The sequence below is a fragment of the Nitrosomonas sp. Is79A3 genome, from assembly GCF_000219585.1.
Lineage (GTDB): Bacteria > Pseudomonadota > Gammaproteobacteria > Burkholderiales > Nitrosomonadaceae > Nitrosomonas.
This window is the reverse complement of the sequence record NC_015731.1, coordinates 2,417,872-2,533,214: the sequence shown is the minus strand read 5'-3', so window position 1 is coordinate 2,533,214 and position 115,343 is coordinate 2,417,872. Positions and strand designations below refer to the sequence as shown.

Annotated in this window: 101 protein-coding genes, 1 tRNA gene, 4 pseudogenes and 2 other annotated features (2 of these 108 only partly in view); of the genes and pseudogenes, 61 read left to right on the top strand and 45 right to left on the bottom strand. The window is 44.5% G+C overall.

Features of this window, described 5'->3' with window-relative positions:
- The 5 genes from NIT79A3_RS11685 to xth all read left to right on the top strand — a co-directional run.
- A protein-coding gene (locus tag NIT79A3_RS11685) for a type II toxin-antitoxin system RatA family toxin (RefSeq protein WP_013966397.1) crosses the window boundary here: on the top strand, nt 1-382 show its 3' portion. Its footprint begins 56 nt before the window's first position; the window shows 382 of its 438 coding nt (coding positions 57-438); the start codon falls outside the window, past its left edge; its stop codon occupies nt 380-382.
- Entirely contained in the window at nt 379-681 is a 303-nt protein-coding gene (locus NIT79A3_RS11680; protein WP_013966396.1) for an RnfH family protein, read from the top strand. The genes NIT79A3_RS11685 and NIT79A3_RS11680 overlap by 4 nt, the downstream gene beginning before the upstream one ends.
- Nucleotides 682-933: 252 nt before the next feature.
- On the top strand, nt 934-2,868 hold the full coding sequence (locus NIT79A3_RS11675) for an ATP-dependent DNA helicase (protein WP_013966395.1): 1,935 nt from the start codon (nt 934-936) through the stop codon (nt 2,866-2,868).
- 77 nt (nt 2,869-2,945) lie between these two features.
- Nucleotides 2,946-3,098 carry a hypothetical protein gene (locus NIT79A3_RS18805; RefSeq protein WP_156797073.1) on the top strand — a complete coding sequence of 51 codons (153 nt, stop codon included), beginning with the start codon at nt 2,946-2,948 and terminating at the stop codon, nt 3,096-3,098.
- Between the two features lie 91 nt (nt 3,099-3,189).
- Nucleotides 3,190-3,957: an exodeoxyribonuclease III gene (gene xth / locus NIT79A3_RS11670; protein WP_041360938.1), complete on the top strand. Its 768-nt coding sequence runs from the start codon at nt 3,190-3,192 to the stop codon at nt 3,955-3,957.
- Nucleotides 3,958-4,130: 173 nt separating this feature from the next.
- On the opposite strand, the gene NIT79A3_RS11665 is transcribed toward xth, so the two are convergent.
- From NIT79A3_RS11665 to glnA, 3 genes are all read right to left on the bottom strand, one after another.
- Nucleotides 4,131-4,580, bottom strand: a complete 450-nt coding sequence (locus NIT79A3_RS11665; protein ID WP_013966392.1) for a DUF4124 domain-containing protein — start codon at nt 4,578-4,580, stop codon at nt 4,131-4,133.
- Nucleotides 4,581-4,617: 37 nt separating this feature from the next.
- A complete protein-coding gene (locus NIT79A3_RS11660) occupies nt 4,618-5,046 on the bottom strand; it encodes a DUF4124 domain-containing protein (RefSeq protein WP_013966391.1) in 429 nt (142 codons plus the stop codon).
- Between the two features lie 371 nt (nt 5,047-5,417).
- Nucleotides 5,418-6,827, bottom strand: a complete 1,410-nt coding sequence (glnA, locus tag NIT79A3_RS11655) for a type I glutamate--ammonia ligase (RefSeq protein ID WP_013966390.1) — start codon at nt 6,825-6,827, stop codon at nt 5,418-5,420.
- 327 nt (nt 6,828-7,154) lie between these two features.
- Between glnA and recQ the strand changes: the two genes are divergently transcribed.
- From recQ to NIT79A3_RS19530, 3 genes are all read left to right on the top strand, one after another.
- Nucleotides 7,155-8,954 carry a DNA helicase RecQ gene (gene recQ / locus NIT79A3_RS11650; RefSeq protein ID WP_013966388.1) on the top strand — a complete coding sequence of 600 codons (1,800 nt, stop codon included), beginning with the start codon at nt 7,155-7,157 and terminating at the stop codon, nt 8,952-8,954.
- A 122-nt stretch (nt 8,955-9,076) separates the two neighbouring features.
- Nucleotides 9,077-9,259: a hypothetical protein gene (locus NIT79A3_RS11645; RefSeq protein ID WP_013966387.1), complete on the top strand. Its 183-nt coding sequence runs from the start codon at nt 9,077-9,079 to the stop codon at nt 9,257-9,259.
- A 468-nt stretch (nt 9,260-9,727) separates the two neighbouring features.
- Entirely contained in the window at nt 9,728-10,090 is a 363-nt protein-coding gene (locus NIT79A3_RS19530; protein ID WP_013966386.1) for a hypothetical protein, read from the top strand.
- Nucleotides 10,091-10,169: 79 nt separating this feature from the next.
- On the opposite strand, the gene NIT79A3_RS11635 is transcribed toward NIT79A3_RS19530, so the two are convergent.
- On the bottom strand, nt 10,170-10,790 hold the full coding sequence (locus tag NIT79A3_RS11635; protein WP_013966385.1) for a glycoside hydrolase family 25 protein: 621 nt from the start codon (nt 10,788-10,790) through the stop codon (nt 10,170-10,172).
- Between the two features lie 247 nt (nt 10,791-11,037).
- Nucleotides 11,038-11,400 (bottom strand): hypothetical protein, encoded by a 363-nt coding sequence (locus NIT79A3_RS11630; RefSeq protein ID WP_013966384.1) that lies wholly within the window; start codon nt 11,398-11,400, stop codon nt 11,038-11,040.
- Nucleotides 11,401-11,764: 364 nt separating this feature from the next.
- Here NIT79A3_RS11630 and NIT79A3_RS11625 point away from each other — a divergent pair, with 364 nt between their 5' ends.
- The 3 genes from NIT79A3_RS11625 (at nt 11,765) to bfr (ending at nt 14,630) form a co-directional block, all read left to right on the top strand.
- Nucleotides 11,765-12,721 carry an NAD-dependent epimerase/dehydratase family protein gene (locus NIT79A3_RS11625; RefSeq protein WP_013966383.1) on the top strand — a complete coding sequence of 319 codons (957 nt, stop codon included), beginning with the start codon at nt 11,765-11,767 and terminating at the stop codon, nt 12,719-12,721.
- A gap of 12 nt (nt 12,722-12,733) precedes the next feature.
- Nucleotides 12,734-13,957 carry an aminotransferase class I/II-fold pyridoxal phosphate-dependent enzyme gene (locus tag NIT79A3_RS11620; RefSeq protein WP_013966382.1) on the top strand — a complete coding sequence of 408 codons (1,224 nt, stop codon included), beginning with the start codon at nt 12,734-12,736 and terminating at the stop codon, nt 13,955-13,957.
- 205 nt (nt 13,958-14,162) lie between these two features.
- Nucleotides 14,163-14,630: a bacterioferritin gene (bfr, locus tag NIT79A3_RS11615; protein WP_013966381.1), complete on the top strand. Its 468-nt coding sequence runs from the start codon at nt 14,163-14,165 to the stop codon at nt 14,628-14,630.
- 176 nt (nt 14,631-14,806) lie between these two features.
- Here the strand turns inward: bfr and NIT79A3_RS11610 are convergent, their stop codons facing one another.
- Nucleotides 14,807-15,391: an AMP-binding protein gene (locus NIT79A3_RS11610; RefSeq protein WP_013966380.1), complete on the bottom strand. Its 585-nt coding sequence runs from the start codon at nt 15,389-15,391 to the stop codon at nt 14,807-14,809.
- Nucleotides 15,392-15,595: 204 nt separating this feature from the next.
- Here NIT79A3_RS11610 and NIT79A3_RS11605 point away from each other — a divergent pair, with 204 nt between their 5' ends.
- From NIT79A3_RS11605 to NIT79A3_RS11595, 3 genes are all read left to right on the top strand, one after another.
- A complete protein-coding gene (locus NIT79A3_RS11605) occupies nt 15,596-15,802 on the top strand; it encodes a hypothetical protein (protein WP_013966379.1) in 207 nt (68 codons plus the stop codon).
- Nucleotides 15,795-15,995: a type II toxin-antitoxin system HicA family toxin gene (locus tag NIT79A3_RS11600; protein WP_013966378.1), complete on the top strand. Its 201-nt coding sequence runs from the start codon at nt 15,795-15,797 to the stop codon at nt 15,993-15,995. The genes NIT79A3_RS11605 and NIT79A3_RS11600 overlap by 8 nt, the downstream gene beginning before the upstream one ends.
- Before the next feature lie 268 nt (nt 15,996-16,263).
- The gene (locus NIT79A3_RS11595) at nt 16,264-19,575 is read left to right on the top strand and encodes a metallophosphoesterase (protein ID WP_013966377.1); all 3,312 of its coding nucleotides are present in this window, start codon (nt 16,264-16,266) and stop codon (nt 19,573-19,575) included.
- Here the strand turns inward: NIT79A3_RS11595 and NIT79A3_RS11590 are convergent.
- The 6 genes from NIT79A3_RS11590 to NIT79A3_RS11565 are packed head-to-tail and all read right to left on the bottom strand — an operon-like array spanning nt 19,572 to nt 25,386.
- Complete coding sequence (locus NIT79A3_RS11590; RefSeq protein ID WP_041360328.1) at nt 19,572-19,784, bottom strand: hypothetical protein; 213 nt, start codon at nt 19,782-19,784, stop codon at nt 19,572-19,574. The two genes, NIT79A3_RS11595 and NIT79A3_RS11590, sit on opposite strands and share 4 nt — an antisense overlap.
- Nucleotides 19,785-19,819: 35 nt before the next feature.
- A complete protein-coding gene (locus NIT79A3_RS11585) occupies nt 19,820-21,970 on the bottom strand; it encodes a bifunctional TVP38/TMEM64 family protein/FAD-dependent oxidoreductase (RefSeq protein ID WP_013966375.1) in 2,151 nt (716 codons plus the stop codon).
- Between the two features lie 2 nt (nt 21,971-21,972).
- Nucleotides 21,973-22,926 (bottom strand): radical SAM protein, encoded by a 954-nt coding sequence (locus tag NIT79A3_RS11580; RefSeq protein ID WP_013966374.1) that lies wholly within the window; start codon nt 22,924-22,926, stop codon nt 21,973-21,975.
- A gap of 2 nt (nt 22,927-22,928) precedes the next feature.
- The gene (locus NIT79A3_RS11575) at nt 22,929-23,975 is read right to left on the bottom strand and encodes a methyltransferase domain-containing protein (protein WP_013966373.1); all 1,047 of its coding nucleotides are present in this window, start codon (nt 23,973-23,975) and stop codon (nt 22,929-22,931) included.
- 39 nt (nt 23,976-24,014) lie between these two features.
- Entirely contained in the window at nt 24,015-24,704 is a 690-nt protein-coding gene (locus NIT79A3_RS11570) for a TIGR04283 family arsenosugar biosynthesis glycosyltransferase (protein WP_013966372.1), read from the bottom strand.
- On the bottom strand, nt 24,697-25,386 hold the full coding sequence (locus tag NIT79A3_RS11565; RefSeq protein WP_013966371.1) for a DUF2064 domain-containing protein: 690 nt from the start codon (nt 25,384-25,386) through the stop codon (nt 24,697-24,699). Before NIT79A3_RS11565 ends, NIT79A3_RS11570 begins: the two co-directional genes overlap by 8 nt.
- Nucleotides 25,387-25,515: 129 nt before the next feature.
- Between NIT79A3_RS11565 and ovoA the strand changes: the two genes are divergently transcribed.
- Nucleotides 25,516-27,630: a 5-histidylcysteine sulfoxide synthase gene (gene ovoA, locus NIT79A3_RS11560; RefSeq protein ID WP_041360937.1), complete on the top strand. Its 2,115-nt coding sequence runs from the start codon at nt 25,516-25,518 to the stop codon at nt 27,628-27,630.
- Complete coding sequence (locus tag NIT79A3_RS11555) at nt 27,627-28,796, top strand: pyridoxal phosphate-dependent aminotransferase (RefSeq protein ID WP_013966369.1); 1,170 nt, start codon at nt 27,627-27,629, stop codon at nt 28,794-28,796. The genes ovoA and NIT79A3_RS11555 overlap by 4 nt, the downstream gene beginning before the upstream one ends.
- Nucleotides 28,797-29,145: 349 nt before the next feature.
- On the opposite strand, the gene NIT79A3_RS11550 is transcribed toward NIT79A3_RS11555, so the two are convergent.
- Both NIT79A3_RS11550 and NIT79A3_RS11545 read right to left on the bottom strand, forming a co-directional pair.
- The gene (locus tag NIT79A3_RS11550; RefSeq protein WP_013966368.1) at nt 29,146-30,093 is read right to left on the bottom strand and encodes a LamG domain-containing protein; all 948 of its coding nucleotides are present in this window, start codon (nt 30,091-30,093) and stop codon (nt 29,146-29,148) included.
- A gap of 296 nt (nt 30,094-30,389) precedes the next feature.
- Nucleotides 30,390-32,930 carry an EAL domain-containing protein gene (locus tag NIT79A3_RS11545; protein WP_013966366.1) on the bottom strand — a complete coding sequence of 847 codons (2,541 nt, stop codon included), beginning with the start codon at nt 32,928-32,930 and terminating at the stop codon, nt 30,390-30,392.
- Nucleotides 32,931-33,328: 398 nt separating this feature from the next.
- Here NIT79A3_RS11545 and NIT79A3_RS11540 point away from each other — a divergent pair, with 398 nt between their 5' ends.
- Nucleotides 33,329-34,612, top strand: a complete 1,284-nt coding sequence (locus NIT79A3_RS11540; protein WP_013966365.1) for an outer membrane protein transport protein — start codon at nt 33,329-33,331, stop codon at nt 34,610-34,612.
- 140 nt (nt 34,613-34,752) lie between these two features.
- Nucleotides 34,753-36,582, top strand: coding sequence for an ATP-dependent zinc metalloprotease FtsH (ftsH, locus tag NIT79A3_RS11535; protein WP_013966364.1), 1,830 nt, complete (start codon nt 34,753-34,755; stop codon nt 36,580-36,582).
- A gap of 48 nt (nt 36,583-36,630) precedes the next feature.
- Here ftsH and gshB read toward each other — a convergent pair whose 3' ends face one another.
- Both gshB and gshA read right to left on the bottom strand, forming a co-directional pair.
- Nucleotides 36,631-37,578, bottom strand: coding sequence for a glutathione synthase (gene gshB / locus NIT79A3_RS11530; protein WP_013966363.1), 948 nt, complete (start codon nt 37,576-37,578; stop codon nt 36,631-36,633).
- A gap of 7 nt (nt 37,579-37,585) precedes the next feature.
- Nucleotides 37,586-38,884 (bottom strand): glutamate--cysteine ligase, encoded by a 1,299-nt coding sequence (gene gshA, locus NIT79A3_RS11525; RefSeq protein WP_013966362.1) that lies wholly within the window; start codon nt 38,882-38,884, stop codon nt 37,586-37,588.
- Nucleotides 38,885-39,002: 118 nt separating this feature from the next.
- Between gshA and NIT79A3_RS11520 the strand changes: the two genes are divergently transcribed.
- The 3 genes from NIT79A3_RS11520 (at nt 39,003) to NIT79A3_RS11510 (ending at nt 42,984) form a co-directional block, all read left to right on the top strand.
- Nucleotides 39,003-40,985 carry a monovalent cation:proton antiporter family protein gene (locus tag NIT79A3_RS11520; RefSeq protein ID WP_013966361.1) on the top strand — a complete coding sequence of 661 codons (1,983 nt, stop codon included), beginning with the start codon at nt 39,003-39,005 and terminating at the stop codon, nt 40,983-40,985.
- Nucleotides 40,986-41,232: 247 nt separating this feature from the next.
- Nucleotides 41,233-42,330: a copper-containing nitrite reductase gene (gene nirK, locus NIT79A3_RS11515; RefSeq protein WP_013966360.1), complete on the top strand. Its 1,098-nt coding sequence runs from the start codon at nt 41,233-41,235 to the stop codon at nt 42,328-42,330.
- A 126-nt stretch (nt 42,331-42,456) separates the two neighbouring features.
- Complete coding sequence (locus tag NIT79A3_RS11510) at nt 42,457-42,984, top strand: adenine phosphoribosyltransferase (RefSeq protein ID WP_013966359.1); 528 nt, start codon at nt 42,457-42,459, stop codon at nt 42,982-42,984.
- Between the two features lie 35 nt (nt 42,985-43,019).
- On the opposite strand, the gene mpl is transcribed toward NIT79A3_RS11510, so the two are convergent.
- Nucleotides 43,020-44,408, bottom strand: a complete 1,389-nt coding sequence (gene mpl / locus NIT79A3_RS11505) for a UDP-N-acetylmuramate:L-alanyl-gamma-D-glutamyl-meso-diaminopimelate ligase (RefSeq protein ID WP_013966358.1) — start codon at nt 44,406-44,408, stop codon at nt 43,020-43,022.
- A gap of 184 nt (nt 44,409-44,592) precedes the next feature.
- On the opposite strand from mpl, the gene gluQRS reads away from it, so the two are divergent.
- The 6 genes from gluQRS (at nt 44,593) to NIT79A3_RS11470 (ending at nt 52,691) form a co-directional block, all read left to right on the top strand.
- Nucleotides 44,593-45,486, top strand: a complete 894-nt coding sequence (gene gluQRS, locus NIT79A3_RS11500) for a tRNA glutamyl-Q(34) synthetase GluQRS (RefSeq protein ID WP_013966357.1) — start codon at nt 44,593-44,595, stop codon at nt 45,484-45,486.
- Nucleotides 45,487-45,679: 193 nt separating this feature from the next.
- A complete protein-coding gene (locus NIT79A3_RS11495; protein ID WP_013966356.1) occupies nt 45,680-46,843 on the top strand; it encodes an FAD-dependent oxidoreductase in 1,164 nt (387 codons plus the stop codon).
- A gap of 28 nt (nt 46,844-46,871) precedes the next feature.
- Nucleotides 46,872-47,351, top strand: a complete 480-nt coding sequence (locus tag NIT79A3_RS11490) for a polyketide cyclase (RefSeq protein ID WP_013966355.1) — start codon at nt 46,872-46,874, stop codon at nt 47,349-47,351.
- Between the two features lie 61 nt (nt 47,352-47,412).
- A complete protein-coding gene (locus tag NIT79A3_RS11485; RefSeq protein WP_013966354.1) occupies nt 47,413-47,865 on the top strand; it encodes a PAS domain-containing protein in 453 nt (150 codons plus the stop codon).
- 205 nt (nt 47,866-48,070) lie between these two features.
- Entirely contained in the window at nt 48,071-49,327 is a 1,257-nt protein-coding gene (locus NIT79A3_RS11480; protein ID WP_013966353.1) for an integrase arm-type DNA-binding domain-containing protein, read from the top strand.
- A gap of 1,483 nt (nt 49,328-50,810) precedes the next feature.
- Nucleotides 50,811-52,691 (top strand): hypothetical protein, encoded by a 1,881-nt coding sequence (locus NIT79A3_RS11470; protein ID WP_013966351.1) that lies wholly within the window; start codon nt 50,811-50,813, stop codon nt 52,689-52,691.
- Between the two features lie 2 nt (nt 52,692-52,693).
- Here the strand turns inward: NIT79A3_RS11470 and NIT79A3_RS11465 are convergent, their stop codons facing one another.
- From NIT79A3_RS11465 to NIT79A3_RS11455, 3 genes are all read right to left on the bottom strand, one after another.
- Entirely contained in the window at nt 52,694-54,388 is a 1,695-nt protein-coding gene (locus NIT79A3_RS11465; RefSeq protein ID WP_013966350.1) for a replication endonuclease, read from the bottom strand.
- An 8-nt stretch (nt 54,389-54,396) separates the two neighbouring features.
- Nucleotides 54,397-54,591: a helix-turn-helix domain-containing protein gene (locus NIT79A3_RS11460; protein ID WP_013966349.1), complete on the bottom strand. Its 195-nt coding sequence runs from the start codon at nt 54,589-54,591 to the stop codon at nt 54,397-54,399.
- Nucleotides 54,592-54,776: 185 nt separating this feature from the next.
- The gene (locus tag NIT79A3_RS11455) at nt 54,777-55,451 is read right to left on the bottom strand and encodes a hypothetical protein (protein WP_013966348.1); all 675 of its coding nucleotides are present in this window, start codon (nt 55,449-55,451) and stop codon (nt 54,777-54,779) included.
- Between the two features lie 288 nt (nt 55,452-55,739).
- Between NIT79A3_RS11455 and NIT79A3_RS11450 the strand changes: the two genes are divergently transcribed.
- Entirely contained in the window at nt 55,740-55,979 is a 240-nt protein-coding gene (locus NIT79A3_RS11450; protein ID WP_013966347.1) for a hypothetical protein, read from the top strand.
- Between the two features lie 130 nt (nt 55,980-56,109).
- Here the strand turns inward: NIT79A3_RS11450 and NIT79A3_RS11445 are convergent, their stop codons facing one another.
- From NIT79A3_RS11445 to NIT79A3_RS11430, 4 genes are read right to left on the bottom strand one after another with little or no spacing between them, the layout of a single operon-like run.
- Complete coding sequence (locus NIT79A3_RS11445) at nt 56,110-56,832, bottom strand: UPF0149 family protein (RefSeq protein ID WP_049785370.1); 723 nt, start codon at nt 56,830-56,832, stop codon at nt 56,110-56,112.
- A gap of 1 nt (nt 56,833) precedes the next feature.
- Nucleotides 56,834-57,166 (bottom strand): helix-turn-helix transcriptional regulator, encoded by a 333-nt coding sequence (locus NIT79A3_RS11440; RefSeq protein WP_013966345.1) that lies wholly within the window; start codon nt 57,164-57,166, stop codon nt 56,834-56,836.
- Complete coding sequence (locus NIT79A3_RS11435) at nt 57,163-57,429, bottom strand: type II toxin-antitoxin system RelE/ParE family toxin (protein WP_013966344.1); 267 nt, start codon at nt 57,427-57,429, stop codon at nt 57,163-57,165. The genes NIT79A3_RS11440 and NIT79A3_RS11435 overlap by 4 nt, the downstream gene beginning before the upstream one ends.
- Before the next feature lie 24 nt (nt 57,430-57,453).
- Nucleotides 57,454-58,725, bottom strand: coding sequence for an integrase family protein (locus NIT79A3_RS11430; protein WP_013966343.1), 1,272 nt, complete (start codon nt 58,723-58,725; stop codon nt 57,454-57,456).
- A gap of 1,108 nt (nt 58,726-59,833) precedes the next feature.
- Here NIT79A3_RS11430 and NIT79A3_RS11425 point away from each other — a divergent pair.
- Nucleotides 59,834-59,980, top strand: a complete 147-nt coding sequence (locus NIT79A3_RS11425) for a hypothetical protein (protein ID WP_013966342.1) — start codon at nt 59,834-59,836, stop codon at nt 59,978-59,980.
- 244 nt (nt 59,981-60,224) lie between these two features.
- On the opposite strand, the gene NIT79A3_RS11420 is transcribed toward NIT79A3_RS11425, so the two are convergent.
- Nucleotides 60,225-60,554: a hypothetical protein gene (locus tag NIT79A3_RS11420; protein ID WP_041360325.1), complete on the bottom strand. Its 330-nt coding sequence runs from the start codon at nt 60,552-60,554 to the stop codon at nt 60,225-60,227.
- 142 nt (nt 60,555-60,696) lie between these two features.
- Nucleotides 60,697-61,827, bottom strand: coding sequence for a DUF3616 domain-containing protein (locus NIT79A3_RS11415; RefSeq protein ID WP_013966340.1), 1,131 nt, complete (start codon nt 61,825-61,827; stop codon nt 60,697-60,699).
- Nucleotides 61,828-62,375: 548 nt separating this feature from the next.
- On the opposite strand from NIT79A3_RS11415, the pseudogene NIT79A3_RS11405 reads away from it, so the two are divergent.
- The 8 genes and pseudogenes from NIT79A3_RS11405 to NIT79A3_RS11370 all read left to right on the top strand — a co-directional run bounded on the left by NIT79A3_RS11405 (nt 62,376) and on the right by NIT79A3_RS11370 (nt 69,973).
- Nucleotides 62,376-63,543, top strand: a pseudogene (locus NIT79A3_RS11405) (IS3 family transposase).
- A gap of 191 nt (nt 63,544-63,734) precedes the next feature.
- The gene (locus tag NIT79A3_RS11400) at nt 63,735-64,295 is read left to right on the top strand and encodes a hemerythrin domain-containing protein (protein ID WP_013966339.1); all 561 of its coding nucleotides are present in this window, start codon (nt 63,735-63,737) and stop codon (nt 64,293-64,295) included.
- A 584-nt stretch (nt 64,296-64,879) separates the two neighbouring features.
- On the top strand, nt 64,880-65,158 hold the full coding sequence (locus tag NIT79A3_RS18345) for a CsbD family protein (RefSeq protein ID WP_013966337.1): 279 nt from the start codon (nt 64,880-64,882) through the stop codon (nt 65,156-65,158).
- Nucleotides 65,159-65,160: 2 nt separating this feature from the next.
- Entirely contained in the window at nt 65,161-65,517 is a 357-nt protein-coding gene (smbP, locus tag NIT79A3_RS11390; RefSeq protein WP_348225610.1) for a small metal-binding protein SmbP, read from the top strand.
- 487 nt (nt 65,518-66,004) lie between these two features.
- Entirely contained in the window at nt 66,005-66,211 is a 207-nt protein-coding gene (locus NIT79A3_RS11385; protein ID WP_013966335.1) for a hypothetical protein, read from the top strand.
- 145 nt (nt 66,212-66,356) lie between these two features.
- The gene (locus tag NIT79A3_RS11380; protein WP_013966334.1) at nt 66,357-68,303 is read left to right on the top strand and encodes an AsmA family protein; all 1,947 of its coding nucleotides are present in this window, start codon (nt 66,357-66,359) and stop codon (nt 68,301-68,303) included.
- A 287-nt stretch (nt 68,304-68,590) separates the two neighbouring features.
- Complete coding sequence (locus tag NIT79A3_RS11375; protein ID WP_013966332.1) at nt 68,591-69,757, top strand: IS4 family transposase; 1,167 nt, start codon at nt 68,591-68,593, stop codon at nt 69,755-69,757.
- A 27-nt stretch (nt 69,758-69,784) separates the two neighbouring features.
- Nucleotides 69,785-69,973 (top strand): BON domain-containing protein, encoded by a 189-nt coding sequence (locus NIT79A3_RS11370; RefSeq protein WP_049785369.1) that lies wholly within the window; start codon nt 69,785-69,787, stop codon nt 69,971-69,973.
- Nucleotides 69,974-70,153: 180 nt separating this feature from the next.
- On the opposite strand, the gene NIT79A3_RS18790 is transcribed toward NIT79A3_RS11370, so the two are convergent.
- Nucleotides 70,154-70,321 (bottom strand): hypothetical protein, encoded by a 168-nt coding sequence (locus NIT79A3_RS18790; protein WP_156797071.1) that lies wholly within the window; start codon nt 70,319-70,321, stop codon nt 70,154-70,156.
- Nucleotides 70,322-70,401: 80 nt separating this feature from the next.
- On the opposite strand from NIT79A3_RS18790, the gene NIT79A3_RS11365 reads away from it, so the two are divergent.
- The 7 genes from NIT79A3_RS11365 to NIT79A3_RS11335 all read left to right on the top strand — a co-directional run bounded on the left by NIT79A3_RS11365 (nt 70,402) and on the right by NIT79A3_RS11335 (nt 76,002).
- The gene (locus NIT79A3_RS11365) at nt 70,402-70,605 is read left to right on the top strand and encodes a hypothetical protein (protein ID WP_041360324.1); all 204 of its coding nucleotides are present in this window, start codon (nt 70,402-70,404) and stop codon (nt 70,603-70,605) included.
- A gap of 89 nt (nt 70,606-70,694) precedes the next feature.
- On the top strand, nt 70,695-70,922 hold the full coding sequence (locus NIT79A3_RS11360) for a hypothetical protein (RefSeq protein WP_013966331.1): 228 nt from the start codon (nt 70,695-70,697) through the stop codon (nt 70,920-70,922).
- A gap of 51 nt (nt 70,923-70,973) precedes the next feature.
- On the top strand, nt 70,974-71,579 hold the full coding sequence (gene umuD / locus NIT79A3_RS11355; protein WP_013966330.1) for a translesion error-prone DNA polymerase V autoproteolytic subunit: 606 nt from the start codon (nt 70,974-70,976) through the stop codon (nt 71,577-71,579).
- Nucleotides 71,576-72,967 (top strand): 3'-5' exonuclease family protein, encoded by a 1,392-nt coding sequence (locus tag NIT79A3_RS11350; protein ID WP_013966329.1) that lies wholly within the window; start codon nt 71,576-71,578, stop codon nt 72,965-72,967. Before umuD ends, NIT79A3_RS11350 begins: the two co-directional genes overlap by 4 nt.
- Nucleotides 72,960-74,252 (top strand): Y-family DNA polymerase, encoded by a 1,293-nt coding sequence (locus NIT79A3_RS11345; RefSeq protein ID WP_013966328.1) that lies wholly within the window; start codon nt 72,960-72,962, stop codon nt 74,250-74,252. Before NIT79A3_RS11350 ends, NIT79A3_RS11345 begins: the two co-directional genes overlap by 8 nt.
- Before the next feature lie 221 nt (nt 74,253-74,473).
- Nucleotides 74,474-74,713 carry a hypothetical protein gene (locus tag NIT79A3_RS18785; protein WP_156797069.1) on the top strand — a complete coding sequence of 80 codons (240 nt, stop codon included), beginning with the start codon at nt 74,474-74,476 and terminating at the stop codon, nt 74,711-74,713.
- A gap of 326 nt (nt 74,714-75,039) precedes the next feature.
- Complete coding sequence (locus NIT79A3_RS11335; RefSeq protein ID WP_013966327.1) at nt 75,040-76,002, top strand: IS5 family transposase; 963 nt, start codon at nt 75,040-75,042, stop codon at nt 76,000-76,002.
- Between the two features lie 286 nt (nt 76,003-76,288).
- Here the strand turns inward: NIT79A3_RS11335 and NIT79A3_RS11330 are convergent, their stop codons facing one another.
- Nucleotides 76,289-77,350, bottom strand: coding sequence for an ISAs1 family transposase (locus NIT79A3_RS11330; protein ID WP_083817995.1), 1,062 nt, complete (start codon nt 77,348-77,350; stop codon nt 76,289-76,291).
- Between NIT79A3_RS11330 and NIT79A3_RS11320 the strand changes: the two genes are divergently transcribed.
- Nucleotides 77,338-78,566, top strand: a protein-coding gene (locus NIT79A3_RS11320; protein ID WP_156796972.1) for an IS3 family transposase whose coding sequence is annotated in 2 segments (ribosomal slippage) — nt 77,338-77,626 and nt 77,626-78,566 — 1,230 coding nt in all. Because the reading frame shifts where the segments join, the coding sequence is not laid out codon by codon here. The two genes, NIT79A3_RS11330 and NIT79A3_RS11320, sit on opposite strands and share 13 nt — an antisense overlap.
- Nucleotides 77,616-77,732: a sequence feature (AL1L pseudoknot), on the top strand. Its footprint overlaps the gene before it by 117 nt.
- Before the next feature lie 31 nt (nt 78,567-78,597).
- Here NIT79A3_RS11320 and NIT79A3_RS18340 read toward each other — a convergent pair.
- A complete protein-coding gene (locus tag NIT79A3_RS18340) occupies nt 78,598-78,720 on the bottom strand; it encodes a transposase family protein (RefSeq protein ID WP_083817962.1) in 123 nt (40 codons plus the stop codon).
- 229 nt (nt 78,721-78,949) lie between these two features.
- On the opposite strand from NIT79A3_RS18340, the gene NIT79A3_RS11315 reads away from it, so the two are divergent.
- A complete protein-coding gene (locus NIT79A3_RS11315; RefSeq protein WP_013966326.1) occupies nt 78,950-79,420 on the top strand; it encodes a PepSY domain-containing protein in 471 nt (156 codons plus the stop codon).
- A gap of 177 nt (nt 79,421-79,597) precedes the next feature.
- Here NIT79A3_RS11315 and NIT79A3_RS11310 read toward each other — a convergent pair whose 3' ends face one another.
- Nucleotides 79,598-79,981 carry a hypothetical protein gene (locus tag NIT79A3_RS11310; protein ID WP_013966325.1) on the bottom strand — a complete coding sequence of 128 codons (384 nt, stop codon included), beginning with the start codon at nt 79,979-79,981 and terminating at the stop codon, nt 79,598-79,600.
- 252 nt (nt 79,982-80,233) lie between these two features.
- Here NIT79A3_RS11310 and NIT79A3_RS11305 point away from each other — a divergent pair, with 252 nt between their 5' ends.
- Nucleotides 80,234-81,226: a YihY/virulence factor BrkB family protein gene (locus NIT79A3_RS11305; RefSeq protein ID WP_013966324.1), complete on the top strand. Its 993-nt coding sequence runs from the start codon at nt 80,234-80,236 to the stop codon at nt 81,224-81,226.
- A 128-nt stretch (nt 81,227-81,354) separates the two neighbouring features.
- Here the strand turns inward: NIT79A3_RS11305 and NIT79A3_RS11300 are convergent, their stop codons facing one another.
- Nucleotides 81,355-81,825 carry a hypothetical protein gene (locus NIT79A3_RS11300; protein WP_013966323.1) on the bottom strand — a complete coding sequence of 157 codons (471 nt, stop codon included), beginning with the start codon at nt 81,823-81,825 and terminating at the stop codon, nt 81,355-81,357.
- A 273-nt stretch (nt 81,826-82,098) separates the two neighbouring features.
- On the opposite strand from NIT79A3_RS11300, the gene NIT79A3_RS11295 reads away from it, so the two are divergent.
- The 4 genes and pseudogenes from NIT79A3_RS11295 to NIT79A3_RS19525 form a co-directional block, all read left to right on the top strand.
- Nucleotides 82,099-82,842 carry a TerC family protein gene (locus tag NIT79A3_RS11295; protein WP_013966322.1) on the top strand — a complete coding sequence of 248 codons (744 nt, stop codon included), beginning with the start codon at nt 82,099-82,101 and terminating at the stop codon, nt 82,840-82,842.
- Between the two features lie 661 nt (nt 82,843-83,503).
- The gene (locus tag NIT79A3_RS11290; protein ID WP_013966321.1) at nt 83,504-85,066 is read left to right on the top strand and encodes a di-heme oxidoredictase family protein; all 1,563 of its coding nucleotides are present in this window, start codon (nt 83,504-83,506) and stop codon (nt 85,064-85,066) included.
- 238 nt (nt 85,067-85,304) lie between these two features.
- Entirely contained in the window at nt 85,305-86,978 is a 1,674-nt protein-coding gene (locus tag NIT79A3_RS11285; protein ID WP_156797068.1) for a hypothetical protein, read from the top strand.
- A gap of 167 nt (nt 86,979-87,145) precedes the next feature.
- Nucleotides 87,146-87,264 (top strand): annotated as a pseudogene (locus NIT79A3_RS19525) (IS481 family transposase); the annotation flags it as partial.
- Nucleotides 87,265-87,459: 195 nt separating this feature from the next.
- On the opposite strand, the gene NIT79A3_RS11280 reads toward NIT79A3_RS19525, so the two are convergent.
- On the bottom strand, nt 87,460-88,422 hold the full coding sequence (locus NIT79A3_RS11280; RefSeq protein ID WP_013964369.1) for an IS5 family transposase: 963 nt from the start codon (nt 88,420-88,422) through the stop codon (nt 87,460-87,462).
- A 277-nt stretch (nt 88,423-88,699) separates the two neighbouring features.
- Between NIT79A3_RS11280 and NIT79A3_RS19520 the strand changes: the two genes are divergently transcribed.
- Both NIT79A3_RS19520 and NIT79A3_RS11275 read left to right on the top strand, forming a co-directional pair.
- Nucleotides 88,700-88,996 (top strand): transposase, encoded by a 297-nt coding sequence (locus NIT79A3_RS19520; protein WP_348225608.1) that lies wholly within the window; start codon nt 88,700-88,702, stop codon nt 88,994-88,996.
- 6 nt (nt 88,997-89,002) lie between these two features.
- Entirely contained in the window at nt 89,003-90,109 is a 1,107-nt protein-coding gene (locus tag NIT79A3_RS11275; RefSeq protein ID WP_348225772.1) for an IS5 family transposase, read from the top strand.
- Nucleotides 90,110-90,432: 323 nt separating this feature from the next.
- Here NIT79A3_RS11275 and NIT79A3_RS11270 read toward each other — a convergent pair whose 3' ends face one another.
- The 4 genes from NIT79A3_RS11270 to NIT79A3_RS11255 all read right to left on the bottom strand — a co-directional run bounded on the left by NIT79A3_RS11270 (nt 90,433) and on the right by NIT79A3_RS11255 (nt 95,440).
- Nucleotides 90,433-92,277 (bottom strand): AI-2E family transporter, encoded by a 1,845-nt coding sequence (locus NIT79A3_RS11270; protein WP_013966319.1) that lies wholly within the window; start codon nt 92,275-92,277, stop codon nt 90,433-90,435.
- Nucleotides 92,278-92,481: 204 nt separating this feature from the next.
- Complete coding sequence (locus tag NIT79A3_RS11265; protein WP_013966318.1) at nt 92,482-92,808, bottom strand: hypothetical protein; 327 nt, start codon at nt 92,806-92,808, stop codon at nt 92,482-92,484.
- A 229-nt stretch (nt 92,809-93,037) separates the two neighbouring features.
- Complete coding sequence (locus tag NIT79A3_RS11260) at nt 93,038-93,616, bottom strand: calcium-binding protein (RefSeq protein ID WP_013966317.1); 579 nt, start codon at nt 93,614-93,616, stop codon at nt 93,038-93,040.
- 595 nt (nt 93,617-94,211) lie between these two features.
- Nucleotides 94,212-95,440 (bottom strand): IS3 family transposase gene (locus NIT79A3_RS11255; RefSeq protein WP_156796972.1). Its coding sequence is split into 2 segments (ribosomal slippage): nt 94,212-95,152 and nt 95,152-95,440, totalling 1,230 coding nucleotides; the frame shifts between segments, so codons are not numbered across the junction.
- Nucleotides 95,046-95,162 (bottom strand) — a sequence feature (AL1L pseudoknot). Its footprint overlaps the gene before it by 117 nt.
- Before the next feature lie 230 nt (nt 95,441-95,670).
- On the opposite strand from NIT79A3_RS11255, the gene corA reads away from it, so the two are divergent.
- Together corA and NIT79A3_RS11240 are read left to right on the top strand one after the other, a co-directional pair.
- Complete coding sequence (gene corA, locus NIT79A3_RS11245) at nt 95,671-96,636, top strand: magnesium/cobalt transporter CorA (RefSeq protein WP_013966315.1); 966 nt, start codon at nt 95,671-95,673, stop codon at nt 96,634-96,636.
- 486 nt (nt 96,637-97,122) lie between these two features.
- Nucleotides 97,123-98,349, top strand: a pseudogene (locus NIT79A3_RS11240) (IS256 family transposase).
- A 355-nt stretch (nt 98,350-98,704) separates the two neighbouring features.
- Here NIT79A3_RS11240 and NIT79A3_RS11235 read toward each other — a convergent pair.
- On the bottom strand, nt 98,705-99,667 hold the full coding sequence (locus NIT79A3_RS11235; protein WP_013966314.1) for an IS5 family transposase: 963 nt from the start codon (nt 99,665-99,667) through the stop codon (nt 98,705-98,707).
- Nucleotides 99,668-99,899: 232 nt separating this feature from the next.
- Here NIT79A3_RS11235 and NIT79A3_RS11230 point away from each other — a divergent pair, with 232 nt between their 5' ends.
- Nucleotides 99,900-101,279 (top strand): SEC-C metal-binding domain-containing protein, encoded by a 1,380-nt coding sequence (locus NIT79A3_RS11230; RefSeq protein ID WP_013966313.1) that lies wholly within the window; start codon nt 99,900-99,902, stop codon nt 101,277-101,279.
- A 102-nt stretch (nt 101,280-101,381) separates the two neighbouring features.
- Here NIT79A3_RS11230 and NIT79A3_RS11225 read toward each other — a convergent pair whose 3' ends face one another.
- From NIT79A3_RS11225 to NIT79A3_RS11200, 5 genes are all read right to left on the bottom strand, one after another.
- Complete coding sequence (locus NIT79A3_RS11225) at nt 101,382-101,789, bottom strand: hypothetical protein (protein ID WP_013966312.1); 408 nt, start codon at nt 101,787-101,789, stop codon at nt 101,382-101,384.
- A complete protein-coding gene (locus NIT79A3_RS11220) occupies nt 101,789-102,076 on the bottom strand; it encodes a hypothetical protein (protein ID WP_013966311.1) in 288 nt (95 codons plus the stop codon). Before NIT79A3_RS11220 ends, NIT79A3_RS11225 begins: the two co-directional genes overlap by 1 nt.
- Before the next feature lie 196 nt (nt 102,077-102,272).
- Entirely contained in the window at nt 102,273-103,286 is a 1,014-nt protein-coding gene (locus NIT79A3_RS11215; RefSeq protein WP_013966310.1) for a DUF3616 domain-containing protein, read from the bottom strand.
- A 536-nt stretch (nt 103,287-103,822) separates the two neighbouring features.
- Complete coding sequence (locus NIT79A3_RS11205) at nt 103,823-104,692, bottom strand: alpha/beta fold hydrolase (protein ID WP_013966309.1); 870 nt, start codon at nt 104,690-104,692, stop codon at nt 103,823-103,825.
- Nucleotides 104,689-105,450 carry a hypothetical protein gene (locus tag NIT79A3_RS11200; RefSeq protein WP_013966308.1) on the bottom strand — a complete coding sequence of 254 codons (762 nt, stop codon included), beginning with the start codon at nt 105,448-105,450 and terminating at the stop codon, nt 104,689-104,691. Before NIT79A3_RS11200 ends, NIT79A3_RS11205 begins: the two co-directional genes overlap by 4 nt.
- 491 nt (nt 105,451-105,941) lie before the next feature.
- On the opposite strand from NIT79A3_RS11200, the gene NIT79A3_RS11195 reads away from it, so the two are divergent.
- The 3 genes from NIT79A3_RS11195 to NIT79A3_RS11185 all read left to right on the top strand — a co-directional run bounded on the left by NIT79A3_RS11195 (nt 105,942) and on the right by NIT79A3_RS11185 (nt 110,671).
- Nucleotides 105,942-107,255 (top strand): hypothetical protein, encoded by a 1,314-nt coding sequence (locus NIT79A3_RS11195; protein ID WP_013966307.1) that lies wholly within the window; start codon nt 105,942-105,944, stop codon nt 107,253-107,255.
- Nucleotides 107,256-107,720: 465 nt separating this feature from the next.
- Entirely contained in the window at nt 107,721-108,863 is a 1,143-nt protein-coding gene (locus NIT79A3_RS11190; protein WP_013966306.1) for a catalase family protein, read from the top strand.
- Nucleotides 108,860-110,671, top strand: a complete 1,812-nt coding sequence (locus NIT79A3_RS11185) for a cytochrome c (protein WP_013966305.1) — start codon at nt 108,860-108,862, stop codon at nt 110,669-110,671. The genes NIT79A3_RS11190 and NIT79A3_RS11185 overlap by 4 nt, the downstream gene beginning before the upstream one ends.
- Before the next feature lie 339 nt (nt 110,672-111,010).
- On the opposite strand, the gene NIT79A3_RS11180 is transcribed toward NIT79A3_RS11185, so the two are convergent.
- Complete coding sequence (locus NIT79A3_RS11180) at nt 111,011-111,247, bottom strand: hypothetical protein (RefSeq protein ID WP_013966304.1); 237 nt, start codon at nt 111,245-111,247, stop codon at nt 111,011-111,013.
- A gap of 89 nt (nt 111,248-111,336) precedes the next feature.
- Nucleotides 111,337-112,014, bottom strand: a pseudogene (locus NIT79A3_RS11175) (transposase); the annotation flags it as partial.
- Nucleotides 112,015-112,117: 103 nt separating this feature from the next.
- On the opposite strand from NIT79A3_RS11175, the gene NIT79A3_RS11170 reads away from it, so the two are divergent.
- On the top strand, nt 112,118-113,191 hold the full coding sequence (locus NIT79A3_RS11170) for a DUF4113 domain-containing protein (RefSeq protein ID WP_348225771.1): 1,074 nt from the start codon (nt 112,118-112,120) through the stop codon (nt 113,189-113,191).
- A 146-nt stretch (nt 113,192-113,337) separates the two neighbouring features.
- On the opposite strand, the gene NIT79A3_RS11165 is transcribed toward NIT79A3_RS11170, so the two are convergent.
- A tRNA-Ser gene (locus tag NIT79A3_RS11165) sits at nt 113,338-113,427 on the bottom strand.
- Nucleotides 113,428-113,697: 270 nt separating this feature from the next.
- On the opposite strand from NIT79A3_RS11165, the gene NIT79A3_RS11160 reads away from it, so the two are divergent.
- Nucleotides 113,698-115,343 carry the 5' portion of a response regulator gene (locus NIT79A3_RS11160; RefSeq protein WP_013966302.1) on the top strand. The gene runs 157 nt beyond the window's last position, so 1,646 of the gene's 1,803 nt are visible here — the first part of the coding sequence; the start codon lies at nt 113,698-113,700; its stop codon lies beyond the right edge, outside the window.

Genomic DNA, 115,343 nt, shown 5'->3' with positions numbered 1-115,343 from the left:
GCTGGTTGATAACGTTGAAGAATATCCTAAATTTCTTCCGTGGTGCGGCGGTACTTCCGTAGACCCGCAAGATGAAGTAACAACGCATGCAACCGTTAGAATCGATTACCATCATATTCAGCATAGCTTTACCACCATAAATAAACGTTTTCCACCTGATTTGATAGAAATGAGTCTGTTGGATGGCCCATTTGAACATCTGGATGGTTACTGGCAGTTTATTCCATTATCGGATACGGCATGCAAGATAAAATTCCGGCTGCATTACACGTTCTCACACAAGATCCTTGAGAAACTGGTAGGGCCGGTATTTCACATGATTGCGAACAGTTTTGTGGAGCATTTTATTGAGCGGGCGGAAGTGATTTATGGCAAGCCATGACAGTGTTTTTCCAAGTCGAGATTGTCTATGCGCTACCGCATATCCAAATCTTGGAGAAACTTGATGTATCAGCTGGCTGTACAGTTGAACAGGCCATAAGACGTTCCGGAATTCTGGATCGGTTTCCTGAAATAGATCTGATAAAAAATCAATTGGGTATTTTTGGAAAATTTGCACAACCGGGAACGCACCTGCAACCTAATGACAGAATCGAAATTTATCGGCCACTCATCATCGATCCAAAGGAGACGAGAAGAATACGCGCCAAAAAGTCACTGCACTTAGAAAGCCGACGCTGATCAGTTATTTTCTTTTAGACTCATATTCTGCCATTCACGGAAGCTTCTGCAAATAATCTCTTCAATTTCCAATCAATTTGGCATTCCCGAAGAAATTCTTTTCGCAGTAAATTATTCCTTTGCCACTTAAGATCGAACATATTGATGGGTAGCAGTATAATGACGAGTATTCTGTCCTGACTCATTCCCGAAGGATAGCAGTTTCAGAAAAAGCAAGATTTTCTGGTTTGGAGCTGTTGGTATCCTTATTTTATGTTTGATATTGATTCAATTTTTTCGACTGATGGCGCGCTTTCGCGCCATATCACAGGATTCCGCACACGTTCTCAGCAACTGGAGATGGCCCAGGCTATTGCCAGCACGATTGCAAAGCATCGGATTCTGGTTGCTGAAGCTGGTACAGGAACGGGTAAGACATTGGCTTATCTGGTGCCTGCTTTGTTGGCGGGTGGCAAAGTCATTATTTCCACAGGAACAAAAACGCTGCAGGACCAACTGTTTAGTCGTGATATTCCGACTGTGCGGGCGGCGCTCAAAATACCGGTCACTGTTGCATTGTTGAAAGGCCGCGCTAATTATATTTGCCACTATCATCTGGAAGGAAGCTTGCAGGATACGCATCTCAGTTTTGTTAACCGTGATGAGATCCAGTACCTGCAACAAATAGAGCGGTATGCAAACAACAGCAAAAATGGGGATAAAAGCGGACTCAGTGAAGTTCCCGAGAATGCCGCCATCTGGCAGCAGGTCACCTCAACGCGTGACAGTTGCCTGGGTTCGGAGTGTCCCAGTTATAAAAAATGTTTTGTGATGGAAGCGCGTAAACAAGCTTTGGCTGCAGATATCGTAGTGGTGAATCATCATTTGTTTTTTGCTGATGTTATGCTGCGTGATGAAGGTTTGTCCGAATTATTACCTGCCTGTAATACGGTCATTTTTGATGAGGCGCATCAATTACCGGAAACGGCCAGTTTATTTTTTGGCGAATCCATCAGCACCGGCCAATTACTGGATCTTGCACGCGATGCCAAAGCGGAAGCAATTCAGGCTGCTGGAGATTTTGTTGAGTTGCCAAACGCTATTGCTGCGATGGAAAAAGCTGCGCGCGATTTGCGTTTGACTATCGTGGAAGACAACACGCGGTTATCTTTGGCGGCGATAAGACAGAATACAGGGTTTACAGATGCGCTGGGCAACTTGCTGGAAAAGCTGACGACACTGGCAAAATTGCTGGAAAATCAGGCTGAACGGTCAGAAGGGTTAGAGAATTGCTGGCAGCGCACAACCAAGCATTTTTATCTGATACAACGCTGGCGGGATGAAACGGAAATGCAAGGCTATGTGCGCTGGATTGAAATATATAATCAGGCATTGCAATTGAATGCGACACCCTTATCGATTGCTGAGATTTTCCAGAAACAAATGATTACATCGCCGCGTGCCTGGATTTTTACTTCAGCGACGTTGTCGGTTAAAAAGGATTTTACCCATTACAATGAGGAAATGGGGCTGGCTACTGCGCAAACAGCCTGTTGGGAAAGTCCATTCAATTTTGCTGAACAAGCGTTGCTTTATGTGCCGGTTGGTTTGCCGGAACCGCAGCATAAAACTTATACCGATCAAGTGGTGCAGGCGGCGCTGCCGGTATTACGCGCGAGCAGAGGACGTGCTTTTTTCTTGTGTACCAGCTTGCGTGCGATGCAACGTGTTTATGAATTATTACAGGCAGCCGATGAATTCGCTTTCCCATTGCTACTTCAAGGGCAAGGCTCGCGCTCCTACATGCTGGAGCGTTTCCGCGAATTGAATAATGCCATTCTCATTGGCAGCCAGTCTTTCTGGGAGGGAGTCGATGTGCGCGGAGAAGCGCTGTCTCTGGTCATTATTGATAAGCTGCCGTTTGCACCGCCCGATGATCCAGTACTTGCGGCGCGAATAGAGAAAATCAACAGTGAGGGCCGTAACGCTTTCATGGAGTACCAATTGCCGCGTGCTGTCATTAATCTGAAGCAAGGCGCCGGCCGTTTGATTCGGGATGAAGCGGACCGGGGAGTGCTGATGATTTGCGATCCGCGCTTGACTACCAAAGCGTACGGGAAACAAATATGGCAAAGTCTGCCGCCGATGAAACGCACACGGGACTTAGCTGAAGTTGAGAATTTTTTTAATGCTGGCGAACAGTCGTAATTTAAAACGATTGCGTGATGCTTATTAGGTAATTGATTCAGGCCGCTATGAGTAAAAAATTTTAATTTGAAATGATATTGACTGCTGCTCTGGAATTAAACAAAGCCGATACAGCGGAAAAGCTGGAGTTTGACTGGCAGAAGGATTTGCTGGAAATTGTGCAACCAATCATCAGTGAGCTGCGCCAGCTAACAGAGAGCAAACGTAAACTGAATGGCTTGCATAAGTAGATTGCTGTTAGTGATTCATAATGCGATGGATTAATTCGGCGTGGACAGCCTTTGACGGCTTTATTAAATAACTATTAGTAACTAAATGCTTATGAAATTAGCAACCTGGAACGTGAATTCACTTAAAGTGAGGCTTCCGCAAGTGATTGATTGGTTGGTGGAAAATCAGCCGGACATGTTATGTTTGCAGGAAACAAAACTATCCGACGATAATTTCCCAATCAGTGAAATTGCAGCGATTGGTTACCAATCTGCTTTTATTGGACAGAAAACCTACAACGGTGTCGCGATACTCAGTAAACAGGAGGGAAGCGAGATAATAACCGCCATACCTGGTTTTGCAGATGAGCAGAAGAGGGTTATTGCGGCAACCTATGGGGATTTGCGTGTTATTTCTGTCTATGTGCCTAATGGAGATACCGTTGAGTCGGAGAAATATGGTTACAAATTGAGGTGGCTGCCTGCTTTGAACGAATGGTTGCAACAGGAATTGAAAGTTTATTCAAGATTGGCAGTATTGGGCGACTTTAATATCGCACCGGAGGATCGCGATGTTTATGATCCAAAAATATGGGAAGGAAAAGTATTATGCAGTCAGCCGGAACGTGCTGCATTCACTAATTTGCTTAATTTAGGGTTTGCCGACAGTTTTCGTTTGTTTGAACAGTCGGAGAAATCTTATACTTGGTGGGATTATCGCATGATGGCTTTCCGCTTGAATCGCGGATTGCGTATTGATCATATTTTGCTTAGTAATGAACTTGCTCGGACTTGTGTGACTTGTGCGATTGATAAAACGATGCGTAAACTGGAGCGGCCTTCAGACCATGCGCCTGTCATGGTGGAGCTTTTTGTATGAATTTGGACAGCTTCTTAGCAGGCCGTTGAAAAACTATCTGCGTTGCCGCTGCGGTGTTAAAAACAGACTCAAAATGCTCATTTATCATACATAAACTGTGCTTTTTCGCCTGTTTTTGCCTTGCATCGGCTGCCTCGAAAACGTTTTTCAACGGCCTGTTAGATGCTTCCAGGTTAGTTGCTTTTACCCGGTAATTTCTCGAGTTCGTTTCTCAGCATATTCAGATTCTTTTCACGTACACTGATTTCTTCCCGCAATCGTTCTACGCGATTAAGGTATCTTTGATAGTTTCGTTCGCTGCCTAAACGATCGGGTATGCCCTCTTTGTATTCGCTTTTTACTTCGTTAAGACGATTTTCTTCCTCAGAGATTTTGCTTTGCATCTGTTCGCGTTGTTCTTCAATTCTGGCATTTTCCCGTCTTTTTATGATTCTGTCATCAATATCCCCGGAGTCGGTAGAGGGGACGACAACAATCGGGGGCAGATCAATTTTCTTTGAATTACTGGAAGGGATATTGGAATACGTGACATTGCCGCGTTCATCGATATGTTTATACACACCGGCTTGAGCCAAGCATGAGAAAAGAATTAACGCAATGAACAAAAAATTATTTCTTTTCATGATTCACCGTTCTAATCGTTTGTGATTCTCAGCCTATCTATCGAGCAAGCTCTTTTCGTAATGCGGATATATTTCTTTGGTGTAAGAATAGCTTGTTTCTTAGCTGTACAACCTTTTCCTGATGATTGTTTGATCCGCGCGTACTAATGACCTGCTCTAAGAAATTTTGTGTATCGGTAAAAAGCTTTTCTTCCGTTACTAGCTCTTTTTTCAGGATCTGGCGACGCATGGCATCGCGCTCTTTCTGTATCGTTTCTTTTACCCGGGGAGAGCTGGGTTGTAACCCCTCAGTATTCCGGGAAAAAGAAGCGACAGAAAATTTCTGCGCATTACTGACAGGGCGATTGGTGAAGGTAATATTGCCTTCTTTATCAACATGTTTGTATATGTCTGTTCCGGCATTAACCTTGGGTAGATAGCCCAACAAGATTAAAGCTAACAGAGTAAGCAATGTTCTGGTTTTCATATTTTGCTAGAAGAATTCCGATAAAAGTGCAACTATTTGATCAGTCTATCAATGATTTTTCTAACGAAAGGCAAAAAAAGAGCCAAAAAATCCTACTTATTGCAGCAATTGATGTATCCTTGATTAATAAATTAATTTATTTTGTTGATTTTAAAGCATAAATATTCTGGCTATTTATTGTATTGGCAGGCCGTTGAAAAACTATCTGCGTTGCCGCTGCGGTGTTAAAAACAAGCTCAAAATGCTCATTTATAATGCATAAACTGCGCTTTTTCGCCTGTTTTTGCCTTGCATCGGCTGCCTCGGAAACGTTTTTCAACGGCCTGTTAGCCGAATTTATCTTCTTCCGGGTGCCCGGTTCTTGCCGGGCTCTATAGGCTGTAATACATATCGAATTCAACCGGATGTGTAGTCATGCGCAGTAACGTGACTTCATCCATCTTAAGATGGATAAACGCGTCAATCATATCATTAGAGAATACGCCGCCACGGATTAGAAAATCACGGTCTTTATCCAGACACTCCAAAGCTTCATCTAGTGAAGCGCAAGAATTCGGTACTTTGGCAGCTTCTTCCGGCGGCAGATCATAAAGATTCTTGTCCATTGGATCACCAGGATGTATTTTATTCTGAATGCCATCCAGACCTGCCATCATCAGTGCGGTAAATGCCAAGTAAGGATTCGCTGTCGGATCAGGAAAACGCACTTCGATTCGGCGTCCTTTCGGGCTGCTGGTGTGCGGAATACGGATTGCAGCCGAGCGATTACTTGCAGAATAAGCAAGGTTGACCGGCGCCTCAAATCCGGCAACAAGCCGTTTATAGGAGTTAGTGCTGGGATTGGTAATGGCATTCAGTGCCTTGGCGTGCTTGAGGATACCGCCAATATAGAATAGCGCTATCTCAGATAAACCGGCGTAACCATTACCAGAAAATAGATTCTTGCCATCTTTCCAGATGGATTGATGCACATGCATACCTGAACCGTTATCGCCAACGATGGGTTTGGGCATAAAAGTCGCCGTTTTGCCATACGAGTGCGCGACGTTGTGCACAACATATTTAAGTATTTGGTTCCAATCCGCGCGTTTAACCAGGCTATTGAAGCGCGTGCCAATTTCACACTGGCCCGCTGTAGCCACTTCATGGTGATGTACTTCTACACCGATACCCATTTCTTCCAGCGTAAGACACATGGCGGAACGAATATCTTGCAGGGAATCGACAGGCGGTACGGGAAAGTAACCGCCCTTTACGGCGGGACGATGGCCAATATTGCCGCTTTCGTATTTAATGGCCGAGCTCCATGCAGCTTCCTCAGATGCAATTTTGACCGAACAGCCTGACATATCGGTATGCCAGCGCACTGAGTCGAAAATGAAAAATTCGGGTTCAGGTCCGAAATATGCAACATCACCGATACCTGTTGACTTTAAGTAAATTTCCGCACGTTTGGCTAATGAACGCGGATCCCGGCTATAACCTTTTCCGTCGGCCGGTTCGACCACGTCGCAGGTGATCAGCAGTGTCGGCTCATCCATGAATGGATCCATATTGGCGGTATCAGGATCGGGTATCAACAACATATCGGATGCTTGAATGCTTTTCCAGCCCTCTATCGACGAACCGTCAAAAGGATGGCCATCTTCAAATTTGTCGGCATCGAAGGTATGTGCAGGTACAGTGACATGGTGTTCTTTACCATTCGTATCTGTAAAACGTAAATCAACAAATTTGACTTCATTGTCTTGAATCAATTTCAAAACATCAGCTACCACCATTTTTCTCTCTCCAGACTAGCGTCACAAATTTTATAAATAAAGATACATTTGGATAGAATTATACCAGCACAACACAATGAATAATTTGAAACGATACGAACGATTGCTATCAAACTGGCTGACTGAATATAAACTGCAAGTGCCTGGGTTTGTATTCTACTGTACTATCGCCGGTCAAGTCTTTACGATTCGTAAAATTACGATATGGGGTGTTTCGTCGTCAGTGTCCCGCGGCAATCAACAGGGTGAATTTTGTTTTTATCTAAAACCAGGAAGATGGTTCTTGAACTCGAAGAAAATTGAGAATTTGCAGTAGTCTTATCTTGAATGTCCAAAGCGCTTAACATACTCAAAGAAGTTTTTGGTTACCCCGCTTTTCGCGGGCAACAAGCAGAAGTGATTGCACATCTTGCCAATGGCGGCGATTGTCTTGTGCTGATGCCGACGGGTGGCGGCAAGTCGCTGTGCTATCAGATTCCTGCCTTGTTGCGCGACGGAGTGGCTATCGTTGTTTCTCCGTTAATTGCATTAATGCAAAATCAGGTGGCTGCACTGCATGAAATCGGGGTGCGCGCAGCGGTTCTGAATTCTTCATTGTCACAGCAGGAAGCCGCCCAAGTCGAGCAGAATCTTCAGGCGGGCGAGTATGACTTATTGTATGTTGCGCCGGAACGTCTGCTGACTGCGCGTTTTTTGAACCTGATTACGCGCATCCCGATTGCATTATTTGCGATTGATGAAGCGCATTGTGTATCGCAATGGGGACATGATTTCCGTCCGGAATACAGTCAATTGTCAGTTTTGCATGAGCGCTTTTCCGAAGTGCCGCGTATTGCTTTAACAGCCACGGCTGACATGGATACCCGCAAAGAAATTATTGAGCGCTTGGGGTTGGATGTGGCCAGAGTATTTGTTTCCAGCTTTGATCGCCCGAATATCCGTTATCAAATTATCGATAAAACCAATAGCCGCTCGCAGTTATTGACCTTCATACAAGCAGAACATCCAGGCGACGCGGGTATTGTTTATTGCCTTTCCCGTAAGAAAGTGGAGGAGACAACAGCATGTCTGGTCGATCATGGCATGCGCGCAGTAGCCTATCACGCCGGTATGAACATGCAAGAACGCAGCCTGAACCAAGAAAAGTTTCTGCGCGAAGAAGGTATCATCATGGTTGCCACCATCGCGTTCGGAATGGGGATCGATAAGCCAGATGTGCGTTTTGTCGCGCATTTGGATTTGCCCAAGAGCATTGAAGGTTATTATCAGGAAACCGGCCGTGCCGGCCGTGACGGACAGGCAGCCAATGCCTGGATGGTTTATGGCCTCGGTGATGTCATTCAGCAACGGCGCATGATTGAGGAATCTCAAGCGCAATTAAAATTTAAGCAAGTTGCTGCGCGGAAGCTGGAAGCCATGTTGTCGCTGTGCGAAACAACAACTTGCCGCCGCGCACGCCTATTAAGTTATTTTGGTGAAACGGCTGATACGGCACCTTGTGGAAACTGTGACGTCTGTCTAAATCCACCGGAAGTCTGGGATGCCACGGTAGAGGTGCAGAAAGCATTGTCGTGTGTTTACCGGACCGGACAGAATTTTGGCGCGGGGCACTTGATTGATGTGTTGCGAGGTAATTTGACTGAACGTGTGCAGCAATGGCATCACGATAGAATCAGTACGTTTGGTATCGGCAAAGATTTGCCTGAGCGAGCTTGGCGTGCGATATTCCGTCAGATTGTAGCACTTGGTTTATTGACGACGGATAGTGAGGGCCATGGCGCCTTGCAACTGATCGAAGCCAGCCGTGCGGTGCTGAAGGGACAGCAAAGTGTGTTCTTACGGCTGCAAACAAAGCCTGAACGATTGTCCGGGAAGCGGCAAGCTGATGATTTGGCGTTGCTGGATACAGCCGAGCGTTACCGATGGGAACGGTTGCGCTTATGGCGGGCAAAAACAGCCAAGGAGCATGGTGTGCCAGCCTATGTGATTTTTCATGATGCTACCTTGCATGAGCTAGTGCGTTTATGCCCGCAAACGGAAGATGAATTGCGCCTGGTAACCGGCATCGGCGCACGCAAACTCGATAAGTACGGCAACCATCTAATCGAGATACTTCGCGGTTGTTAGAAATTGTGAACATAAACTGGAATAATGCAGCTAGGCTATGCGCTTGAGTATTTGATCAGTTCCGTTATATACTCAAAACTCATGAAGAAGTGATGATCAATTTAAAAAAGGGATTTTAAGTGATGAAATTATCAATTTTTGCCGCAACTTTAGTAGTATTTTTAGCAGCTTGTTCAAATGCTAATATGGGCGATCCAAATGCTAGTGTAGATGACTGTAAGTTTGGAGTAGGTGGTAATGGTGAATGCCTCAAGGAAGGACAGGATCCACGTCCTTTTGGCGGTAACAGCAAGCCAGGGCATTAATACTCAAGATTAATTATAATAATCTCTCAAAATATGAGACAAAAAGACCACCCCCAAGCGGTGGTCTTTTTGTTTCTGAATCAAGTGCATCTAACGACGGTCTGGGTTATTCTTCGCAAGAATAAGAATTCTTCGTTATGGATTTGACACTATTTTGCTTTTATAAAAATAAGGCATTTCCTTATATACATCATAATCATCTGGGAATATCCTAACGCTCATTGCGTTAGACGCCACCCCTGATCATGAAAGAAACTTTGGGGTGGGAGGTGGCGGGGAGAGGTCGCACAGATTTTTTGGTGACTTGATCCCGCACTCTAACGTGACCCGCCGAACTGACTCGAACCCCGGATTGCCTCCATAGAGAGCGCACGTTAAACAGGCCGAAGGCAGATAATTACCTTCAGACATTTTCAGTTCCGGCATCCGCCGCCTTCCATTCACGAGTATAAATTAAATGGAGGAGCTATGGAATTGGCCGCACTTTACAAACGTGTTATTGGATTCGATGTGCATCAAGCGCAGATTACGGCCTGTGCACTGATCGAAGAATGTAACGGTTTGATACGAGGTCGCGAATCACGAATACAATACCGGCAACAAGCACAACAAGGTCACAAAACAAAATTCATACCTAATTCATCGGCTATATTCTCAATTCGCAGCCTGCCCCTATGCTTCTCCAAATTTTCACAACTCGCCGCTTATGCCATTTACCCGCAAACCCACCATCGCTCGCAGCGCGTCAGAGCATTTGTCAATTTCTTCATCAAGCGATTTAAAGGATTGCCTTATTGGGACTTGTGTTTACAAGATGTAAAGAACACCTGAGGAAGTGTCGGTTAATTCGCGCCACGAAATATTTGTTGGGCTTCCTTCGTCAGCCCAACCTTTGTGCTAAATTAGTTGATTATCCCTTCCATAATTTTTCTAACTGTGATTGCTCGCCGTTGAATTTATCGCGGTCACAGTAACCAATTCCAGGCACATCATGAGGCTCTGGTCCCACATTACCATCAGTATATTGCCACATTGTCCAAGTATCCCAAGTTGGAGGTATTACGGCGGTTGAACCGTATTGTGCTAACCAAAACCAACAATTAGAAAGTATCAAATCTTTGTTTCCGCCTAATAATTGTTTTATGTAATGTCCTGAGTAAAAGCCTGGATATCTGCCAGTAGTCTGCTGCACATGCGTAACGAAAGCATGTGCTTCTATTAAATCCATACTCGGGCCCGTTGGGTTCGGCTTAAAATCCAAAACCAGTAAGGTATCCTTATCGGGCGCTGCAACTTTTAAAAAATTATCTGCTTGTTTAATACCATCACTTCCTGTAGCAAAATGGTAAGCACCCCATAATAATCCTTCTTTCAAGGCTGCTTTTCGATTGGCGTCATAGGTACGATCAATCGATGATTGACCCTGAGTAGATTTTTGTATTACACCAACAACTCCTGATGCTTTTACTTTTGCAAAATCAACCTGCCCGTTATGATGAGAAATATCGACAACAACATTAATAATGCTCATAACAAACCCCACCTATAAAAAGTTATGAAGCTAAATTTTTGTTTATTAATGTAAAACACAGCCGGGGTCAGCTATCGAATCACGAATCCAAAACAGGTTACACCTACACGACAATGAGAACAGAGGTGTCAGGTGTGCCGCCTGTTCCGGTTTCGTGATTCGGTACCTGCCCCTTCTGTGGACCCGGAAACACCAAGACACCAACCAAAATTACTAAAGGTAAGGTTGGTTGATATCCGATGCTACGCTATTTCAATCCTTTGACTTTCCTAGACATGTTCCGGTGGGACATGGCCATTTCCGTATTCCGATCCACTGCTTCTGTGTAATATTTCAGTAATGCGCTGTGGTGTGCGTGGAAATCTTGTCCTTCCCGGCCGTAGTATTCGCTATGATCGTGATAATCCCGCAGCAGCTGTTTTTGTTCTTCTGCCTTTGCTTTCATTGCATTAGCTTCATTTTCATAATATTCGGCTAATTTAACATGATCGAAGTTGGTCCTGGCCTCCGCTTCAGCATCTTTGACATTTGCTGGATCTATTGCCATTAATGCACCGGGAGTCAGTAAACTAAGCGAGATTAGTATCGAGAAAAATAGTTTTGATTGCATGGTGAGTCTCCTTGTATTAGATGAATAAAAAGGAATTCCATTGCTACTCGAAATATTCAATCAGTTTGCAATATTTCTGTATTTACTACTTTTTGAGAAAGTTATGAAGTTAAATTAGAACTTTTCTACTTTCTGATTTCATCATAGCAAAAAATGACTGAAATCTATAAAAATTAGTTTGATTTCGTACTTGAGAGTATTGACTTGGCCATTATCTGCGGAAAGAACATTGGTAGGAATGGCCTATGCAATAATTTGAAGCTTGAAAAAGCGGATACTTTTGCATTGATGCTTTTAAGCCCTATTTTGTTTGATGCACACCGCCTGAAAGAAGCCAGTATGATAGGAAATCGTGGAGGTGGGGATGCCTAAAATTTTAGTGACCGGCGCGGCCGGTCAAATTGGCGCGGAATTGACATTGGCGTTGCGTGATCGCTACGGCGCGGAAAACGTTGTGGCTGCCGGGCACCGCCGTGAGCTGTCGGATGATCTGGCGCAAACGGGGCCTTATTGCCGTCTGGATGTCCGCGATGCGGCAGCGCTTGATGCAGTGGTTTCTGAGCAGCGCATTACGGTGATTTACCATCTCGCCGCACTGCTCTCCGCAGTGGCTGAGGAACAGCCGCTGCTGGCATGGGATATCAATATGAATGGCCTGCTCAACGTGCTGGAAAGTGCACGAAAGCACCGTTGCCAAGTATTTTTTCCCAGTTCCATTGCCGCTTTCGGCCCTGGCACGCCGCAGTTCGATACCCCGCAAGATACCGTGCAACACCCGGCGACGATTTACGGCATTACCAAGGTGACGGGCGAATTGTTATGCGATTATTATGCTCATCGCTACGGCATCGACGCGCGCGGACTGCGTTATCCGGGGTTGATTTCCAATCAAGTGCTGCCGGGCGGCGGCACGACCGATTACGCCGTGGATATTTTTTACGCTGCGGTCAAGCAGCGGCATTATGAGTGTTTTCTGCGTGCCGATACGCAGCTGGACATGATGTATATGCCCGATGCCATCGCGGCTGCGATTCAATTGATGGAAACCAATACCAGAAAATTAGTGCATCGCAATGGTTTTAACGTCACCGCGATGAATTTCACCCCAGCGCAATTGGCGGCGGAAATACAAAAGCATCTCCCCGGTTTTACCATCAGTTATGCGGTAGATCCGCTGCGCCAAGCGATTGCCGATTCGTGGCCGCGTCATATGGACGACAGCGCCGCCCGCGCTGAATGGGGCTGGCAGCCGCGATTCGATTTGCCGGCCATGGTGGCCGATATGTTGACGCACATTACCGCCATATTACGTAACGATTAACCGGAGGTCTATATGTCCCTATCGAAAGTAGAGCCGCTGTTCCAGGCAAAATTAAACCAGTTGCAACAGCAAGGTATGCGTAAGGGCGAAGAGAAAATCGTTACCGGTATCAAATTGCCGGTCGACGGGTTTGGCCCGCGCTATCAGTTGCAAGGCTACGGTGAGCGCGCGTTTTTACGCATGAACTCGAATTCCTATTTAGGATTGGCGCGGCATCCCGCAGTGATCGAAGCGGAAGCGCTGGCAGTGGAAAAGTACGGCGCCGGTCCCGGCGCGGTGCGCTTTATCAGCGGCACGTATGCGCCGCATGTCGAATTGGAGCGTAGGCTGGCAGCGTTTCACGGCCGCGAAGCCGCAATGCTGTTCAGCGCCGCTTATGCCACGATGGTCGGTGTGCTGCCGCAGTTTATTTCCGAGCAGACGTTGATCGTCAGCGATGCGCTGAACCACAACTGCATTATCAATGCGATCCGTCTCGCGCATCCGGCAGGAAAAGTGATTTATGCGCACGGTGATATGGGCGAACTGGATAACATATTGGTCGGCAATCGTGGCCGCTTTCAGCGTGTTTGCGTGGTCACCGATGGTGTTTTCAGCATGCGCGGCGATTACGCGCCGCTCGCCGGACTCAGCCGCTGTTGCGCGCAATACCAGAACGATTATGCCGAAGGAATTGTCACCGTGGTGGACGATTCACACGGCGCCGGTGCTTTTGGCAACACCGGTCGTGGTACCGAAGAAGTCACGGGCGGGCAAGCGGATGTGTTGATCGCCACGCTCGGCAAGGCGTTCGGTGTTAACGGCGGCTACGTTGCCGCCAGCGCAACCACTATCGCTTACTTACGGGAAACCGCGCCGCTGTATATCTATTCCAACCCGATCACCCCCGCTGAGGCCGCTGCCGCGCTGGCCGCCCTGAATGTGCTGGAAAGCCCGGAAGGCGCGCGCCTGCTTGATCAGCTACGCAGTTTCAGCGGCAAACTCAGGTCAGGACTGCAATGCTTAGGTTTCGAAACGCTGCCCGGAGAACATCCCATCGTGCCGGTTTTCATCCGCGACACCGCAAAAACAACTGCCTTGGTGACGCATCTGTTCAAACACGATATCCTCGCCACCGGTTTGAATTATCCGGTGGTCCCGCAAGGCGATCAAGAAATCCGCTTGCAAGTTTCCGCTGAGCATACCGGGAAGGATTTGGATTATTTGCTGGACGTGTTGGCGGGTTTTCGTTGTTAGTTACTGGAAAGCCGGAATGAGAAGGATGTAAAGAATTATTATCGTTTGTAATCAGTTATTTGTTATTGCATTTGTGCGTCATGATTCATATAATGCCGATTGATCGAATGAAATATCGCGTTGCTCTTACCGGACTGTTAGGGCATTCGAGAAAGTGAGGATCCAGAGCCGTCTGTAATCCAATTCGTAATGAAAGGAGAATTTTATGAAAGGCAATCCAAAAATTATCGATCTGCTGAACAAACTGCTTGCCGATGAGCTAACTGCGATGGATCAATATTTCACACATTCGCGCATGTATGAGGACTGGGGATTCAACAAGCTGTATGAGCGGATTGATCATGAGATGAACGATGAGAAACAGCATGCGGATCTTCTGATCAAACGAATTCTGTTTCTGGAAGGGGTGCCTGTTGTGGGTAACCGGAGTCCGTTGAGAATTGGCAATAACGTACCGGAAATGCTGGAGAACGATCTGGGGCTGGAACGTGCCGTGATTGCCTCATTGCGTGATGTCATTGCCATTTGTGAGCAGGAACGGGATTATCAGACCCGGGAAATTCTCGAAGCCATGCTGGCTGAAACAGAGGAAGACCATGCGTATTGGCTGGAAAAACAGTTGGGTCTCATTGAAAAGGTGGGGGTACAGAACTACCTGCAGTCACAGATGTAATAATCAGCCAAAGGTGGTGGTACAGGAAGGTCGCGCGTCTAGCGATGTGGCATAGGTAACGCACATACCGTGAATCCTTACAAATCGAGCGTGGTAATGACGAACAATTTGCAGATGCCCAGCACAATCGTAAGTTTTGACTTGCTTACCCTGTGGTTTGACAATCGCCAGAGCTTTCAGTACATTCCTTTGCATGGAAAGGAATGTTTATTCTCCACCTTCCGTTTAATTTGTAACGGATTTAACGGATTCACAGGGTCATACACCACGCTGCTGCGCAGCGCGGGAAAATCTTTTAAGCGAAGATTCTCATGCGGCATCTGTTTAAGTTCAGGCATCAACGTTACCAGCATGCCGATATAGTCACTCGAGCGGAACTTGGGTATGACAAACAAGCCTTCCACTTTCGAATGCTGCAAAGCATAGGCCAGTTCGCGGGGGCGATGGGCGGGATTGATATTGACTAATACGATGCCGATGCGTGCGGTGGCCATTTGCAGCAGAATCCATTCCATGTTGTTGGTCGCCCACACGCCGATGCGATTGCCTTTTCGATATCCCATGGCATAAATGGCGCATGCAAGCTGATCAACTTCAGCAGCAAATTGCTGATAATTTAAACGGCGGTTTTGCGGTTTCGATACGACTGCCCAATGTTGCGGAAACCGCTCGACGACCGAGGCAAGATGTTCCGGAATGGTTGCGCCCAGAAGTGGCTCACTGCCACCCCGGTGATAATAACTTTTCCTGGTCTTCATCATTTCCGCATTTTTCTTCTATTCAATGACTTCTGCCCAGTAGCATCACGCGCCACCGGCTGGCGAGGAGGGTATGTACTCGAAAGAAGGCATGCTGCCCTTCAAGTAGGAATTCTTAGTTGTGGATCGGATGCCATTTTTTTAAACAGAATTTGATTTTGATTTCGTAGGGTATAATTCCTCAAACACACTTAAGAGGATAAAATCATGGAGCTTTCCGCCGTATTAACACCAGCGCCAGAAGGTGGTTATGTTGCCTTCAATCCTGAAACAGGAACAACCACACAAGGAGAAACAGTGGAGGAGGCTCTGGCTAATTTGGTTGAAGCAACTGAACTCTACCTTGAAGAATTTCCATTGACCACATCTGCTCGTTCACTGCTGACTACCTTTCATATAACGGAACATGCCTAAGTTGCCCGTTATTTCCGGGATAGAAGCGATAAAAGCGCTGGAACGATTGGGTTTCTCCGTAGTACGTCAGCGCAGCAGCCATATCGTTCTTCGCGAAGATTCTTCTGGCTGTGTTGTGCCCAATCATCACGAATTGAAAGTGGGAACTCTGAGTGGATTCTTAAGCAAGCAAGAATGTCGCCAGATGAATTGATTAAAGTGTTGCGCCCTTGATTTTCCATATGGCAAAACGGATTTGTATTTTTTGTTACTCGCCGCCGATCGGCGCAAAGGCATGCGCCTGAAAGGGGGCATGCTGCTTGAATAGGGATTATTAGTTATAGACTGACACCATTTCCCCCGTTTTTTTAAAACTTGCACCCAGCTTTTTTAGATTGCGGTTGACCCGGTTAATTGCTTGCACGATACTGGCGGTTGCCTGAACGAAATAATTCACCGTACACAGCGAGCATCGACCCCCTATGAGCCAATTGATTTGGTTGCATCTTTCTGACATCCATTTTTTCCCCAAGTTGAAATGGCGCGATGGGCATTCACATGCCGCGTTGCTGACGTATTTGAAACAGTGCTTCGAGGATGAACCGCATTTACGCCCAGATTTGATTTTCTGCACTGGCGATATCGCCTTTGGCGAATTGCCCCATGCACCCTTACTTGAACAATATGCAGAGGCAAAAGAATTCTTTGATAATTTGTTGCAAGTTTGCGGCAAAGATGGCGTGCGGATGGCAAAACAGCGCTTGTTTGTGGTGCCTGGAAATCATGATATTGACCGTAGCTGCATCGATCGTGATGCGCAGGAGTCGCTGTATAAGAAAACCGAAGATTCAAGCAAGCACGTGGACGCAATCAATGAACGTTTCAATGATAGGCAATTGGAGTTTCAAAACAATATCAAACGCTTGGCAGATTACGGCAAATTCGTCAAAGAGTATTTGCCGCATCAACATGACGAGAATGACCGCATCTGCTACGCAACTGTGCTGGACGTGGCGGGTGTACCAGTTGGCATCGCCGGCTTGAATTCCGCTTGGTCGTGCGCGGCTGATGAAGATGACCGCAAGCTATGGCTAGCGGCAGAATGGCAACTCAATGCCGCTAAGACTGCGCTGAACAATGCCACCCTGCGCATCGCTTTGATGCACCACCCGATAGACAATCTTAACCAAACCGAACGCACCACCCTGACCAAGCGTCTGGCGAGCGATTTTCATTTTTTCCTGCACGGCCATGCGCATAATACGTGGGTGGAACCGAGCACCTGCGTCACGGTGGCTGCTGGCGCAATAGGTGCGGCGCAAGCGCAAGAGTTTGGGATGAATTTAGTGCGCTTGGATTTGACCACGGGCAAGAGTGAAGTGCATTTGCATCGCTATGACAAAACTGGCTGGATGATAGCGCCTGTGCCTACCCATGCGCCGAAAGCTATTTGGCCGTTTGCACTGCCCAATGCTTTGCTGCAAAACCTTGCGGCAGTGCCGCCGCCCGTGGCCGCACCCGAGCTTGCGTACGAAGCCGAAATTGCGCCCATGACCACACCTGAGCCAACCGCCAAAAGCACCACCGTGAGCGCCCCCGCCGCCAGCTTGCCCACGCAAGGCAAGCTGTATGGCCGCGAGCAATTGCTCAAAACCACCGCCGTCAAATTGCGGCAATACCCGGTGCTACTGGTGTATGGCATGCGCGGCAATGGCAAAACCTGGTTTATCGAAGGCTTGGCCAAGCAAGCGCCGCTGCTGGGCGAGGCAGTGAGGATTCAGGCCGAGCCAGGCATGAATGCCGACAGCCTGTTCCGCCAATTTGCCTTGGCACTAGGCGAAACTGCCGAATTCCCACTGGCACCTACTGGTGATATCGACAGCATCGCCAATCAATTCAAGCAGCGCTACCCCGCACCACGCACCGCGTGGCTGTGGTTGGACAGGGCGCATGTGCTGCTCGACGCCAAGGGTTTTCGTTCGCAGGAAGTGCGCAAATTGCTGCTCGGTTTGCAGCGCGCATATGGCAAAACATGGCCGATAGTGCTGGAGCTGCGCGAGCGCCCGCCTAGGGGTCTGTTGGGCGCGGACGGGGTGGAATGTGAAATCCTGGGTCTGGATAAAGAAGCGCTGGGCCAAGCGCTGGCCGATGCCGCACCAGAAGGCATGGCTGCGGATTGGACTTTGCGCGGCGACCAGTTGAAGCGCGTTTATGGCTGGCTGGGCGGTGGCGGCGGCAAGCAGGCGCATCCGCTGGCCTTGTCGTTTTTGATCGAAATTGGCCGTGCGACAAGAAGCACTCCGATCACAGTTTTAGAACAGCAAGAGATTAAAGACAATATCGAAACCGCCTTACTGGGCGATTTGTTCAACAAAGTGCTTAACCCGGCAGAGCGGCAAATGCTACAAGCTTTGGCATTGTACCGGGTCGCGATTCCGCATGACCATGCCGATGGGCTGGAAAACGAATTGCGCTTGCCTGGGGCCTGGGATGGAATTCACCGCCGTTGTTTGCTGGCCTCTGGCAGCAATGGTACGCTGTTTTATCTGCACGGCTTCATCGCCGATTGGCTGCGCTTCGGTTTGGGCTACCAATCGACGGATGATGCTGGCCAGGCCGAATTTTCTCTCAAGGTGTCGCCACAACAAATCACGCTGGCGCAGCATTTGCATGTGGTGGTGGCAAGCTGCTGGCTTAAGCAGCTAGGCGGAAGCAAGCGTACATCTTCTGTGAACATCGAGCGGGCCTTGCAAGCGTTTTTCCACTTGACGGCTGGCGCGCAAGGGGATCGGGTACATGAGATTGCGATTGATTTGCTTGGCGGCAATGAGGGTTGGGCCGTAGCGCGCATCACCAAATTGTATGAACATTTATTCAAGAACCGCGCACCAATCATCGAACAACGCAAAGTACTGCAATATTGGGTCAAGTTAGCCCCGGATGAACCCAAGGCTTGGCGCTTTTTGGGTGAATGCTGGGCCAAGGAAGAAGGCTGGGCAAGCGCCAATGCCTTGCTTAGTTTTGAGCAAGCCTGTCAATGGTCGGCCAGTTTTCCACAAAGTTGGGCCAATTTAGGCAAATGCCTACTGGCCCAAGGCGAAGATGGAGCCAAAGCGTTTCTGCTGCGGCTGGCGGTATTGGCGCAAGACTACCCGCAAGCAATTGATGATTTTGTGATTTCCGTGCAGCTCAATTGTCTGATGCGTTTGGGTGAACACGCAATGGCGAGCCAGTTGCGCATGGAGAGAATAAATGACGGCAGTTTGCATGCTGCGTTTTACAACGACGAAGCCAAAGCTCGCCTCAACGCGAACGACGCGCGAGGCGCATTGCAGATACTCGATTTAGCGCAAAAGCGCAATTGCTTCGATGACGTGACGGCTGCGATCCGCAGCAGCGCGTTGCAAAGCAGCGGGCAGGCAGACGCTGCAGGCGCTGTGCGCATGGAAAAAATCAATGGCGGCAGCCTAAACCCGATCTATTTCAACGACGAAGCCAAATCCCGGCTGAGGGCAGGCAATACGCAAGGCGCGTTGACGATACTTGATCTGGCAGCTCAGCGCCGTTGTTGCGATGACCACACCGATGCCATCCGTGCCGACGTGCTGAGCCAATTGGGCCAGCTAGAGGCGGCCAGTATTTTGCTCATGGGAAAAATTAATAATGGCAGCCGCAATCCGGTGTTTTACCATGCCCAAGCGCAGGCGCTGCTCGATCTGGCGCAACAACGCGGCTTTGTCAATCACTTTATCGTCACACTGCGCGCCAAAGTCTTGCGCGTACTTTCACGCTAGATGCAAACACTGGGGGCGGTGCTGCCGCCAAAAATCAGTCTGCGAGCGCCCAGCGCAGCTATTGTGCGCCGCCTGCTGTAGATGCGGCAGGCAAATAGTGCGTGCCTGCCGATATGAGCACTCAGGGGTGACGGGGTTTGCTGTGCCAGTGCTGCCCGGGTAGGTAGACCAGAAAACAAGGCACCAGATCCCAAATAAAGAATTTTCACTCATCAATATATGTATGCCTCGAAATCGCCATTCCTTAATCAGCTGCACTCTCTCTCCCTCGCTTCTTAGCATGATATTTCTCCACCCACTTAAGCAGTAGTTGTGGCGCATGCGCGCGTTTCCATTCTCCCGCTGCATATTTATTAGCTTCTGACCAGGTGGGATAGGTATGCATGGTGCCTAGAATTTTGTTTAGGCCCAAGCCATGCTTCATGGCGAGTACAAATTCAGCGAGTAAATCGCTGGCGTGGGCGCCGGCTATGCTGACGCCCAGAATACGATCCTTACCCGGCACCGTCAGCACTTTGACAAAGCCCTGCGCCGCTTCGTCGGTAATCGCGCGATCCAGATCACTCAGATTAAAACGCGTTACTTCGAAGGCGATATTGCGTGCTTTGGCTTCATTTTCCGACAATCCTACCCGCGCAACTTCCGGGTCGGTGAATGTCGTCCACGAAATCACTGAATAGTCCACTTTGAAACGTTTGAGAGTGCCAAAAAGGGCATTGACCGAGGCATGCCACGCCTGGTGCGCGGCCGTGTGGGTGAATTGATAGGGTCCGGCAACATCGCCGCAGGCATAGATGTTGGGATAAATGGTTTGTAACCAGGCATTGGTTTCAATGGTGCGTAGTGGTGAAACCGGGATACCCAATTCCTCTAATCCAAAACCTTCTGTGCGAGGTATCCGGCCGGTGGCGCATAACAGCGCATCAAACGGCAGTTTGAATTCTTTGCCGTCAGTGCCGCGCACCGTCAAATATTGCGCATCGCCTTCTTTCTCACAGCGTAGCGCTTCGGTTTGCGTCAGCAAGGTTACGCCATCTGCTTGCAATGCTGCTTTAATCAGCGCTACAGCATCCGCATCTTCGCGCGGCAAACAATCACTTCGCACGACCTGTGTCACTTGGCAGTCTAGCCGGGAAAATGCTTGTGCCAATTCGCAGCCGATCGGTCCGCCGCCCAGCACAATCAAGCGCTCCGGCCGTTCAGTCAGCGACCAAAGGGTATCGGAAGTGTAATAGCGCACCGATTCCAGTCCCGAGATTTCTGGAATCGCCGGGCGCGCACCGGTCGCGATGACGATGGCGCGCGTGGAGAGTGTTTGTCCATTGACTTCCACCGACCAGGGCGAAGTCATTTTCGCTTTTCCTCGCAACACTTCTACACCCAATTGGGTATAACGTTCTACCGAATCGTGCGGTTCGATTGTTTTGATCACGCGCTGGACACGTGCCATGACATCCGAAAAATCATACCGAACAGTGGTCTGTGCAATACCCAGTGATGTGGCGTTTTTTGCCTGTTGCAAAAAAGTGGCGGTACGGATCAATGCTTTGGACGGTACACACCCGTAATTGAGGCAATCGCCTCCCATCTTGTGGCTTTCAATCAAGGTTACTTTGGCGCGCGTTGCCGCTGCAATATACGCGCTCACCAATCCGGCAGAACCGGCGCCGATCACGATCAGATTGCGGTCAAATTGGCGCGGTTTGGTCCAGCGCGCATATAAGCGGCGGGTTCTTGCCAGCCCGATGCCCCAGCGGGCCAGCCACGGAAAGAGCGCCAACACAATCAATGAAATAATCAATGCCGGAGACATGACATCTGATAAGTGTGTGATCGCTGCCAACTGTGTGCCCGCATTCACATAGGCGGCGGTTCCGGCGAACATGCCAACCAGGCTGACCCAGAAGAAAGTAGTGCTGCGAATGGCGGTCAATCCCATCAGCAAATTGATGAGAAAGAATGGAAAAACAGGCACCAGGCGCAAGGAAAACAAACAAAAAACGCCATCCCGCTCAAGGCCTTTGTTGATGGTATCCAGGCGATCGCCAAAGCGGTGCTGCACGGCATCGCGCAATACATAGCGCGCAGTCCAGAACGCCAGTGTGGCACCAATCGTAGCCGATACCAATACCACCGGCACGCCGGTCCAGAATCCGAATATCGCGCCACCGGCCAGCGTCATTAGGGTTGCGCCGGGGAATGATAACGCAGCCATCACGATATAGATTGCTGCGAAAATACCGGTCACAAGAAACGGCTCTGCCCGGTAGGCTTGTTGTAATGCTTCATGCTGGTCTTTGAGCGCTTCCAGCGTGAAAAAGCGCCCTAAGTCAAAACTGAAAAACAACCCGGCTAACAAGCCGAGCAGTATCAGTAGCCCCCAGCGGCGTTTCATGGCTATCGCTTCATTTCACTGCACGAAGCGCCATACTGGAAACAGCTATAACAACGATGATGTTTCATACTGACCGGAATTTTTAGACTTGCGGCCAGTGTTGTGCCGAGCACATAATCGGCGTCATCATCCACCAACGTACACGCATAGACTCTGCATTTGCCTTCACTCTTGACAACCATGCGGCTGAATGCGCACATAAATTCACGGCGTGTGGATTCGGTCTGATAATCGACCATGCAACTGTGCGTAATTTGCGGTGCGGTGACTGTGATACCGGGCGGATGGAATTCAGGAAACTCGATGCGCGGCAGATTTTCCGGCAATCCTGCGCCGCGAAAAACTTCCGCAAAACATTTGGCGACTTTATGGGCAGGTAAACCTGGGATGGTTTGGTTGGCTACCGATACACTGAATCCCATGTCATGCAATGCGCAGAGTCCATCCAACGCCATTGAAAACATGCCTTCGCCCCGGTTCTTGTCATGCTGTTCCGCTGAGAAATGATCCAGGCTAACGCGAAAATGCACAGCGTTCGACCGCTCACGCAGCGGCTTTAATTGTGACAAGCGTTTAATCAATGGTTCCGTGGCATTGGTCAGCACCATGCAGGGGCGGTGCTGGAGCGCGTAATCCAGAATGTGGATCAAGTCTTTGTTAATAAAAGGCTCTCCGCCGGTAAAAGAGAATTGTTTGACACCCAGTGTCAACGCTTCGTCGATAAATGGTCTGGCGTCGTCAAAACGCATCAATTGCAAGCGGTCGTCGCCGGGTTTGGAGCCTTCCAGACAAAAAGGACAAGCCAGATTACAAGCGGTACCGGTATGAAACCAGAGTTCTTCTAAGGCATGTGAACGAATAAAGCCGCGCGGCTTGTCATCGGGCGTGACATACCACAGCTTGGAACGCGAACGATGTTCAGTCGATGCGGGTGGTGGTAAGACATTAGCATTCATGTTCAACAACACCCGCTTGTCTGATCACCCATGATCGCATCGTCAAATGGAATCCCCATACCACAACCCGGAAAAATGCCAAAGTGCTGATCAAAGTTACCGTAAAAATCAAAATGTTTAACAAAGCGTGTGTCATGCAGCATGCGCCAAGTATTGCCACACACCGGAAACTGTCTGCCGGTCTCGATAAAATGGTGCTTATCCAGCCGGAACGCATGGCGATGATGCGGAATGGTGCCGCGATACACAACGGATTGCCCATGATCCTCACAAGCCAGTTCCAGATCATGCAGTTTGAACAAGCGATAGGTCGCCGAATAAAAACCGATATTGCCGGTTTTTTCCGCCAGTTCCGGGTTGCTGATGTCAATGGGCCGGTCGTCAACCAAGCGCGGATCAGTGAAGCCGTGTTTGCGTGACAATTGCAGAAAATCATTCCAATATAGTGCACCGCTCAAGCATTCGCCATACAGTACCGGATCCTGGGTCAATGCCAGCGGAATGCGGCGGTCGCTGTATACATCGGAAAAATACAGTTCCCCGCCGGGCTTCAAAACGCGGAAAGCTTCGCGCAGCACCGCTGCTTTGTCCGGAGCCAGATTAATCACGCAGTTCGAAACAATCACATCCACGCTGGCATCGGCTAATTCAAGCTCGTGCAATCGTTCAATATAACCGTGCAGGAAACGGACGTTGCTGCGTTTGTAGCCAAAAGCCTTTTGGTGATATTTTTCATGTTGACGCGCAATCGCCAGTTGCTCTTCGGTCATATCCACGCCGATGACCTGTCCTGTTTCCCCCACCAGTTGAGACAGCACAAAAACGTCACGCCCTGCGCCGCAACCCAGATCAAGAATGGTCAAACCTTGCAGTAATTCGGGTAAAACCAGGCCACAGCCGTAATAACGTGTCTGCACATCCGCGTGCACTCGCGCCAGCAATGGTTTTACAAAATGTGGCAAACCTGCATCCGTGCAACATGCGTTGGTTTGCAAATCCTGACTGCCCGTCAGTGTTTCGCCATAATATTTTTGAACAATCTCTTGCATGGTATTCCTTATTTTTGAGGATTAGCGTCATTATGTCATTCAAGAGCCAATTTTAGAATGATAACGTGAAGCCAATTCCTGCGGTGTGACGCCGCACATAAAATTCAAAGCCAGCTTGCGGTTGTGCCAGGTTCGCCGCCACCAGCCATCGCGCTGCCAGCGCCGTGGATCGATAAAAATGGGCGCGGTTAACGGCAGAAACTTGCCAACCCGGCGCATAGCGCGTACCAAAGGCACTTCTTCAAACAGCGGCCAGGGCGCGTGCCCGCCCACTTGATGATAAACCGGGCGCGCCACGAAAATTCCCTGATCGCCATACGGAACCCCTATTCGGCAACGCAAAGCAACCATCGGTTCCAGGATAAACGCCGGCCAGGCGCGCGGTGCGGCAAAGCGAAAACGGAAATAACCGCCGGTTGCACCTTGGGCAATCGCCTTTGTCATTGCTGTCAATGGATCGGTCGATAGTTGCGCATCCGCATGTAAAAACCACAAAATGTCACCTCTTGCCTGCGCCGCGCCGGTCAGCAATTGCTGGCCGCGGCACGGTTCACTGACTATCCGCTGCGCCTGAAATTGCGTGCAGATTTCTGCGCACGATTCACTGTTGGCAGCATCCACGACGATGATTTCCCAAGGCCTGTACGGTAATTTTTGCAATTGCGCGAGTAAATACGCCAGTTTTTCCTCGTCATGGAAACAAGGGATAATGACGCTAAAATTAAGCATTGGCGATTTTTAAGGTGAAAAGAATATTTTTTGTCAGTTCAAGCAATGCGCAACGCGCCGGTCGTGAATCCCGTTGCAGCAAAGAAACTAATCTTACAAGATCTTCCATTTCATCCACATCGGTGCCATGTCCGAAGGTTTTCACAGATTGCCTTGCTGTACGGCAAGCATCAATGAGCGCGGCGCCCAGTTGATCGCTACTCCACGGCAAAGCCGATAAATCCGGCCATGCATAACGATTGGCCATCAGCACAACGCCACCATCCAGCGCGGGGATCAACACTATATCTGCGTGCTGCAATGCGGCGCGTGTGGCGGTATAATCTGCTATATCCAGCCCGGGGGAGTCGCTGCCAATAAATACCAGTTGTTCCATTCCCTGTGCGCGCAATGTTTGATCCAGCGCATTCAAGCGTTGCCCCAGGTTACCTGCTACCTGAGGGACAACTGTCACTGGGGAAGGTACCGATGTTGACAAAGCGCGCGCCCATTCAATATCCTCCACACTGGCGGGAGCAATCACCACCGGGCCTGGCCAATCACAGGCATCTTCCAGCGCGCAAGCCAATAATGCATCGGCAACTTTCTGTGTCATTTCAATGCCTAAACTCGCTGCCAGTCTTTGTTTGCCGATACCGGGAGCGGGTTTTTTGCAGACAAGAATTAAAGTGGCTTCATTCATTATTTTCATTTCATTTTAAGCATGATCTATCAAGGATAAATGACTTTTATCCCGATTGGGTATGATCTAAAAAGTTTGAAGCGCTATAATACCGGCCAAAGAACCGAACAATCCGTTAAAAATTACGATATGTCACAACCATTATTTCAGAGAACACCACTACTTGACGGCGATAATGTCAACTTAAAACGTGAAGAGATTCGTACTTATTTTCATTCGACTCTGGATTGTTATGAGCAGCTTTTTGAAACACTGCGCAATGATGAAGCCTACTATAAAAAACCCATTTCACTCCGTCATCCTTTGATTTTTTATCTGGGACACACGGCCACATTTTTTGTCAACAAGCTGATTCTCGCCGGGCTCATTACCGAACGCATCAATCCCAGACTGGAATCGATTTTTGCTGTCGGTGTCGATGAAATGAGCTGGGACGATCTGGATAGTGCGCATTATGATTGGCCTGCCGTGGAAGAAGTGCGTGCCTATCGCAAAACCATGCGAGCCGTGGTCGATAAATTGATTACTACGATGCCGCTGACTTTACCGATCACCTGGGACAGTCCTTGGTGGCCGATTCTAATGGGCATCGAACATGAACGTATCCATCTGGAAACCTCTTCCGTATTGATACGCCAACATAAACTTGAATTTGTGCAACCGCATCCGGATTGGCAACCTTGCCGAAAATCTGGAACCGCGCCAACCAATGAACTGATTCCCGTTGCAGTCGGCACTGTTACTATCGGAAAAAGCAAATCCGATCACTCGCATTATGGCTGGGATAACGAGTATGGCTTGCACAACGCGGATATCTCCGCGTTCCAGGCGAGCAAATATCTGGTCAGTAATCAGGAATTTTTACCTTTTGTAACAGCCAATGGTTACCACACGGAGAGTTTCTGGCAGGAAGAAGGCCGTTCATGGAAAAAGTTTACGCTGGCTGAACATCCCACTTTCTGGGTAAAAAAAGACGGTGCCTGGTATTTGCGGGTGATGACCGAAGAAATGCCGATGCCGTGGGATTGGCCGGTCGAAGTCAATTACCATGAGGCGAAAGCGTTTTGTAACTGGAAAGCTGCAACCACCGGGCAACCTGTGCGGTTGCCGACGGAAGACGAATGGTACCGGTTGTACGATGTCGCCCAGTTATCCGAGGTACCGTTCAACGCACCGGCTGTGGGGAATCTGCATTTGGATTATTACGCATCCAGCTGCCCGGTGACCGAATTTCCGCAGGGCGAATTTTTCGATATCGTCGGCAACGTTTGGCAGTGGACTGAAACGCCTACTTATCCCTTTGCCGGTTTTGATGTGCATACGCTATATGACGACTTCACCACGCCCACTTTTGACAATCAGCACAATCTCATTAAGGGCGGTTCCTGGGTTGCTTGCGGCAATGAAACACTGCGTAGCGCACGTTATGCATTTCGCCGGCATTTCTTTCAGCACGCGGGATTTCGTTATGTCGTCACCGACACGCCGGCGATTTTGCAAAGTTCCAACTATGAAACCGACAAACTGCTGTCGGAATACGCTGAATTTCATTATGGCGATATCTATTTTGATGTGCCGAATTTCCCCAAAGCCTTGGCCGAAATTGCCATCGCTGCGATGGGTAACCGGCCTAAACGCACGGCGCTGGATTTGGGTTGCGCATCCGGTCGCTCTACGTTTGAATTGGCGCATGCTTTCGATCACGTTACCGGCATAGATTTCTCCGCGCGCTTCATCGGTCAAGGCGTGCAACTGGTACAACAAGGCATACTGCGCTACACGCTGACCGACGAGGGCGAACTGGTATCCTACAAGGAACGCACACTGACCAGCCTGGGACTGGACGCAATCAAACATAAAGTCGAGTTTTTCCAGGGCGATGCGTGCAACCTGAAGCCTATTTTTACCGGTTACGACCTGATACTCGCCGCTAACTTGATTGATCGTCTGTACGATCCGGCCAAATTGCTCAACAGCATTCACACGCGCATCAATAGCGGCGGTTTGCTGATGATCACATCGCCTTACACCTGGTTGGCCGAGCACACAAAAAAAGAAGCCTGGGTCGGCGGATTCAAGCGCGATGGAGAAAATTTCACCACGTTGGATGGCCTGAAAGAAATTCTGGGTAGCCATTTCCGCTTGATTCAAGGCCCGCAAGCCGTGCCTTTTGTCATTCGCGAAACCAAGCGTAAATTCCAGCATACGCTGTCAGAAGTTACGATCTGGGAGAAGATTGCTTGAGCAGTGGTTTTGATTTTGACCAAGAAATCAACCGCGAAGGCACTCACAGCGTCAAGTATGACGGGCGGCAAAACATGTTTGGCAAAAGCGACGTCATTCCGGTGTGGGTGGCCGACATGGATTTTGCCGCGCCACCCGCAGTCACCCGGGCACTGACAGAACGTGCCGCTCACCCGATTTATGGCTACACGCTTTTCCCGGACAGTTTATACGATGCCCTGATTGGCTGGATGCAGCGGCGCCACGGCTGGGCCATACAACGCGATTGGATTATTCTGTGTCCCGGCGTGGTTCCCTCTATTAATGCGGCGGTGATGGCGTTTACGCAACCCGGTGAATCCGTCATCATTCAACCCCCGGTGTATTTCCCGTTTTTCTCTGCCGTCACCCAAACCGGCAGAAAACTGATCCAAAATCCGCTGCATCTGGAAAATGGCCGCTACACCATCGATTTTGACCATCTGGAACAATGCGCAAAGGATGCGAAACTGCTATTGCTTTGCTCGCCGCATAACCCGGTCGGCCGAGTCTGGCAACCCGCTGAACTGGAACGTTTATTGGATATTGCCGCAAAACATGACGTGATTGTTTTTTCCGATGAAATTCATGCCGACTTGATCTATCCTGGCAATCAACACCATACCCTGGCCGCGTTCCCGGAACATGCTGCAAAAATCATCACCGCGGTCGCGCCGAGCAAAACCTTCAACATTCCCGGATTGAATCTGTCTGCGCTGATTATTCCCGATCAATCCATCCGTAACGCCGTCACACAAGTGTTTAACACCATGCATATCAGCGCATCCAACCCGTTCAGCATCGCCGCCTTTGAAGCCGCCTACCGCGAAGGCGAAGCCTGGCTGGAAGCATTATTGATTTATCTGCGCGATACGCGCGATTGCGTGGAAACCTTTTTGGCCGAACACTTGCCGGAAATCAAAGTCATCAAAGCCGAAGGCACGTATTTGTTATGGCTGGATTGCCGGGCATGGAATAGGACGGATGCGCAGCTCAAACATTTTTTCATCCATGAAGCGGGAGTCGGTATGAGTCCAGGTATTTTGTTTGGTGCGGAAGGCAGTGGGTTTATGCGGCTTAATATTGGCGTACCGCGTTGTACGGTTTTGCGGGTATTGGAGAGAATTAGGCAGGCGAAGTATAGATAATTTCCGAACAGTCAATTGGCTTGCCTTGTGTTTTAACTTGCAAACCGCCTAAATATAGTCTGTGTAGTAACGGAGCCCAACATAATCAGTTTCATATACGCTAAAGGTTGGGCTACCGTACTACGAACTGCCAGTAAGGGTGAGGGAATCACCATTTTCCCGATGAGTGCGATGGCACTATGATCGTGCTCATCGTACCCAGCCCGATCATTTGATGGGCGTTAAGCTGTGGTTGTTTTTGAATTTACCTTTTCGAGGGCTTGGGCAAAAATAGCCACTCTCTGCCCCCCTCCGCAAGCTTCTTTTTACAGTAGATGAGATCCCCTCGCGGTATCCCCCATTCTGTTCGCTACTTACCAGTGTTGACGTACTGGATACAATCACCCTGATTCTTGAAGGGTGAAGAATCAGCGCGTGTTAGTGCCTGCCAACCGCCCTTCTTGCAGTCGGCCGCGACCAGCGGAGTTGAAACTTTGCAGTTACCCGCGCTGCCTGCATTGTAGGCAGCCGCAATTTCCGAAGCGCTCAACGCACGATTGAAAATCTGAACCTCATCAATAGTGCCGTTAAAGTAATCAAAAGTTGGCCCTCCATTAGTAAACCCAAAAGCACCTATCGCGGCAGGTTTATCATTAATTTCGATCTCGCCTGTTAAGGGAGAGGAAGCATCCAATTGTCCATTTAAGTACACTTTAACTACGCTTCCATCGTAAGTGGTTACTAAGTGATACCAAGTATGTTCTTGAAGCTCAGTGTTTGACCACCTACCAATAGCCCATTGACCATCAACTGTCAATTCCAAGCCAAATTTTCTTGGTTGTAGAGTGCCAGCACCATAAGGGTTATCGGGGGATTCGTAACCTGCGTAGATGCCTCCATCACCCAAGATGACTAACGAGTATGCTTGGAGAGTTTGGTTACTAGTTTTCTGAAACACTTGCATGTTTAATCCCGTTGGCGGGGAAGGGTAAGTTGGGAAGGCATTAATATACACCCAAGCCTGAATTGTGATAGCAGTACTGACATCTAAACTTTGTGAGTCAGGCACTTCGACATAATTGGTACTGCCATTAAGTTGAAACGCTTGTCCAACAATGCCTGTTCCGAAAGCGGCTCCACCCTGCAAAATCCCGTTATCACCACCCACTATATCATTTGCATTCCCATCTCCGGGCCACCATCCAACCATGCCATCGGGCGGCATAACACAATTCTGAACGGCAAACACAGCGGATGGTGCGGCTAAAGATGCTGCAGTAAGCATCAGCAGAATATTAAGCAATATTTTATGAAACATGACAAATTCCTCCATTTATGAATCATTGATTCTTCGGAAATTGAGCAAAATAACCACTTTCTGTCCTCTGCCGAAGAGCCTCCTCCTTTCTCAGCGTATGGGATCCCCCCGCTGGGGCATATTACCTACTTAGGATAATTTATAACTTATCCATTTTTCATACTGTACTTGTTAGCTTGCTAAGTAAATAAGCATTTTGCTTAATTTTGTTCAGTAGGGAATAGATGAAGTGTGTGGTCAAAAATGGAGTCACAGCTATCAAAACATAGAGCGCCACAGGGTTCAAACGATTAGGTTCAATAGTCATGTGTCGGCGGTGTTATTTTCTGAGATGCATTGAAAGATTTTTCCGAACCGGAATGAAATAGCTGCGGTTCAGCAAGCCAGAATCCTTGAGCGTAATCGATGCCCATATTTTCCAGGAGTTGCAATGTCTGGGCGTTTTCGACCCATCCGGCGATGGTTTTTAGCCGCATGACATGTCCAATGCGGTTGATCGATTCGACCATCGCATGATCAACCGGATCGGTGGCCATATCCTTGATCAGCCGTCCGTCGATTTTCAGATAATCCAGCGGAAAGTTTTTCAAATAGCCGAACGATGATACGCCGCTGCCGAAATTGTCGATGGAGATACGGCAGCCCAGTTCCTTGATGGTTGATATAAAATGCATGACATGCTTTAAATCCGCCAGTGCAATATGTTCGGTGATTTCAAAACAGATATTGGCAGGATTTATTTTGCTGGCTTTGATGCTGTCCACTGTGAAATTGAGAAAATCCGTGTTGCCGAGCGCCTGTGCGGACAGGTTGATGGTGTAAACCGCATTGGATGGCTGGCGTGCGTGCGCCTTGAGCAACTTGAACAATTGTTGTATCACCCAGCGATCGATCATCAGCATCTGGTCATGCCGTTCGGCGGCGGGAAGAAACGCGCCTGGCATGATCAATTGGCCGTGTTCATCCTTCAGGCGCAACAGGATCTCGCCATGTTCCTCCAAGCCATTTTTGCCGGAAATCGACCGGATCGGTTGAAAATACAAGTATAGCCGCTGATCGGCGATGGCTTGTTGAATACGCGGCAGCCATTGTGTTTCACCCGGTTTTTGCTGCTTATCAGCCGCTTGATACACATGAACCCGGTTCCGTCCCTGATCTTTCGCCTCATAACAAGCGCTATCGGCTGCATTGAGTGCATGGGTAAGCCCTTCATTCGCGTGGGTGATGGGGAAAAATCCAATGCTGACGCCAATCGTGAAAGTTTTGTTCTGATAGTGATAGCGAAAGTTCTGCACCAGTTCGCGCAGCGTATGCGCAACTTGTAACGCTTCATTTTGCGGGCAATGTTCCAGAATAATGCCGAATTCGTCGCCGCCGAGACGGGCCAGCGTATCCCGTGTGCGCAGCTTGGATTGGAACAAAACTGTCACCTGGCGCAACAATTCATCTCCGGCGCTATGTCCGCAAGAATCATTGATAATTTTAAATTGATCCAGGTCGAGATACAGCAGCGCATGCGTGTCATTTTTTCGCGTCGATGCCAGAATCTTGCTGAGGCGGGCTTCAAATTCCTTGCGATTCAACAGACCGGTCAGCGAATCGTGCGTTGCCTGGTAAGCGAGTTTTTGCGTGATCTTGCGTTGCTCTGTGACATCCCGGAAGGTTAAGACGGTTCCAATTACATGCTCTTGCTCGTTTTGAATCGGTGCGACGGAATAATCGATAATCCATTCTTGCTTGTTTTTACGAATCAGCAGGCATTCGCGATGGCCTTTGATATTTCCGGATTTTTTTGAGTGGCCGTCGAGCGGGTTTTTAACAGGCTTCCGGGTAGCTGTATCCAGAATGTTAAAAACTTGTTGCAGCGGTGCACCATTTGCTTCCTGGTTGTGCCAGCCGGTGAATATTTCCGCGACCGGGTTCAGATAGGTTATTTTTCCGCTGGAATCCGTGGTGATCACCGCGTCCCCGATACTGGCTAGAGTCACTTGAAAAAGTTCTTTTTCCTGATACAGGACGTCATTGGCTAAGGCGAGTGCTTCAGTGCGTTCCATTACCCGTTGTTCCAATTGCTCTTTAACGGTTTGTAATGCTTTCTGTGAACGGTCCTTTTCTGCGATTTGGGTTTGTAATACACGATTGATCGCATTCTGGTGATTCTTGGCTTGGATCAGGCGCTTTAACAGGTCGAAATTTTCGAAGCGGAATTTAAGTGAATCCGAGACGGTATGGTGTAGCCGATGCGAAATACTTCCCATCGCGAAAACGAAAAGCAGATAGGTAAGCGCAAGGATCAGATGAATGTCACTTTCATGCGTAACGACCTGATAGGTAAAGGGTAAGACAACGGGTATTGAAAAGGCTGGAAAAGCCCACTTGTACGACGACAATGTGGCCATTGCACCCGCAACCATGCCGCCGAGCAGGTAAGCAAGAAATAACTGGTGCATTGCGCTGCCGCTCACAAAAAGTATGCTTCCCGCGATGCCCCAGAGCACTCCCGATAATAATGTGCCGATTAAAAACCGGCGACCCCATACGGGAGATTCTGTAATGGCCGGATTTTTGCGGAAATAAGATTTAATCAGCAGAAATCGGGCGAAAGTAAGCAGATAGATGGCCGCCAGCCAGCCCACCAGCCAGACTTTTGCAACGAGATTCCAGAAAACAAAAGTAAGCGCTGCGGCAATGATCAGTGAAACAATAAGTGCTTTAGGGGCTTGCTGGTAAAGCAGTTTTATCTGTTCAGCAAGCAGTTCGGCAGCGTGATCGGATTGCTGAAACCGGGAATCCATTGTGTTCTGATTGAATTTCGATTCCATGTAATCATTTTTCATCGCGGACAAATTGCGTAAATTGTACGCTCCTTGCCAGAGAATTTTTCAATCAACGGGAGATTGTTTATCCAGCATAAAGAAGCATATAATTCATTTTCAATGAGTTGGAGCGTGAAAGCGGGGGTGTAATTTGCTCCAGTAACAATGCTGTGCTTGAGCCAAGGCTGGAAAATATTCATTTCTTGGGTGTCAGATAATTCTTATTGACAATCAGCGAATTATACTTAAAATTTTTTGTAAGTAAAGCAAGCTGTCGCTTGTGCTGACTGAGATAAACAGTGAGCGCAATTGATTAATAAAATTACGGGAGTGAATCTATTAATACGCAACGTATAGCAGCGTGTTTTTTTCTTCGAGGTTTTATTTATTACATCGGTTTCTTCCTGTTTACTGCTTCAATGCCGGTTTTGGGCGCTGGGATTGCTGTGATGGAACAAAGTGTAAAGGAATTGGGACAGGCCTTTTCCGGGGCACCAACCAATGTTGACGACGGCAGTATGGTATTTTTTAATCCGGGCGCCATGAGTCAGGTGCGCGGCAAGCTGGTTTCGGTGGCAGGGTATGTCATTGCACCTTCCGCAACTTTCCAAAATAGCGCGTCACATATGAGTCCGGCGCTGGGTGGTGCACCGTTAAAAGGCGGCAATGGCGGGGATTCAGGCAATTTAGTTTTTATTCCCAATGTGTATTATGTTCAGGAACTGACAAAACGAGTGGCTTTTGGTTTTGGGTTTAATACGCCATTTGGCACGAGCAATAGCTACCATTCAGATTGGAAAGGGCGCTATCAAGCCATCGATTCGGAAATTTTTACCTTCAACTTTAATCCATCGTTATCTTTCAAGGTAACCGAGAAATTTTCGGTTGGTGCTGGTTTCAATGTGCAATACTTGCAATCCAGACTGACCAATGCCGTTGATTTTGGAGTAGCTTGCCTGCAGGCGCTACATAATTTACCGGGTTGTGCGAGTCAAGGACTCTTGCCGCAAACCGCAGACGGACATGCTTCACTCAAGGGTGACAGCGTAGGATTTGGCTATAATTTCGGCGCCTTCTATGCGTTGAATCAAGATACTCGATTCGGTGTCAGTTATCGCTCAAGAATTGCGCACGATGTGCATGGGAATGCGAATTTATCTGTGCCGAGTAATGCTATGTTATTGACGGGAAGAGGGAGTATCGACAACAATGCGTTTACCTCAATAACATTACCTGACAATGTTTTGTTTGGTTTTTCGCATCGCTTTAGCCCCCGCTGGGCTATTTCCGCAGATGCTTTATGGACACACTGGAGTCTTGTCAAAGAACTCAGAACAAATTTTTCATCGGCACAGCCCGATGTGCAAAACCTGAAATGGGACGACACATGGCGCTATGCTTTTGGTGTCAATTATTTTTCCGACACCAATAAGTGGATATTCCGCACTGGATTTGCCTACGACCAAACGCCTGTTCCAGATGCGCAGCACCGATCAGCGCGTATTCCTGATAGCAGCCGTTACTGGTTAACGGCTGGTTTGACTTACGCATTGTTAAAAAATGTGAACATCCACGCTGCTTACGCACACTTGTTTATGAACGATGCCTCGATTAATAACAGAGGCTCAACCGCTAGCTATCTCGTTGGGCAATATTCCGAGCAAATCAATATCGGCGGTTTGCAACTGGATTGGCGTTTCTGATCTGACAGATGCACGGTGTGCCGCTGCTTAATGTGCTGAAAATTAGGCTGTTTTGAAGTATCTTATAGTGTCAGTTGATATTGGTGTTAAAGGCACAACTTATTACCCATAAATGTATTCATATAAAGAAAGGCAAATCAATGGATAAAAAAACACATATTAACTTCTGGTTTGTCATCGTAGCGTTATTGAGCTTGCTGCTTATACAGAATCTGTATTCGCAATACACGCAAGTAGAACCCATTCCCTATAGCCGCTTTCAGCATTTTCTGGAGGAAGGGCGGGTGGCCGAGATTGCGATTACTGAACATCAGATCTTTGGCACGCTGAAGGAAAAACATGCGGATGGTTTTAAGGATTTTGTCACCACACGAGTGGAGCCTGAACTGGCTGGGATATTGGATAAACACAATGTGGTTTATACCGGTGTTGTGCAGAGTACCTGGTTACGCGATGTGCTTTCCTGGATTGTGCCGACAGCGATTTTCATTGGTATCTGGCTGTTTGTCATTCGCCGTATGGGCAGTAGTATGGGTAGCGGATTGATGTCGATTGGTAAAAGCCATGCAAAAGTGTTTGTGGAGAAGGAAACCAAGGTGACCTTTGATGATGTGGCGGGCGTGGATGAAGCCAAAGAAGAATTGGTGGAAATAATCAATTTCCTGAAAAATCCGGCAGATTATGGCCGTTTGGGCGGGCGCGCGCCTAAAGGTATTTTGCTGGTAGGCCCGCCGGGTACCGGAAAAACGTTATTGGCGCGCGCTGTGGCAGGCGAAGCGGGTGTGCCGTTTTTCTCTATTTCCGGTTCGGAATTTGTTGAAATGTTTGTCGGTGTGGGTGCAGCCAGGGTGCGTGATCTGTTCGAGCAGGCGCGTCAAATGGCGCCGGCGATTATTTTTATTGATGAACTGGATGCGTTAGGCCGCGCACGCGGCGCTTATGGATTGGGCGGTGGGCATGATGAGAAAGAACAAACGTTGAACCAATTGCTGGCAGAATTGGATGGTTTTGATTCCAGCAGCGGTATTGTGCTGCTGGCGGCAACCAACAGGCCGGAAATTCTTGATCCGGCATTGCTGCGTGCCGGCCGGTTTGACCGTCAAGTGCTGGTGGATCGCCCCGATAAGATAGGTCGAGAGCAAATTCTGACCGTGCATGCGAAAAAAGTGAAGCTGGATATGGATGTCAAAATTGAACAGATTGCCGCATTAACGCCGGGTTTTACCGGCGCAGATTTGGCGAATCTCATCAATGAAGCCACTTTGCTTGCCACACGGCGTGCTGCCGCGTCGGTGACGATGGATGATTTCAATAACGCCATCGAGCGTATCGTGGCCGGTCTGGAGAAACGTAACCGGCTGTTGAATCCTGAAGAACGGCGCGTGGTTGCATTTCATGAACTGGGGCATACGATGGTTGCACTGGCGTTGCCCGGAACCGATGAAATTCACAAGGTATCCATCATCCCACGCGGTGTCGGTGCATTGGGTTACACCATACAACGCCCTACCGAAGATCGATTTTTGATGACGCGCGTGGAATTGCTCAATAAAATGGCGGTATTGCTGGGCGGACGAGCGGCGGAACAAGTGGTGTTTCATGAGGTTTCTACCGGCGCGGCGGATGATCTGGTACGTGCTACGGATATTGCTCGCGCTATGGTTCTGCGTTACGGCATGAGCGACGCATTGGGTAATGTGGCTTATGAGCGGGAGCAATCCGTATTCCTGCAACCCAATATACCGATGCCGCAGAATCGCAATTACAGCGAAGAAACTGCCAATAAGATCGATATTGCAGTACGCGTGCTGGTTGATCAGGCTTTGGAACGTGCAATCAATATACTTCAGGTCAATCGCGCTCTGCTTGATCAGACTGCTGAAGAGTTAATAAAAACGGAAACGCTCAACCAGCCGGAAATAATCAAGCTAAAGCAGGCGATTATTGCGCAACAACCAAAGGCGCAGTGATGATAACGATACTAAAAAGACTAAATGACACAATGCGGCGGTGGTCGTTTATTGGATTCTGTTTTCTATTGCATCTAACATCATTCCGGCGACATTAAATCCTGTTTGTTTTGTTATTTCTTGCATGCCTGTCGGGCTGGTGACGTTAATTTCCGTTAGATAATCGCCAATGACATCCAGACCTACCAGCATTAAACCGTGTTTGACTAATTCAGGTCCGAGGAATTCTGCTATTTCCTTGTCGCGCGCTGATAATGGTTGTATTTTTCCTGTTCCGCCAGCGGCCAGATTGCCACGTGTTTCACCGGGTTTCGGAATGCGCGCCAGCGCATAGGGCACAGCTTTTCCCGCAATGAGGAGTATACGTTTGTCTCCCTGAGCAATTTCAGGAATATAACGTTGCGCCATGATTGTTCGTGTTCCATAGTGGGTCAGTGTTTCGAGAATAACATTGATATTGTGGTCTGCACTGTGCACACGAAATACACTGGCACCGCCCATGCCATCGAGTGGCTTTAAAATAATGTCTTGATGGCTACCGAGAAATTCTCTGATTAAATGAGGCTGGCTGGTTACCAGGGTAGGTGCGATAAATTGTGGAAATCTGGTAATCGCCAGCTTTTCATTGTGATCACGAATACCGCGGGGACTGTTGATTACCAATGCACCTTGAGTTTCAGCCAATTCCAGTAGATACGTGCTGTAAACATATTCCAGATCAAACGGCGGATCCTTGCGCATTACTATGGCATCAAATTCATAGAGCGGCGTTGCGGAAAGGTCACTGGTTTTAAACCAATGCTTATCCTGAAGATCATTCGTTAAGGTCAGTACGCGGGAGAAGCCTGTAACAATATTCTGGTTCAGTGCAATATCATGCTGATAAAGCACATGAATCTGATGGTTTCTGCTAACCGCTTCACAGATCATTGCGAAACTTGAATCTTTGCTGGTTTTGATGGAATCCAACTGATCAATTACAAAGGCGAGTTTCATTTTGATTTTAAGCAGGAAGCGCCGCGGTCATCTCAGGATGCTCTTGTTCTAATTCTAATGCGGCGGCCAGCAAGGCCAGGCGCGCCACAACGTCGTATGCATAGAAACGATTTGGAATGGAATTGGGCTGCGTTGCACTTTTAGGAACTAGGCAAGTGGTTTCAAATGCCAAAGGAACAAAATACATGCCGGGTGCATTCAGGTTTTCATCGACACCGCGTCCGGTATGTACCCGGTAAAATCCGCCGACGACATAGCGATCGATCATGTAAATGACGGGTTCCGCAACCGCCTGGTTAATATTTTCAAATGTATAAACACCTTCCTGAACCAAGACATTTGAGACTTGTAAGCCTTCTTTAACCACAGCCATCTTGTTGCGCTGTTTGCGATTCAGCTTATAGATGTCTGATCCGTCTTTAACCGTCATAATCCCCATACCATAAGTACCCGAGTCGGCTTTGACGATGACGAAGGGATCTTCCTTGACATCATATTGTTGATATTTTCGCTTGATGATCGATAAGATTCGATCGACGGCACTCGCTACGCAATCCTCTCCTTGTTTTTCACGAAAGTTAATTTCACCGCACGATGTAAAACGGGGATTGATCAACCAAGGGTCGATCCCGATCAAATCAGCAAATTCTTGCGCGACTCGATCATAGGCGGCGAAGTGATTGGATTTTCGTCGTGTTGCCCAGCCTGCGTGTAAAGGTGGAATAACAATTTGATTCAGATTTTTGAGAATCTCCGGAACACCCGTTGACAGGTCGTTGTTAAGAAGCACAGCGCAAGGTTCAAAGTTGCTGACGCCTAGTTGATTGTTTTTGCGTATGATGGGTTCAAGGGTTATGGTTTGTCCGTCTGGAAGGTCAATTTGGGTGGCGGCCGTAACTTCAGGTAATAAAGTGCCTATACGCACATTTAATCCGGCATGCTGCATAATACCTTGCAAGGTTGCGATATTTTGCAAGTAAAAAGTGTTGCGCGTGTGATTTTCTGGTATCAAAAGTATGCTATGTGCATCCGGGCATATCTTTTCGATGGCACTCATCATCGCTTGTACACAGAGCGGAATGAATTCCGGGTTAAGGTTATTAAAACCACCCGGAAACAAATTCGTATCAACCGGCGCCAATTTAAAACCGCTGTTGCGTAAGTCGACCGAACAATAAAAAGGTACCTTATGCTCACGCCATTTGTTTCTTAACCAATGTTCAATGGTTGGCATAGCACTAATAATACGATTCTCAAGATCAAGGATAGGGCCACGCAGGGCGGTAGAGAGATGTGGTATTGGCATTTCTGTATGAAGTATTAATCCAGAGCCATTATAGCATTATGTGTTGAGTAGATTGTGGCGGGCCCGTTCCTGAAGTATCTTACGGTTTTCTATATTCAAAATAGGCTATACACGATTTATGCTTAACCCTCTGCAGCCCGTACTCATCTTGTTAGCCATCGCAGTTTTGGCCGTGGTTGTTTTTCGTATGCTGCGTTTGCCGCCCATGTTGGGTTATTTGCTGGCGGGTGTCATTATTGGACCGCATGCTTTGGGTTGGATCCCTGAAACCGATGAAACCCGTCATTTGGCAGAATTCGGAGTGGTATTTCTGATGTTCAGCATCGGTCTGGAATTCAGCCTGCCAAAATTGTTGACCATGAAACGCATTGTTTTTGGATTTGGTACAGCGCAGGTCATAGTCAGCATTGTTTTGGTGATGGCGATCGTATGGATGCTTGGATTGGATTGGCGTATCGGGCTTGTATTAGGAGGTGCTTTAGCAATGTCCTCTACCGCCATTGTGATCAAAATGCTGGCAGAGCGGGCAGAGCTTAATTCTATACATGGCAGGCAGGTGATCGGCATATTACTTTTTCAGGATCTGGCAGTTATCCCCTTGCTGATAATTATTCCTGCCTTGGCAACTGAGGTCGATAGCGATACAAATGATTTTAGTTTGATGCTCGCTATAGCCATATTGAAGATAATCACTGTGCTGACATTCATCTTGTTTCTGGGGCATAAGCTAATGCGCCCATGGTTCCATTTAGTTGCTCGTCAGAAATCCTCGGAACTGTTTGTTCTCAATGTACTATTGATTACATTGGGGCTTGCATGGTTAACCGAATTGGCAGGACTTTCATTGGCTTTAGGGGCATTTCTTGCGGGCATGCTCATTTCTGAAACGGAGTATCGTTATCAGGTTGAAGACGATATTAAGCCTTTCCGGGATATTCTGTTGGGTTTGTTTTTTATTACTATCGGTATGCTATTAGATATGCAAGTAGTGATAGAAAATTTCCTTTGGGTGTTTGTGATTCTGACGGCGCTCATTTTATTGAAAACGGTTGTGATTGCCGGATTGTCACGCTGGTTTGGCACAGATTCCAGTGTAGCAGTAAGAACAGGGATGAATTTGGCGCAGGCAGGGGAGTTTGGATTTGTTTTGCTTGCACAAGCAGGCGCAATGGGATTGATCGAAAGTTCAGTGCTTCAACCCGTTCTTGCGGCAATGGTTTTATCCATGTTTATCGCGCCTTTCATGATTGAATATAGCGAGCCGGTGATTCAGCGTTTTTACGGTTCAGAGTGGATGTATCAAGCAATGCAGATAACCTCCATTGCAGTACAGACTATGGTAGCACAAAACCATGTCATTATATGCGGTTACGGACGAAGCGGTCAGAGTATGTCGCGTATTTTAGAGCAGGAATCTATACCATTTATTGCTTTGGATCTTGATCCGCAACGCATACATGAAGCGGCCAGCGCAGGAGAATCGGTTGTTTATGGCGATGCAGCGCGGCGCGAAGTATTAATTGCCGCTGGTCTTATGCGTGCAAAAGTTTTGGTTATTAGCTATGCCGATACTGTTTCCGCTTTAAAAATTTTAAGACATGTTCAGGAATTACGGCCAGAATTGTCTGTGGTTGTCCGGACACGTGATGATTCAGATATTGATTTGCTGAAAGAAGCTGGAGCAACAGAAGTGGTTGCAGAGATTATGGAAGGAAGCTTAATGCTGGCATCTCATGCAATGATGTTTGTTGACATATCAACAGGCCGTATTTTGCGGCGCATACGAGAAATTCGTGAGCAGCGATATAGCCTATTGCGCGGTTTCTATTATGGCGTAACTGATGAGGGGGAAGATGGTAATGAAAATATACTTCCGCGTTTACTGACGATTACCATTATCCCGGGTGCAGCTGCTATCAATAGGACTTTGGGAGATATTGATCTGGCAAGCTTGGCTGTTGAAGTGACAGCAGTAAGGCGGCGTAATATTCGTGGACTATTGCCTACCGGGGAAACGCGCTTGGAGATAGGTGATGTTGTAGTGCTGAGAGGCACCCAAGCAAATTTAGCCGCCGCTGAAATTAAATTGATGCAAGGTTAAATGTACATGCATAATTATCTATCAATTTAAAGTATAAATCCCTATTTTTATTGTGACTAATTCTAAAAAGATTTCAGTAATTTACTGCATGAAAAATGGACAGCGTAGCGTAGAAAGTGTATAGTCCCGGTTCCGCCCTTTGCTCTTTAGAAAAAGGGCAGGTGTTGATGTAGTCTTAATGGTTACACAGCAAATTAGAAAGGCGCATAAAAAAGAAGCGCAAAATTCATCTTTTATGGAGGGAGATATGATTAAAGCTGTTCAGGCAGTAGTAGGGTTAGGATTGCTTTGTTTGGCTGCTACACAAGTAGCAGTAGCACAAGACATTTCTAAATTACCGCGTGTAAAACAAGAATTGGTGGCTCCGCCAAATGTACCTGTACACGAACAGGTTAGCAAAGGGCCTAAGATTGTTGAAGTACGCATGGAAACTCAAGAAAAATTGGTAGAAGTTGCCCCTGGTGCAAAAGTATGGGGTCTAACTTTCAATGGTAGTATTCCTGGTCCGCTTATCGTAGTGAATGAAGGCGACTATGTTGAATTGACATTAGTTAACCCAAAAACCAGCACGTTAGCACATAACGTGGATTTCCACGCATCAACGGGTGCATTGGGTGGCGCTGGTTTAACCTTAGTACAACCTGGTGAAGAAGTCGTATTGCGCTGGAAAGCAATTAAACCAGGCGTATTCGTTTATCATTGCGCACCAGGTGGAACAATGATTCCTTTCCACGTCATTTCTGGTATGAGTGGCGCAGTTATGGTATTGCCAAAAGGTGGCTTGAAAGACGCAAAGGGCAAACCATACACCTATGACCGTGCATATTACATCGGCGAACAAGATTTCTATCTGCCAAAAGATGACAAAGGCAATTTCAAAACCTACGGTTCACCAGCTGAAGGCATGGCCGATATGCTGAAAGTGGCAACAGGGCTCATTCCAACACACGTAGTATTCAATGGCGCTGTTGGCGCGCTGACAGGTGATAACGCATTAAAAGCCAAAGTAGGCGAGAAGGTGTTGTTTATTCACTCACAAGCTAACCGTCCATCCTATCCGCACTTGATCGGTGGTCATGGTGATCTGTACTGGGTAGGTGGTTCATTCAGCGACATTCCTCTGACCAGCCAAGAAACTTGGTTTGTTCCAGCCGGTTCAGCAGTTGCTGCAGCGTATGAATTTAAACAGCCAGGACTCTATGTATACCTCAGTCATAACCTGATTGAAGCTGTATTGTTGGGTGCTGCTGCGCATATGAATGTTGAAGGAAAATGGGACGATGATCTCATGACCCAAGTTAAAGCACCAAAGAGCTTTGATGCAAAAGCTGCAATGGATCACTAAGATTTGATTTAGTGCAACGTTGAAGTAGTAATAAAAAAGCCTCAACCCATCGGTTGAGGCTTTTTTATTTATGCAATATAAATACGCACTTAATATTCTCTATTCATTGTTGATCAGCACAATTCTATGTCAATTAAATCACATATTCGCACTATTCCGCATTATCCACATGATGGGATCATGTTTCGTGACATTACGACTCTACTGAAAGATCCTGTTGGGCTGCGTACAACCATTCAGGAAATTTCAAACCGATACAATAATGCGGAGATTGACAAAGTCGTAGGGATTGAGTCGCGTGGCTTTATTATTGGTGCGCCTGTGGCGTATCAGTTACATAAGGGTTTTGTGCCTATCCGTAAGCAGAATAAACTACCGGCAGAGACAATAGGGAGAGATTATCAACTGGAATACGGTAGCGATCGTATTGAAATTCATGTCGATGCTATTCAGCCCGGAGAACGGATACTCCTCATTGATGATCTGGTTGCAACGGGTGGGACTGCCGAAGCTGCTGTGGGCCTGATACAGGACATGGGCGGGGTGGTCGTGGAATGCTGCTTTGTGATTGATTTGCCGGATGTGGGCGGCCGGCTTCGTTTGGAAAGTTTAGGATGTAAAGTATTCACGTTATGTGAGTTTGAAGGCGGCTAGTGTTACGGAGAAACTATTTCATCTGGTTTTTTAAATCAATCATCGCGAAGGGTTAACAGTATTTTTTCGTGGATGCCACCAAACCCGCCATTGCTCATGACTAAAATATGATCACCAGGCTTCGTGATTGCAGAAATATTTTGTACGAGTTGATTCAAATCATCATAACAATGCGCTTTTTCTCCTAATGGATCCATAGCAGCTTTGGCCCATTGCGAATCACGGGTAAAGCAATAAACTTGATCAGCTTCCAGTAAGCTATCTGCAAGGCTATCTTTCCATATACCCATTTTCATCGTATTTGAACGCGGCTCCAATATTGCAAAAATTCTCTGCTTGCCGGCATGTGTGCGTAAGCCATTTAATGTTGTTTGGATAGCGGTAGGGTGGTGTGCAAAATCATCATAAACAGTAATGCCGTTGACGGTGCCGCGCTTCTCCATGCGGCGTTTAACATTCTTAAACTGCGTTAATGCCGCAATTCCCGTCTTGATGGGGATTCCGGCATGCCGGGCGGCAATCAGGGCAGCTAATGCATTCATGCGATTATGTTCACCTAACAAATCCCAGTGCAGGCGGCCTTGGTAGGTTTCATCAAGAAAGATATCAGTATCATCGTTTGTCTGTGATTTTGAATGCCAGCCGGTTTCTGTGCCAAATGTTTCAATGGGTGTCCAGCAACCCTGCTTCAGGACACTTTTTAAATTTACATCATTTCCGTTTGCAACAATTAAACCGTTATTAGGAATAATTCGAACAAAATGATGGAATTGACGTTCAATAGCTACAAGATCCGGGAATATGTCAGCATGATCAAATTCAAGGTTATTTAAAATTGCAGTTCTGGGGTGGTAGTGAACAAATTTAGAACGTTTATCGAAGAAAGCTGTGTCGTATTCATCCGCTTCGATGACAAAGAAAGGTGAGATATCGGCAGGTTCCGGACTGGAGTCCTGAACAGGGAATGGAATATTGCCAATTCTTGCTGATATGCCAAAATTCTCAGGAATTCCGCCGATTAAGAATCCAGGGCTTAATCCAGCATAATCTAGTATCCAAGCTAACATAGAGCTGGTTGTTGTTTTGCCGTGCGTGCCAGCAACGGCAAGTACCCAGCGATTTCTCAGAATATTTTCTGATAACCATTGCGGACCCGAAATATAAGGCAGATTCCGGTTGAGTATCTCTTCCATCAAGGGATTGCCACGGGTAATAACATTACCAATTACGTATATATCGGGTTGAAGCTGGATTTGTTCGGGTGAATAACCTGCAATTAATTCGATGCCTTGAGACTCGAGCTGTGTACTCATCGGTGGATAAACATCTTGATCGCAGCCCGTCACCTTATGTCCGGATTCACGTGCAATGGCCGCTATTCCACCCATAAATGTGCCACAAATTCCTAATATATGGATATGCATATTCAGTTTAAAAATTCTTGATTATATTTCACAGATACAACTACTATAACTAGTTGTCTTCTAGGATTATAGTCTATTGAATAAGACAATATCGATGGTTGTTGTTTGTGACTATAGCGGGCTGATTAAGAAATTGTTTGGGTGTTTGTGTTAAACCTCTGTATATCCGATTAGTTGATTTTTAGTGAAAAGTACTCAATTGATTGATTTAAATTATCGGGGCCGATTTGCGCCGTCACCAACCGGGCCTCTGCATTTTGGCTCATTGGTTGCGGCTGTAGGCAGCTATCTTGATGCGAAATATCATCACGGTAAATGGCTGGTTAGAATTGAGGATGTTGATTCGCAACGCGAAGTACCGGGTGCGGCGAGCGGGATATTATATCAGCTTGAAAGGCTAGGTATGGAGTGGGATGAAGAAGTTATCTACCAAAGCCAGCGTTCCGGAGCCTATCTCGAAGCCTTGAATATTTTGAATAAACAAGGTTTGATTTATCCCTGTACTTGCTCAAGAAAAGAAATTGCGGATTCCAGCATTATAGGTCTGAATGGGCGTGTTTATCCTGGGACTTGCCTTAAGAATCCAGCTTCTATAAAGAATGTTCATGCACTTCGCATTCAAACAAATAATGATCCAATTCAGTTCGAGGATATTTTAAATGGCACATATTCACAGAGGCTCAAGAGTGATGTGGGAGACTTTGTCTTGCGCAGAGCCGATGGAATTTATGCTTATCAATTAGCCGTAGTGGTAGATGATGCGGCACAAAATATAACACATGTTGTGCGTGGTGCAGATCTTTTGGATTCAACGCCACGACAAATATTCTTACAGCAATTATTGGGCTATCCAATACCGCAATATTTGCATTTGCCAGTGGTAACAAATGCAAGAGGTGAGAAGCTCAGTAAGCAAACAAACGCAGCTTCGATCACTATATCGAATGCATTACCGCAATTGGTCGATGCAGTACATTTCTTAGGCCAACAGCCACCCCCGGAAATTCTAGAAGGAAACATCTCTTCTTTCTGGCAATGGGCCCAACAAAACTGGTCCGTGGATCTGATTGCTCATTAATTGAGCCATCGATAATGCTGAATCCTATTAAAATAGGACGCTAAGCTTAATATTTGTGCTAGTCTGTAGCACTTAATGAATCATATTGATTCAAGTGGGGTTTGTGCAATTGTGCATAATAATCAGCCTGTGTGATTGATGATCTATTAAGAAGAATTTATTGTTTTTCAAGCATATCGGGTGAGGAGTTACTGTGGCTTTTTTGCCGTTTAATATTCTGAAACAGAAAAGATTGAAAGTGGTAATTGTAGGTGGAGGGTATGCCGGGATTGCTGCGTTAACAAATCTTTTGCAATTCGCTCCTGATACTGATATCACGCTCATTGATCCCAAATCACAACATTTAAAAATTACTCATCTGCATGAGACATTCCGGTATCCCTTAACAGATTTGCTGATTCCATTTGCCGAGCTAGAAGATCGTTACGGTTGCCGGCACATTTTAGCGACGGTAAATTTTGATCAGGATATGCTACAAGAATGCCAGGAAAAAAAACGACTGATTCTCAATGGAGAAGTATTAAATTTTGACTATTTGATAATTGCCTCGGGTTGTGAAAGTAAGACGATTGATCCTTTAAGAAAAGATAATATTCTGAGTTTGCAAGATTTCACTGCTGCAAATGGATCGGATTTATTAACAAAATTACTGGATCAAAACGATTCGTCCGAAAAATCTATTTCTGTAGTAGGCGGAGGAGCGACTGGCATACAGTTCTTGTTTGAAATAAAGCAATTTCTTAATCGCACCAAAAACAAAGCTAAATTACGCCTGATCCATTCGAATGCACATGTTCTGGAGCAATTTCCTGATGGGTTTAGTTCTTATGCGGAATCTCGCATGCGTGATATGGGTATTGATTTTTACCCAAACACTTATTACTTTGAACAGCAAGATGGTCAAATTTTACTGAAAGAAAAACAAACAGAGATATCGTTTGAGTTAGCTTCTAGCCTGTCCATTCTGTTTTTAGGTAAGAAACAACAAAATATTTTTACCGCAAATGCCTTCGGGCAGGTTATAGTTAATCGGGAGCCATTACAAAATATTTTTGTGGCTGGTGACTGTTCTTATTATCAATCATTAGGTTCGAATACATTAACAGCACAATCAGCTGTCCGGAAAGGGAAGTTAGTAGCACGCAATATATTGCGGAATTCTGGTTTTCCCGGATTGCTTGAACCTTATCTTCATCATGAATTAGGCTATGTAGTGAGTCTTGGGCCTTCAGATGCGGTAGGATGGTTGGTTTCGGAAGGGAATCTGATTACAGGAATTCCAGCTTTGACAATTAAAGAATTGGTTGAAGCGCAATATGACTTATTATTAGCAGGAATAGATACTTACTTGGTTTAGCAAATACTACGCAGGAGGAGGCACAATAATGCTTGGTTTGTTCAAAGATACCCCTGTAATTGGCAAGGCCAATACAATAATCCAAATTCCCAGTGATAAGCTTTTCAATTTTATTGGAAATGATCTGCTTATTAACTATCCCAGATGGTCACCGGAAGTGAAGGAATTGGAAAAAATCACCGATGGTCCTATAAGATTGGGAACAGTATGCCGCCAAGTGCGCATTGATCAGGGCAATCGCTCCGAGTCGACATTCAAAGTCAAAGTTTTTGATGCTGGAGCACGCATTTGTTTTGAAGGAGTTTCTAATCCGTATCGTTGTGACTATGTAATTGAGCCAATCAACGCATCGGATAGCCGGATAACGTTTATCTTTGAGTTGCTCAGTCTTGATTTACATGTAAGGCCATTTGAGAAGCTGGTGCGTATTGCTGTTCAAGATGGAACCGACAGGACTGTAAAAAACATTAAAAAATTAATTGAATCAGAACAGGCTGGTTCTAAGTAATCAGCCATAGTATATATTTGTATTTATTTAGCCTGCAGTTGATTAACCTGGAGAGAAAATCATGGATTTTATTGTTGAGAAAGACCCTGGATTAATTCCACAAGTGTTGTCCAAGATTCTTGATTCGTGCGTGAATGGAGTATCACTAGCTGATCCTGATCAGGAGGATATGCCATTGGTTTATGTTAACAAAGCTTTTGAGACAATAACTGGTTATACGTTAGCGGAAGTGGTAGGTAAGAATTGCCGTTTTTTACAGGGAAAGGAACACGATCAAGCAGAAGTTGATAAATTACGGGAAGCCATAAAGAATAAGAAACCCGTTGAGGTAACGCTACATAATTATCGTAAAAATGGTGAGTTATTCTATAACCATTTGGTAATGTCACCGCTTTTTGATTCCCACGGAAATTTACTCTATTTTCTGGGTGTCCAATTAGATGTTACCCCACAAATTCGGGCAGAAGAGGAAATTAAAGCATTGAAAGAACAGCTTGCAATGCTTAAAAAATGAGCTTTTTATTCCGATACCAGCAAAAATCAGATGTGGGAATGGCGGAGGCGGTGTCCGCCTAATGGTTGTCCGATATCATCCAAGTTTATCCGTAAAGTAACATATAAGACAAAATGTTACATAATATAATTGTCCAAAGTTGTTCTATGCAATCCAACTAAATCCTGTTATAGTTTGATAGTCAATTTGATAGTCAATAGATAACATGGCACGCCAACAACAAAGACTTTCTGCACTGCAGATTACCAAGCTTACTAAGCCGGGATTATATGGCGATGGTGGAGGTTTAACTCTCCAGATCACAACCACTGGCGCAAAGTCTTGGCTTTTTCGTTATATGGTGAACGGTAGGTCTTTCGGGATGGGATTGGGGCCGACGCATACCGTGAGTTTGGCTGAGGCTCGTCAGAAGGCAATGGATGCACGGAAACTGCTTATCGATGGTATCAATCCTTTAACAGCCAAAAAGCAGAAACAGATAGCAGCAGCACTGGCCAGCGCCAAGATGATGACATTCGACCAGTGCGCCGAGGCATATATCCTAGCGCATAAAGCAGGCTGGAAAAATGCCAAGCATATCGATCAATGGACAAATACACTAAAAACTTACGCTAGCCCGGTGTTCGGGCATTTACCCGTGGCCGAGATTGACACCGGCCTGGTCGTGAAATGTCTTTCACCTATATGGGAGAATAAGACCGAAACCGCTAGTCGCCTACGAGGTCGTATCGAGTCAGTCCTAGGGTGGGCTACCACCAGCGGTTATCGTACTGGCGAAAACCCTGCTCGATGGAAAGATCATCTAGCAAACCTACTGGCAACTATCAGCAAATCCAGTAGGACAACACACCATCCATCGTTACCGTGGCAGCACGTAGGTGCATTTATGTCTGCATTGAGGGTGCGGGAAGGTATATCCGCTCGAGCGGTAGAGTTCACAATCCTGACCGCGTGCCGGTCGGGTGAGGTGCGCGGCGCTCGATGGACTGAGTTCGATACGATCAGCAAGGTTTGGACGATACCTGCGGAGCGTATGAAGGCTAAACGTGAACATCAGATTCCATTGAGTGATGCGGCGCTGGCCCTGCTGGATTCTATATCGAAGGATAGAGATATTGTGTTTGCGGGAACACAGGGTCAACCATTGTCCGATATGTCATTGACGGCCGTGATCCGGCGCATGAATGGCGATGACAAGCTAGTCTGGGTCGATGCCAGTGGTGCTAGTGTAACAGTGCATGGTTTTCGTAGTACTTTCCGTATGTGGGCGGCAGAGACTACAAATTACCCGCGCGAGGTTGCTGAGCACGCACTAGCGCATCAGTTGCCGGATGCTGTCGAGCGTGCCTACCAGCGAGGTACGCAGTTCGCCAAACGCACTGCATTGATGGCTGAGTGGGCCGCATATTGTTCTGCAGTTAAGACGGATGCTGTGGTCAGATCTATTCGTGGGACTGCGTAACATGCTTGAATTCATCTACGCTGATTCGTAATCAGTAGGTCCGCAGTTCGATTCTGCGCAACAGCACCAAATAATCAATAGTTTATATTTATTTATTATATTTATATGAATTGATGTAGACACTATGTAGACAGCAGGCGGAATATAATTAGCAGAAAAATAATTTATGTTGAGAAACTAACAGCTAAGTTGGTCAAATCAGTAGTCAGTAAATCGGGGATTCTAATCCTCTCTACAAACCATAAAATTAGTAACTTGTCATGACATTTAAATAGATTTAGGCCTACACTATTTTTTGACAACAGATATGCGAATGGTAAGCATAAAAAGGCATATATAAATACATTTATATATGATTGACATAATGAATTATTGTAGGTACATTGCATCTTATGTTTATTATTAATGTTCGTTCTTCTTAGTGTGTTATTTTATTACTTAAAGAAGAACCAATAGAATCCGTTACTCATATTAAATATGTCAACATATATGATATTAATGGTGATAAAAACATGCATCCCATAATTTGGTGATAAAAATTCTAAGTATTATTGGAAATGTGAGCGAAGTGAATTTTTTCATTTAATCATTTGAAAAATATCTGATTATGACTAGTAGGAATGGAGTACTACTAAAGAATTATTTTTTTATATTTGATATAATTTATTCTTTAAAAAGAGTAAAGAATTTTTATCATAATCAACGCTTACCTTGTACTCATACGTCTAAATTTACAACTCAGATGTTATGGATTTTTAGTCTTTCATTAACCATATCAAAAAAAAATACCCTGATAAAATCAGATTTGAGTTTCACAGGTTTTACTTGATTACATGTTATTAGGCATGGAGTTATTTAGTAAAAATTTTTCGAAATTTAAATCTTAATTAAAATATGATTACATTTATTAATATTGCTTTTGGCATCGTTCTACTACTTCTTTTAAGTTTTATCAGTAGTCTCATATCAATCTGGCTTAAACGTAGCTCTAATCAGATTATGGCTGATGGGGAAATACCGGATACTGCGGAAGGAGGATTCCTTGTGATGCGCGGACTTGCAAAGTATCAGAATGGCAAAACGAAAGGACAAAAGCGTCCTGCTGGATTCCCTCTGTAAAAGGTAGCAGGTTTCACTTATCTTCTTTTCGTGCAGAGGAAGAATCATATAGCCGAAAATTAATGCTATGTCGCAATTAACTGTTGAATGAAATTTCACAAACCAGATAAGCGCATATCAATCGTAGGTTTGAACATTTATTATTTTTCAGAAGCAATACCATTCAGAATTATATAGTTAATAAATTTTCAACAGTAAATTGCGACATAGCCAAAATTAACATCTATTGCGTATACTTGTAAGCTAATTATTTGGTATATCTTTCTTCTTTGCCTAGTAAAAAAGTACCTAAATAGAAGTAGTAAACAATTCTAGTTATTGCGACTATTTGAGAGAATTAAAAGCTTAATGGAATTTCAGCTGGATGTCAGATAATAATGATTGTGATACAGGATCTTCAACGCAGTGTCTGTTAGAAAATTATAGTTACATTGGCTGGATACCTAATACTGCTGGGCATGTTTATTTCCGTAATGCAAAAGTTAGAAGAAATGATATAGATGCTTATAACATATGCCCCTCTTCTTTAAAAATCAATCCCTCTAAATATCCTTTCATTGCAGCTAAATGGAATGAATTGCACAAAGTATCCTCAACTGGAGAAGTGGAGGATTGTAATAATCCAAAACTCGTAAGATTTATTTTAGTCACATCACTTCGTGACTTAAATGATCAACCCCCGCAGCCAGAAATAATCAGACATACCCGATTTGTCGTGAGAGCTATATCATTTGACAAAGGCTTCCTGATCGGAGATCTATGGATGATTTGGGATAGGGATATGAATCCTTTAGAATCGGAGTTTGAAAGAAGGATGGTAACAAGTTTTAGTAACTTTAGTAATTTGGCTAATGAATTTAGAAGAGAATTGGCTTATGAAGATAGTGATCTCTTAGAAAGAAGTGACGAAGACGAAAGTGAAGCCGATTTAAAGAAACGTTTATTATCTTTCTTGAAGGATTTAAATGAATTTAACCATAATATACTTGATCAAATAGATGCTCTAAGCCTAGTAGGCCCATGTAGATATATGATTACAAAAATTAATTTTAATATAACAAATTTAGGCTTTTGTTATTTAGAAAAAATTAATGGAAAAAACAATGATCAGGGGAGCAAGAGTGAAATACAGAATGCATACTTTTATTTGAAAGATCTCCTGCACACGCATTCTCATCATGAAGGTGATTTGGATAGCTTTTGTCTTCCTCATGCGATACAAAAAAATAAAAAAGGCGATAGATGTATTGAACTTGCTAGAGTAATGCTTAATGATATTAAGTCTAATTTAGTTGGAATTAAGAAGTATCGATATGGAATACCTTCATTTACTCGTAACGCAATCGGTTGCGCATCTTATGGTAAAACATTAATTCATCAATTTAGAGATGATAAAATTTTAAATGTAAAAAATCTAGAACATAATGCCTTTATAGAAAGCCAACCAACATATATAGATAATCTAGTAAAATCAATTGAAACTAAGCAGCAAGAAGTGTCAGCAGCAGGTAAAGGAGTCATCCTACAGTATACTAAAGAAATTTTTGCCTTTTTTATACTATCTGCTGGCCCATTATTGTTATTTTGGGTAAACATGCGGAAAAAAAATGAACAGAGCGATTCGCCTGCTGATTTCATTTCTATACTAATAGCTTACCTAAGCGAATTTCTAAATATCTCTCCTATAGCAAGTTTGGCTGTATTATATTTATTAGCTTTACTGCTCTCAGTACTGATAGGTTTTGAGTACATGTATCGAAAGAATGTGAGAAAGACTGGTTACTTATGGAACAACTATATTCTTAAAAAGCTCTGTGTAGATGTCTTGCAACCTAAAATGATAACTCCAGCAGCAGTGACACTTAATGGAGATAATTTTTTTATAAATAATTTAATAAAATTAACTAATTACAAAACCAAATTAAAATGTGCAATTGGCTGCTGGTGGTTAAGAAACGGAGTATATGAACATTTCAAATATTGGGACCGAGAAAGAAGAATAAGACGTACTCTTACATATAGGCTAACCAGATTTATTGTAAATATCTTACAGATAATAGTCATATCCTTAATTATTCTAACCTGTCTTTATATATTTTCTGAGATAGTTAGTGTTGGAAATTTAGAACAAAAGTATTTTTACGAGCATTGTCCTAAAATTTTTTGCGAGCTGATTAATTACTTAGAAACATACTCTAGCGAACTTATCAATAAGTTAAGTAGTACTTGGAATGAATCCATTTAGCATTAACAAGACAAATCGACGGACGTACAGTTATTAACAGAACTCCAAGGCGGCTGCGCCGCAAATGCGTCCTCGCGGTCGCTGCCGCTCCCACTCGGGCGCTTTGCGCTTCGCCGTTCAGTCTGTTCTGTGTTAATTGCACATCGTTCAATACGCCATTGATGTAAGCGAGTGGGTAATTGAATGGAATCTGTTTGAACGCCACAGATTTTTTGTCCTATCGGATCACCATACTTTCCCAGCTCTTTAGATTCTACTTTCATTAGCTTGATGGGATTGTCTTTTCGTTTGGAAGTCACGCCGCCCATCAATTGAATGAATTGCCACCATTTGCCTTGATCGGCTGCTTGCTGGGCTTGTTGTAGAATGCCTTCAGGTGCATTACTGATTCTGCGCAATTCACGCCAAACGCTGACTGGAGCGCCACCGATTTGCTGAAACTGTCTTATACCCCAGGTTGATGCCCAGGCTTCTACTCGTTCAGCCGCTTCCTGTATCGGATTGCCGTCAATGTCATGTTCAAGGCCGTAACCATCGATATTCTTGGAGATGTATTTGGCTATGTAGCCAACCGCAGAACCTTTGCTTTTATCAATGGCAATAGCTGTAAAGCGATGTTTTAGTGCACCGGATTCATCGCCATCGGTTTCCAGTGCGTAATGTTGCATGATTGCACGTACTCTCTCACAGTGTTCAGGCATCATGAATAACAACAGGTGCCAATGTGGCGTGCCGTCATGTTGCGGTTCAGCTATGCGGAAACCATACACATCCAGTTGATCGCGGTTGAGTTTTGCGCGGATTCTTGCCCAAATCGTATTCAAATATTTTTGCGCTTGTTGGGGTGTGGTTCCGTCATATTTTGGATTTTGTATGCAACTGCCCGATAAACGTGCGTGCATCCGTGATGGACAGGTGATGGTATAGAATTCACCAGCATGTGCCAGTTCGTTGGCAATGAATTCAAAGCCGAAGATACGCACCATCAATTCACTGCGGCGTACTCGTGGATTGGCCAAGCTATGCTCTGCTAATTCGCTGAGCGTAAAGCCTTCATCCAGTTCGTTAATGGCCAGCAATCCTTCAAGGATGCGTTGGTTACGTTTTTTCTGTTCTCTACGCCGTTGCAGGGTTTCATCACTGACGTACTTGCCTTTACGTTGATGCACGAAACCGGATCGAATCGCTCCCTGTTCCAGATTCCTGGCATGAGTTTTACGTAGTCTGCGCAGCCACCAGTTTTCATCGGTCAGGCGGGTATAAATGCCCTTCTCTGTGATACTTGGGTTATCTAAAGAGGGTAGATTGACATCATATTTTTGCGCATAGTGCAGCAAACTGGCTATTTTATCGGTTCGATTGAGCAGGAAATTACTAAAACCCTTGATTTCCGTCACGATACGCTTAGATAGCGTTTTCAGGTCATCATCAGTGGCGTTGAGCGGAATGCTGTGCTTGTTGGGCTTTCCATAGGTTTTAAGCAAACCTTGATTGGCATTGCGTCTGCCTTCAAAGATGTAAGTCTCTTTGTACTCATAGGCGGCGTTTTCAGCAAAGCGTTCGGGAAGTCTCTGGAATATGGGCGCACGCCATCGCTTGTCGCTGCTATCTGGTTCATCCAGTAAACTTAAAATACTTTCGGCAATCTGTTCGCCGGGAGTGATCAGTTCTTGGCTACCTCGTACTGACGTATGCATGACATACCTCAGTACTGACTGGTGGATTGACACAGACACGATTCAATATAAGCGAGCAGATCGCTATGGCGATAGCGAACTGCTCGAGCGCCTATTTTGACGAAAGGCACCCGCGCACCTGCCCAGCGGTCTCGTTCCAGAAAGGCGATGCTTACGCCTAAGATTTGTGCCGCTTGTTTAGTAGTGAGTAATGGGTTTTGCATGATTAACTCCGTGAGTTGATGAATACGGAATCAATACTGCTGCAACTTGCAGAGAAATAAAAAAGGGTCAGTTGACTGAGGGGTATTTATTGTCACCGACTAAGAAGCATAAAGTTTTATAGATCCTTTTCTGGAGCCAGTTTTGGCAGTTCTCAGTTTAAATTAATCAAATGAAAACTGAACAGCTATTTTTTGGACGGAGGGATCATTTCAAATTTAATTACGTATTGGGGTTTTGGTGGTCGCCCTGGTTTCCGACAGTCTTTTTGTGGATCAAGCTCGGCAATCCAGTCAGTAATAGTACTTATGTCATATTGAGCGCCATTGCCAATTCGCTGCAGTATTTTAGATCGAGCAATATGATTAGCGTGGATAGTAGGATCAAGTTCCCATAATGTGCTGGCTATCGCTCGGCAGCGAGTCTTGTCTTCTATTTCATTTGCCGGTCGGTAGTTTTTGGCTTCCTTAGTAACTATTTGTCCATCAGGTAGATATTTTGGCATCCAACAAGATGGTGGATCGTAATGAGACCTGATGCACAATTCAATTACTTCTTCACGTTTGACATACAGCGAATCCAGATAGGCTTTATTAATGGCATCTTTTAATAAGCAGTTCAGGGTTTTTAGATAATGAGGTGTATCTACTATCAGAGAGATGACAGAATCATCAATAAAAATTGATCGCTTGCGTGTTCGTGCAGAAATCTTTTTGTTACGTATGGCAAGCACTAGACGAATAATGTTTTCTCTAAGCTTGGGTGAAATCGCGTTGGTATCGGTTTTGTCTGGATCGGCATCAGCCCAATTATGAGCTAATTGCCAGACTGTTTGATAATCTGGATTATCATCAAGAAACATAGCAGGTTATTTGCGGTGATAATTGAATACATTAAATTGACGGCTAATGGCTTGCCGCTCTTTAGAACGTTTTTTATTGTTATGCATTTGCCGCTCTTGACAGACTGCCACCACACAAAGTGCGATTCGGTAAGAAGAATCGAGATTTCGTATCTAGTTCTGTATATGAAATTTAATAATGTGAATTTTATGCAAACAAATCGTGAATTTTTTGTGAAGTGCGCTATCTTAGATAAAGCAAGGCCATATGCAAGATAGCTTCAATAAACTTCCAACCAGGAGATTCACATGAAAACAAGTCAAAATACTATTTACACAGCCGTAAAAATTACTTTCGTTTTATTTGGCATTGTGCCTTTGATTGGGCTTATGATGTTTGGTGATTTACCTTCGTTTACAGTAATGGAAACTGAAGTAAATTGGATAGAAGCTGATATCGTTTTAGGAATTCTATTTTTTATAAGCTACCTTGTATTTGCCAGCATATCTACTAAAGCACGCGTTTCGAAGCAAAAAATTTATGCCTAAATTTGCTTGGGTTCAAAGGAAGCCCATTGTCGTTATACATTGGGCTTTTTCTATTCAGAATTCTGTTAGTCAATAGCAGCGCGTAGCTTCTCAAGTAGTTTGTTTTTGGTGCACCATGCATTCGATTCGTCTAATGCAGCGTTACTTCTCCACAACACTTTTTGTATTTTTTCCCGGAGCCGCAAGGACAAGGGGCATTTCGTCCTGTTTTTGCCTGTTCGCGGCGCAGTGTGCCTGTTTGTCTTGCTAATTGTGACGCCATTTTTCGCTGAGGCTCAAAATAACGATAAATGTGCATCACACCAGCAGATAGGTTTATCAATAACTTTTCACGCAATTCTTCACTAACTGGTTCTTTGTATGGCCGCATGCTTGGATCAGGATCATGTTCGTAAAAAAGCGCAAAAATGGCTACCAATGCACCGCCTTCTTCTTCGTTATCCATCAAATCCAACCAATCAGCGCGATGAAATTCTGTGCCGCGCATGAATCCTTTCGCCCAATCATTACCGGAAAAAGACTCACCCGATTCATCACTGAAAATGATAGGCAAAAAAACTTTCTCATTTTTTAATCTGTGCAGAACATCATTCCAATGACGCAATAATAGTTTCACAAATATTTCGGCTTGCTGATCATTTTCAAAGGCTTCATCATCAGGCATTTCTCCGTCACCCCAGATTTCCGGGAAATAGGTACTTGGCGGCATTATTTCTGGGGAACAGTGCAAAGCTGTAAAGAAACCATCCAACATCTCCAGATTCATTGCCAGTTCATGCTTAAAGCGATCCAAGAATAAACTAAGCTGATCATAGTCAGCTTCAGACATTGTATCTGGGTGGTTTTTTTTCACGCTAGTCTTCCTCACGAATAGCAATACGTACCCGCTCAAGCATTTTGTTGGTCAGGTGAGAACGGCGTTCGAGCTGGCTAACATAGGCTTGACTGACACCAAGCCGCTGTGCAAGCTGTTCTTGGGTAATACCTGCTTTGATGCGTGCCAAGGCCACAGGATTATCGACATAATCTTCAAGAATAAACGGCTCATAAGCTTGCTCAGCACTTTGGCTTGTCTCACAAGCAGCCAATTCTTTTTCGATTTGATCTTTCAGGGCACGATAAATCGCCACAGGTAACAAGACATATTCATCTTTTCCATGAATGGATTTTATTTTTTGTAATGTCATTTGTAAGCATCTCCACGCGGTTTGATTTTTTCAACAGCAATAATCTTAACGACATCATGCCGTTCAAAAATAATACGCCAGTTACCAACTCTTAATCGAAAGTACGGTTCACCTTCCAGTTTCTTGATGTCCAACGAACTGTCATCAGGGTTACGACCAAGTTGTTCCAGTTTCTCGGCAATCCTGAATCGCTCTGATTTGGGCAAACCTTGTAGTTTTTTCTTGGCTTGAGACCGTATCAATAAGCTGTATGGTTCGCGCATATTATAAGTTATAAAATATTATATTCAAGGGTTCTGATGAACAGGAAATTTCAGTACTTTCTTTTCTTCATTGATTTCAAAGTGTCGTAATAATTGCGCTGATATTTCTTCCATCGGTTTTCTCAAGCGTTCCACATCGCTGACAATATATCCAGCCGTCACATCATTGGTCATTTTATGGTTCACCAGTCGTTTGAGTGCATAAGCGGATATATCGATACTCTCGGCCACCGTGATAAAAGTCCGGCGCAGATCATGAAGCGTGAACGATACACCGGATAATTCGGTGACTTTCTGCACCTGCCGACGGGGTTCAATTAGATATCCTGCTTTACCATCCCCAGCAAAAACATATTCCGAATCTGTTGCGGCCTTTCTGCTTCTCAACAGATCGGAAATAAAATCAGTTAACGGTAGTGTCAACGGTTCTCGATTCTTGGTATCAGTCAATGTGAAAGACCGATCATTCAAATCAATGTCTGACCATTTCAGGGTTGCCGCTTCCTGACGTCGTAATCCAGTGAACAGCAGAAATAAAAGATAATCAGCCACTAAGGCAGATTGCTTAGAAAGCTGGTCTTGCTTTAGAGATAGAATGGCTTGATACCAAGGCGCAAGCTGGTGAGGTTTGATAACCGTTTGACGACGATCTACCCGATACCACGCGCGGGTTTGGGTGAGGCGCATCACGGGATTTTCTCGTAAGATTGCATGGCCGCTGTCATCTTCATATTGCGCGATGGCGAAATTGAATAAAGCACGTAAGAAACGCATGGATAGATTGGCATAGGCTTCGCCACGTTCAGCACCGGTCTTACTATGGCGTTTGGCGATCATGTCTTTACCAATTTCCAGCATTGCTTTGTTTTGCCAATCAGCAAACACAACTTGCATTACACGCTGATAATCATAAAGAGTTCGGGGTTTAAGATTCTTTCTGACCTTGATGAAATCCTCAAAGGCTTCTTGTAGTGTCGTGCCTTTCAGAGCTTCTTGTTTTTTCTCAGCAGGTGGGTTACGCCCTACAGCAATATGCCCCAGCAATTTATGCGCTTCTTTTCTGGCTTGCTCGACTGTTAACTCTGGATAACGGCCAAGGGTTAATCGTTTAACTTTGCCATCAATCCTCTTTTCGAGGATAAATGATTTTGCGCCGGTTGAAGTGACACGGACGGCGAAGCCTTTTAGTTCTGAATCACGCACAAAGGCCTGACCAGCTTCTGGTGTAGACAATCTGTCTACATAAGACTTAGTGATTTTGTGCGGAAGCGCTTGGATTGTAATAGCAGCCATCATTTTAATTTCTTTTCATGTAGACGCCATGTAGACACTATGTAGACAGTAGGCGTAAAACTATGGGTAGGAGTTTAAAACAACATACTAGATAAAAGCAATACAAAACAATGAGATTAAATATTATTCAACGATATTAAAACAATGTAAAACAGTACATTTTAGAATTCGTAATCAGTAGGTCCGCAGTTCGATTCTGCGCAACAGAACCAATATAATCAAATTGTTATGCTTATGTATCTGGAGTTTTCTACCATATTTAACCGCATTTATTCAATATAGCCCCAGTTATAGTCCCAGTAAGAAGTTTGGTTGGGATTGGATGCCTTCAGAAGCTTCATTTCCAAACAGCAAATAAATTCAAAATAGCCATTGAAATTTACTCCTTTCAATTCCAATTGTTTATTAAGGATAAATGGAGGATGCAACAATGTGTAACTTCCAAAGTTTGGAGATTAATAAATGCAGAAAAACACGGATTCAAATCCATCAAAACCATAAGTTATAAATTTTATATTATGCTTTTAGTTCAGCGCAGTTGCAATTATAGTCTGGCGTAATGCCGAACTTCCAGAACGCACTTTAGTCGGCTCGCCTTGATTGATTTCAGAGAGCGTCTTGGAGCAGATGGAAACAGTTGCGCGTAACGCGGCGAGATATAAAGGCTAGACCAGCGCTCTGCTAATCCTTACTTCACTAACTCCATCAATTTCCCGTAACTGTCAACGACATCGTATTTCACTTGGTCAGAAGTGATTTTGGTGAAAAACTTCCGAGCGCATTAAGGAATATTGGACTGCTTTCTCGGTAGAATATCACCGTTTTCACCTAGGAATTAGCTTGGAAGAAGCCATAGAAAAGGTTGCAGAAGAAAAAGGTTAACTGAATCTTTAGTACGAAAAAGGTGGAAGAAAAAACATAAAGACACAAGTAAGACTTTGGAAATGATGAGCAGCATTTCGAAGCGACCCAGAAAGCAAGTTACATCAAAACCGCGACGAAAAAAATAATCATAAAAAAGCCCGCAAAAGGCTGTTTTGCGTACCGTGACTTCACATTATCCATAATTTTAAGATGCTGTCTGTTCCAATCCAATAAAGGACGGCATCAAATGAAACAACTACCAGAATCAGGCTTTCTTCACCTACCCCAAATCATCGGCAATCGTAAAGCTGAACCGCCGATTCTTCCATTTATCGCTGTTTGCAAATCGACCTGGTGGGCTGGCATAAGTCTGGCCGTTATCCTGAACAAGTAAAGCTCGGTTCACGTATAACGGTTTGGCGCATGGAGGATATTCGCGCTCTGATTGAAAAAATTTAAGGGGGACATATTCATGATAACTATTCCATTGACAGTTTTTCTAATCGAGCCTTTGAATGGCGGTAAAGGCGGTAACAGGCCATTGAAAAACCCACCGAGTCGGATAAAATTTCATGTCCCCTTCACCTCATAAATTATGCGCGGAATTGAACACTCGCAACAACAGCTTTTTAGCTATGTCAATCGTTAGGGGGGAAATACTGCGCAAACCCAGTAAATTTTTCGTTATCTATTTCTGAAAGTAGACCATCTCGGGTACGAAGGGCATGTGCAATCAATACATTATTGACGATCACTTCGGATAAGAGACATCCTCCGGATGCCTCCGTAGTAATGATCTTAATTTCAGCTGGTGAGGCCTCAACCCAACCCGATGCTAGTCCTAACATTAAACCTGTTGCCATAAAGAGGAATTGCAAGCGAAGTTGCGAACATATATTTAGTGATCGCTGTATATTGCATAGTTTCATTAAATTATGAATGGCTCCAATGTATTGATTTAAATTCATTTTCCATTTTTGCTTTACAGCCCATAATTGCAGCAAGCTTCACACCCGTCATTGAGAGCACACCTCAAACGCCACATTGACTAGTATTGGCTTTTACTAACTTTTAATCAGCAATCAAAATAAACTATAATTTACTGTAGCTCTACAAATCAACGATATCCACTATAACCGAAGCCGGTTTGTGAAAACGTTTTGTACTGGGTGAATCGTAACCGATCATCAAGCGTTTCTTATCAAACAAAGTAATCGCTTCAGCATGATCAGCGCCTTCCTCAACCTGCTTCCAGGTTGAGCCTAGGGATTGTTGCACAAGCGCATTTCCTGAACGCCAGATGAACTTCTCTTCATCATCACTCATTTTCCCAAATGTCTTGATCGCTGCTTTCCAGCGAAAAATTAATGGGGGTGAGTCAAGACCTGTAGTTGGGCCGGCAAGAATTAAAAGATCATCACCATCCCAGCACAAATCACGAATCCCATGCCCAGCCAGATCCAAAAAATGGCGACGATATTTAAGCCCAGTGGGGCCAATTTTTGTCAGTTGCAACTGATCGGCTTTCGTATTAGGTGAATCAATCCGCTCCGGCGCTAATTCAAGAACAGTTGCGATTCCTCGTAGCACTGGTCCGCGCATTCCTACAAGCACTCTTCCATTAGGTGCACATGCTAAGCCCTCAATATCAATGCCATTGTCCTTGCCAGGAATTCCACCATTTTTGTCGCAAAAACGAGTGAATAGCGTGTCGTGTCTAATCTCATCCAGCAGTTCGCTTGTGGTTGCATCACATCTAAGCTGAGCTGCACGTGTGTTGTTATCGTCCGCACTCGGAGAAAATCGGAACTGATTGTTTTTGTTTTTATGCAAGAACAAGCAACCTAGAAAAAATCGATTTGCCTCTGGTTTCACTTTACCAAGTAGTTCCAAATTTTTCTTTGTATCAAACATTGCATTCGCTTTACCGCGTTTCAGACTATGCGATCCAACCATCCATAAGAGCTGATTCGTATAGTCAAAATCCATCCCTTCAAGATCAACTTCCACTAGCTGTTTCGTCAGTTCTTTTTGTGGCGAGATTGGCAAATCAAACCAATCACTCAAATTGATCAATTCTTTGAGCTTAAAGCAAGTGCCATCATCAAATTCTTTAAGTCTGGCTAGATCGCCCCCTTCGTCGCCTGCTGCGAAAATAGAATCCTCTAAACGTACAAACGCAGACAGAGATTTCGATATTCCTTTCCCTTCTTTCTCAAATTCAAGCTTGATTTTTTTCATTAATTCACTCCAAAAAGAATTTACTTAACGAACAAGGCAGCCTTCGCAGCTATAATCAAATCTGGTAAATAGAGAATCAAGCGGCATTCTGTTTCTGGTCCCATGTATGTTTAATATCGTTAACGAATTTAACTGCGCTGAAAATGTCTGCTAACAAGTTATACCCTCTTAACCGGAACCAATTTTTCTGTTAAGGAATCTCTGATTAAGTTGATTACATTCATGGTTCGACAAGCTTACCACGAACGTAATCAATATATTACCGTTCATCCTGAGCCTGTCGAAGGACTTAATCAGAGCTTTCTCAAGTTTTCATTAATTTAAAAGGCTATGTAACAGTTAACTGTTAAATTTTCCAATTCACTGATGACAAATGATTTTTTGATAACAAAAAAACATATAATCAATTGATTAAAAAATAAATCGTGTTATTTTGCAAGTCATTTTCAATAACCAACTGTAACATAGTAATTTAAAAGTGAGTTTCCCCCAAAAAAATAGTCTTCCAAGGGTAACGTTCAATTAACGTTACATTTGTGAGGAAGACGATGAAAAAGATACCGAAGCAGGAATACACGACCGAGCTCAAGGAACAAGCGGTCAAGCAAGTGAAGATGGTGAAGTCGATTGGTTTGGTGACGAAGGAATTGGGACTGGTAGAAAACAAACACTGCGCAACTGGGTAAAGTTGGCGGAGGCAGGCAAACTTAACGGTACGGGTACCAAGGTTGTCACATCGGAACAAATGGATCTATCCCGGTTACGTGCTGAGAACGTAAGGCTGAAACGGGAGTGTGAGATCCTAAAAAAAGCAACGGCGTACTTCGCGAGAGATGTTGTGTGAAGTACGCCTGGATTGATAAGCAACGGGAGTTTTCTCTCGCCGAGATGTGTACGATATTAGATGTCAGCGTGAGCGGATACCGGTCGTGGAAGCGTGGTGGCAAACCGGATCGCAAACGCATCACCGACGTTCAAATGCTGACGCTGATCCAATCTATTCATGCCGAACTCAAGGGGATCTACGGTAGTCCGAGAATGGTCAGAGAATTGCGTGACCGTGGGTTTCCAGCTTCCAAGAAGCGGGTTGAACGTCTAATGCGAGAGAACGGCATTCGTGCAAGGCACAAGCGGCGCTACAAGATAACGACGGACTCCAGGCACAATCTGCCGATTGCACCGAATCTGCTGGATCGGAATTTCAACCCAGTCGCGCCTAATCAGGTCTGGACGTTCGACTTCACTTACCTATGGACAGATGAGGGCTGGCTATATCTGGCTATCGTGCTTGATCTGTTTAACCGTGAGGTGGTTGGCTGGTCGCTGAAACCGCGCATGACTGCAGACATCGTTACAGATGCAACGATGGCATGGTTTCGCAAGAAACCTGCAGCAGGATTGATGCACCACTCAGATCGGGGTAGCCAATATGCCAGCAAAGAATTTCAGAGAAGGCTCAAGAAATACGGCATGATCTGCTCAATGAGCCGTAAAGGTAATTGTTGGGATAATGCCCCAACCGAAAGTTGGTTCAATAGCTTCAAGAACGAGCGAGTACATGGACTGCGTTATGAAACACGCGCAGAGATGGCTGCCATGAGCTTCGAGTACATCGAGGTACTTTACAACCGGAAACGGCAGCACTCAACGTTAGGCTATAAATCGCCAATGAGGTTTCTAAATGACTGGCTAATCCTCAACAGAAGAAAAAGCTGATAGCATAAAACTGTTCACCCATTGGAAGACGAAAAACAGAGGGAACCTCATTTTTTAGTCCTATTAGTTGATGATGGAAAGGAGCATGAATGTACTTTAATAGTAATTACGTATCTGTTTGTTTGCGTACATACGGTACTTATATATCTGAGCATAATTAAATCTCCTTCACTATAAGATAGAGTTTAATTATGACAAACCAAACCGTTGGAAATAAAAATCAGACTACTCGAACAGATGTGATTAATCTTTTAAAGGAAGACCATAAAAAGGTTAAATCTCTTTTTGCAGAATATGAAGAACTTCAGGGGAAAAAAGTCAGCAATGATAAAAAAGCAAAAATTGTACAACAGATATGTACAGAACTAACTCTCCATGCATTGGCAGAAGAAGCAATAGTTTATCCTGCAGCAAGAGAAGCTATAGAAGATGAAGATCTAATGGACGAGGCAGATGTCGAACATGCTGGCGCAAAAAAATTGATAGCTGAATTACAAGCTATGAATCCAGAGGAAAGCCATTATGACGCAAAAGTTACTGTATTAAAGGAATATATTGAGCATCATGTTAAAGAAGAAGAAAAAGAGATGTTTCCCCAATTAAAAGATTCTGACGTAGATCTAGATCAATTAGGGCAAGAAGTAATAAATTTCAAAGAAGATCAGAAAGATTCTGAATTAAAAAAATCTCCCCCTAAAACAAATACCATCTCTCCTAAGAAGTCGGAAACTATTCATAGAAAAAATTCTTAACAAAATAACCCGCTTCGGTGGGTTTTTTATTTTTTCATAATGTTTGTACCCGTACCGATGAATTTAATTATTCAGAGGAATATATATTCTTTTATATTAGGAGTTTTATCCTAATCTCCTCGGTTGGAATTTATGATGAAAATGGCTTTAATCTAGCACTATCAATGGTTCTCGGCCATAAATGTTAACTGCTCCTCAGTTACAGCAAACAAGCTGAGAGCAAGGCGTGACCACACTTTCAGCATTTTTTTTAATTCACTAAAATCTCACCTGATCGGTGATGCCATGTATCTTTCAAAGAACCTTAATCAGTACTATTCTGGTCTCTTGAATTGTGCTGAAACGGGAGCTTTTCCGGCTTTATGGATATTGAACGTTACGATTGCTGCTGAAATGAAAACCACTTATGGCTTGAGTCTATTTAACGAATTGCGGCCTGAAAGAAGGAACGGCATTCTCTCTAAATATTTCCCACTGTGCGTTTCCGTACTGACCGATATTGTTCCAGCGAATATTCTAAAAAAGTGATGACAAATATTATTCGCTGTTCTGATCATCATCAAAATTAAACTATAGGGGGAATCATGAACAATGATCAACTAAAAGGTCTCCTGGAAGAGGTGATAGGTAGATTTAAAGAAGTTGCTGGCAAGATAGTCAATGACAAGAAAATGGAACTAGAAGGAAATCTTCAAAAGAATGCTGGTAAGGCTCAGGCAAAGTGGGGGTATGTCAAAGAAATTATAAAAAAAGACAGTAGAACGAAAATCACTAATGGATTTATCGTTAAACCAATGGAATATAGTTCTGCACACCGCATACCCAAATACTTACAATCATATTTTTACCGGAGCTTAAAATGAGCATGAACAATATTACTTTATTAGCAAGTTTTTTTATAATGGCAATTATTTCTTTTAGTGCAGTTGCGGAAGACACTGCTTTAGATCAAGCAATTCAACACGCTCAAGCAGCGGCTACTTCGTCTGAAAGTAAAGCGGTAGTTCAGCATGCTACTGAAGCCATAATGCAAGCGACAGCTGCTATCAAAATGAAGCCAATAGCTGGTAGATATGACAAAAACGAGGACAATCATATTAGTGAAGGCCTTAAGTGTTTGGATGACGCAGTTAAAGAAGGGAATGCTGGCCATACAGATGCAGCTAAAAAAGCGGCTTCAGACGCTGTTAATCATTTTAAGCAAGCAACAAATATAAAATAATCTGACTCAAATCTCTTAAGAAACTGTGGAAGAAATTATTATCCGAGAGTGTCTTAGATTTTGTGTAAACGGTGATTAATAAAGTTGGGGCATTCTTTCGTTAAATTGAATAGTGAGGTTTCTCTGTTTTTTTGTGTTCCAACAGAGGCAAACAATTTTATGCTAACAGCTTATCTTTCTGTTAAGTGATTAGCCAGCCATTTAAAAACGCATTGATTTATAGCTTCACGTTGAGTGCTACCGTTTTCGCCTATAGAGTACAGTACTTCGATGTAGGCGAAGTGACCTTGCTCCTGAAGTCCGTATATTAACAATCTATTCAATATATAAATATATGGTTGTAAGGATAATAAGATTCTTCTGTCAACTCTCAAACTTAATAATCAAAAAAACATTTACTTTTTCTGAAGCATATATTTATTTCTGAGAAGAAAAAAAGTTTTGTTGATCCGCTTACTTAAGTAACCAAAAACATGGAGTAAATTAATTGCAAATCAAATATAAGGGTTTCAGTATTATTACAGGGGCAGAATGTGATGCTACCTCGGATGTTTGGAATGGGCGCTTTAGGATTCTGGATGATAAAGACATTGTTGTCTATGAAAGTTTTACTCAACCTTATTCAAATCAAGCAGAAGCCTCCAATACTGCGAAGAAATCTGCTTATGAATGGATTGATGGACAAAAGTTATGACTGATATTTTGAAATCTGCATTTAGCTTTCAAAAGATTTTCATAACTATAATGTGTTAAACCCCTACGTATGCAGATGTAATCTTAAACCCACATTGTATTAAGAATCCGTAGCCTTCTATGATTTATACCGTTCTACATAAATAATGAAAATCTTTAAATGGATTGGAATTGCCATTATAATTTCGATACTTTTGTTTATTCTGTTGTTTTCCCTGAAGAATTGGAATTGGGTGCGCGATCTAGCTGCGCATCAAATCAGTGAGCTCACACATCGCACTCTTACTATTGATGGAGATTTAACTATCAATTGGTCTTTAGTGCCAAATATAAGGTTTGAACAGGTAAAGTTTGAGAATGCGACTTGGGGTAAACATCCATATATGTTTGAAATTGCGGCCTTAGATATAAGTGTCGACTTGAAAGAAATTCTTAAAGGTCGTTTCATAATCCCACAAATTATACTCACTAAACCGAATATTATTTTAGAAAGATCCACCGAAGGTAAAGGCAACTGGGAATTCCAGGCTAAAGAAAGCGCTAAAGATAAAGATTTTCCATTCATTGAACGTTTGCGGATTGTAGATGGAACCCTAACTTATGAAGATTTAACTTCACATACACACTTCAATGCTTTTTTTGCTACCAAAATAAAAGAGAAGGATGGGGACGAAGCTACTGTATTACAAGCTGAAGGCAAGCTAAGAGGGCGTCCTTTAACCATAAACTTAAATGCCGGACCATTAGTGGGGCTTCGAGAAGCAAAACAGCCTTATCCAATGGTTTTTGAATTACATGCTGGAAAAACTTCGGTTAAAGTTAAAGGTACCTTAACCCAGCCTCTTCAACTCAAAGGTATAGATTTACAATTTGATATTAAAGGACCTAATCCAGAACAATTATCGCATATCCTTAGAGCGCCGATGCCTAATTTACCTCCTTACCAATTAAAAGGTAATTTATCGCATCATGAGGATATATGGCAGATTCAAAGCTTACATGGGCATGTGGGAGATAGTGATCTCGCAGGAAATATTACTGTAAAGATTGTTGCTGGACAACCACACATAACGGCGGATTTAAATTCAAAAAAAATTGATTTAGATGATTTGGGACCACTATTAGGTCTAGCCCCTGATACGGGTCCTGGTGAAACCGCTTCCTTAGCACAGCGCACAGAAGCAGAAAAACAAACGGCGAGTCCATTGGTATTTCCGCATGAGCCCATCGATTTTAAAAAGTTACAGGATATTAATGTAAATGTTTTATTAAGCAGCAAACATGTTAAATCAAAACTGCCTGTAGATGACCTTAAGTTGCATATAATTATTAAGGAAGGCCATTTAGTTCTTGCACCTCTTGATTTTGGTGTTGCCTCAGGAAATATCCGATCCCGACTGGAATTTGATACAAAAAGTCAACCAGTAAAAAGCAAGATTGAGATCGAAATACATCATGTGAAATTGGGTGAAATTCTACGGCCTTTTAAAATTGCTGATAAAAGTTCTGGATTGATCGGCGGCCAAGGAATATTCTGGTTCAAGGGAAATTCAGTCGCAGAAATGCTAACCTCTGTAGATGGCGGGTTGTTAATGTTAATGACAGGGGGCCGATTAGATGGTTTATTGGTTGAACTAGCAGGTCTTGATATAGGCGAAGCTATAGTTGCGCTATTTGATAAGGATGATAATACGGAAATCAATTGTGCTTTTGTGGATCTTCCAACCAGTGGAGGCATCATTAATATGAAAACCTTTGTGGTAGATACGGAAGATACTGTTTTTTTAGGTAGCGGATCAATTGACTTCAATACAGAGCAACTGGATCTGGTTATTGATCCAAAGCCTAAAGACTTGAGTTTGTTTTCGGCTCGTGCACCTCTTCATGTAAAAGGGAGTTTCAAAGACCCCACTTTTACTCCTGAGGCTTCCGCTATTTTTCGGGGAGCTGTTTCACTAGCTTTGCTACCTTCGGCGCCAATTGTAAGCTTATACTCACTACTTCAGAAAGATAAGAAAGATAAAGGAAATCATAAAAAAGACAACATCCTTTGTGGTGGCCTTGTTGACGCTATCAATGAAGCTCGCAAGTAAATTATCAAATTTTTATAATTTTAGAAATGAATAAATTAAAAAAAGAAAAAAATTACGTCTGGCTTATGTTATTTCTTTTCCACTCAGTTCTAACTGGTTGTGCTGGACTAGCTAGTACGAAAGTTGTCGAAGAAGTTCCGCAAGAAGATATAGTTTTAGCCAGTAGTGTCCGGAGATTCGAGAATTGTCGCATGATAACTCGTTGAACGACCATTACTAAATGACATATTTTTCTGTAATCGATTTCAACTTGCGCCAAACTTCTGACTTTTGTCAGGAGATTGCATATGCACGCAGGGAAATTGGTGTTTGCCCAATTAATGGAGCACCTGCCTTTGCGCACGTTTCATCAGTGCGTAGCCAGATATTCAGGTCGATATCCAACACTCAAGTTCTCGCATCTCGACCAGTTTCTGTGCATGGCTTTCGCACAACTGACTTACCGCGAGAGTCTGCGCGACATCGAAACCTGTCTGCGCGCCCACCAAGCCAAGCTCTACCATTTGGGCATACGAGGCAACATCGCCAAGAGTACGTTGGCTGATGCCAACGAGCAGCGCGACTGCCGCATCTATATGGATTTCGCGATGAGCCTGATCCAGACAGCCAGAAAGCTTTACGCCAGCGACAGCTTTGCTGTCGAGCTGGAACAAACGGTCTACGCACTCGATACCACGACCATTGACTTGTGCTTGAGCGTCTTTCCGTGGGCACGCTTCCGCTCCACCAAGGCTACCGTTAAGATGCATACGCTGCTTGACCTGCGCGGCAATATTCCAACCTTCATTCATATCAGCGATGGCAAGATGCACGAGGTCAATGTGTTCGACATCCTGACACCCGAAGCTGGCAGCTTTTACATCATGGATCGGGGCTTCACCGATTTTTCTCGCTGGTACACCATGCACCAAGCACAAGCATTTTTTGTAACACGCGCTAAATCCAATCTGCTTTTTCGCCGCGTCTACTCTCGCTCCGTGGACAAATCCACCGGACTGCGCTGTGACCAAACCATTGCCCTAAGGGCTCCCAAGGCTAGCAAGGATTATCCTCAGCACCTGCGGCGTATCAAGTTCTACGATGCAGAACACGACAAGCATCTGGTATTTCTAGCCAACAACTTCGACTTACCTGCGCTGACCATCGCTCAGCTTTATCGTTGTCGCTGGCAGGTCGAACTATTCTTCAAGTGGATCAAGCAACATCTTCGTATCAAGCGTTTCTACGGAACTACTGAGAACGCAGTCAAAACGCAGATATGGATTGCCATATCGGTTTATGTCTTGGTTGCCATCGTGAAAAAGCGGCTCAATACCGAAGCTTCGCTTTACACAATTCTACAGATTTTAAGCCTGACTCTTTTCGAGAAAACACCTATCGATCAATTGGTTAAAAATACCGAGGTGCAAATAACCATGTCGAAAAATAATAACCAACTGAATCTATTCAATTAAATCTCCGGACACTTCTGAGTTTTAGCTATGAAAATTAAAGCCAAATTAATAGAAACAAAAGAATTGAATGCTGCAGCTATCAATGTTGAAGCTTCAAATGGATTAGTAAAATTAAGTGGATTTGTGGAAACGGTTTCTCAGCGAAAATTAGCACATTCAATTACGCAACAAATACCTCAAGTCAAACAAGTCGATAATCAAATTAATGTCAAATAAAATACTCTCTATCTTCGATATGCGATAAAAACAGGAAGTTTCTCCATATCTCTCCATATCTCCCCGTGACTCTTTGGCGAAATACGTCGCACACTTTTTTATAAAGTCACGCTCCATCTTCACTTCTGCTAATTCGCGTTTAACTCTGGATAGCTCTAACTCAAGTTCAGTCAACTGTTTCTAATGCTTGCCTACTGCAGCGATCTCATCTCGTTTGTCAGCATAAACCCGGTTCTTAAGTGTCCCCATGGGTAACGACAGTCGTGTTGCTGCTTCAACCAGAGTCAATCCACTTTCTTTGAAAAACTTAACTGCGAAATTCCTGACTTGTGTGCGGGGTAATTCCATCTTCTTCCTCCATTTCAAGTCTTCATTTTATGAAACTTCGGACTCCATGAAAATCAACATACCTCATCCCATTTGATGCAGTGAAATTGGCTGCAGAAGACATACGCAACCTTCTCAAGAAAATCGGACTTATCTCATTTCCACGGCTCTCAGGCGGTAAAGGCGTTAACGTTGTTGTCCCAATTAACCCGGATCATGATTGGGACGACATTAATGAATTTGCTCGTGGATTTCTCAGAGAATATGGCCGCGGCAAGTGCCGGCCGCATATGTCGCAAGTATGAGCAAGAAGAAACGCACAGGGAAAATCTTCTAAGACTTCTTTCGTTACGACCACGCGAAACAATCCCAATGGATAACTCTGGCACCCGACATGGCTATCCAGGCATTACTTGCTGAGCGTGATGGTGAACAAAGGGTCTATGTGGTTACTGAAGAAACGCCATCGGAATACCATTGGATTCATGATCGCTGGCCAAAATTGCGTAGATTGTCAGAGCCAGAGCCAGAACCAGAACCAGAACCAGAACCAGAACCAGAACCAGAACCTTTATCCAACACCCTGATATCGATTATTTCAGCATATTTGACATCGCTATAGCCGGTGTGTTTGAATGCTGATACATATATCAAACATGGAGCCATTCGAGAAATGTCAAATCGTGGCGGGAAAAGAGAAAATGCAGGCAGGCCAACTGGTCAGGATAAATATGGTGAGCCGACAACCACAATGCGTATACCCGAGAGTCAGGGAGCTACCATCAAAAACTTTTTGGATGCCTACCAGCATAAAAGAACAAGCTCAAATAATGAGGCAACCAACGTGGATGAGTTTTTTATTCCCGCCATTAGCGATCAACCAACCTTGTTACCGCTTTTTTCCACCAAAGTGGCTGCAGGTTTTCCCAGTCCGGCGGATGATCATGTCGAGAAACGCTTGGATATCAGTGAATTTCTAATTGATCATGCCGCATCGACGTTCTTTGTTACGATTAAAGGGGATTCGATGATTGATGTAGGTTTACTGCCAGACGATAAAGTGGTGGTAGATAGATCCAAGACAGCAGGGATCGGTGACATTGTGCTGGCAGTGGTGGACCGTGGATTCACCATTAAAATCCTTGATTATGGGGCGAACAAAATGCCCAGGCTGATGCCAGCCAATTCATCAGGTGCTTACAAACCCATTTACATTCGCCCAGATACGCAGTTTGAGATTTTTGGTGTCGTGATAGGATCGTTTCGCCGGTTCAAATGAGTACGTTGTTGCCGGTTTATGTATTGCTGGATCTGGAAACAACAGGCGCTACCCCAACCCAGGATCGTATTACTGAGATAGGCTTAATCCGGTATGAAAACGGTATTGAAGTCGGTCGTTGGAATACGCTTATCAATCCGGAAGTCAGTATCTCACCATTCATTCAGCGATTGACCGGTATAACCCAGAGCATGGTAAAAAATGCGCCGACTTTCTTTGAAGTCCGCAACACGCTGCTAGATTGGGTCGATGATGCTGTTTTGTGTGCCCACAATGTGCGTTTTGATTATGGTTTTCTCAAAAATGAGTTCAAGCGCATTGGCATTACCTTTCAGAAAAAACTCCTGTGCACGGTTAAACTTTCAAGAAAGCTATATCCGCAACATAAAGGACATGGCTTAGATGCCATCATTGAACGATTCAAACTGGTTTGTGAAAACCGCCATCGTGCCATGGGTGATACGGAAATGATGGCGGCGTTCATTGCTGCGGCCTTCAATGAATTAGGTGAACATGCTGTTCAGGAAGTTGCTCTGGCATTACTGAAACAGCAAGCCATTCCGGCTAATCTCGATCAACTTGAAATCAATGCCATACCGGACACCTTTGGTGTTTATTTATTCTATGGTGAAAGTGCACTGCTGTATGTCGGTAAAAGTGTTACTTTGAGAACTCGTGTGCTCAGTCACTTTCAGGGTGATCATAGCTCAGCCAAGGAAATGCGCATCGCCCAAGAAATCAAGAGGATCGAATACCGGGTCACCAGCGGAGAACTGGGAGCACTGTTACTAGAATCGCACTTGATTAAAGAATATCAGCCTATCCACAACCGGCAGCTCAGACGTGAGAGACAATTATGCGCATGGCAGGTTTCGGATGACCCCGCAGCCCGGCCCTTGGTTACCCTGATTTATGAAAGTGATATTGACTGGACTACCTTGGATAATGTGTTTGGCACTTTCAAAACCAAACGGCAGGCACTGGAGATTCTAAATAAGCTGGCCGATGAGCATGGGTTATGTGATAAGGCATTAGGACTGGAAAAAGGCTCTGGCGTGTGTTTTTCTCATCAATTAAAACATTGTAAAGGCTTATGTGCGGACAAAGAATCTGCGGAATCACATCGCCTACGCCTTTTGACAGCCTTAAGTGGTTACAAGCTTTTAGCGTGGCCGTTTGATGGTCGCATCGGGATTCGAGAGCATAATCCGGATAATGACATGACAGAAATGCATGTCTTTGATCAATGGTGTCATCTTGGAACAGTGAGAGATCATCAGGAGTTTGATGAAATAGCGACTCATCCCCATTTTGATCGTGATACTTACCGCTATCTGCTGAAATTCCTGAACAGAAAGAACGTTGAAATCATCGCACTGCATGGATAAGCATAACCGCTCCATCGCGTTAATAGACGTGAATAACTTTTATGTCAGTTGCGAGCGGGTATTCAATCCCAAACTGGAAGACAAACCGGTTGTAGTGCTATCCAACAATGACGGTTGCGCGGTGGCCAGAAGCAACGAAGTCAAAGCGCTGGGGGTAAAAATGGGGCAGCCATGGTTTCAGCTGAAAGATCTGGCCAAAAAACACGGAATCATTGTCTACTCATCGAACTATACTTTGTATGCCGACATGAGCAATCGCGTCATGAGCATACTTGCAGTGTTTAGCCCAAACCAGGAAATTTATTCCATTGATGAATGCTTTCTTGATCTGACTGGATTCAAAAGACATAACCTGATTTGCTATGGCCAACATATTCGCCAGCGAGTAAAGCAATGGACGGGCTTGCCGGTTTGTGTCGGAATTGGATCAACCAAGACGCTGGCCAAACTTGCCAATCATATTGCCAAGAAAAATCCGGAATTCAATGGTGTGTGCGATTTGAATGCCATGTCACTCGGGCAACAAGATGAATGGTTCAGCAAAATAGAAGTAGGGGAGATCTGGGGTATCGGCAGACGGCTTGCACCTAAACTTCAAGAAATAGGGATAAAAACCGTGCTGGATCTCAAAACAGCGTCGCCATCGCAATTGCGTACCCGCTTTTCGGTCGTGATGGAGAAAACCATTCGTGAGATCAATGGTACTGCCTGTATCGAACTGGAAGAAATCAATCCACCGAAAAAACAGATCGTCAGTTCCCGCTCCTTCGGCATTCCGGTATCCGATTTGGCCAGTCTGGAAGAATCGGTTTCTCTCTACATTAGCCGTGCAGCAGAAAAACTGCGAAGGCAACAATCCTATGCCGGATCAGTGCATGTGAGTATTCGCACCAGCCCATTCAAAGAAAAACAACCGTATTATGCCAACAGCATGACGATTGCGTTGCCGAGACAAACAGATGACACGAGATTACTAGCCAAAGTTGCACTATGGGGATTGCGCAAAATTTATCGCCGTGGTTATCGGTATCAGAAAGCGGGTGTAATGTTGTCTGAACTGGTGCCAAGGCAATACCGGCAGCTGGATCTCTTTGGTTCGGTATCAGTAGCAGATAATCAATCCAGCAAGTTGATGAGTGTCATGGATCAAATCAATGCTCGTATGGGGCGGGGTACTTTAAAACTGGCATCTGAAGGTTTTAAGCAACCCTGGAAGATGAAACAGGGAAATAAAAGTCCCAATTACACTACAAGCTGGGAGGAGTTGATTTGTGTTATGAAATGAAGGGGCACTAAACAGTTAATAGGCTGGTTATCGCTTTGACTGAAGTGTTTTTAAAACAAAGTATCAATCGACAGTTAAATTTACGTGCGTGCGATTCAGGAAAAACGATTTTTTGGAAAACATGATGAAGGGTATCGATCGAAATCTCTGTGGCCTGATGGGAAAGAGCCGCAGCATTTAGGTTAGTTCATAAACATAATCAAAAAATATCGGATAAACATTTGAAGGAAAAAATTTTCTTAGCTCTGCTTATTTCATTTTTGGCAACGCTTTCAGGTTGCGCAATAGAAAAGAGAGAGATACCACTACAGCGGGAATCCACTAGCTATTCTGATCATGCTGTTCCCGCCACTCCCTACAGTAAAAAAGATTGGCCACACTGGATAGATGCTGATGGCGATTGCCAGAACACCCGGCAAGAATTATTAATAGCTACCAGCCAAAAAACCTGTTCAATTTAAAGATTCAAGACATTGTACGGTTATCTATGGTGAATGGTATGGGGTTTATACAGGCAAGACATTCACCAAAGCTTCAGACGTGGATATCGATCACATAGTGCCGCTGGCACATGCTTATAGACATGGTGCGGACAAATGGACAAAGGAACAACGCAGAGCATTTGCAAATGACATTGAAAATCTTTTGGTAGTGAATGATTCAATCAATAGATCCAAATTTGACAAGGCCCCGCATGAATGGTTACCGCCATTAAGGAAACTCTGATTAAGTCCCAAAAACTTGTAAAATACGCGGTAGATTGTAACCACTGCAAGGGAATGCATTGATGAAACAATTAGTATTGTCGATTCCATTATTTATCAAGAAACCAAAAGTAACTCGCCGGCAAAAGTTTCTCGAAGAAATGGAGCAAGTGGTTCCATGGGTAGACTGGACGAATCGGATCGCGCCGCACTATCCGGTAGCAGGTTTGGGACGCAAGCCATTTGCGTTGGAAGCGATGCTGCGGATTCATATGATGCAGCAATGGTTTGGTTATTCAGATCCGGCAATGGAAGAAGCGTTACATGATGTGCCGATGCTACGTGAATTTGCAGGACTAGATGCGGGAGAAGATGTTATGCCTGATGAGACGACGACCCTCAAGTTTCGCCACCTGCTGGAGAGGCATCACTTGGCACAAAGCCTGTTTGCTGAAACAACTGCGCGGTTAGCGCAACAGGGATTATTGCTGCGTCAGGGCACGATAGTTGACGCCACGCTGATAGCGGCTGCGCCATCGACCAAGAACCGGCAACGCAAACGTGATGGCGAGATGAGTTCGACTAAGAAAGGCAGCAACTATTACTTTGGATTAAAAGCACACATAGGCGTAGATGCCGATTCCGGCCTGGTGCATAGCCTGGAAATTACCACGGCCAAAGTGGCCGATGGCAACATGACTGATGCGCTGGTACATGGCGAAGAGGCAATTGTATTGGGTGATCGGGCTTATACTCGTAATGATCGCAATCTGGAAGCGCAACGACAGCCGGAAGAGCCGGTCTGGGGTATGCCATTCAAACGCAAGCGCGGTGAGGAATTGCCAGCAGAACATGTCGTGCTCAATCGTATGCTAGCTTCACTACGCGCAAAGGTTGAACATCCGTTTCGTATTGTCAAAAGACAATTTGGTTATACCAAAGTCCGTTACCGAGGATTGTTCAAGAATGCACAACAGCTTTATCTGTTGTTTGCCTTGGCTAATCTTTACCATGTCCGTAAGGTGTGGATGCCAACCACGGGATAATTCCGTCCAATACCCCTGAAAATCAGCCTCAGGGGACAGAATAGTATGCAATCTGCTAAGAATTACAGCTACAAATCGTACAATAATGCCTATATTAGCTACTTTGCCGATGGCTTTGTCGACGAAACTGGAATAAATAACTTAATCAGAGCTTCCTTAGGCTATAAATCGCCAATGAGGTTTCTAAATGACTGGCTAATCCTCAACAGAAGAAAAAGCTGATAGCATAAAACTGTTCGCCTGTTGGAAGACGAAAAACAGAGGGAACCTCACAGGGCAATCGGGCTTAAATTACTCCAATAATGCGGAGCAAATAATCATTATTCCAACCGGCCTTTAATCGTTTTATTTTTACACCGACTTTTGATATTTTTTCTTTATTTATCAGGTTTAAAGCAATATGTCTGATAGTGGCAAGATTGGCTGCACTATGGCCTTTGCGTGTCCGGTTGCTATCTTCATCAAAAGCAATATCAAGCACCCAATGTAAATTGTTCTCGATAGCCCAATGAGCGCGAACAGCATGTTCCAGTTTAGCCGGATTATTGGCGCTCAGACTACTGATGAAATAACGCGTTTCCCCGGTGATTCTATTTTCTGATTCTCTTGTTGCTGTAACCGCAATGATACTTTGTAGTCCTGCCCAAGCATGACGTTCTTTTAACCATGCGATCTCATCTGTCACACAGATAGTACGTGTTTCAATGCGTCCATGATCCCCATCAACAGTCACCATGGCGGCTTCAGGCGATAACTGCGAGGTAAAATACGTGGCAACATCTTCATGTAAGTTACCCTGGTTGCCCTTCAGGCTCAAGACATAATCGCCACCTTGTTGAATAATCTGCTGAGCAATTCTTTTCTGGCAACCCATGGCATCAACTGTAATCACACTTCCTGCAATATTCAGTCGCGATAACAGCTTGGGAATGGCCGTAATTTCATTGGATTTATTGTCCACTTTAACCTGACCCAAGACCAGGCTATTGTGCTGCGCCCATGCACTGACCATATGGATAGCTGCCTTTCTTGAAGCCTTATCAATGCTACGCCTTAAGCATTTACCATCAATTGCAATGACTTCTCCTTCAGTCAGACTGGCTAAGTCAGACACCCAGTTGGAAAAACACTCGCCAAACTGTTCATTGTCTATCGCTGCAAAAACATCTCCAAAGGTATCATGCGCGGGTATCCCATGCTGCAAACCAAGCAATTTAGTGAACCAGTCTATCTTGGCTTTGCCAAATTCTTCAATAGCCACCCAATTGTCCGCCCCACAGATAACTGAATCGCCCCGGGTTTTGAGGAGGCTCCAAATCTTGAGAGAATGGAGCGATGAACAAAACAAACAAATATTCCCCCGAAGTAAAAGAACGAGCAGTCCGCCTGGTGCAAGAGCATCGCAGTGAGTACCCTTCGCTGTGGGCGACGATAGAATCGATTGCGCCCAAGATCGGCTGCGCGCCGCCGACATTGCATGATTGGGTAAAGAAGCACGAGATCGACACAGGCCTACGAGATGGCATCACCAGTGAAGAGCGCGAACGCATCAAAGCACTGGAGCGTGAGGTCAAGGAATTACGTCGCGCCAATGAAATTCTGAAACTGGCCAGTGCTTTTTTCGCCCAGGCGGAGCTCGACCGCAAACTCAAATCCTGAGGTCGTTCATCGACCGGTATCGTGACACCCACGGGGTCGAGCCGATCTGCAAGGTATTGCAGGTCGCCCCGTCAGGGTATCGGCGTCACGCGGCCGAGCGGCGCAATCCGGCATTGCGTTGCACTCGTGCCCAACGCGATGAGGTTTTGATGCCAGAAATTCAGCGTGTGTGGCAGGCTAACCTGCAGGTGTATGGTGCCGACAAGGTATGGCGGCAACTTAAGCGCGAAGGAATGCAGGTAGCTCGCTGCACTGTTGAACGGCTCATGAAACGGTTGGGGCTGGAAGGTGTGCGGCGCGGCAAGGTTGTGCGAACCACGGTTCCGGACAAGGCGCTGCCGTGCCCGCTGGATCGCGTAAACCGGCAATTCAAGGCGGATCGCCCAAACCAGTTATGGGTGTCGGATTTCACCTATGTTTCCACCTGGCAGGGCTGGCTATATGTCGCGTTCGTCATCGACGTGTTTGCCCGGTGCATCGTGGGTTGGCGGGTCAGTTCCAGCATGCACACGGACTTCGTACTGGATGCGCTGGAGCAGGCTTTATACGCCCGGCAACCGGAGCTGGGTGCCTTGATTCACCACAGCGACCGGGGTTCCCAGTATGTCTCTATCCGTTATACGGAGCGGCTTGCCGAGGCTGGAATAGAACCGTCGGTTGGCAGTAAAGGAGATAGCTACGATAACGCACTAGCCGAAACGATCAACGGGCTTTACAAAGCTGAATTGATTCACAAGCAGGGGCCATGGAAAAACAGGGAATCCGTTGAATTGGCGACGTTGAACTGGGTGTTCTGGTTCAATCACCAGCGTTTGCTTGGACCCATCGGCTATATACCGCCGGCGGAAGCTGAGGCACAATACTACCGGCAGTTAGCCAACTTGGATTCTGCCAAAGTTACTTAAACCAAACAGCCTCCAGAGAACCCGGGGTGATTCAAACAGCGCATAAGGCGATAAAAAATATATCCTGTAACTGGTGTTTCTTTTGCCTGTCTACTCTCGGGTCTTCAATGCTTGAAAAGTGATGGATAATTGACGCTATCGGTTTCTCTATCATTTGAAATCAAAATGATAAAGCTAATACCTCATCTTGTTTCTGTTTTCAAGCCTCTTTTAGCCCGATTGCCCTGGGGAACCTCATTAGAAAAATTGACAATCATTCAGCTAAAGAGTAGACAGAAATTAACGAGTTTTTTCGTTACGGTCTTTTCGGTCACATTCAGAAAATGTAAGTGGATCGACGGATTTTAATCAGTACATATTTGGCTCCAGCCAAAGGAGGTCTTATGAAAACGCAATTTTTGATTACGGCAATACTGGTTACATTTTTGATAGCATCCGGTCAAGTGAATGCCAGTGAGGAAGTGGGCAAACACCAAGTACCCAAAACAGTACTCGAAGCTTTTGATAAGGCTTATCCAAATGCCAAAGAGGTTGAGTTCGAGAAGGAAATGATCGAAGGCAAAGCAGTTTATGAAGTGGAATATAAGGAAAACGGCAAAGAGTACGAAATTCTGTATGACTCCGATGGAGCGATTCTGCAGAAAGAAGAAACTATTAATGTCAAGTCACTACCCGAAGGGGTCGTCCAAGCCATTTTCCAGGCACACCCAAAAGCGACCATCGAAGAGGCAAAAAAGGTGATGAAGCATGATGGGACGGTTACTGGTTACGAGGTAGAAATCAAGACAGAAGGAAAGGAACTCGAACTTGAGTTGGATACCTACGGAAAAATCTTAAAAACCGAGCAAGAATAAATTTGCTCTGCGCGCCCTGCACCTATCCCCGAGGCAAGACCACGGGGAATCGCAAGTTCAATACTTGGACGAGGAGTTTATACTTTAAGAAATCGACAAAGCTTTATAAACCCCGGCAGCAGAAACACCAAAGATTATGTGAGCAACTACCGTGATCCAATCCCGCGTTTCAACAAACTATGGAAAAAGAATGACAAAACCATACATATTAATTGTAAATAACGCCAAGCCGTATAAACCACCCATAATGAGAGATGATTTTAATTTAAGACGATCAATCATCTGAGAAAGCATAATAACGTATACGATAGAAAGAATAAAATGGATTCCGGTCGCAATAAACATGACCTGCCAGTCAAAGGTCTCTGGCGGTGGTAAAGCTTCTTGACCCATTATGATCGCTGCCGTAAAGCGTGCATCGCGGTACAAAATTCCAGGTAACGCGTCCCAGAATGCCCACCAAAGCAGAAGCTGTACAATAGTCGAGACAATCCCTGCTACTATTGCTGCATAAAGCACTGCTACCCAGAACTTTAGTGATGGAGCTGGCATATAAATCATGGATGCTGAACACACGTTAGTAAGAAACTACTGAGATGACAGTTTATAAAAAGCAATTAATTTGAAGAACTTATTAAATTGCTAATCATTAAACTAGCAATTATCAAAAATCTGACAGTAAATAATTTAAAGATGCTTCGGGTAAATTAACATTTTCAAGGATTTGCATGATCTAAGAAAAGCATATTTAGTTCCACTCGATTTTACTTTAAACCTAATATTAACTTTTCCAATATTTAACTGTTCTCATCGATGAAATTAACATTCAATAATGCATGGCCTATATTTAAAGAAGTGATTTCTGAATTCGTCGAAGTCAATGTGCTTAAAATGAGCGCATCTCTTGCTTTTTATACCTTGTTTGCTCTGGCGCCTATGTTCATTATTATTATAACAATCATTCAATTTTTCTTTGGTGCAGAAGCTATAGAAGGAGAACTTTATCCTCAACTTGCAGAATTGATAGGTTCACAAGCAGCAACTCAAGTAGAACAAATGATTAAAAATGCCGCAATCTCTGAAAGAAGCACACTATCAACCATCGGCAGTGTAGTTATGCTTATGTTTTTAGCTACCGGAGTATTTGTTGAAATCCAGGAATCAATCAATCATATCTGGCGTTTAAAAGCCAAGCCTAAAACAGGTTTTATAAAACTCATTATTAACCGCTTTCTGAGCTTTTCAATGGTTATTTCACTAGGATTTATTCTATTAGTATCTCTGGTATTAAATGCTGTATTGGAAGTTTTAATGGAAAGCTTACAAAAAATGTTTCCGATTATTACTGTCTATCTCACTTATTCTCTTAATCTTATTCTGACTTTTATTGTCATTACTTTTATATTTTCTTGCATATTCAAAATCCTACCCGATGCAAAGATTAGTTGGAGAAATATCATCGTTGGTGCTATAACCACGGCTTTCCTTTATATGATAGGAAAATCTGCTATTACTTTCTACTTATCTAATATTGATATAAGTTCAACTTATGGGGCAGCAGGTTCCATCGTCATTATTATGCTCTGGGTTTATTATTCAGCAATAATTTTATATTTTAGCGCCATACTTACAAGAGTTTATGCTCAAATTTCTGGCTATGAAATATACCCCCGCGATTATGCAGTTTTTATTAAAGAAGTTGAAGTTGAAAATAAAGAGTCTCTACAAAGCCAATCAGATACCAAAGAGATAAAAGCCGAAATCCAGAAAGAAGCCGTTCAAAGCGAAAAGAAGGATAAGGCTTGATAAAAATAACGCTTTAACAATTATATTAGGTTAAGCACTTGTTAAATTTCAAGATCGAAACATGCTTGACCGCAACATTGTGACGATGCGCTATTTTATGTAACTCGTGCTGACACACAAACCCCAATCTATTCTGACTCAGCATACTCTATCGAATAATTCCAGACCAATCTATCCTCTTTCTTCTGGTCGGAGTATAGAGAAATATCCTTTCTAAAATCTCTGGCTTGTTTTGGTGGAATATAGACATAAATATATTCATTTTTTTCTGAAAAAATAATGCAATCAATATTATCGTTATTCGCACAATCTTTAATGGTGATTTTTAATTGCACACCTTTCAAAGTGAATTTTTCAGAGTTATTGATTATACGACCCGTCATTTCATAGCTACTGGGTGAGAGCTTAAATGAAACATTTTTTAAAATTAACTCTGAAGGTGAAATCCTGTTTCTGGATTTATTCTTTTCATATTCTTGATACTGCCAAAATAACAAGCCACCAACAGCACATACCAAAACAAAAATACCTGCAAATCTCCTAAATTTTTCTGATACTACTAGTAAAATCAATATAATAATTCCTGCCAACCATTTCATAATCTGTCCCTTATAATCTTGTCTAGAAGATAAACCTTTTTTGAAACATTCATCTGTATTTTTGACCACATAATGGGTTATCAAATACTTTTATTTTTGCTTAAAAATATATTTATGCTTACTGTATCTGTGCAGAAAGCAGGTCTGTTGAGAAACATTATGAAAAAACAACTGAGCTATAAACTGCTGATATCAGCCGTGCGCTCGATGAACAATTAACAGTGAATTCTGTCCACCATTTATGACCGTCAGAAAAAAGAAGGGAAAACCTTGATGTTTGAATGGCTGGCAAGTCCTGAAGCGTGGATAGCATTAGGCACATTAACTGCACTAGAAATTGTTCTCGGGATCGATAACATTATATTTATCTCCATACTTGTCGGACGCCTTCCAGAAAGTCAACGTGCGTTTGCCAGAAAAATGGGGCTTGGCCTTGCCATGATAACGCGCTTGGCTTTGCTATTTTCGATCTCTTGGGTAATGGGATTAACTGAACCGTGGGTAACATTGCTTTCATATAAGATTTCAGGACGCGATGTAATTCTGATTGGGGGCGGTCTGTTTCTGATGGCCAAAGCTACACATGAAATCCATAACAGCTTAGAAGGAATAGAAGAGCCTGGTCGTTTGATTGTGGTCACCAGCTTGGGAATGGTGCTGCTCCAAATTGCGTTGTTGGATATTGTATTCTCATTGGATTCAGTCATCACAGCGGTCGGACTGGTTGATCAGGTTTCTCTCATGGCGACTGCTATTATTCTTGCAGTAATCGTGATGCTGATGGCAGCAAAAACTATCGGGGACTTTGTGGATGAACATCCTACGATCAAAATTCTTGCTCTTTCGTTCCTTATTTTAGTGGGCGTCACGCTCATGGTGGAGGGGTTCGGTGTGCATGTGCCAAAGGGGTATATTTATTTTGCAATGGCTTTTTCCGTCACGGTAGAAATGCTCAATCTTCGTATGCGGAAAAAACGGATGGCTCCCGTCAAACTCTACAAGAAAATTTCTGAATAGCTGAGAGCGGTTATTTATAACAAGAAACATTTCCCGATAAACTAAGATTTGTGATCCTATTACATTATCCGTAAAAAATAGATTCGCGCTATGATTTATTTTTTTTTGAATCAAGGTGGTTTAAGTGAGAGTACTTTTGAATTTTACCGGTAATGATTTTTAAATGGTGTCAATGGCGGAGTAAAAAGGCACCAAATAGCAATGGTTTTTTAATCAACCGCTTATGAATGGATCTCTTGAGAATTCTTGAGCTACCTGTTCGCGACGATCGGAAAAAATTTATTTCTGAATATAGTTTGGAATAGTTAATTTGGAGGTGATGAATTTGAGTTGCTTCTCTGGATTATACTCACTGGGTGAGCACCATTCCATTTCTTTTCAGTAGTGTAATTTTCTCCCATTGTTTTCATAATTTAAAACAATTCAAGTCAGTGCGCGCATTTAAGAAAAATCCTTATTCATGTGCGTTACCGAACTGAGTGTATTCAGCCTAGCGTGCAACATACAAACGTTGGTCGACTTACCCTTCATTGTTTAGTCCCCCTACTTAGCCATTTCACCTTGCCAATTTTCACGCGACGCCAACATTTAATACAAAGTTCTGCATCAAAGCAGTTATTAAAACATTCAGGCTAGAAATATTTTGTTACAGGAGAAATTTATGAATAATCAATATCGATTAACAGTCATTCCAATCTTTGTTATCGGCTTATTTGCAATGGGAGGGTCCCATGCATATGCAACAGAGCTTGGCAAGGAAGTTTCTGTGCAAAACCATTTGCAGGACGGCGACGAATTCAACATGAAAGTGCGAAAGCTTATTGGTCACGGCAAGCTATTATTCGGTGCGAACTGGACCAATCAAGAAGGCGGCGGGCGACCATTAACCAAGGGAACCGGTTCACCGCTGACAGATTCATCCTCGCCATTAGTTTTTCCACGTAACTTTAATCGCATTTCAGCACCGGATACGAATTCCTGTTCAGGCTGCCATAACAAGCCCCGTATCGGTGGCGGGGGAGAAATTGTTACCAATGCATTTATTACCGGACAACGTTTTGATTTTGCAACCTTTGACCATAACGACACGACACCAACGCGTGGCGCATTAGATGAAGAAGGCAAATTTGTACAACAGCAAACTATTGCCAATTCCCGCAATACGCTGGGTTTGTTCGGTTCTGGTTATATAGAGATGTTGAGCCGTCAGATGACAACAGATTTGCAAAAAATCCGGGATTCCATTACCTCCGGCAGGAATGCGGAATTGATTAGCAAAGGGGTTTCATTCGGAACTTTAGCGAGGAATCAAGATGGCAGCTGGAATACCAGCGATGTTAACGGATTGCTTGCTTCAAGCCTGGTTAGTGATGGTGCCGATAATCCACCAAGCCTAATTATTAAGCCCTTCCATCAGGCTGGCGGCGTCGTATCGTTACGCCAATTCACTAACAATGCATTTAATCAACATCATGGAATTCAGTCGACCGAACGGTTCGGTACCAATGCCGATGCGGATGGAGATGAGTTCGTTAACGAAATAACTCGTGCGGACATCACTGCAGTAACTTTATTTCAAGCGCAACTTGCAGTGCCTGGCCGGGTGATTCCTAATAATCCTGAAATTGAGGCGGCTGTTCGTGCTGGTGAGCAGACTTTCCAAAATATTGGATGTTCCGGCTGCCATGTGCCTAAGCTACCCTTAGATAAAAAAGGATGGATCTTTAGTGAACCGAATCCTTTTAATCCCAAGGGTAACTTGCAAGCAGGCAATACACCGGAGTATAAACTTGATTTAACAGAAGCAAAGCTTGATCAACCAAGACTGAAAGTTGAAAAGGAAATAGTTTGGGTGCCCGCTTTTACCGACCTAAAATTACATGATATTACCAGCGGTCCGAGCGATCCCAATCGAGAACCCATTGACCAGAATGCGCCTGAAGGATCCGCTGAGTTTTTTGCAGGAAACTCTCGTTTTATGACGCGAAAACTCTGGGGCACGGCTAATGAGCCGCCATATTTTCATCATGGGCAATATACGACTATGCGTCAGGCTATCGAAGCACATCGTGGCGAAGCATATGGCACCTATGTCAAGTGGACAGCTCTCAGCGAAGCACATCAGAATTCAGTCATTGAGTTCCTGAAAACTTTGCAAATTTTGCCTGAAGGCACTACACATTTGGTGGTTGATGAGCGTGGCCATAAGAAAGATTGGCCTTAATAAGAAGTATTTAGTTTTATTATCCAGAAAAATTCCTATGTGACTTTTGGTTTCTTCTCATAAAAGTCCGTAGGAATTTTAGCCCAACCATCACTACCGATATTGAGTTCCTTTTAGTTTGTCGATGACAAAAATACATCACTTCATATATCCAGTGAATAGTCCGCGTGACGAAACGCATATTTACTTGACAACTGTGTTAAGAAATAACCGGATATGCAAAATTACGAGTTTCACTTTGATATCTATTCAATGGATCAAGAATATCAAATTTTTGACTCACTGTATTATTTTCATCTTCACTATTCTTTCTTCCAATGTTCTGAGTGCAGAAGATGTCATAGATCCTCAAAATAACCAGCAAGAGTTATCGAAAGATCCGGCCATAATTAAGTTAGACGACATTATTCAAAGCATAAATGCACGCAAAAAAGAAATAGGGGAAAAACTACAATCTTTAAAGAAAGCAAAAACCGATCAAGAGAAAGAAAAAATTCAATCGATTATAGGCACAATCCAGCAGGGCATTTCTGACCAAGAAACATCATTTGAAATGATTCTTACCGCTGGCATAGAGTTGGGTATAGATGAAACTGCTGCTAAAAAAGAATTTGATTGGCAACAGGATTTAATTGATATCTTGCAACCCTTTTTGAGAGAATTACACAAGATAACAGAAAACAAGCGAAAACTTGATACTCTGCATTATAAAATTGTTTTTCATCAATTACAAATTCAGAAAATTAATGAAGCACTTAAGCATATTTCAAAAATTAATAAGGAAAGCTTACAAAATGAAGTTTTAGTTGAATTTGAAAGAATTATTAAGAAATGGCAAGATCAACTCAAGGAAAGTACGCATCTATTTGAAGTAGCGCAATTACAGCGCGATGAAATGATACAGTTTCAGACAGACCAAGAGATCTCATTTGTTGAATATATTGAAGAAATCGCTGCGGGACGTGGAGCCACACTCTTATACGCAATAACAGCATTTATTGGGGTTTGTTCCATAATGCTTCTATTCCTAAGATTCATTATCTGGATTACTAATCGTGGAGAAGAGAAAATAAGAAGTTATTATCAGAGGGTTGCCACGCTCATATTTTATTTTCTTATGGTGGTGTTGGCAGTAATTGCATTCTTTTATGTTCTGGAAGTTCGTGATGACCCAGTGATGACTGGTATTACTATAGTACTTTTAATCAGCATCGTTTGGGTATTAAAAAACTCAATCCCAACTTACATTGATGAAATAAGGTTATTGCTCAATACAGGTTCGGCAAGAGAGGGAGAATGTATTGTATATAATGGCATCCCTATGCAAATTGAAAGTTTGCATTACTATACTAATCTTAAAAATCCATTATTACCTGATTTAACGTTGAGACTGACATTGTCAGAATTGACTAAATATGTTTCCCGTCCTGTTTTAAGTGACGAACCTTGGTTTCCTTGTAAAAGAGGGGATTATGTGATGGTTTATGGAGATATATTTGGGATGGTCAAGTATATTACCCTTGAAAATATCGTATTATCATTGCCCGATGGCACAATGCCGATAACATACACCATTGAGGATTTCTTGATTGCTAATCCCAGAAATTTTTCATCTGGGTTTATTGCAAAAACCAAGTTTGGTATTGATAATAAAAATCAACAAATAAGTACAGCAGAAATACCCAGAATTATGACTGAAGGAATTCAACGAGAATTATCAAAGGAAAATTACGGTAATTCATTAAAGAATTTGTCAGTTCACCTTGAAAAAGGCCGTTCATCTTTTTTGGAATATGAGGTTATCGCTGTCTTTGACGGTACGGCAGCCAGTGAATATTATTCCATATTGCGTGACTTACAAAGATATGCGGTTGAGATTTGTAATCAACGGAAATGGATGCTAACTGAATAATAAATGTGCCACAGAAGCGAAGCCACGCCGCCGGATTCCTGGGATAAACGCTGATGCAGTACCCTTTCAAGAGTAAGTAAATCCTCACCGACAATGGCATCGGGTTAACCTGCAATTTTTTGAGCTAAGACAGAAAAACTAAAAACAAGGTGCATCCGGTCGTCATAATCTGCCAAGAACACAACATTGAACACCGGACGACAGTGGTTAAGCATCCCTGGACTAACGGTCTGGTGGAAGCTATGAATAAAAAATTAAGACAAACACCGTTAAGCACTTCCATTATTGCAGTATCGAGGCGCTAAAAGCGCATTTGTACACCTAAGGAAGCTCTGATTAAGTTATTTATTCCAGTTTTGTCGACAAAGCTATCGGTAAAGTAGCTAATATAGGCATTATTGTGCGATTAATAACTGTAATTTTTAGCAGATTGCATACTATTCTGTCCCCTGATGCTGATTTTCAGGGATATTGGACGGAATTATCCCGTGGTTGGCATCCACACCTTACGGACATGGTAAAGATTAGCCAAGGCAAACAACAGATAAAGCTGTTGTGCATTCTTGAACAATCCTCGGTAACGGACTTTGGTATAACCAAATTGTCTTTTGACAATACGAAACGGATGTTCAACCTTTGCGCGTAGTGAAGCTAGCATACGATTGAGCACGGCATGTTCTGCTGGCAATTCCTCACCGCGCTTGCGTTTGAATGGCATACCCCAGACCGGCTCTTCCGGCTGTCGTTGCGCTTCCAGATTGCGATCATTACGAGTATAAGCCCGATCACCCAATACAATTGCCTCTTCGCCATGTACCAGCGCATCAATCATGTTGCCATCGGCCACTTTGGCCGTGGTAATTTCCAGGCTATGCACCAGGCCGGAATCGGCATCTACGCCTATGTGTGCTTTTAATCCAAAGTAATAGTTGTTGCCTTTCTTAGTCGAACTCATCTCGCCATCACGTTTGCGTTGCCGGTTCTTGGTCGATGGCGCAGCCGCTATCAGCGTGGCGTCAACTATCGTGCCCTGACGCAGCAATAATCCCTGTTGCGCTAACCGCCCAGTTGTTTCAGCAAACAGGCTTTGTGCCAAGTGATGCTTCTCCAGCAGGTGGCGAAACTTGAGGATCGTCGTCTCATCAGGCATAACATCTTCTCCCGCATCTAGTCCTGCAAATTCACGTAGCATCGGCACATCATGTAACGCTTCTTCCATTGCCGGATCTGAATAACCAAACCATTGCTGCATCATATGAATCCGCAGCATCGCTTCCAACGCAAATGGCTTGCGTCCCAAACCTGCTACCGGATAGTGCGGCGCGATCCGATTCGTCCAGTCTACCCATGGAACCACTTGCTCCATTTCTTCGAGAAACTTTTGCCGGCGAGTTACTTTTGGTTTCTTGATAAATAATGGAATCGACAATACTAATTGTTTCATCAATGCATTCCCTTGCAGTGGTTACAATCTACCGCGTATTTTACAAGTTTTTGGGACTTAATCAGAGTTTCCCTAAACAACAGCTAAAAATTTTGGACTCGAATTTAACCTGCTCTACTACAGCCCCTTTTATTATGGCTATGTCATCGTTAGTTAGTCAGCCCTGAAATATCCACAAGCACTTGATACTATGCTTGAATGATCTGATTCTTAATGCTCATAACGACCGGAAATGTTAAAATATCCAAGTGTTTTCTGGTCGAAATGGTGATTAAAAATGCTAAGACATAGCAGTACGATTCATCAACCGAATTTGTTTGGAACAGATTTGTTGATGCAACTTGATCCCAATGATTTGTTGCTGAAGCTTGCATCAGCGATACCCTGGCAAGAATTTGAGGAATCATTTTCCATCCATTACACGACGGCGGCAGGTGCGCCGAGTAAGCCGATCCGGCTGATGGTTGGGTTATTGATACTGAAGCAGTTAGAGAATCTGAGTGACGAATCGATAGTATTGCAGTGGAAGCGCAATCCTTATTACCAGGCCTTTTGCGGCATGAAAGAATTCTAGCAGAAGCTGCCTTGCCATAGCACGGAGCTAGTACATTTTCGCAAGCGCATAGGTGCGCAAGGGGTAGAGCGGATTTTCCAGATGAGCGTTGGTTTGCATGGGGAATCGGCGCTGGAAGATGTGGTTCATGTTGACACGACTGTGCATGAGAAGAACATCACGTACCCGACAGATAGCAAACTAGCGATCAAGATTATCAATCGCCTCAACAAGATTGGCCCCGCCCACGGCATTTCACAGCGGCGTACTTTCGTCAAAGAAGTGAAGTCACTGCGCCTGGATATTCGGTACTACCGGCACGTGAAGAAAAGAGCTAAGGCCAAACGCGCATTAAAGCGGCTCAGAACCATTGCAGGTGTATTGATACGGGAACTCAGGAGGGAATTACCGCAGCACTGTCTGTTTGAATGCTATCAACGGGACTTTCTATTGTATGAGCGCGTATTACGGCAACAGCAAAACGATAAGAACAAGATCTACTCATTGCACGAACCGCAAGTGTACTGTGTCGCCAAGGGGAAAGACCACAAACAATATGAGTACGGCAGCCAAGCATCGGTCGCCAGTACCGCAAAAGGTAATCTGATCGTCGGCGTAATCAGTCACGAACAGAATCTGCATGACAGCAATACGTTACCAGAGATCTTGCGTCATGTTGAGATTTCGCGCGGGAAAGCAGCCAAGCAAGCCGTATGCGATCGCGGCTACCGCGGCAAACGTGAAGTCAATGGAACCCAGATCATTTTTCCCGGAAAAGGACTCAAGAAAGATACCCGATACCAGAAAGACAAGAAGCGAAAACAGTGCAGGAGGCGTGCCGCGATTGAACCCATTATCGGCCACCTGAAATCGGATTATCGAATGGCGAGGAACTATCTGAAAGGCGCTATTGGCGATCGCATCAACCTGCTGATGGCTGCTGCCGCCTGGAATCTGAAACAATGGCTGCTGGCCATTTTTTGGCTCTTTTTCCCATGGCGGAAACTGCAAATTATCGGATTCCTTGATGGAAATTTAAATTACCAGGGCATGCATTTTAGTAGGCGCCAGTTTTCTCGGGTAGCTTTTCCAGAACAACTGTCGTTTGATACTTTTTCAGGGTCGACTAGTTAGTGGTGGTATGTAACCCAATGAATTTGAAGAAAATTATCAATTATTGGTTTTTTGGTTAGCGACTTGTTTATAAATGATAACTTGTGTTTATTTACAGTGACCAACAATTAACGATGACATAGCCTTTATTATTAATCAAAACCTATTAATTTATCTACTAAACAATTACTTAGATTCTTGTATCAAATTGCGCGATTTGCTAGAAAAAGGAAGGAGTGCCATATAAGACACTAGGTTCGGATCTCTCTTTACTTTCATGATTTTATCTTATAAAACTTTAGACTCCGCGAAAATCATTCATATCTCAATGTTTTTGTGGAGTTTTAGGGATTAAGGTTACTCTCCACTTTAAGATTGGAATTATCTAAATTAACTAACTTATCCAGGGTATTTAATTTATAAAATTCGGAAATTGAGTCAATTAAATTGTATGCAATTCTATTTGCACCTGCAGTTTGTATCCTATTCTGGTCTACTTCCAGTAACTCCCCTTCTTTATACCCATAACGACAAACCATAATAAACATTTGTGGAAAGCGGCCGCGTATCCGTTTGCACAGGTAAATCGTATGTGTCAAATTTCCTGGATGAATTGAGACGACAATTACCATACCTGGCTTGATTTGCTCTATCAAAGCAAGCGTGTCTGACACCATGACCGTTGATTGTGTTTCGTGCCAATCAAAATGTGTATCATCTTGTGCTAGCTTAGAAAGCATGGTCACAGCTAATTCGTCAGTTCTATCTCTAGCGGGGATCGCCAGAATGGTGAATTTAGATGAGGAAACGGTATTTTCCTCGATTGCTACTTTATCTTTGTTTGTCTCAGGAGTTTGATCGGCAATAATTACACGTAAATCATCTATTAATTCGCGTTGCTCATTCGAATCAATTTTATGGTTACGTAAATCCATCCGTGCTTGAACCAACGCTGAAACTGCAAGCTTATCTAGCGCAAAAGCTAAATTATCATTTGCTGTCTCAAGCTCCATTATTCTTGAAGCTTCATCACCATCACCTGCTAGAAGTCTTTGGTAAAAACGGTCTGTAGGGGATAATGGTGGTTGATCTCCTAACAACGTATCAATAAAATTAAGGTATGGAACATATCGACCCAGGACTACAATACATACGGTTAGCGGCGAGGCCAAGATAAGTCCAATAGGTCCCCATAACCAAGTCCAGAACGCAACAGAAATTAATAGCGCTGCTTGAGAAACACCGATACCTCGCCCATAAATCATTGGCTCAAGTACGATATTGGTGAGGAGTTCAAGCACACCAAACAATGTAGCTACCATAATGGCTATTGACCAATCAGGTGAAATCAAAAGACTTAGCATTATTGGAAGGGTAGCTGCAAGCCAGGGCCCGAGATAAGGAATATAACGCAATAACGCACCAAAAAACCCCCACAAGGGAGCATAGGGCACTCCAATGAACCATAGGCCAATTCCTATACCTAGCCCATAGCCAGAGTTAATAAGTAACTGCATGAGCAGATAGCGACTAACCCGCTCTCCGGCGTCTTCTAGTGCTCGAGTAGTGTTGGCTATCTGATCAACTCCTATCAACTTAATGACACGATCACGTAGATCCTCACGATTAATCAGCATAAAACAAACTAGCACGATCACAAAACCCGCATTGGCTATGGGTTCTAGCATCGGACCAATTATCGACCAGATTTGTGAGAAACCGAATGGCCCCTCTTCTACGATGCGCACGGGTTGAACGATCTCTTTCTCTCTAACCGTGATAGCTTTCTCCTCAACTTGCTTATCGCTTATTTGTTCAGTTATTCGTTCACTTGCTCCCTGCAATTTGTCCAGGAAACCGCCTTGGTCCCGTTCGTACAATTCATGAATCTTACTCAGAATATTTTCTTCATATTTTGGATAGGAATCTACTAAACTGGCTATCTGATTAGTGATACTCCATGCCGTAGCTATTACAATACTCAGAGCTAGAGAGGCCGCTAAGACTACCGCTAAAATCCGCGGCACACTATACCGTTGCAACCAAATGACAACTGGTGATAGCAGAAAAGTAAACAGAATCGCTAGCGCCAAAGGTGTAATAATTACTCGAGCCCACGATAGAAGTCCAATAGTTAGAGCCAATCCAATCAACAAGGAAACATTAGATAAATAATTATCTTTCTTCATTTCGTAAAATCACTCTGTCAGTACAAACATATGTAAAAATGATGGTATTGCTTTAAACAATTTAAGTTCTTGAGCTAAAATTCTGGTAAGTTTTACATGCCGATTGACAGGTAATGCAAAGACAGGCTGAGAAACAGTCATTGAGCTTGTTGGTGATGTATTCTATTAACAGCTAAATTGGCTGTTAATATTAATCCTTCACAGTTATTTTCCTGCCCCAGCGCCAGTTCCTGATGAGCTACTAGGATTAACACTTGATGGACTGCTTGAACTGGTTCCGGAAGGAGAAGTCGGATTAACTCCTGAGGTGCTGTTTGGTTGTGCAACAGGGTTATTTAAATTTGTGCCAGTCGGATCATTCGGATTAACTAAACCAGGATTTCTTGCAGTATCCGATTGCATCTTTTGTATTTCAGAGTTTATGGTCGCTCCAATTGGTGTACTTGTTGTGTCGGCGAATGCGATTGAGATATCAATTATAAAAGCTGCGCACATAATAATTGCTGTAGATAATTTTTTTCCCTGAATCATGATAATTTCCTATATCTCAAATAAAAATTAAAATTGTCCGAAATATTTTCAATTCAGTTCAGTTCGGAAATACACCCATCAAGAAGTTGTTAAAAAAATAACAACTTCCTATTACGCACCCGATAACTTAGCAAAATTTTCAAACCTTATGAGCCACAAACCGTCTCCTGATTAAGGTGACCATAAGTTTGAATCGTTTTGAACAACATACCCCTTCACGATCAGCCTCTTAAGAGAATCCAACCATATCCGCAGATAAATCACCTGAATGAAGCCCAATCAGAGTGATAGACGCGACATCATCAACAAAATGTACAATAACACCCTCACTTGTATCTTCGAAGCTACTAATAACTGACGATAATTCATCAAGGTTATTGAGACCGGTAGATTCTGAATCAAACATCAATAAATCAGCTGAAGTATCGAAATCTTGCACAGTGAAATGACCAGGAGCATAAAAACTGAACTGATCCTTATCTGCACCACCAGTTAAGTCATCGTTACCCTCTCCCGCATAGAGAATGTCATCACCTAAACCACCTATCAAAACATCATCTCCTACGCCCCCGTCGAGTTGATCATCCCCATCATCGCCCTCTAGATTATCATTGCCATCTCCACCAATGAGAACGTCATCACCTAGACCACCTATTAAAACATCATTACCAGCACCGCCATCCAATCCGTCATTTCCGCCACCGCCATTGATATTATTATTGACATCGCCTGCGTGAAAGTGATCATTATTATCGTTTCCGAGGAAGTCATCTTGACCTACTGATCCATCATCTATACTTATACTCATATCAATTTCTCCTAATGTTTGATTTGTAAACCCAATTCTGCTGTTGCAGAAAGAGATCGGTCTTTTTTACTCTTGGTTGCATACTTACTTTCGTCAAATTTACCTTGCCTCAGATTAAATATTGCACTTGCAGTAATAGACTAACGCATTCTTTTAGATAGATATGTACGATTTCGCACATAGAAAATAAAAAATTGATCTACAAAAATAATGATGATCTGGGATAAAACAAGCTTAATGGGAAGTATTAAAAAATCTCAGAATTTAATGAATCTCGTCAAGGATGATTGGTAGGCGATGCCGGGAATTCAGCCATAAAATTGGCTTTTACTCGAAAAACCTATTACTTTTCACCTATGCCTGATACACAGCGCCGTGGAGCAATGAATAGCTAGACCACCAGTCTTTAGTTTTTCTAGTGAACGTAAATTAAAAAAGTAAACGAGGAAACAAATTCAGAATAAAAACAAAGAGCTTAAGAATTAAATCATTTGCTTCGGTGTTTCGAAGTAATTTTGCGCATTCCATTGAGATTCTCCTTGGCGACTTACTTTAAGAAGGTGAATCACCCCGGGTTCTCTGGAGGCTGTTTGGTTTAAGTAACTTTGGCAGAATCCAAGTTGGCTAACTGCCGGTAGTATTGTGCCTCAGCTTCCGCCGGCGGTATATAGCCGATGGGTCCAAGCAAACGCTGGTGATTGAACCAGAACACCCAGTTCAACGTCGCCAATTCAACGGATTCCCTGTTTTTCCATGGCCCCTGCTTGTGAATCAATTCAGCTTTGTAAAGCCCGTTGATCGTTTCGGCTAGTGCGTTATCGTAGCTATCTCCTTTACTGCCAACCGACGGTTCTATTCCAGCCTCGGCAAGCCGCTCCGTATAACGGATAGAGACATACTGGGAACCCCGGTCGCTGTGGTGAATCAAGGCACCCAGCTCCGGTTGCCGGGCGTATAAAGCCTGCTCCAGCGCATCCAGTACGAAGTCCGTGTGCATGCTGGAACTGACCCGCCAACCCACGATGCACCGGGCAAACACGTCGATGACGAACGCGACATATAGCCAGCCCTGCCAGGTGGAAACATAGGTGAAATCCGACACCCATAACTGGTTTGGGCGATCCGCCTTGAATTGCCGGTTTACGCGATCCAGCGGGCACGGCAGCGCCTTGTCCGGAACCGTGGTTCGCACAACCTTGCCGCGCCGCACACCTTCCAGCCCCAACCGTTTCATGAGCCGTTCAACAGTGCAGCGAGCTACCTGCATTCCTTCGCGCTTAAGTTGCCGCCATACCTTGTCGGCACCATACACCTGCAGGTTAGCCTGCCACACACGCTGAATTTCTGGCATCAAAACCTCATCGCGTTGGGCACGAGTGCAACGCAATGCCGGATTGCGCCGCTCGGCCGCGTGACGCCGATACCCTGACGGGGCGACCTGCAATACCTTGCAGATCGGCTCGACCCCGTGGGTGTCACGATACCGGTCGATGAACGACCTCAGGATTTGAGTTTGCGGTCGAGCTCCGCCTGGGCGAAAAAAGCACTGGCCAGTTTCAGAATTTCATTGGCGCGACGTAATTCCTTGACCTCACGCTCCAGTGCTTTGATGCGTTCGCGCTCTTCACTGGTGATGCCATCTCGTAGGCCTGTGTCGATCTCGTGCTTCTTTACCCAATCATGCAATGTCGGCGGCGCGCAGCCGATCTTGGGCGCAATCGATTCTATCGTCGCCCACAGCGAAGGGTACTCACTGCGATGCTCTTGCACCAGGCGGACTGCTCGTTCTTTTACTTCGGGGGAATATTTGTTTGTTTTGTTCATCGCTCCATTCTCTCAAGATTTGGAGCCTCCTCAAAACCCGGGGCGATTCAAGGTTCTGATTAAGTCCTTCGACAGGCTCAGGACGAACGATAATATATTGATTACGTTCGTGGTGAGCTTATCGAACCATGAATGTAATCAACTTAATCAGAGATTCCTTAAGTCAATGCTAGTTCATCAAACATGATACGTGTAGACTTATACCTCTTCTAAAAGATAGAGAATCAGTCGTGCTCATTAACTGTGTTGCTTACGAAAATGGTGTGCGCTTGGCCGATCTTACGGTAGAGGAAATCAGCGACTATCTGGAACGGTCAGGGTGTTTTGTTTGGGTTGCTCTACGGGATGCAACGCCCGAAGAACTTGATAAGATGAAAGAAGAATTCAACCTCCATGAATTAGCAGTTGAGGATGCGCGCCACGGCCACCAGCGTCCCAAACTTGAAGAATACGGTGAATCAGTCTTTGTTGTAATGCATTTGCTTGACCCTAGCAAGGAGGAAACCTACCTGGGCGAGTTGAATGTTTTTGTCGGACCTAACTACATACTGTCAGTCAGAAACCGAAGCCAGCAAGATTTTCATGAGGTACGCGAGCGCTGTGAGCGGGAGCAGCATCTCCTTAAAGAAGGATCCGGTTTTGTTCTCTATGCCTTAATGGACGCAGTGGTGGATCGTTATTTTCCAATAATCGACCGTTTGGAGTCCGAATTGGAAGCGATCGAAGATAAAATTTTCACCAAAGGAGCTGCCCGCTCAAATATTGAGCAGCTCTACAGCCTTAAACGGAAGATCATGGTTTTGAAACATGCCGTAGCTCCGCTCATGGAAGTTTCCGGCAAGCTTTCTGGCAGCCGCGCACCTCCCGTATGTTTCAATATCCGGGACTACTTCCGGGATGTTTATGATCACTTGTTTCGGATTGACGCGTCTATCGATACCATCCGGGACACTATAAGCACTGCCATCCAGGTCAATCTCTCGATGGGTGCTATTGAGAACAATGAGGTAAGTAAGCGCCTAGCTGCGTGGGCAGGAATTTTCGCGGTCGCTACAGCCTTAGCGGGAATATGGGGAATGAACTTCGAACACATGCCAGAACTGAAGTGGGAATACGGCTACCCATTGGCGCTACTGACTATTTGCTCAGCCTGTCTTTTTTTGTATATTCGTCTCAAGCGGATTGGTTGGTTATAAATGGCTGCATTGAATAATTGATTTTATCCTACATTCACTTCGTCAAATCGGATAGCTGCTAGTTTATGTCACGATTACTATAGCTAAGGAAGCTCTGAACAAGTGTCATTTCGAGCCAGAGCGAGAAAACTATTACATTGATTATTAAAGATTCCTCGCTGCGTTCGGAATAACAAATGCAAGTTATTCAGAGTTTCCCTAACACATTATCTGGAAAACACTGGATCGGTACACTTTTATTCCGCCATTCCCGCGAAATTTAGTGCGCCTAAGTTTTATATTTTACTCCGCTATTTACACCTAGAACTTGCTGTTAGTTAAAAAGTAGCATATTTGTAAGCGGGCGGTTATTAGGGATTGCCCCTTTTCAACATGTTATTTTTCACAACCAATTACTAAGACACTACCGAAAATCTGGAGGGTGTAAGAAATTTTGTGTAAGTGGTCATTTTGCAGGAAACTGCTACTTTCAGAAATGGATAAGAAATGACGACAACAAGAACTTTACCCAACGATTTAATTGACCAACTGTTATCAGGCTATAAAAAGCCAGAAGACCTAATTGGAGAGAATGGCTTACTTAAGCAACTCACCAAGGCGCTGATTGAACGTGCGTTACAAGCGGAAATGACTGAGCACTTGGGTCATGACAAACATGCTACTGTCAGCAACCTCACTGGCAATGCCCGCAACGGCAAAAGCAGCAAGACCCTTAAGGGTGAATTTGGTGAGTTGCCGATTGAAATCCCTCGTGATCGCGAGGGCGGCTTTGAACCACAACTGATCTCTAAGCACCAAACACGCTGGACTGGCTTTGATGGCAAGATCATATCACTGTACTCGCGTGGTATGACGGTACGCGAAATCCAGAGTCACCTGATCGAGATGTATGGTGCGGAGGTTTCGCCTACACTGATCTCATCCGTTACCGATGCAGTGATGGAAGATGTGAAGCAATGGCAGTCCCGCCCGCTGGATGCAGTCTATCCCGTCATTTATCTGGATTGCATCCACGTCAAAGTCCGTGATGCCGGTGCGGTGCGTACCAAAGCCGTATACCTTGCCATTGGCATAAACATGCAAGGCGAAAAAGAAGTGCTGGGTTTATGGGTCTCACAGACTGAAGGTGCTAAATTCTGGCTGGGCGTTGTCACTGAACTTAAGAACCGTGGCATACAAGACATCTTCATCGCCTGTGTGGATGGCTTAAAAGGCTTTCCTGAAGCCATTGAGGCGGTCTAACCGCAAGCCACGGTACAGCTTTGCATTGTGCATATGGTGCGTAATAGTTTAAATTACGTGGGCTGGAATAAACGCGGTCTGGTTGCAACTGATTTGAAGCGCGTTTACAGCGCATCAACAGCAGACGAGGCAGAGCAATATCTCACTGAATTTGAAGTGAAATGGGATGATGCTTATCCGCCAATTGCTAAATCCTGGCGTAACAATTGGATGCGTATTATTCCGTTCTTCGATTACCCCCCTGAAATACGCAAAATCATTTACACCACCAATGCCATTGAGTCGGTGAACATGAGTTTACGTAAAGTTAGTAAAAATAGGAGCTCATTTCCAAATGATGAAGCTGTTACTAAATTGTTCTATTTGGCACTGATCAATATCAGCAAGAAATGGACGATGCCACTGCGCGATTGGAAACCTGCGTTAAACAGGTTTACTATTCAGTTTGAGGAAAGGATGCCTCAGCAGTAATTACCGCCACTTACACAAAATTTAGGATACCCTCACTTTATCCATGCTGCCAAGGGATTCATTAGAATCCATGTAGTTATTCCAAACAAGTCTCAGCCAGTTGATTCAATACAATACGCTCTTGCTTGCTATACCACAGTCTATATTTTTCTTTGATACGCTCCCATCGCTTCCCATATTCACACCAGTAAGATTTTAAGGAAGCTCTGATTAAGTTATTTATTCCAGTTTTGTCGACAAAGCTATCGGTAAAGTAGCTAATATAGGCATTATTGTGCGATTAATAACTGTAATTTTTAGCAGATTGCATACTATTCTGTCCCCTGATGCTGATTTTCAGGGATATTGGACGGAATTATCCCGTGGTTGGCATCCACACCTTACGGACATGGTAAAGATTAGCCAAGGCAAACAACAGATAAAGCTGTTGTGCATTCTTGAACAATCCTCGGTAACGGACTTTGGTATAACCAAATTGTCTTTTGACAATACGAAACGGATGTTCAACCTTTGCGCGTAGTGAAGCTAGCATACGATTGAGCACGGCATGTTCTGCTGGCAATTCCTCACCGCGCTTGCGTTTGAATGGCATACCCCAGACCGGCTCTTCCGGCTGTCGTTGCGCTTCCAGATTGCGATCATTACGAGTATAAGCCCGATCACCCAATACAATTGCCTCTTCGCCATGTACCAGCGCATCAATCATGTTGCCATCGGCCACTTTGGCCGTGGTAATTTCCAGGCTATGCACCAGGCCGGAATCGGCATCTACGCCTATGTGTGCTTTTAATCCAAAGTAATAGTTGCTGCCTTTCTTAGTCGAACTCATCTCGCCATCACGTTTGCGTTGCCGGTTCTTGGTCGATGGCGCAGCCGCTATCAGCGTGGCGTCAACTATCGTGCCCTGACGCAGCAATAATCCCTGTTGCGCTAACCGCCCAGTTGTTTCAGCAAACAGGCTTTGTGCCAAGTGATGCTTCTCCAGCAGGTGGCGAAACTTGAGGATCGTCGTCTCATCAGGCATAACATCTTCTCCCGCATCTAGTCCTGCAAATTCACGTAGCATCGGCACATCATGTAACGCTTCTTCCATTGCCGGATCTGAATAACCAAACCATTGCTGCATCATATGAATCCGCAGCATCGCTTCCAACGCAAATGGCTTGCGTCCCAAACCTGCTACCGGATAGTGCGGCGCGATCCGATTCGTCCAGTCTACCCATGGAACCACTTGCTCCATTTCTTCGAGAAACTTTTGCCGGCGAGTTACTTTTGGTTTCTTGATAAATAATGGAATCGACAATACTAATTGTTTCATCAATGCATTCCCTTGCAGTGGTTACAATCTACCGCGTATTTTACAAGTTTTTGGGACTTAATCAGAGTTTCCTTAAAACATCGTACTGAAGTGGAGCATAAATTAGCCTAAGACTGGGTATGTCAGCAGCCGTGTTAATACAATGAGTACTAACTCTCTACACAACTTGTTAAACTTCATTTATGGCGACAAATTCCCATAAGAAACTGGAAGAGGGTGGTAGTGGAAAAAAATGACACTTAAAATTGGACGCAATGATCCCTGTCCATGTGGCAGTGGCAAGAAATACAAGCAATGTTGTGCAGATACCAGTGCAGCCATAGTAGAAGAAAAGAAGGGACATGACGGCGCTGTAGAGCGTGCATTAAGCTGGTTAATGGATAAGCATCGGAAAGCAGTCCATATTGCCATTGAAGAAATGATTTTTGATGGATTGAGTGACGAAGAACGAGAGATCCTGGAAGCTCAAGACAAACAGACTTGGCAAGGCATTCAACTCAATGCAACGGAATGGTTGTTAGCTGAAGGTCATATTCTGGTCAAAGGTGAGCACAGGCGAGTATCGGAATATTTGCTCGGTCAAGGCGGGCCATTATTTACGGTAGATCAGCGCCGCTGGATCGCACAATTGGCCGATCGCCCTTTACGCTTGTATGAAGTAACTGACGTTATTCCGGGGAAACAAATGACATTGTGCGATGCGCTAAATACGGAAGCATTGCCGATCACCGTATACGAGAAATCCGGCAGTCAAGCATCACAAATAGGAATGCTGATTGGTTTGCGGATTATGGAAGTCGATGGTCATTTTGAGCTATCTGGTGCAGGGTATCCGTTTTCTCATCTCAAGGCCCAAGATTTAATAGCACAGATCCACGAAGCTATGGATCAGTTCAACAAGCGACAGAAAGATTTCCCAGATTTCTTAAGTTTCATGATTCGGCGCAAATGGCTTGAACAATTTTATGCACCGATGCCGATGCCAACCATGATGGATGCCTATTCGGGTGAACCAATGCTACTGATCACGGATCACTACCGGGTTAAGGATTGGGAAGCGCTAACACAATCATTATCCAGTCAAAGTGATGTACAAGGGGATCGCAAGTCAGGCTGGGATCGCCTGGTCGACTGCGAAGATGGTGCGACACGCGCAACGGTCACCATCAACATTGAAAAGACTGCAAACAAGATAACCTTGTTTTATAAAACGCAAAGCTATGCAGACAAAGGCCGCCCCTGGTTCGAAGCGATTGCGGGCGATGCGGTTCAATTCATTTCCCGTGAATTATCTGATCCAAAAGGAATGATGGCAAATATGCCAGTCAATCAGAAAGCAAAACCCAGAGCCGCTGAACCAGATATACCACCCGAGGTATATGCCGATATCATCGAAAAAACAATCTATCGCGTGTACGCCAATTGGGCTGATGAATCGATTCAGGCCCTGGGTGGCAAGACGCCTCGACAGGCTATCAAAACGCCAGCTGGGTTGGAGCGGGTAAAAGGTTTGTTACGAAGCTATGAAGCGAGTGAAAAGCAGCAAGCGGCAGAACAAGGCAGGCGCGAAATTTCATATGAGTTTCTTTGGCGTGAACTTGGAATCTCTTGATAGTACTGAGAGTATTCAGGGTGGCAGGGATCTCTGTATTTAGTGCCAGCTTTGGTCTGAGATATGTATGGATTGTTGAAGAAAGACGTGATGATTTATATGCTATTCAGACACCGCTTGAAAGGCGGCCTGCACGGCACGAACCATGGATGGATGCAATGTGCCAAGTTTTGGAATCTGCCCATGTGGTGCTGCGGGTGGCACTGAGAACCAGTCTGTTGAAAATGGCAACTCAAGGACTTGCCTTAAATTGAACTTGGTATCAAAACTTAGATTGGCTTCTTCATAGGCCGCCGGGTTCTTGTCATGAAGAATCGCAAACTCGCCTCGGTAGAGCTTGGTTGTGCGCTGACTGGTACCATAAGCAACCCGAACTGTGAATTCTGGTGCATCGTCATCAAAGACGACAAGAATTAAAGCGGGTCTGGGTTTTAGGCGCGGGTTGATGTTGTCTGGGAAATGACACCATACGATATCTCCAGCCGTTGGTTCTGGCCACCAACGAGCCATCAGGTAGTCTCGGGCTCAAACAAACTGGAACGTACAGACTTCTTTTTTAAAGTTGGCGCCAATTTCTTGATTTGACGCACTTGTGCAGCAGTAAGCGGGCCGTCGTCTTGTTCGTACTGTGGGAGGATTTTTATGGCAAGTTGGTGCAGTGCTAGGTGAATCACTTGTGTTTCATCGACACCCAAGCGTTCAGCGAGTCGTTTGGCTGTTTCGCGAGTAACGCCAGTTGGACTATCAAAGTTGCGATATCGGAATGGAATTTGTGTTGAAAGGGTTTTCTCTGGCATCATAAACTCCCGCTTGAAAGATATCTATAAGATATCTAATTCTCTGGAAAAAGTCAACGATTCGTGACAGCTTGAATGTGTCTAATCTTGCTGTGGATACTTCTTCATTCTTCTTAATACTGAGTGATTTTATTCCTTTGTTAGATACAAATTAATGCCAATTTACAGTATGTTATTTAAAGTGCGACTGTTTTTGTCAAGGTTCTATGTTTATCCAGGTGCTGCGAAAGCTCTTGTCCTGGGTCTTAGCCAAATCTTTGCATTTCTGACCATTTATTGATTCTGATCCGTGATCACTAAGGATCTGAATTTTTGTCTTTTTCTGAGGATAAATAACCAATGCCTCTGGATGTAACCCGCGGAAATCAATTTTATTGATTAGTATAGGTGCTTCGGAAATCTTGCCTGACCATTGATAGAACTGGAAACTACCCTTGTCATCATAAGGTCCTGCAACAATGAAGTACACTCCTTTGGCATCAGAATATTCGATGCTGCGTATGCCTAGCCCATTCAATGCCAGAAGAATTGGCGCTCCCAACTTTGGTTCTTCCTCTCCTAAAACAACCTCTTGTGGATTGTTTAGCGGAATCAGTAGAGCTCTTCCTTCAGGAATAGGGTTGCGGAAACCGATCAACAAGTTGCCTTGTGGGGTTTTAGTTAACCCTTCTATGTTGAGCCCATTCTCAGATTCCGGAGCATTTTTAGCTGCATTCCCAAGATTGTAGCCCTTTAGTTCCGCGGAAACTTCGAGGGCCTTGACGAAGCCAAAGAAAGGTTTGCCCATAGGTTTCAAATTAAACTTACCGCCAATATTTTCGATTTCTGTTGCAAAAAAGCGGTGACGGTTGGGGCGTTCCTTGCCATCTTTGTTTGCACCGTGCGAGGTGATCCAGTAGATGCGATTTTTAATGAGAGTAGCTCCCTCAATATCGGCTTCTGGATGCTTTGAGTCAATTTGCAGAAACGCAGAAAGATCTTGTGAGTATATTGGTCCACCAGATTTATTTCTTTCATAGATCCTCAGTGTATTGTCTTCGTCGTTGGCGACGACAAAAAGATTAGATTCCACAGGGACTGCGGCAGATGCATCACACATTCCATAATGTCTGGTGATAGGCGGATGACTGTCTGCGGTAACTGGTAGTGATGGAAGCATAAGCGTCGTAACAGCGATAGTGACAACTACAATGGAAATTTTTAGCTTCATATTTATATGAAATTTGGTTGATGTTGGAAGGTAATTAACAAGACCGGAATAGCCTCACGTAGCACGAGCCCGAAGCGGGAGCTCAAGCAAGCTTATGTAGTGCTGTGCCAGCGCTACGGTATAAGGCTCCGGATATGTAAATATCCGGGTGCTTACCATGAAAACGACGTCATAGAAAATGCCCACGGTTCGCTCAAACACAGGATCAAGGATCAAGCAAACCATCAAGGTGCAGGGTCTGCAGATTTTCCAAACTTGGAAGCCTATCGCCGCTTCCTGGATCAGACTGTTGATAAACTGGACAAGCGATGTAAAGGCAGGTTGACAAAATAATCTAAAGTACATCGCTTAATTTTTACATTCCTAGTTTCTTCAAGGCTATTCGGATCGCTTGCTCCAAAATATGAACGTTAGAGTTGTAGGCATAAGAAAGCATCACATATGCGCTTCTGTCATCTTTCAAGCCGATACAAAAAGATCCATTTTCTGACCGGATTCTTACGTGTAAAGGCAAGCACTCCAATTGCACACTTAGCTCATCGCTGAGCTGGCCAGTGCGGCTGTGGTGCGCGATCGAGAAACTGCAGCACAAATTTTTCACTCTCTGCGATTGTCTGACTCGGGATGGTCGGATCCACATCAAGGTAATCCCCATGGTCGACATCCCGTTTGCGATTCGCCTTAGGCACCGGTTCGATCCGGGTAACGATACGTGATTCACTTTCGATTGGGCCAGTACGACCTAGTGCCCTTCCCCAACGCTCGCCGTAGAGGACGGTCTGTGCAAGATCCCCAAGCGGATAAGCGAAATGCAGGACAAGATCTTCTTCAGATGCGAGCACTGCGAGCCGGTCGGTCACGAGAGTTGCATCCTGGTAGCAAGTGATACCTTGGCGCCCGAGAGAATCGTTGTCAATTGCCGGCGCCATTAGACAGATGCGGTCGAGTACTGGATTGCCGCGTCGCGCAAGCTGCTGAGCTGTATTCATGACGACTCGACATCCGAGGCTGTGTCCGACGAATGCTACACGCGCTATGGATGCGGCGTTAGTTGAGAGCCACCGAAAAAGAGCATCGGCCGTGTCGTCTGCGTCGCGGCCCTCGAATGGGTAAGTAAGCGCCTTCGCCCAGCCATCGCCGGGCCAAAGCACAGATAGCATGACATCGCTGTTACCCCCAGCTGCCAGCATGCCGCAGAAACGCACGAGGCGTGTGCGACCAAAGCTGCGTGAATTATTGTAGCCGTGTACAAGGACGAGTAGCCGCTTTCCGTAAGTTGCTGCGGTAAATTCAGGCAAGCGCGAATCCCAGTCGACATCTAAGTCATTTTCTATCCGGTAGAGATGACCAGATGTAACAGCACCGCCAATCTCTTGATTTCGGAGATCCAGGATATATGCGTTCATCGTGTTTTAAGCGCGCGAACCGCTTCCTGCAGTGCTGTCGCCATATCTTTAGCTACAGGCGCGAGCGGCACTGCAGCGATACCAACCATAAATGAAACTAGGGGGTTTGCTTCGAGAGAGTGGCCAACACCAAAAGCGATCGTAAGCGCGACAATCGTTGCGATAACTTTGGTCTGCGTCACGTACTGTGCTTCGGCAAGCACTAGCGCCGCGTCAATGCGTGCATCGATAGCGGTTTCCAAACGCGCGAGAGCCGAGCGTTGCTCAGCACTTACAGGTTCAGCTGCGTTCACCTGTGTTTCCCCCGCCGCAGGCGGGCGCTGGTTTCGGGCTGCAATTAACGCTGCTGTAGCTTGCTCTGCAGCTTGCTCGTCAATACCAATCTCATAAGCAGCGTGAAAGATCTCACTCTGTGACATCACTCCGAAACCTATACGCACACCTTGGCGTAAGGTTCGCTGCAAGTCACCTTTCGATCGGCCACTACGATATTGTGCCTTCATAAGTTCAAGTGCATCTTTCCCGTAAGCTGCTTGCAGCGCAGGGAGTAGAGGGTCGAGCCCAGCACGTTGCAACATTGGCCAACTTCTACCACCTTTTGTGCGACGGCTGCTGAATAGGCGCTCGAATCCAGCAAGATCGATCCATGGAAAAAGCTTCAGACCGTCTACCACTCCGTAAGACGCAATGCCAAGACCACCTACTGCAAGCGCGACGGTGCCTAAAGACTCGGAAAGCTGCATGGGATCAATGGACATTGCAATCCTCTTTATCTTCAAATAATGTAGTATTTGTTAATCTCAATCTCGCCCCAAATTATATTATTGAGATCAATGCCGACAATATATAACAAAACCTTATAATTTGAAATTGAGTGTCCGGTAAATTTAGTTAAATTATCCTAAGTTATTGTTATTTAATCAACTTAAGAGTATAAAAACTTCGGATATAAAGATAATCATGCCAAAAACTGCGCTCCAAAATCTACAAAATAACCTGCTTTTATCAACTCAGCGCGTATTAGTTGAGCAGCCTTTTGTGTGAATAGCGAAAAAGCTCTAGAATCTATGCTTTCTGTTGCCGGTCGGGCACAAATTTCGTGAATTTCTGATCGTTGGCAGCTATTCCCGCTCATACACAGACACAAGGAAAATAAAGCGATTCAGCGGTCTTTAAAAATAAGTTTTCGTGAACTTTTAACTAAATTACAATATTATGGGAGCATAAATTAAAGTGATAGGTGAGTATTATGCCGAAATATGCCTTTCGCCGGTATTTAAGCGCGCCCGGTTTAATCAAGGAAGTTCGCGCCTGTTTTGAAAGGATAGAAGACAATGGAAACGGCAAAGTATTCCCATTGAGCGATTGTTTGATGTCGGGATTTGCGGTTTTTAGCTTAAAGTATCCTTCATTATTGCAATTTGACCAAGGCAGGGAAGATGATTTGGTTCGGGCTAATTTGAAATCCTTGTATGGCATTGACCGCGCGCCATCGGATACTTATTTACGGGAACGACTGGATAATGTCTCCCCTGAGCTTTTGCGCCGGTCATTTAGGCGCATACTGCACGTGCTTCAGCGTGGCAAAGGGTTGGAGGGATTTGAATACCTGGATGGTTATTATCTTTTATCCATTGATGGAACGGGCTATTTTTCTTCTTCACCAGTGCATTGTGAACAATGCTGCCAGAAACATCACGGTGACGGTCGTGTGACATACTATCACCAGATGCTCAGTGCCGTGCTGGTTCACCCGGATCAAGCCGAGGTATTCCCGTTGGCGCCGGAGCCGATCATGCAACAAGACGGGTATAGCAAAAACGACTGTGAACGCACTGCAGCAGTGCGATTGTTAAACGCACTCAGGCGTGAACATCCGCATATGAAACTCATTGTGATCGAAGATGGTCTGGCTTCCAATGCGCCGCATATTCGTCTGCTTCAAAAACTGAACCTGCACTTTATCCTCGGCGCCAAACAAACCGACCATCAATTTCTGTTTGACTGGGTGAATACCGTCCAGGGAGTAAAAACTGATGAATTTATCGACGGCAATGGTATCAGACACAGTTTCCGTTACCTCAATGGCGCTCCTTTAAACGACGCCAACTTTGAACTTGAGGTCAACTTTCTGGAATACCGGGAATATCACCCTTCAGGCGAAACCCAACATTTTTCCTGGGTAACAGACATTACGATCACGCCTGAGAGTCTGATGCAACTCATGCGCGCCGGGCGCGCACGCTGGAAAATCGAGAATGAAACTTTTAATACCCTGAAAACACAAGGCTACCACTTCGAACATAACTTCGGCCACGGTTACCGGTATTTATCCACTGTCTTTGCCTGTTTGATGATGCTGGCGTTTTTGGTCGATCAGGTACAGCAGCATTGTTGTCTCTTGCTTCAACGGGCAAAACAAAATGCAAAGCGTAATAAATACTTCTGGGAGAAAGTACGTGGATTATTCCTCCATTACTTCCTTCCGGACTGGGAGACTTTGTATAAATCCATTGCCTTTGGAATAAAATCAACCGTACCAGTCTTTAATGATTCGTCTTAATACGCCAACCGGGGTAAAGTATGTTCGAGGGGTGTTTTCCAGGGAAAAGTAGCCAATTTTAAAAACTGACTTGAGTCAGATGGTTTCGCTTTGCCTCAAAACATAGATTTCGCAAAAAATTCATAAATTTTATTTTGCAGCAAATGTTGTTTGAATTAGCGGGAGGTGCTGGATCGTTGGTCATGTGCTTGACATTTCATCTGATTTTCAGTACGTTCATTTCTTATGGAAGGAGTGCGTTTATTTTTCCTATATGTCATTTCTGGATGCGGCGATATTCTAATATATTGAGTTTAGTACTTCGTCATCCTTACACACTCAGCATCAGAGCTAGTTATTTTATAGATAGGTTTTTGGCAAGACAATTAAGGCTCGCGTTAGACCGTAGGCAAGTGAGAGTTAAGATATTTATAAATATCTGTTTTGTTTGTTTTGTTTGTTTCATAAAAATGAGGAGAGTAAGCCATGTCAACGACACCAAGATGTCCTTTCGAGCACATACAGAATCCCGATTTGGAAGCTGAACAGATTGCTGAAACCGCTAAAATCACTGTCAAATTACTGGACAAGCGTTATCCTTCGCCACAACAAAAACTCAGAGGTGTGCACCCGAAATCACATGGTTGTGTTAAAGCCACCTTCACTATAAATCCCGATATTAAACCTGAACTCCAAGTAGGTTTATTTGCCGAGCCAGGTAAGCAATTCGATGCGATTATTCGTTTTTCCAATGCTGCCGCAGTTGTGGGGCCTGATACGACCGAAACAAAAATTAATCCTATAACAAGAAAAATAGAAGATGTAACGGAACATGGCAGCCGGGGCATGGCAATCAAAGTGTTAGATGTAGGCGGCGAGGTGTTGATCGACGATAACGGCGCGCATAATCAGGACTTTCTGATGATCAACCAGAAGGTATTCGCCTTTGCCAACACGGAAGATTATTTGCGCCTGGACAGGATTCTTGATACGGAAGGTGATGATAAAGCAGCATTATTTTTTGTTCCGGATCCTTCTCTTTCTGATGAACAAAAACTACGTACACAGAAAAGCTTAACTATTCTTGGCCGCATTCAGAGCACCGACGTCGGAAACCCTTTGGGGATTCAATATTTCAGCGCCGCGCCTTTTCTGTTTGGTCCGGACCGGGTGATGAAGTTTTCGGCACAGCCCTGCGCCCAAGTCCCTCCTGAAGAGTCTCCGACAAGACCCCGGCCAAAAGACTATTTGCGTAAAGCACTGACTGAAACTATGAGCGAAAATGAGGATCTTCATTTTGATTTTAGGATACAGGTACGGGGTAAGGATGCTGATTTTGGCAAAGATAATAAGCTTATTGAGGATGCCTCTTCGGAATGGGGTGATGACTTTGCCAGCTTTGTCAGCGTTGCCAAAATTACTATTCCCAGACCGCAATCGGAAGTTGATTCCGAGGATAATAAAGCCCATTGCGAGAAACTAGCCTTTACTCCCTGGCATTCACTGGTTGAGCATCAGCCAATAGGTAGTATCAACCGGTTGCGTAAAGATGTTTATGCGGCATCGGCAAAACATCGCGGAGCAAGCATGCCAGAACCGGACCAGTCACAAGAGGGGGAGCGGTCATGAAAATAAATTTTAATAAAAGAAGGTTTGTATTTCCTGCGATGTTAATGCTGCTGTTGACTGGTTGCGACAGTAACGCAAACAACAAGGCGGATATAAAGAAAAGTGCCAGTAATATTGTGGCTCTAGAGCAGGGTTGGACCAAGGATGAGGAACTGGACTTTTATAACACTTCTCAGGGATCACAATTGATGCCTTATTCTTGGTTTTTAGCGTTGGAACAGGCCGGTAACAGTGATTTGTTCCGAGACAATAAAAATATCAAATATTTGGGATATATCCCTCAAGCTTCGACACCGGGCCGCAACCCTGATGGATTACCTATTGGCTTCGTCAAAGAAATCATTAATGAAGATTTTCTGGCTTCAGCTTTAACTGCCACGCGTTTGTCATCCAACACGCAAGACAATCAGATGGAGTGGCTTGGATTGACTTGTGCAGCTTGCCATACGGCTGAAATCAACTACGGCGATAAAACCTTGCGAATTAATGGCGGCCCTGCACAGTCAGATTTCCAAACGTTTATAGTTAACCTTTCCAAAGCATTGACAGCGACAACCAATGAGGATGCCAAGTTAACCCGATTCGCTAAAAAAATAATTCCTGAAGGCGGCTACAATGAGACTGAAAAGCAGGCACTAAAAACACGGTTAGTGGCTTATACCGCTTGGCTCAATGATTATATTGACATCAATTATGGTGGTTTGACAACGCCGTACGGTTATGGTCGACTGGATGCGTTTGGCGCCATTTTAAACCGAGTGACCTCCAGTTTCTTAGATATGCCCAGCAATGGTACGCCGGCCAATGCACCGGTCAGCTATCCGTTCTTATGGAATACCTCTCAACTCGCTTGGGTGCAATGGAACGGCTCTGCTAGTAATCATATTGGTCGAAATGTCGGCGAAGTCTCTGGCGTCTTTGCTCATACGATACTGAAAACCGATAATGAGAACGACCGTTTTTATTCTTCTGCCAAGATTGTTAATCTGGATCAGCTAGAGCAATATATGGCAAAACTGGACTCGCCTAAATGGGATTCACCACTGCCGGCAATTGATCAAGCCAAAGCAGAAAAAGGCAAAGTGTTATATGCCAGCAACTGTGTTAGCTGTCATGGTATTCGAGATGACAAAGGTCAGTTCCCAATGACCGAACCGAACGCTGTGGGCAAACAATTCATTCAGATACACATGACAGGATTGGCCGCAATTGGTACAGACGCCCTGATGGCTATGAGTTTTGTTAATCCGGCTTTTAACGTTGACCCTGGTCAAATGCGTCCCTATATAGATGAGAAATACCGTAATGATCCTAAAGTGCCCAGAAGCGCAGTATTGACTGCAGCAGCCCAAAAGATCATCGGCAAACAATTAGCGGCCTTTAAGCCGCCGTTGGACCAGCAGCAGAAGTTTGAATTGACGGGTTATCATCTTCCTGACGAAACCCCTCCCAATCTGACCGCTTACAAAGCAAGGCCTTTAAACGGTATCTGGGCGACAGCCCCGTATATGCATAATGGCTCAATGGCCAATTTATATCAGACATTACTACCTGATGCCGAGCGCGAAACATCTTTTTATGTCGGCAGCAAAAAATTCGATCCTAAAAAAGTCGGCTTTGAGTCCAATCAAGAAGGCAATCACTTCTTGTTTAAAACGGTTGACGAAAAGGGCATGCCAATCCTTGGTAACAGTAATAAAGGGCACTCCGGGAATGCTTTTACCAAAACCCGTGGCGAAGATGGCCAATGGCGAGATTTTACTGATGATGAACGCTATCAGTTGATTGAGTATATGAAAACCCTGTAAGAACAGGCAACGAAAGTAAATGGTGGTCGCTAGTGTAGTGTCTTTCTGTCCCTTTAGTGAAATAGTATCGGCGAGTTACCTTGAAACTAATCACATGTAAGGTGCTGACAATAGCATGAATGTGAGCTGCTGATGTACAATGATGAAATTGATGAACAGGCCGTTGAAAAACTAACTGTTGCCACTACGGCGTTAAAAACAAGCTGAGAATGCTCATTTATTAAGCATAAACTTTCACTTTTCGCCTGTTTTTGCCTTGCATAAATTGCCTCGCTGATATGTTTTTTAACGGGCCTATTAAAGGGATTGTACTTCACGAAGAGTTGTATGTGGAAAATTCTATAATATGGCTACAATTGCGTTATATCTTGCAAGATGAGCCGCAGGTGAGGAGATTAGATAGAATGAGTTTTTATCCCACCCTATTTCCCCAGCATGATCGACCGGCCAATCCAGCAAATGTTCATGACCTTCACGTAGGGCAGATTTTCTTGTTACGACCCCATCATTTATCTGACCATCTAATTCACCTATAGCTTTTGTTAACTCAAAGAGCAGCAATCCATTCTCGTCCATAGAAGCATTACCGGCTACGTCGATATAACGTACTCCATTTACATCTGGAGTTTTTTTATCAAATTCCGTGCAAACCTCAGTTGAGGTTCCCTCTGCTTTAAATCCGTTAATACTTCCTCCCAACTCGCAGCCGATTCACGGTAGCCGTCAGACAATGCCAGCAATTCTTTGCGCCTCGTTTCATCGGAACCGATAATCACCAACAAACATAACCGGTCATCCATTCGGACATTACTGTAGACGCCATCAGCCCAAACATAAACGTAACGTTTCTTACTTAAATCACGTCGGCTCCATTCCTGGTAATCCTGCTCCCAGTCCTGCTTTAATCGGCTAATCGTGGCCGCCGACAGTCCCGTCGCATTCGCCCCCAAAAGATGCTTCAGCGTCTCTGAAAAATCTCCCGTTGAAATGCCCATCAGGTAAAGCCAGGGTAAAAACTCCTCAATATTCTTGGCACGCTTCAAGTAAGGCGGTACCAGGCTACTGTTAAACTTAATACCAGGATTAGAACGATCTCGAATCTGCGGAACTTTAACTTCAATGTCTCCGAGTCCTGTTTGAATCGATCGCTTAGGCAGATAACCATTTCTAACCACTGTCGATTTACCTTCAGCGGTTTCTAAAAGTCCATGCCGCTCAATAAAGATCGATACTTCCGCTTCAATAGCTGCAGCCAACATTTTACGTGCACCTTCCCGGAGCACCTCTTGCAACGGATCATCCTGCTCTGGTCTATTCAGTTTAAAAACATTATTATCTGTCATTGCGGTGTTCTCCTTATTTTGATAGTTGATCTGGGCAGATCTTTATCAACAGATTACACCGCTCTCTTCTCCTGTCATACACCAGAAATGATCATAGCTCGGAATCATTGCCTACTCATCCAACTATACTTTGTATGCCGACATGAGCAATCGAGTGATGAGCATACTTGCAATGTTTAGTCCAAACCTGGAAATTTATTCCATTGATGAATGTTTTCTTGATCTGACTGGATTCAAAAGACATAACCTGATTTGCTATGGCCAACATATTCGCCAGCGAGTGAAGCAGTGGACGGGATTGCCGGTTTGTGTCGGAATAGGATCAACTAAGACGCTCGCCAAGCTTGCTAACCATATCGCCAAAAAGAACCCTGAGTTCAATGGTGTGTGCGATTTGAATGCCATGCCACTCCGGCAACAAGATGGATGGTTCAGCAAAATAGAAGTAGGGGAGATCTGGGGTATCGGCAGACGGCTTGCACCCAAACTCCATGAAATCGGCATCAATAGGGTGCTGGATCTCAAAACAGCGTTGCCATCACAACTGCGCGCCCGTTTCTCGGTCGTGATGGAGAAAACTATTCGTGAGATCAATGGCACTACCTGTATCGAACTGGAAGAAATCAATCCACCGAAAAAACAGATCGTCAGCTCTCGCTCCTTTGGAATTCCTGTATCCGATCTGGCTAGTCTGGAAGAATCGGTATCCCTCTACATCAGCCGTGCAGCAGAGAAGCTGAGAAGACAACAATCGTATGCCGGATCGGTGCGCGTCAATATTCGCACTATCCCATTCAATGAGAAAGGGTTATATTATGCCAATGGCATGACGATCGCACTGCCAAGACAAACGGATGATACGAGAGTACTAACCAAAGTTGTGCTTTGGGGATTACGCAAGATTTATCGCAGTGGTTATCGGTATCAGAAAGCGGGTGTAATGTTGTCTGAACTGGTGCCCAGGCAATACCGGCAACTGGATCTCTTTGGTTCGGTATCCGCAGTAGATAATCAGTCCAGCAAGTTGATGAGTGTCATGGATCAAATCAATGCTCGTATGGGGCGAGGTACTTTAAAGCTGGCATCCGAAGGCTTTAAACAGCCCTGGAAGATGAAGCAGGGTAACAAGAGTCCTAATTACACCACGAACTGGGAAGAGTTGATCTGTGTGTTATGAAATAATTAAGCTATTAGGGAATTGAAGGGTTTTGAGATCAAAACTAAATGATCAAATTTTGTCGATTGAATCGAAATTTATTTGATGGGATAATTGATGGTGATTTAACTGCCATATGATTATAAACCGCATGAATACTAGATCCTTGGCGGAGGCGGTGAGATTCGAACTCACGGTAGAGTCACCCCTACGGCAGTTTTCAAGACTGCTGCCTTAAACCGCTCGGCCACACCTCCATTCCTTAAACGTACAGCAGGGCGAATCATACCTTTTAGAGTTCTTTTTGGCTAGCGACTGTGTACTTTATTTATTAGCGGAGTAAAGTACGGCTATAGATAATTCAATTTATTTTTTATGATTGCGAGATCAGATGTTCCTGACTTCAAGTATGTAATATCATGAATTTGTATTAAATTCCCTTAATCTTTAATAATATTAACTAATGAATTTTATTGATTCAATTTTTTCAATTAAGGGAAAGCGTATTTTAGAAGGATAGTAAATGTATGTGGTCGGATCCGGAGGTGGCAAATCTTGAGAAGGTACGCATCAGCACCAATCAAGATATGGCACGGCGAATGCATTTGGGTGGCCTGTTTTATGTTCTGTGTTGCAGTGCTATCGTATTGATGTCGCCTGTGCTGTACGCACAGCCTTATATTGCTATCTTTGTTGGTCTGTTTGTTATTCTGGCGGCATTGCGCTTATTTATATATAAGCGAGCCCTTAATTTATACGGCAGAAATGAAAAACAGATTGAGTACGCGATCTCAGCGATCTATATCACAACGGCGTTGACTTGGGCTATTTTCCTGAAGTGGGTTCTTCTATCGAATAGTATGCTCGATAGTAGTACGACTTTAGCAGTTATTTCCACGGTAGGTTTTGTAGCAGGTGGTATAGCGGCCACTTCACCGCGCATTCGGCTGATGCTCGCTTTTGCACACTTGATCTACTTGCCAAGCCTTTTTAGCCTTGTTCTATTCATTCCAGGTGATAGCAGCTGGATGCTGATGATCATCGGGCTTGCTTATTTTGTTTTTTCTGTACACAACGGCAAGCTGCAGCATGAGAATTATTGGGTTGCACGACAACAAGCTGTTCTGCTGGAAAAACAAGCAGCCGATTTAGAACATGCCCGGTTACAAGCGGAGAATGCTAACAAAGCCAAGTCGGCATTCTTGGCAGCTATGAGTCATGAGATCCGGACGCCAATGAATGGGGTGCTCGGGATGACCGAGATTCTAGCAACAACTGCTCTTAACCCGGAACAGACAAATTATCTGAAGGTAATTCGTAATTCTGGACATACGTTATTAAGAATCATCGATGATATTCTTGATTTCGCTAAAATAGAAGCGCATAAACTCAAAGTAGCCAATCGTTCATTTGATCTTCGTGCATTGATCAATGAAGTGGATTCATTATTTCGCACGAAAGCCAAAGAAACATCTTTAAATTTTATTGTACGTTTCGAATGCAATCTTTCCCATAACCTTATTGGTGATCCTGATCGAATCAAACAGATTTTATTTAATCTGCTCGGAAATGCTTTTAAGTTTACCCAAGAAGGGGAAGTCAAATTATTGATAAGCTGTACTCCAATTCCAGATCAGAGCGGGGTTGAGTTAAAACTGGTAGTCGCGGATACTGGGATCGGTATCGCAGCTGAGAATCAAGTGCGATTGTTTCAAGAATTTTCACAAGTGGGTGAATCTACCCAACATATTCGAGGGACTGGGTTAGGACTCGTAATTACCCGCAACTTGTTATTCCTGATGGGTGGCTCAATTGCCGTATCCAGCGAAATTGATAAAGGATCCGAGTTCTGTGCGCGCATACCATTGAACTATGAAATGATTGATGCAGAAACATCAAAACAAAGTGAAGAGTCCACAATGAAAGCAAAAACTATAACTGAATATCGCACACATATATTGGTTGTCGAAGATAATGAAGTGAACCAGCTAGTCAGTAAGGCGATGCTGGAGCGATTAAATTGTGAGGTTACTATGGTAAATAATGGCCTAGAAGCAATTAACGCATACACATCCCAGCATTTTGATTTGATACTAATGGACTGCAACATGCCAGTGATGGACGGATTTGAAGCCACTCGGCGAATACGTGACCTTGAACGGCAGGAAAATGC

Bases quoted from the DNA above. Each gene is read 5' to 3' on its own strand.
- NIT79A3_RS11630 (WP_013966384.1), bottom strand. From the start codon at position 11,400: ATGCAATCAAAACTATTTTTCTCGATACTAATCTCGCTTAGTTTACTG.
- NIT79A3_RS11220 (WP_013966311.1), bottom strand. From the start codon at position 102,076: ATGCCAGAGAAAACCCTTTCAACACAAATTCCATTCCGATATCGCAAC.
- NIT79A3_RS11230 (WP_013966313.1), top strand. From the start codon at position 99,900: ATGACACTTAAAATTGGACGCAATGATCCCTGTCCATGTGGCAGTGGC.
- NIT79A3_RS11435 (WP_013966344.1), bottom strand. From the start codon at position 57,429: ATGCGCGAACCATACAGCTTATTGATACGGTCTCAAGCCAAGAAAAAA.
- nirK (WP_013966360.1), top strand. From the start codon at position 41,233: ATGATTAAAGCTGTTCAGGCAGTAGTAGGGTTAGGATTGCTTTGTTTG.
- NIT79A3_RS11300 (WP_013966323.1), bottom strand. From the start codon at position 81,825: ATGAAATGGTTGGCAGGAATTATTATATTGATTTTACTAGTAGTATCA.
- gshB (WP_013966363.1), bottom strand. From the start codon at position 37,578: ATGAAACTCGCCTTTGTAATTGATCAGTTGGATTCCATCAAAACCAGC.
- NIT79A3_RS11270 (WP_013966319.1), bottom strand. From the start codon at position 92,277: ATGAAGAAAGATAATTATTTATCTAATGTTTCCTTGTTGATTGGATTG.
- NIT79A3_RS11360 (WP_013966331.1), top strand. From the start codon at position 70,695: ATGGCTATCCAGGCATTACTTGCTGAGCGTGATGGTGAACAAAGGGTC.
- recQ (WP_013966388.1), top strand. From the start codon at position 7,155: ATGTCCAAAGCGCTTAACATACTCAAAGAAGTTTTTGGTTACCCCGCT.
- NIT79A3_RS11595 (WP_013966377.1), top strand. From the start codon at position 16,264: ATGAGCCAATTGATTTGGTTGCATCTTTCTGACATCCATTTTTTCCCC.
- NIT79A3_RS11465 (WP_013966350.1), bottom strand. From the start codon at position 54,388: ATGCATACGTCAGTACGAGGTAGCCAAGAACTGATCACTCCCGGCGAA.
- NIT79A3_RS11200 (WP_013966308.1), bottom strand. From the start codon at position 105,450: ATGTCCATTGATCCCATGCAGCTTTCCGAGTCTTTAGGCACCGTCGCG.
- NIT79A3_RS11540 (WP_013966365.1), top strand. From the start codon at position 33,329: ATGCCGGTTTTGGGCGCTGGGATTGCTGTGATGGAACAAAGTGTAAAG.
- NIT79A3_RS11645 (WP_013966387.1), top strand. From the start codon at position 9,077: ATGAAATTATCAATTTTTGCCGCAACTTTAGTAGTATTTTTAGCAGCT.
- NIT79A3_RS11485 (WP_013966354.1), top strand. From the start codon at position 47,413: ATGGATTTTATTGTTGAGAAAGACCCTGGATTAATTCCACAAGTGTTG.
- NIT79A3_RS11575 (WP_013966373.1), bottom strand. From the start codon at position 23,975: ATGCAAGAGATTGTTCAAAAATATTATGGCGAAACACTGACGGGCAGT.
- NIT79A3_RS11550 (WP_013966368.1), bottom strand. From the start codon at position 30,093: ATGTTTCATAAAATATTGCTTAATATTCTGCTGATGCTTACTGCAGCA.
- smbP (WP_348225610.1), top strand. From the start codon at position 65,161: ATGAACAATATTACTTTATTAGCAAGTTTTTTTATAATGGCAATTATT.
- NIT79A3_RS11195 (WP_013966307.1), top strand. From the start codon at position 105,942: ATGCCGAAATATGCCTTTCGCCGGTATTTAAGCGCGCCCGGTTTAATC.
- NIT79A3_RS18790 (WP_156797071.1), bottom strand. From the start codon at position 70,321: ATGGAATTACCCCGCACACAAGTCAGGAATTTCGCAGTTAAGTTTTTC.
- NIT79A3_RS11680 (WP_013966396.1), top strand. From the start codon at position 379: ATGACAGTGTTTTTCCAAGTCGAGATTGTCTATGCGCTACCGCATATC.
- NIT79A3_RS11570 (WP_013966372.1), bottom strand. From the start codon at position 24,704: ATGCTTAATTTTAGCGTCATTATCCCTTGTTTCCATGACGAGGAAAAA.
- NIT79A3_RS11675 (WP_013966395.1), top strand. From the start codon at position 934: ATGTTTGATATTGATTCAATTTTTTCGACTGATGGCGCGCTTTCGCGC.
- NIT79A3_RS11370 (WP_049785369.1), top strand. From the start codon at position 69,785: ATGAAAATTAAAGCCAAATTAATAGAAACAAAAGAATTGAATGCTGCA.
- NIT79A3_RS11185 (WP_013966305.1), top strand. From the start codon at position 108,860: ATGAAAATAAATTTTAATAAAAGAAGGTTTGTATTTCCTGCGATGTTA.
- NIT79A3_RS19530 (WP_013966386.1), top strand. From the start codon at position 9,728: ATGGAATTGGCCGCACTTTACAAACGTGTTATTGGATTCGATGTGCAT.
- NIT79A3_RS11180 (WP_013966304.1), bottom strand. From the start codon at position 111,247: ATGGACGAGAATGGATTGCTGCTCTTTGAGTTAACAAAAGCTATAGGT.
- NIT79A3_RS11545 (WP_013966366.1), bottom strand. From the start codon at position 32,930: ATGAAAAATGATTACATGGAATCGAAATTCAATCAGAACACAATGGAT.
- NIT79A3_RS11470 (WP_013966351.1), top strand. From the start codon at position 50,811: ATGTCAGATAATAATGATTGTGATACAGGATCTTCAACGCAGTGTCTG.
- NIT79A3_RS11605 (WP_013966379.1), top strand. From the start codon at position 15,596: ATGGAGCTTTCCGCCGTATTAACACCAGCGCCAGAAGGTGGTTATGTT.
- bfr (WP_013966381.1), top strand. From the start codon at position 14,163: ATGAAAGGCAATCCAAAAATTATCGATCTGCTGAACAAACTGCTTGCC.
- NIT79A3_RS11585 (WP_013966375.1), bottom strand. From the start codon at position 21,970: ATGAAACGCCGCTGGGGGCTACTGATACTGCTCGGCTTGTTAGCCGGG.
- NIT79A3_RS11480 (WP_013966353.1), top strand. From the start codon at position 48,071: ATGGCACGCCAACAACAAAGACTTTCTGCACTGCAGATTACCAAGCTT.
- ovoA (WP_041360937.1), top strand. From the start codon at position 25,516: ATGTCACAACCATTATTTCAGAGAACACCACTACTTGACGGCGATAAT.
- NIT79A3_RS11520 (WP_013966361.1), top strand. From the start codon at position 39,003: ATGCTTAACCCTCTGCAGCCCGTACTCATCTTGTTAGCCATCGCAGTT.
- NIT79A3_RS11335 (WP_013966327.1), top strand. From the start codon at position 75,040: ATGAAACAATTAGTATTGTCGATTCCATTATTTATCAAGAAACCAAAA.
- NIT79A3_RS11660 (WP_013966391.1), bottom strand. From the start codon at position 5,046: ATGAAAACCAGAACATTGCTTACTCTGTTAGCTTTAATCTTGTTGGGC.
- NIT79A3_RS11345 (WP_013966328.1), top strand. From the start codon at position 72,960: ATGGATAAGCATAACCGCTCCATCGCGTTAATAGACGTGAATAACTTT.
- NIT79A3_RS11580 (WP_013966374.1), bottom strand. From the start codon at position 22,926: ATGAATGCTAATGTCTTACCACCACCCGCATCGACTGAACATCGTTCG.
- NIT79A3_RS11305 (WP_013966324.1), top strand. From the start codon at position 80,234: ATGAAATTAACATTCAATAATGCATGGCCTATATTTAAAGAAGTGATT.
- NIT79A3_RS11450 (WP_013966347.1), top strand. From the start codon at position 55,740: ATGAAAACAAGTCAAAATACTATTTACACAGCCGTAAAAATTACTTTC.
- NIT79A3_RS11565 (WP_013966371.1), bottom strand. From the start codon at position 25,386: ATGAATGAAGCCACTTTAATTCTTGTCTGCAAAAAACCCGCTCCCGGT.
- NIT79A3_RS11490 (WP_013966355.1), top strand. From the start codon at position 46,872: ATGCTTGGTTTGTTCAAAGATACCCCTGTAATTGGCAAGGCCAATACA.
- NIT79A3_RS11225 (WP_013966312.1), bottom strand. From the start codon at position 101,789: ATGGCTCGTTGGTGGCCAGAACCAACGGCTGGAGATATCGTATGGTGT.
- gshA (WP_013966362.1), bottom strand. From the start codon at position 38,884: ATGCCAATACCACATCTCTCTACCGCCCTGCGTGGCCCTATCCTTGAT.
- NIT79A3_RS11455 (WP_013966348.1), bottom strand. From the start codon at position 55,451: ATGTTTCTTGATGATAATCCAGATTATCAAACAGTCTGGCAATTAGCT.
- NIT79A3_RS11420 (WP_041360325.1), bottom strand. From the start codon at position 60,554: ATGAATTTAAATCAATACATTGGAGCCATTCATAATTTAATGAAACTA.
- NIT79A3_RS11290 (WP_013966321.1), top strand. From the start codon at position 83,504: ATGAATAATCAATATCGATTAACAGTCATTCCAATCTTTGTTATCGGC.
- NIT79A3_RS11440 (WP_013966345.1), bottom strand. From the start codon at position 57,166: ATGACATTACAAAAAATAAAATCCATTCATGGAAAAGATGAATATGTC.
- NIT79A3_RS11310 (WP_013966325.1), bottom strand. From the start codon at position 79,981: ATGATTTATATGCCAGCTCCATCACTAAAGTTCTGGGTAGCAGTGCTT.
- NIT79A3_RS11375 (WP_013966332.1), top strand. From the start codon at position 68,591: ATGCACGCAGGGAAATTGGTGTTTGCCCAATTAATGGAGCACCTGCCT.
- NIT79A3_RS11425 (WP_013966342.1), top strand. From the start codon at position 59,834: ATGAAACAACTACCAGAATCAGGCTTTCTTCACCTACCCCAAATCATC.
- NIT79A3_RS11400 (WP_013966339.1), top strand. From the start codon at position 63,735: ATGACAAACCAAACCGTTGGAAATAAAAATCAGACTACTCGAACAGAT.
- NIT79A3_RS11625 (WP_013966383.1), top strand. From the start codon at position 11,765: ATGCCTAAAATTTTAGTGACCGGCGCGGCCGGTCAAATTGGCGCGGAA.
- NIT79A3_RS11215 (WP_013966310.1), bottom strand. From the start codon at position 103,286: ATGAAGCTAAAAATTTCCATTGTAGTTGTCACTATCGCTGTTACGACG.
- NIT79A3_RS18340 (WP_083817962.1), bottom strand. From the start codon at position 78,720: ATGATAGAGAAACCGATAGCGTCAATTATCCATCACTTTTCAAGCATT.
- NIT79A3_RS11280 (WP_013964369.1), bottom strand. From the start codon at position 88,422: ATGAAACAATTAGTATTGTCGATTCCATTATTTATCAAGAAACCAAAA.
- NIT79A3_RS11430 (WP_013966343.1), bottom strand. From the start codon at position 58,725: ATGATGGCTGCTATTACAATCCAAGCGCTTCCGCACAAAATCACTAAG.
- NIT79A3_RS11620 (WP_013966382.1), top strand. From the start codon at position 12,734: ATGTCCCTATCGAAAGTAGAGCCGCTGTTCCAGGCAAAATTAAACCAG.
- NIT79A3_RS19520 (WP_348225608.1), top strand. From the start codon at position 88,700: ATGCTAAGACATAGCAGTACGATTCATCAACCGAATTTGTTTGGAACA.
- xth (WP_041360938.1), top strand. From the start codon at position 3,190: ATGAAATTAGCAACCTGGAACGTGAATTCACTTAAAGTGAGGCTTCCG.
- NIT79A3_RS11190 (WP_013966306.1), top strand. From the start codon at position 107,721: ATGTCAACGACACCAAGATGTCCTTTCGAGCACATACAGAATCCCGAT.
- NIT79A3_RS11350 (WP_013966329.1), top strand. From the start codon at position 71,576: ATGAGTACGTTGTTGCCGGTTTATGTATTGCTGGATCTGGAAACAACA.
- NIT79A3_RS11205 (WP_013966309.1), bottom strand. From the start codon at position 104,692: ATGAACGCATATATCCTGGATCTCCGAAATCAAGAGATTGGCGGTGCT.
- NIT79A3_RS11460 (WP_013966349.1), bottom strand. From the start codon at position 54,591: ATGCAAAACCCATTACTCACTACTAAACAAGCGGCACAAATCTTAGGC.
- NIT79A3_RS11510 (WP_013966359.1), top strand. From the start codon at position 42,457: ATGTCAATTAAATCACATATTCGCACTATTCCGCATTATCCACATGAT.
- mpl (WP_013966358.1), bottom strand. From the start codon at position 44,408: ATGCATATCCATATATTAGGAATTTGTGGCACATTTATGGGTGGAATA.
- NIT79A3_RS11260 (WP_013966317.1), bottom strand. From the start codon at position 93,616: ATGAGTATAAGTATAGATGATGGATCAGTAGGTCAAGATGACTTCCTC.
- NIT79A3_RS11265 (WP_013966318.1), bottom strand. From the start codon at position 92,808: ATGATTCAGGGAAAAAAATTATCTACAGCAATTATTATGTGCGCAGCT.
- NIT79A3_RS11315 (WP_013966326.1), top strand. From the start codon at position 78,950: ATGAAAACGCAATTTTTGATTACGGCAATACTGGTTACATTTTTGATA.
- NIT79A3_RS11380 (WP_013966334.1), top strand. From the start codon at position 66,357: ATGAAAATCTTTAAATGGATTGGAATTGCCATTATAATTTCGATACTT.
- NIT79A3_RS11665 (WP_013966392.1), bottom strand. From the start codon at position 4,580: ATGAAAAGAAATAATTTTTTGTTCATTGCGTTAATTCTTTTCTCATGC.
- NIT79A3_RS11600 (WP_013966378.1), top strand. From the start codon at position 15,795: ATGCCTAAGTTGCCCGTTATTTCCGGGATAGAAGCGATAAAAGCGCTG.
- glnA (WP_013966390.1), bottom strand. From the start codon at position 6,827: ATGGTGGTAGCTGATGTTTTGAAATTGATTCAAGACAATGAAGTCAAA.
- NIT79A3_RS11635 (WP_013966385.1), bottom strand. From the start codon at position 10,790: ATGAGCATTATTAATGTTGTTGTCGATATTTCTCATCATAACGGGCAG.
- ftsH (WP_013966364.1), top strand. From the start codon at position 34,753: ATGGATAAAAAAACACATATTAACTTCTGGTTTGTCATCGTAGCGTTA.
- NIT79A3_RS11295 (WP_013966322.1), top strand. From the start codon at position 82,099: ATGTTTGAATGGCTGGCAAGTCCTGAAGCGTGGATAGCATTAGGCACA.
- NIT79A3_RS11235 (WP_013966314.1), bottom strand. From the start codon at position 99,667: ATGAAACAATTAGTATTGTCGATTCCATTATTTATCAAGAAACCAAAA.
- NIT79A3_RS11610 (WP_013966380.1), bottom strand. From the start codon at position 15,391: ATGATGAAGACCAGGAAAAGTTATTATCACCGGGGTGGCAGTGAGCCA.
- NIT79A3_RS11415 (WP_013966340.1), bottom strand. From the start codon at position 61,827: ATGAAAAAAATCAAGCTTGAATTTGAGAAAGAAGGGAAAGGAATATCG.
- umuD (WP_013966330.1), top strand. From the start codon at position 70,974: ATGTCAAATCGTGGCGGGAAAAGAGAAAATGCAGGCAGGCCAACTGGT.
- NIT79A3_RS18345 (WP_013966337.1), top strand. From the start codon at position 64,880: ATGAACAATGATCAACTAAAAGGTCTCCTGGAAGAGGTGATAGGTAGA.